This window comes from Priestia sp. 53B2, assembly GCF_056099005.1.
On sequence record NZ_JBLZXA010000008.1, the window covers coordinates 1 to 111,786 of the forward strand.

General features: G+C 37.8%; 134 protein-coding genes, 4 pseudogenes and 1 riboswitch. Of the genes and pseudogenes, 50 read left to right on the plus strand and 88 right to left on the minus strand.

Going from position 1 to position 111,786, the window contains the following annotated elements:
* Positions 1-96 (plus strand): IS3 family transposase (locus ACN6NE_RS03250; protein WP_157842263.1); only part of this gene is annotated, 96 nt, incomplete at its 5' end.
* A 111-nt stretch (positions 97-207) separates the two neighbouring features.
* On the opposite strand, the gene ACN6NE_RS03255 is transcribed toward ACN6NE_RS03250, so the two are convergent.
* The 7 genes from ACN6NE_RS03255 to ACN6NE_RS03285 form a co-directional block, all read right to left on the minus strand.
* Positions 208-375, minus strand: coding sequence for a hypothetical protein (locus ACN6NE_RS03255; protein ID WP_153252171.1), 168 nt, complete (start codon positions 373-375; stop codon positions 208-210).
* Between the two features lie 198 nt (positions 376-573).
* Positions 574-957 carry a hypothetical protein gene (locus ACN6NE_RS03260; protein ID WP_474324531.1) on the minus strand — a complete coding sequence of 128 codons (384 nt, stop codon included), beginning with the start codon at positions 955-957 and terminating at the stop codon, positions 574-576.
* Positions 958-1,279: 322 nt separating this feature from the next.
* The gene (locus ACN6NE_RS03265) at positions 1,280-1,459 is read right to left on the minus strand and encodes a hypothetical protein (RefSeq protein ID WP_129703500.1); all 180 of its coding nucleotides are present in this window, start codon (positions 1,457-1,459) and stop codon (positions 1,280-1,282) included.
* Positions 1,460-1,585: 126 nt separating this feature from the next.
* A complete protein-coding gene (locus ACN6NE_RS03270) occupies positions 1,586-1,732 on the minus strand; it encodes a hypothetical protein (RefSeq protein ID WP_165351634.1) in 147 nt (48 codons plus the stop codon).
* 43 nt (positions 1,733-1,775) lie between these two features.
* Positions 1,776-2,252: a CPBP family intramembrane glutamic endopeptidase gene (locus ACN6NE_RS03275; RefSeq protein ID WP_276319757.1), complete on the minus strand. Its 477-nt coding sequence runs from the start codon at positions 2,250-2,252 to the stop codon at positions 1,776-1,778.
* Positions 2,253-2,524: 272 nt separating this feature from the next.
* A complete protein-coding gene (locus tag ACN6NE_RS03280) occupies positions 2,525-3,220 on the minus strand; it encodes a hypothetical protein (protein ID WP_129703502.1) in 696 nt (231 codons plus the stop codon).
* 130 nt (positions 3,221-3,350) lie between these two features.
* Positions 3,351-3,695, minus strand: coding sequence for a hypothetical protein (locus tag ACN6NE_RS03285; protein WP_240702311.1), 345 nt, complete (start codon positions 3,693-3,695; stop codon positions 3,351-3,353).
* 873 nt (positions 3,696-4,568) lie between these two features.
* Between ACN6NE_RS03285 and ACN6NE_RS03290 the strand changes: the two genes are divergently transcribed.
* Together ACN6NE_RS03290 and ACN6NE_RS03295 are read left to right on the plus strand one after the other, a co-directional pair.
* On the plus strand, positions 4,569-5,282 hold the full coding sequence (locus tag ACN6NE_RS03290; protein WP_129703506.1) for a hypothetical protein: 714 nt from the start codon (positions 4,569-4,571) through the stop codon (positions 5,280-5,282).
* Between the two features lie 525 nt (positions 5,283-5,807).
* A complete protein-coding gene (locus ACN6NE_RS03295; RefSeq protein ID WP_080781595.1) occupies positions 5,808-6,392 on the plus strand; it encodes a YitT family protein in 585 nt (194 codons plus the stop codon).
* 202 nt (positions 6,393-6,594) lie between these two features.
* On the opposite strand, the gene ACN6NE_RS03300 is transcribed toward ACN6NE_RS03295, so the two are convergent.
* The 4 genes from ACN6NE_RS03300 to ACN6NE_RS03315 all read right to left on the minus strand — a co-directional run bounded on the left by ACN6NE_RS03300 (position 6,595) and on the right by ACN6NE_RS03315 (position 11,034).
* The gene (locus tag ACN6NE_RS03300; RefSeq protein ID WP_474324533.1) at positions 6,595-7,140 is read right to left on the minus strand and encodes a CBO0543 family protein; all 546 of its coding nucleotides are present in this window, start codon (positions 7,138-7,140) and stop codon (positions 6,595-6,597) included.
* 434 nt (positions 7,141-7,574) lie between these two features.
* Positions 7,575-8,060 carry a hypothetical protein gene (locus tag ACN6NE_RS03305; RefSeq protein WP_129703510.1) on the minus strand — a complete coding sequence of 162 codons (486 nt, stop codon included), beginning with the start codon at positions 8,058-8,060 and terminating at the stop codon, positions 7,575-7,577.
* Positions 8,061-8,467: 407 nt separating this feature from the next.
* Positions 8,468-8,875, minus strand: coding sequence for a hypothetical protein (locus tag ACN6NE_RS03310; protein WP_129703512.1), 408 nt, complete (start codon positions 8,873-8,875; stop codon positions 8,468-8,470).
* A 683-nt stretch (positions 8,876-9,558) separates the two neighbouring features.
* Positions 9,559-11,034 (minus strand): FAD-dependent oxidoreductase, encoded by a 1,476-nt coding sequence (locus tag ACN6NE_RS03315; RefSeq protein WP_474325198.1) that lies wholly within the window; start codon positions 11,032-11,034, stop codon positions 9,559-9,561.
* Between the two features lie 349 nt (positions 11,035-11,383).
* On the opposite strand from ACN6NE_RS03315, the gene ACN6NE_RS03320 reads away from it, so the two are divergent.
* Both ACN6NE_RS03320 and ACN6NE_RS03325 read left to right on the plus strand, forming a co-directional pair.
* Complete coding sequence (locus ACN6NE_RS03320) at positions 11,384-12,142, plus strand: STAS domain-containing protein (protein WP_474324535.1); 759 nt, start codon at positions 11,384-11,386, stop codon at positions 12,140-12,142.
* Between the two features lie 1,232 nt (positions 12,143-13,374).
* A complete protein-coding gene (locus ACN6NE_RS03325) occupies positions 13,375-14,487 on the plus strand; it encodes a type II asparaginase (RefSeq protein WP_129703520.1) in 1,113 nt (370 codons plus the stop codon).
* A 152-nt stretch (positions 14,488-14,639) separates the two neighbouring features.
* Here the strand turns inward: ACN6NE_RS03325 and ACN6NE_RS03330 are convergent, their stop codons facing one another.
* From ACN6NE_RS03330 to ACN6NE_RS03365, 8 genes are all read right to left on the minus strand, one after another.
* Positions 14,640-15,026 (minus strand): hypothetical protein, encoded by a 387-nt coding sequence (locus tag ACN6NE_RS03330; protein ID WP_474324537.1) that lies wholly within the window; start codon positions 15,024-15,026, stop codon positions 14,640-14,642.
* A gap of 362 nt (positions 15,027-15,388) precedes the next feature.
* On the minus strand, positions 15,389-16,807 hold the full coding sequence (locus ACN6NE_RS03335) for a sodium/glutamate symporter (RefSeq protein WP_474324539.1): 1,419 nt from the start codon (positions 16,805-16,807) through the stop codon (positions 15,389-15,391).
* A gap of 21 nt (positions 16,808-16,828) precedes the next feature.
* Positions 16,829-17,995, minus strand: a complete 1,167-nt coding sequence (locus tag ACN6NE_RS03340) for an alanine dehydrogenase (protein WP_129703526.1) — start codon at positions 17,993-17,995, stop codon at positions 16,829-16,831.
* Between the two features lie 375 nt (positions 17,996-18,370).
* The gene (locus ACN6NE_RS03345; RefSeq protein ID WP_129703528.1) at positions 18,371-19,234 is read right to left on the minus strand and encodes a DUF4097 family beta strand repeat-containing protein; all 864 of its coding nucleotides are present in this window, start codon (positions 19,232-19,234) and stop codon (positions 18,371-18,373) included.
* Entirely contained in the window at positions 19,224-19,787 is a 564-nt protein-coding gene (locus ACN6NE_RS03350) for an HAAS signaling domain-containing protein (protein WP_129703530.1), read from the minus strand. Before ACN6NE_RS03350 ends, ACN6NE_RS03345 begins: the two co-directional genes overlap by 11 nt.
* Positions 19,774-20,103 (minus strand): PadR family transcriptional regulator, encoded by a 330-nt coding sequence (locus ACN6NE_RS03355; protein WP_129703532.1) that lies wholly within the window; start codon positions 20,101-20,103, stop codon positions 19,774-19,776. The genes ACN6NE_RS03350 and ACN6NE_RS03355 overlap by 14 nt, the downstream gene beginning before the upstream one ends.
* A gap of 281 nt (positions 20,104-20,384) precedes the next feature.
* Positions 20,385-20,540 carry a hypothetical protein gene (locus tag ACN6NE_RS03360; protein ID WP_165351635.1) on the minus strand — a complete coding sequence of 52 codons (156 nt, stop codon included), beginning with the start codon at positions 20,538-20,540 and terminating at the stop codon, positions 20,385-20,387.
* A gap of 319 nt (positions 20,541-20,859) precedes the next feature.
* On the minus strand, positions 20,860-21,711 hold the full coding sequence (locus ACN6NE_RS03365) for an aldo/keto reductase (RefSeq protein ID WP_129703534.1): 852 nt from the start codon (positions 21,709-21,711) through the stop codon (positions 20,860-20,862).
* 312 nt (positions 21,712-22,023) lie between these two features.
* Here ACN6NE_RS03365 and ACN6NE_RS03370 point away from each other — a divergent pair, with 312 nt between their 5' ends.
* Entirely contained in the window at positions 22,024-22,452 is a 429-nt protein-coding gene (locus ACN6NE_RS03370; RefSeq protein WP_129703536.1) for a MerR family transcriptional regulator, read from the plus strand.
* 154 nt (positions 22,453-22,606) lie between these two features.
* Here ACN6NE_RS03370 and ACN6NE_RS03375 read toward each other — a convergent pair whose 3' ends face one another.
* Positions 22,607-23,509, minus strand: a complete 903-nt coding sequence (locus tag ACN6NE_RS03375; protein WP_129703538.1) for a LysR family transcriptional regulator — start codon at positions 23,507-23,509, stop codon at positions 22,607-22,609.
* 178 nt (positions 23,510-23,687) lie between these two features.
* Between ACN6NE_RS03375 and ACN6NE_RS03380 the strand changes: the two genes are divergently transcribed.
* From ACN6NE_RS03380 to ACN6NE_RS03390, 3 genes are all read left to right on the plus strand, one after another.
* A complete protein-coding gene (locus tag ACN6NE_RS03380) occupies positions 23,688-24,203 on the plus strand; it encodes a cyclophilin-like fold protein (RefSeq protein ID WP_474324542.1) in 516 nt (171 codons plus the stop codon).
* Positions 24,204-24,285: 82 nt separating this feature from the next.
* Positions 24,286-25,455 carry an MFS transporter gene (locus ACN6NE_RS03385; RefSeq protein ID WP_129703542.1) on the plus strand — a complete coding sequence of 390 codons (1,170 nt, stop codon included), beginning with the start codon at positions 24,286-24,288 and terminating at the stop codon, positions 25,453-25,455.
* A 259-nt stretch (positions 25,456-25,714) separates the two neighbouring features.
* The gene (locus tag ACN6NE_RS03390) at positions 25,715-25,996 is read left to right on the plus strand and encodes a YrhK family protein (protein ID WP_129703544.1); all 282 of its coding nucleotides are present in this window, start codon (positions 25,715-25,717) and stop codon (positions 25,994-25,996) included.
* 88 nt (positions 25,997-26,084) lie between these two features.
* Here ACN6NE_RS03390 and ACN6NE_RS03395 read toward each other — a convergent pair whose 3' ends face one another.
* Both ACN6NE_RS03395 and ACN6NE_RS03400 read right to left on the minus strand, forming a co-directional pair.
* Complete coding sequence (locus ACN6NE_RS03395) at positions 26,085-26,498, minus strand: general stress protein (protein ID WP_129703546.1); 414 nt, start codon at positions 26,496-26,498, stop codon at positions 26,085-26,087.
* 237 nt (positions 26,499-26,735) lie between these two features.
* Positions 26,736-28,366: pseudogene (locus tag ACN6NE_RS03400) on the minus strand (NAD-dependent malic enzyme).
* Positions 28,367-28,692: 326 nt separating this feature from the next.
* On the opposite strand from ACN6NE_RS03400, the gene ACN6NE_RS03405 reads away from it, so the two are divergent.
* Complete coding sequence (locus ACN6NE_RS03405) at positions 28,693-29,883, plus strand: DHH family phosphoesterase (RefSeq protein WP_129703548.1); 1,191 nt, start codon at positions 28,693-28,695, stop codon at positions 29,881-29,883.
* 375 nt (positions 29,884-30,258) lie between these two features.
* Here the strand turns inward: ACN6NE_RS03405 and ACN6NE_RS03410 are convergent, their stop codons facing one another.
* From ACN6NE_RS03410 to ACN6NE_RS03445, 8 genes are all read right to left on the minus strand, one after another.
* Positions 30,259-30,729, minus strand: a complete 471-nt coding sequence (locus ACN6NE_RS03410) for a DinB family protein (protein ID WP_474325200.1) — start codon at positions 30,727-30,729, stop codon at positions 30,259-30,261.
* Positions 30,730-31,031: 302 nt separating this feature from the next.
* The gene (locus ACN6NE_RS03415) at positions 31,032-31,184 is read right to left on the minus strand and encodes a YjcZ family sporulation protein (protein ID WP_013058439.1); all 153 of its coding nucleotides are present in this window, start codon (positions 31,182-31,184) and stop codon (positions 31,032-31,034) included.
* A 287-nt stretch (positions 31,185-31,471) separates the two neighbouring features.
* Entirely contained in the window at positions 31,472-31,579 is a 108-nt protein-coding gene (locus tag ACN6NE_RS03420) for a YjcZ family sporulation protein (protein ID WP_016766356.1), read from the minus strand.
* A 200-nt stretch (positions 31,580-31,779) separates the two neighbouring features.
* Complete coding sequence (locus ACN6NE_RS03425; RefSeq protein ID WP_129703550.1) at positions 31,780-32,118, minus strand: CotD family spore coat protein; 339 nt, start codon at positions 32,116-32,118, stop codon at positions 31,780-31,782.
* Between the two features lie 186 nt (positions 32,119-32,304).
* Positions 32,305-32,493, minus strand: coding sequence for a hypothetical protein (locus tag ACN6NE_RS03430; RefSeq protein WP_013058440.1), 189 nt, complete (start codon positions 32,491-32,493; stop codon positions 32,305-32,307).
* 137 nt (positions 32,494-32,630) lie between these two features.
* Entirely contained in the window at positions 32,631-33,374 is a 744-nt protein-coding gene (locus ACN6NE_RS03435; RefSeq protein ID WP_129703552.1) for an HAD family hydrolase, read from the minus strand.
* 222 nt (positions 33,375-33,596) lie between these two features.
* On the minus strand, positions 33,597-33,779 hold the full coding sequence (locus tag ACN6NE_RS03440; RefSeq protein WP_129703554.1) for a hypothetical protein: 183 nt from the start codon (positions 33,777-33,779) through the stop codon (positions 33,597-33,599).
* A gap of 133 nt (positions 33,780-33,912) precedes the next feature.
* A complete protein-coding gene (locus tag ACN6NE_RS03445) occupies positions 33,913-34,119 on the minus strand; it encodes a hypothetical protein (protein WP_129703556.1) in 207 nt (68 codons plus the stop codon).
* 186 nt (positions 34,120-34,305) lie between these two features.
* On the opposite strand from ACN6NE_RS03445, the gene ACN6NE_RS03450 reads away from it, so the two are divergent.
* The 4 genes from ACN6NE_RS03450 (at position 34,306) to ACN6NE_RS03465 (ending at position 35,485) form a co-directional block, all read left to right on the plus strand.
* Positions 34,306-34,470 (plus strand): hypothetical protein, encoded by a 165-nt coding sequence (locus ACN6NE_RS03450; RefSeq protein ID WP_165351636.1) that lies wholly within the window; start codon positions 34,306-34,308, stop codon positions 34,468-34,470.
* A 42-nt stretch (positions 34,471-34,512) separates the two neighbouring features.
* Positions 34,513-34,719: a hypothetical protein gene (locus ACN6NE_RS03455; protein ID WP_129703558.1), complete on the plus strand. Its 207-nt coding sequence runs from the start codon at positions 34,513-34,515 to the stop codon at positions 34,717-34,719.
* A gap of 314 nt (positions 34,720-35,033) precedes the next feature.
* The gene (locus ACN6NE_RS03460) at positions 35,034-35,243 is read left to right on the plus strand and encodes an alpha/beta-type small acid-soluble spore protein (RefSeq protein ID WP_013084404.1); all 210 of its coding nucleotides are present in this window, start codon (positions 35,034-35,036) and stop codon (positions 35,241-35,243) included.
* A gap of 83 nt (positions 35,244-35,326) precedes the next feature.
* Positions 35,327-35,485 carry a hypothetical protein gene (locus ACN6NE_RS03465; RefSeq protein ID WP_165351659.1) on the plus strand — a complete coding sequence of 53 codons (159 nt, stop codon included), beginning with the start codon at positions 35,327-35,329 and terminating at the stop codon, positions 35,483-35,485.
* 220 nt (positions 35,486-35,705) lie between these two features.
* Here ACN6NE_RS03465 and ACN6NE_RS03470 read toward each other — a convergent pair whose 3' ends face one another.
* From ACN6NE_RS03470 to ACN6NE_RS03490, 5 genes and pseudogenes are all read right to left on the minus strand, one after another.
* The gene (locus ACN6NE_RS03470) at positions 35,706-36,344 is read right to left on the minus strand and encodes an esterase/lipase family protein (protein WP_474324547.1); all 639 of its coding nucleotides are present in this window, start codon (positions 36,342-36,344) and stop codon (positions 35,706-35,708) included.
* A gap of 420 nt (positions 36,345-36,764) precedes the next feature.
* A complete protein-coding gene (locus tag ACN6NE_RS03475) occupies positions 36,765-37,280 on the minus strand; it encodes a DUF3231 family protein (protein ID WP_240702527.1) in 516 nt (171 codons plus the stop codon).
* A 15-nt stretch (positions 37,281-37,295) separates the two neighbouring features.
* A pseudogene (locus ACN6NE_RS03480) lies at positions 37,296-37,780 on the minus strand (DUF3231 family protein); the annotation flags it as partial.
* 140 nt (positions 37,781-37,920) lie between these two features.
* The gene (locus ACN6NE_RS03485) at positions 37,921-38,307 is read right to left on the minus strand and encodes a hypothetical protein (protein WP_129703990.1); all 387 of its coding nucleotides are present in this window, start codon (positions 38,305-38,307) and stop codon (positions 37,921-37,923) included.
* Between the two features lie 18 nt (positions 38,308-38,325).
* Positions 38,326-38,589, minus strand: a complete 264-nt coding sequence (locus ACN6NE_RS03490) for a DUF1292 domain-containing protein (protein WP_129703992.1) — start codon at positions 38,587-38,589, stop codon at positions 38,326-38,328.
* A gap of 596 nt (positions 38,590-39,185) precedes the next feature.
* Here ACN6NE_RS03490 and ACN6NE_RS03495 point away from each other — a divergent pair.
* The 4 genes from ACN6NE_RS03495 (at position 39,186) to ACN6NE_RS03510 (ending at position 42,098) form a co-directional block, all read left to right on the plus strand.
* A complete protein-coding gene (locus tag ACN6NE_RS03495; RefSeq protein WP_474324549.1) occupies positions 39,186-39,395 on the plus strand; it encodes a small, acid-soluble spore protein, alpha/beta type in 210 nt (69 codons plus the stop codon).
* A gap of 331 nt (positions 39,396-39,726) precedes the next feature.
* A complete protein-coding gene (locus tag ACN6NE_RS03500) occupies positions 39,727-40,239 on the plus strand; it encodes a DUF3231 family protein (RefSeq protein ID WP_474324551.1) in 513 nt (170 codons plus the stop codon).
* A 595-nt stretch (positions 40,240-40,834) separates the two neighbouring features.
* Positions 40,835-41,623: a hypothetical protein gene (locus ACN6NE_RS03505; RefSeq protein WP_129703994.1), complete on the plus strand. Its 789-nt coding sequence runs from the start codon at positions 40,835-40,837 to the stop codon at positions 41,621-41,623.
* A gap of 4 nt (positions 41,624-41,627) precedes the next feature.
* Complete coding sequence (locus tag ACN6NE_RS03510) at positions 41,628-42,098, plus strand: hypothetical protein (protein ID WP_129703996.1); 471 nt, start codon at positions 41,628-41,630, stop codon at positions 42,096-42,098.
* A gap of 204 nt (positions 42,099-42,302) precedes the next feature.
* Here the strand turns inward: ACN6NE_RS03510 and ACN6NE_RS03515 are convergent, their stop codons facing one another.
* The 7 genes from ACN6NE_RS03515 to ACN6NE_RS03545 form a co-directional block, all read right to left on the minus strand.
* Positions 42,303-42,821 carry a YfiT family bacillithiol transferase gene (locus tag ACN6NE_RS03515; protein ID WP_129703998.1) on the minus strand — a complete coding sequence of 173 codons (519 nt, stop codon included), beginning with the start codon at positions 42,819-42,821 and terminating at the stop codon, positions 42,303-42,305.
* A gap of 568 nt (positions 42,822-43,389) precedes the next feature.
* Entirely contained in the window at positions 43,390-43,887 is a 498-nt protein-coding gene (locus ACN6NE_RS03520) for an ankyrin repeat domain-containing protein (protein WP_129704000.1), read from the minus strand.
* A 332-nt stretch (positions 43,888-44,219) separates the two neighbouring features.
* A complete protein-coding gene (locus ACN6NE_RS03525; protein ID WP_129704002.1) occupies positions 44,220-44,789 on the minus strand; it encodes an MEDS domain-containing protein in 570 nt (189 codons plus the stop codon).
* Between the two features lie 445 nt (positions 44,790-45,234).
* On the minus strand, positions 45,235-45,693 hold the full coding sequence (locus tag ACN6NE_RS03530) for an AraC family transcriptional regulator (protein WP_474324553.1): 459 nt from the start codon (positions 45,691-45,693) through the stop codon (positions 45,235-45,237).
* A gap of 150 nt (positions 45,694-45,843) precedes the next feature.
* Positions 45,844-46,710 carry a pentapeptide repeat-containing protein gene (locus tag ACN6NE_RS03535; protein ID WP_240702402.1) on the minus strand — a complete coding sequence of 289 codons (867 nt, stop codon included), beginning with the start codon at positions 46,708-46,710 and terminating at the stop codon, positions 45,844-45,846.
* Between the two features lie 119 nt (positions 46,711-46,829).
* Positions 46,830-47,021, minus strand: a complete 192-nt coding sequence (locus ACN6NE_RS03540) for a hypothetical protein (RefSeq protein ID WP_129704006.1) — start codon at positions 47,019-47,021, stop codon at positions 46,830-46,832.
* A gap of 160 nt (positions 47,022-47,181) precedes the next feature.
* Positions 47,182-47,775 carry an NAD(P)H-dependent oxidoreductase gene (locus tag ACN6NE_RS03545; protein WP_129704008.1) on the minus strand — a complete coding sequence of 198 codons (594 nt, stop codon included), beginning with the start codon at positions 47,773-47,775 and terminating at the stop codon, positions 47,182-47,184.
* Between the two features lie 119 nt (positions 47,776-47,894).
* On the opposite strand from ACN6NE_RS03545, the gene ACN6NE_RS03550 reads away from it, so the two are divergent.
* Complete coding sequence (locus ACN6NE_RS03550) at positions 47,895-48,272, plus strand: winged helix-turn-helix transcriptional regulator (protein WP_474324555.1); 378 nt, start codon at positions 47,895-47,897, stop codon at positions 48,270-48,272.
* Positions 48,273-48,746: 474 nt separating this feature from the next.
* Positions 48,747-48,866: a YvrJ family protein gene (locus ACN6NE_RS03555; protein WP_306461240.1), complete on the plus strand. Its 120-nt coding sequence runs from the start codon at positions 48,747-48,749 to the stop codon at positions 48,864-48,866.
* A 12-nt stretch (positions 48,867-48,878) separates the two neighbouring features.
* Here the strand turns inward: ACN6NE_RS03555 and ACN6NE_RS03560 are convergent, their stop codons facing one another.
* The gene (locus tag ACN6NE_RS03560; RefSeq protein ID WP_474324557.1) at positions 48,879-50,144 is read right to left on the minus strand and encodes a molybdopterin molybdotransferase MoeA; all 1,266 of its coding nucleotides are present in this window, start codon (positions 50,142-50,144) and stop codon (positions 48,879-48,881) included.
* Positions 50,145-50,258: 114 nt separating this feature from the next.
* Between ACN6NE_RS03560 and moaC the strand changes: the two genes are divergently transcribed.
* The gene (gene moaC / locus ACN6NE_RS03565) at positions 50,259-50,747 is read left to right on the plus strand and encodes a cyclic pyranopterin monophosphate synthase MoaC (RefSeq protein ID WP_129704013.1); all 489 of its coding nucleotides are present in this window, start codon (positions 50,259-50,261) and stop codon (positions 50,745-50,747) included.
* Positions 50,748-50,759: 12 nt separating this feature from the next.
* Complete coding sequence (locus tag ACN6NE_RS03570) at positions 50,760-51,272, plus strand: MogA/MoaB family molybdenum cofactor biosynthesis protein (protein ID WP_474324558.1); 513 nt, start codon at positions 50,760-50,762, stop codon at positions 51,270-51,272.
* Positions 51,273-51,305: 33 nt separating this feature from the next.
* Here the strand turns inward: ACN6NE_RS03570 and ACN6NE_RS03575 are convergent, their stop codons facing one another.
* The 5 genes from ACN6NE_RS03575 to ACN6NE_RS03595 all read right to left on the minus strand — a co-directional run bounded on the left by ACN6NE_RS03575 (position 51,306) and on the right by ACN6NE_RS03595 (position 56,564).
* On the minus strand, positions 51,306-51,968 hold the full coding sequence (locus ACN6NE_RS03575; protein ID WP_474324560.1) for a sulfite oxidase-like oxidoreductase: 663 nt from the start codon (positions 51,966-51,968) through the stop codon (positions 51,306-51,308).
* Positions 51,969-51,992: 24 nt separating this feature from the next.
* Positions 51,993-52,910 carry an ABC transporter permease gene (locus ACN6NE_RS03580; protein ID WP_129704019.1) on the minus strand — a complete coding sequence of 306 codons (918 nt, stop codon included), beginning with the start codon at positions 52,908-52,910 and terminating at the stop codon, positions 51,993-51,995.
* On the minus strand, positions 52,897-53,964 hold the full coding sequence (locus ACN6NE_RS03585) for an ABC transporter permease (RefSeq protein WP_474324562.1): 1,068 nt from the start codon (positions 53,962-53,964) through the stop codon (positions 52,897-52,899). The genes ACN6NE_RS03580 and ACN6NE_RS03585 overlap by 14 nt, the downstream gene beginning before the upstream one ends.
* Positions 53,939-55,471 (minus strand): ABC transporter ATP-binding protein, encoded by a 1,533-nt coding sequence (locus ACN6NE_RS03590; protein ID WP_474325202.1) that lies wholly within the window; start codon positions 55,469-55,471, stop codon positions 53,939-53,941. The genes ACN6NE_RS03585 and ACN6NE_RS03590 overlap by 26 nt, the downstream gene beginning before the upstream one ends.
* Positions 55,472-55,553: 82 nt before the next feature.
* Positions 55,554-56,564, minus strand: coding sequence for a BMP family lipoprotein (locus tag ACN6NE_RS03595; RefSeq protein ID WP_474324564.1), 1,011 nt, complete (start codon positions 56,562-56,564; stop codon positions 55,554-55,556).
* A gap of 75 nt (positions 56,565-56,639) precedes the next feature.
* Positions 56,640-56,746, minus strand: a riboswitch (SAM riboswitch).
* Between the two features lie 332 nt (positions 56,747-57,078).
* Here ACN6NE_RS03595 and ACN6NE_RS03600 point away from each other — a divergent pair.
* Together ACN6NE_RS03600 and ACN6NE_RS03605 are read left to right on the plus strand one after the other, a co-directional pair.
* Complete coding sequence (locus ACN6NE_RS03600) at positions 57,079-57,237, plus strand: hypothetical protein (RefSeq protein WP_474324565.1); 159 nt, start codon at positions 57,079-57,081, stop codon at positions 57,235-57,237.
* A 422-nt stretch (positions 57,238-57,659) separates the two neighbouring features.
* On the plus strand, positions 57,660-58,232 hold the full coding sequence (locus ACN6NE_RS03605; RefSeq protein ID WP_474324567.1) for a YjgB family protein: 573 nt from the start codon (positions 57,660-57,662) through the stop codon (positions 58,230-58,232).
* A gap of 27 nt (positions 58,233-58,259) precedes the next feature.
* Here ACN6NE_RS03605 and ACN6NE_RS03610 read toward each other — a convergent pair whose 3' ends face one another.
* The 3 genes from ACN6NE_RS03610 to ACN6NE_RS03620 form a co-directional block, all read right to left on the minus strand.
* Positions 58,260-59,102, minus strand: coding sequence for a GNAT family N-acetyltransferase (locus tag ACN6NE_RS03610; RefSeq protein WP_474324569.1), 843 nt, complete (start codon positions 59,100-59,102; stop codon positions 58,260-58,262).
* Complete coding sequence (locus ACN6NE_RS03615) at positions 59,099-59,764, minus strand: cyclase family protein (protein ID WP_474324571.1); 666 nt, start codon at positions 59,762-59,764, stop codon at positions 59,099-59,101. Before ACN6NE_RS03615 ends, ACN6NE_RS03610 begins: the two co-directional genes overlap by 4 nt.
* A 93-nt stretch (positions 59,765-59,857) precedes the next feature.
* The gene (locus tag ACN6NE_RS03620; protein WP_129705166.1) at positions 59,858-60,985 is read right to left on the minus strand and encodes a 2-methylaconitate cis-trans isomerase PrpF family protein; all 1,128 of its coding nucleotides are present in this window, start codon (positions 60,983-60,985) and stop codon (positions 59,858-59,860) included.
* A 185-nt stretch (positions 60,986-61,170) separates the two neighbouring features.
* Between ACN6NE_RS03620 and ACN6NE_RS03625 the strand changes: the two genes are divergently transcribed.
* The 3 genes from ACN6NE_RS03625 to ACN6NE_RS03635 all read left to right on the plus strand — a co-directional run bounded on the left by ACN6NE_RS03625 (position 61,171) and on the right by ACN6NE_RS03635 (position 63,873).
* Complete coding sequence (locus ACN6NE_RS03625; RefSeq protein ID WP_014458763.1) at positions 61,171-62,031, plus strand: LysR family transcriptional regulator; 861 nt, start codon at positions 61,171-61,173, stop codon at positions 62,029-62,031.
* Between the two features lie 296 nt (positions 62,032-62,327).
* Positions 62,328-63,644, plus strand: coding sequence for a CitMHS family transporter (locus tag ACN6NE_RS03630; RefSeq protein WP_129704030.1), 1,317 nt, complete (start codon positions 62,328-62,330; stop codon positions 63,642-63,644).
* A gap of 67 nt (positions 63,645-63,711) precedes the next feature.
* A complete protein-coding gene (locus ACN6NE_RS03635; protein ID WP_165351661.1) occupies positions 63,712-63,873 on the plus strand; it encodes a hypothetical protein in 162 nt (53 codons plus the stop codon).
* A gap of 104 nt (positions 63,874-63,977) precedes the next feature.
* On the opposite strand, the gene ACN6NE_RS03640 is transcribed toward ACN6NE_RS03635, so the two are convergent.
* Positions 63,978-64,661: a hypothetical protein gene (locus ACN6NE_RS03640; protein ID WP_240702404.1), complete on the minus strand. Its 684-nt coding sequence runs from the start codon at positions 64,659-64,661 to the stop codon at positions 63,978-63,980.
* 153 nt (positions 64,662-64,814) lie between these two features.
* On the opposite strand from ACN6NE_RS03640, the gene ACN6NE_RS03645 reads away from it, so the two are divergent.
* Positions 64,815-65,060 carry a hypothetical protein gene (locus ACN6NE_RS03645; protein WP_240702406.1) on the plus strand — a complete coding sequence of 82 codons (246 nt, stop codon included), beginning with the start codon at positions 64,815-64,817 and terminating at the stop codon, positions 65,058-65,060.
* A gap of 40 nt (positions 65,061-65,100) precedes the next feature.
* Here ACN6NE_RS03645 and ACN6NE_RS03650 read toward each other — a convergent pair whose 3' ends face one another.
* The 3 genes from ACN6NE_RS03650 to ACN6NE_RS03660 all read right to left on the minus strand — a co-directional run bounded on the left by ACN6NE_RS03650 (position 65,101) and on the right by ACN6NE_RS03660 (position 67,167).
* Entirely contained in the window at positions 65,101-65,745 is a 645-nt protein-coding gene (locus ACN6NE_RS03650) for a Bax inhibitor-1/YccA family protein (protein ID WP_129704034.1), read from the minus strand.
* A gap of 145 nt (positions 65,746-65,890) precedes the next feature.
* Complete coding sequence (gene clpP / locus ACN6NE_RS03655; RefSeq protein WP_028409805.1) at positions 65,891-66,472, minus strand: ATP-dependent Clp endopeptidase proteolytic subunit ClpP; 582 nt, start codon at positions 66,470-66,472, stop codon at positions 65,891-65,893.
* A gap of 29 nt (positions 66,473-66,501) precedes the next feature.
* Positions 66,502-67,167: a sigma-70 family RNA polymerase sigma factor gene (locus ACN6NE_RS03660; protein WP_474324576.1), complete on the minus strand. Its 666-nt coding sequence runs from the start codon at positions 67,165-67,167 to the stop codon at positions 66,502-66,504.
* Between the two features lie 157 nt (positions 67,168-67,324).
* Between ACN6NE_RS03660 and ACN6NE_RS03665 the strand changes: the two genes are divergently transcribed.
* Positions 67,325-67,864 (plus strand): DUF2199 domain-containing protein, encoded by a 540-nt coding sequence (locus tag ACN6NE_RS03665; protein WP_129704039.1) that lies wholly within the window; start codon positions 67,325-67,327, stop codon positions 67,862-67,864.
* Positions 67,865-67,903: 39 nt separating this feature from the next.
* Here the strand turns inward: ACN6NE_RS03665 and ACN6NE_RS03670 are convergent, their stop codons facing one another.
* The 3 genes from ACN6NE_RS03670 to ACN6NE_RS03680 all read right to left on the minus strand — a co-directional run bounded on the left by ACN6NE_RS03670 (position 67,904) and on the right by ACN6NE_RS03680 (position 70,953).
* Complete coding sequence (locus ACN6NE_RS03670) at positions 67,904-69,154, minus strand: C40 family peptidase (RefSeq protein ID WP_474324578.1); 1,251 nt, start codon at positions 69,152-69,154, stop codon at positions 67,904-67,906.
* Positions 69,155-69,332: 178 nt separating this feature from the next.
* A complete protein-coding gene (locus ACN6NE_RS03675) occupies positions 69,333-70,532 on the minus strand; it encodes an MFS transporter (RefSeq protein WP_129704043.1) in 1,200 nt (399 codons plus the stop codon).
* The gene (locus ACN6NE_RS03680; RefSeq protein WP_129704045.1) at positions 70,501-70,953 is read right to left on the minus strand and encodes a MarR family winged helix-turn-helix transcriptional regulator; all 453 of its coding nucleotides are present in this window, start codon (positions 70,951-70,953) and stop codon (positions 70,501-70,503) included. The genes ACN6NE_RS03675 and ACN6NE_RS03680 overlap by 32 nt, the downstream gene beginning before the upstream one ends.
* A gap of 253 nt (positions 70,954-71,206) precedes the next feature.
* Between ACN6NE_RS03680 and ACN6NE_RS03685 the strand changes: the two genes are divergently transcribed.
* The gene (locus ACN6NE_RS03685; RefSeq protein ID WP_240702408.1) at positions 71,207-71,635 is read left to right on the plus strand and encodes a hypothetical protein; all 429 of its coding nucleotides are present in this window, start codon (positions 71,207-71,209) and stop codon (positions 71,633-71,635) included.
* Between the two features lie 21 nt (positions 71,636-71,656).
* Here the strand turns inward: ACN6NE_RS03685 and sigH are convergent, their stop codons facing one another.
* The 3 genes from sigH to ACN6NE_RS03700 all read right to left on the minus strand — a co-directional run bounded on the left by sigH (position 71,657) and on the right by ACN6NE_RS03700 (position 73,126).
* Entirely contained in the window at positions 71,657-72,307 is a 651-nt protein-coding gene (gene sigH / locus ACN6NE_RS03690) for an RNA polymerase sporulation sigma factor SigH (RefSeq protein ID WP_013058500.1), read from the minus strand.
* 385 nt (positions 72,308-72,692) lie between these two features.
* Entirely contained in the window at positions 72,693-72,848 is a 156-nt protein-coding gene (locus ACN6NE_RS03695) for a DUF3934 family protein (RefSeq protein WP_162837669.1), read from the minus strand.
* A gap of 77 nt (positions 72,849-72,925) precedes the next feature.
* Positions 72,926-73,126 (minus strand): cold-shock protein, encoded by a 201-nt coding sequence (locus ACN6NE_RS03700; protein ID WP_013058502.1) that lies wholly within the window; start codon positions 73,124-73,126, stop codon positions 72,926-72,928.
* Between the two features lie 481 nt (positions 73,127-73,607).
* Between ACN6NE_RS03700 and ACN6NE_RS03705 the strand changes: the two genes are divergently transcribed.
* Positions 73,608-74,282, plus strand: a complete 675-nt coding sequence (locus tag ACN6NE_RS03705; RefSeq protein WP_474324581.1) for a hypothetical protein — start codon at positions 73,608-73,610, stop codon at positions 74,280-74,282.
* Positions 74,283-74,322: 40 nt separating this feature from the next.
* Here the strand turns inward: ACN6NE_RS03705 and ACN6NE_RS03710 are convergent, their stop codons facing one another.
* From ACN6NE_RS03710 to ACN6NE_RS03720, 3 genes are all read right to left on the minus strand, one after another.
* The gene (locus ACN6NE_RS03710; protein ID WP_013058504.1) at positions 74,323-74,436 is read right to left on the minus strand and encodes a YjcZ family sporulation protein; all 114 of its coding nucleotides are present in this window, start codon (positions 74,434-74,436) and stop codon (positions 74,323-74,325) included.
* Positions 74,437-74,809: 373 nt separating this feature from the next.
* Positions 74,810-76,198, minus strand: a complete 1,389-nt coding sequence (locus tag ACN6NE_RS03715; RefSeq protein WP_129704051.1) for an amino acid permease — start codon at positions 76,196-76,198, stop codon at positions 74,810-74,812.
* Positions 76,199-76,238: 40 nt separating this feature from the next.
* Positions 76,239-77,633, minus strand: coding sequence for an amino acid permease (locus tag ACN6NE_RS03720; protein ID WP_129704053.1), 1,395 nt, complete (start codon positions 77,631-77,633; stop codon positions 76,239-76,241).
* Between the two features lie 532 nt (positions 77,634-78,165).
* Here ACN6NE_RS03720 and pruA point away from each other — a divergent pair.
* From pruA to ACN6NE_RS03735, 3 genes are all read left to right on the plus strand, one after another.
* Positions 78,166-79,734 (plus strand): L-glutamate gamma-semialdehyde dehydrogenase, encoded by a 1,569-nt coding sequence (pruA, locus tag ACN6NE_RS03725; protein WP_057234205.1) that lies wholly within the window; start codon positions 78,166-78,168, stop codon positions 79,732-79,734.
* Positions 79,735-79,807: 73 nt separating this feature from the next.
* Positions 79,808-80,722, plus strand: a complete 915-nt coding sequence (locus ACN6NE_RS03730; RefSeq protein WP_025750035.1) for a proline dehydrogenase family protein — start codon at positions 79,808-79,810, stop codon at positions 80,720-80,722.
* Between the two features lie 173 nt (positions 80,723-80,895).
* Positions 80,896-81,699, plus strand: a complete 804-nt coding sequence (locus tag ACN6NE_RS03735) for a YwqG family protein (protein ID WP_474324584.1) — start codon at positions 80,896-80,898, stop codon at positions 81,697-81,699.
* 62 nt (positions 81,700-81,761) lie between these two features.
* On the opposite strand, the gene ACN6NE_RS03740 is transcribed toward ACN6NE_RS03735, so the two are convergent.
* Positions 81,762-82,289: a YcxB family protein gene (locus ACN6NE_RS03740; RefSeq protein ID WP_474324586.1), complete on the minus strand. Its 528-nt coding sequence runs from the start codon at positions 82,287-82,289 to the stop codon at positions 81,762-81,764.
* Positions 82,290-82,461: 172 nt separating this feature from the next.
* On the opposite strand from ACN6NE_RS03740, the gene ACN6NE_RS03745 reads away from it, so the two are divergent.
* On the plus strand, positions 82,462-82,848 hold the full coding sequence (locus ACN6NE_RS03745) for a VOC family protein (protein ID WP_474324588.1): 387 nt from the start codon (positions 82,462-82,464) through the stop codon (positions 82,846-82,848).
* 26 nt (positions 82,849-82,874) lie between these two features.
* Here ACN6NE_RS03745 and ACN6NE_RS03750 read toward each other — a convergent pair whose 3' ends face one another.
* On the minus strand, positions 82,875-83,027 hold the full coding sequence (locus ACN6NE_RS03750; protein ID WP_474324590.1) for a hypothetical protein: 153 nt from the start codon (positions 83,025-83,027) through the stop codon (positions 82,875-82,877).
* A 190-nt stretch (positions 83,028-83,217) separates the two neighbouring features.
* On the opposite strand from ACN6NE_RS03750, the gene spoIIP reads away from it, so the two are divergent.
* Positions 83,218-84,402 (plus strand): stage II sporulation protein P, encoded by a 1,185-nt coding sequence (gene spoIIP / locus ACN6NE_RS03755; protein ID WP_474324592.1) that lies wholly within the window; start codon positions 83,218-83,220, stop codon positions 84,400-84,402.
* 24 nt (positions 84,403-84,426) lie between these two features.
* Here the strand turns inward: spoIIP and ACN6NE_RS03760 are convergent, their stop codons facing one another.
* The 5 genes from ACN6NE_RS03760 to pgaC all read right to left on the minus strand — a co-directional run bounded on the left by ACN6NE_RS03760 (position 84,427) and on the right by pgaC (position 89,555).
* Positions 84,427-84,576, minus strand: coding sequence for a hypothetical protein (locus ACN6NE_RS03760; RefSeq protein ID WP_165351663.1), 150 nt, complete (start codon positions 84,574-84,576; stop codon positions 84,427-84,429).
* 83 nt (positions 84,577-84,659) lie between these two features.
* Positions 84,660-86,375 (minus strand): putative bifunctional diguanylate cyclase/phosphodiesterase, encoded by a 1,716-nt coding sequence (locus ACN6NE_RS03765; protein WP_129704063.1) that lies wholly within the window; start codon positions 86,373-86,375, stop codon positions 84,660-84,662.
* Positions 86,376-86,935: 560 nt separating this feature from the next.
* Positions 86,936-87,883: a polysaccharide deacetylase family protein gene (locus ACN6NE_RS03770; protein WP_474324594.1), complete on the minus strand. Its 948-nt coding sequence runs from the start codon at positions 87,881-87,883 to the stop codon at positions 86,936-86,938.
* Positions 87,880-88,341 carry a poly-beta-1,6-N-acetyl-D-glucosamine biosynthesis protein PgaD gene (gene pgaD / locus ACN6NE_RS03775; RefSeq protein ID WP_474324597.1) on the minus strand — a complete coding sequence of 154 codons (462 nt, stop codon included), beginning with the start codon at positions 88,339-88,341 and terminating at the stop codon, positions 87,880-87,882. The genes ACN6NE_RS03770 and pgaD overlap by 4 nt, the downstream gene beginning before the upstream one ends.
* The gene (gene pgaC / locus ACN6NE_RS03780; RefSeq protein ID WP_474324599.1) at positions 88,299-89,555 is read right to left on the minus strand and encodes a poly-beta-1,6-N-acetyl-D-glucosamine synthase; all 1,257 of its coding nucleotides are present in this window, start codon (positions 89,553-89,555) and stop codon (positions 88,299-88,301) included. The genes pgaD and pgaC overlap by 43 nt, the downstream gene beginning before the upstream one ends.
* Positions 89,556-89,835: 280 nt before the next feature.
* Here pgaC and ACN6NE_RS03785 point away from each other — a divergent pair, with 280 nt between their 5' ends.
* The 4 genes from ACN6NE_RS03785 to ACN6NE_RS03800 all read left to right on the plus strand — a co-directional run bounded on the left by ACN6NE_RS03785 (position 89,836) and on the right by ACN6NE_RS03800 (position 92,071).
* The gene (locus tag ACN6NE_RS03785; RefSeq protein ID WP_129704069.1) at positions 89,836-90,354 is read left to right on the plus strand and encodes a ferritin; all 519 of its coding nucleotides are present in this window, start codon (positions 89,836-89,838) and stop codon (positions 90,352-90,354) included.
* A 22-nt stretch (positions 90,355-90,376) separates the two neighbouring features.
* Positions 90,377-90,577, plus strand: coding sequence for a hypothetical protein (locus ACN6NE_RS03790; RefSeq protein WP_129704071.1), 201 nt, complete (start codon positions 90,377-90,379; stop codon positions 90,575-90,577).
* Positions 90,578-90,721: 144 nt separating this feature from the next.
* Positions 90,722-90,877: a hypothetical protein gene (locus ACN6NE_RS03795; RefSeq protein ID WP_165351664.1), complete on the plus strand. Its 156-nt coding sequence runs from the start codon at positions 90,722-90,724 to the stop codon at positions 90,875-90,877.
* Positions 90,878-91,345: 468 nt separating this feature from the next.
* Positions 91,346-92,071: a transition state regulator Abh gene (locus tag ACN6NE_RS03800; RefSeq protein WP_129704073.1), complete on the plus strand. Its 726-nt coding sequence runs from the start codon at positions 91,346-91,348 to the stop codon at positions 92,069-92,071.
* A gap of 99 nt (positions 92,072-92,170) precedes the next feature.
* Here the strand turns inward: ACN6NE_RS03800 and ACN6NE_RS03805 are convergent, their stop codons facing one another.
* Positions 92,171-93,520 carry a TcaA NTF2-like domain-containing protein gene (locus tag ACN6NE_RS03805; RefSeq protein ID WP_474324601.1) on the minus strand — a complete coding sequence of 450 codons (1,350 nt, stop codon included), beginning with the start codon at positions 93,518-93,520 and terminating at the stop codon, positions 92,171-92,173.
* Positions 93,521-93,676: 156 nt separating this feature from the next.
* Here ACN6NE_RS03805 and ACN6NE_RS03810 point away from each other — a divergent pair, with 156 nt between their 5' ends.
* Positions 93,677-94,411 (plus strand): class I SAM-dependent DNA methyltransferase, encoded by a 735-nt coding sequence (locus tag ACN6NE_RS03810; protein WP_129704075.1) that lies wholly within the window; start codon positions 93,677-93,679, stop codon positions 94,409-94,411.
* A 167-nt stretch (positions 94,412-94,578) separates the two neighbouring features.
* Here ACN6NE_RS03810 and ACN6NE_RS03815 read toward each other — a convergent pair whose 3' ends face one another.
* The gene (locus ACN6NE_RS03815) at positions 94,579-96,129 is read right to left on the minus strand and encodes an ABC transporter substrate-binding protein (protein ID WP_474324604.1); all 1,551 of its coding nucleotides are present in this window, start codon (positions 96,127-96,129) and stop codon (positions 94,579-94,581) included.
* Positions 96,130-96,335: 206 nt separating this feature from the next.
* Here ACN6NE_RS03815 and ACN6NE_RS03820 point away from each other — a divergent pair, with 206 nt between their 5' ends.
* The gene (locus tag ACN6NE_RS03820) at positions 96,336-97,832 is read left to right on the plus strand and encodes a gluzincin family metallopeptidase (RefSeq protein WP_129704077.1); all 1,497 of its coding nucleotides are present in this window, start codon (positions 96,336-96,338) and stop codon (positions 97,830-97,832) included.
* Between the two features lie 158 nt (positions 97,833-97,990).
* On the opposite strand, the gene ACN6NE_RS03825 is transcribed toward ACN6NE_RS03820, so the two are convergent.
* Positions 97,991-99,001, minus strand: coding sequence for an aldo/keto reductase (locus tag ACN6NE_RS03825; RefSeq protein WP_474324606.1), 1,011 nt, complete (start codon positions 98,999-99,001; stop codon positions 97,991-97,993).
* A gap of 297 nt (positions 99,002-99,298) precedes the next feature.
* Here ACN6NE_RS03825 and ACN6NE_RS03830 point away from each other — a divergent pair, with 297 nt between their 5' ends.
* Together ACN6NE_RS03830 and ACN6NE_RS03835 are read left to right on the plus strand one after the other, a co-directional pair.
* Positions 99,299-99,553, plus strand: a complete 255-nt coding sequence (locus ACN6NE_RS03830) for a hypothetical protein (RefSeq protein ID WP_474324608.1) — start codon at positions 99,299-99,301, stop codon at positions 99,551-99,553.
* 123 nt (positions 99,554-99,676) lie between these two features.
* Entirely contained in the window at positions 99,677-100,237 is a 561-nt protein-coding gene (locus tag ACN6NE_RS03835) for a PNPOx family protein (RefSeq protein WP_474324610.1), read from the plus strand.
* A gap of 11 nt (positions 100,238-100,248) precedes the next feature.
* Here ACN6NE_RS03835 and ACN6NE_RS03840 read toward each other — a convergent pair whose 3' ends face one another.
* The 4 genes from ACN6NE_RS03840 to ACN6NE_RS03855 form a co-directional block, all read right to left on the minus strand.
* On the minus strand, positions 100,249-100,416 hold the full coding sequence (locus tag ACN6NE_RS03840) for a hypothetical protein (protein ID WP_474324612.1): 168 nt from the start codon (positions 100,414-100,416) through the stop codon (positions 100,249-100,251).
* Positions 100,400-100,882: a DinB family protein gene (locus ACN6NE_RS03845; RefSeq protein ID WP_474324614.1), complete on the minus strand. Its 483-nt coding sequence runs from the start codon at positions 100,880-100,882 to the stop codon at positions 100,400-100,402. Before ACN6NE_RS03845 ends, ACN6NE_RS03840 begins: the two co-directional genes overlap by 17 nt.
* A gap of 2 nt (positions 100,883-100,884) precedes the next feature.
* Positions 100,885-101,403: an N-acetyltransferase family protein gene (locus tag ACN6NE_RS03850; protein WP_474324616.1), complete on the minus strand. Its 519-nt coding sequence runs from the start codon at positions 101,401-101,403 to the stop codon at positions 100,885-100,887.
* A 64-nt stretch (positions 101,404-101,467) separates the two neighbouring features.
* The gene (locus tag ACN6NE_RS03855; RefSeq protein ID WP_240702533.1) at positions 101,468-101,965 is read right to left on the minus strand and encodes a hypothetical protein; all 498 of its coding nucleotides are present in this window, start codon (positions 101,963-101,965) and stop codon (positions 101,468-101,470) included.
* A gap of 247 nt (positions 101,966-102,212) precedes the next feature.
* On the opposite strand from ACN6NE_RS03855, the pseudogene ACN6NE_RS03860 reads away from it, so the two are divergent.
* Positions 102,213-102,407, plus strand: a pseudogene (locus ACN6NE_RS03860) (hypothetical protein).
* An 18-nt stretch (positions 102,408-102,425) separates the two neighbouring features.
* Here ACN6NE_RS03860 and ACN6NE_RS03865 read toward each other — a convergent pair.
* The 5 genes and pseudogenes from ACN6NE_RS03865 to ACN6NE_RS03885 all read right to left on the minus strand — a co-directional run bounded on the left by ACN6NE_RS03865 (position 102,426) and on the right by ACN6NE_RS03885 (position 104,782).
* Positions 102,426-102,584 (minus strand): hypothetical protein, encoded by a 159-nt coding sequence (locus ACN6NE_RS03865; RefSeq protein WP_162213596.1) that lies wholly within the window; start codon positions 102,582-102,584, stop codon positions 102,426-102,428.
* Between the two features lie 62 nt (positions 102,585-102,646).
* A complete protein-coding gene (locus ACN6NE_RS03870; protein ID WP_165351665.1) occupies positions 102,647-102,817 on the minus strand; it encodes a hypothetical protein in 171 nt (56 codons plus the stop codon).
* 95 nt (positions 102,818-102,912) lie between these two features.
* A pseudogene (locus ACN6NE_RS03875) lies at positions 102,913-103,874 on the minus strand (aldo/keto reductase).
* A 227-nt stretch (positions 103,875-104,101) separates the two neighbouring features.
* Positions 104,102-104,485, minus strand: a complete 384-nt coding sequence (locus ACN6NE_RS03880) for a lysostaphin resistance A-like protein (RefSeq protein ID WP_474324618.1) — start codon at positions 104,483-104,485, stop codon at positions 104,102-104,104.
* Positions 104,486-104,575: 90 nt separating this feature from the next.
* Positions 104,576-104,782 (minus strand): hypothetical protein, encoded by a 207-nt coding sequence (locus ACN6NE_RS03885; RefSeq protein WP_474324620.1) that lies wholly within the window; start codon positions 104,780-104,782, stop codon positions 104,576-104,578.
* An 83-nt stretch (positions 104,783-104,865) separates the two neighbouring features.
* Here ACN6NE_RS03885 and ACN6NE_RS03890 point away from each other — a divergent pair, with 83 nt between their 5' ends.
* Positions 104,866-105,609: a MerR family transcriptional regulator gene (locus ACN6NE_RS03890; RefSeq protein WP_474324622.1), complete on the plus strand. Its 744-nt coding sequence runs from the start codon at positions 104,866-104,868 to the stop codon at positions 105,607-105,609.
* Positions 105,606-106,850: an MFS transporter gene (locus ACN6NE_RS03895; RefSeq protein WP_474324625.1), complete on the plus strand. Its 1,245-nt coding sequence runs from the start codon at positions 105,606-105,608 to the stop codon at positions 106,848-106,850. The genes ACN6NE_RS03890 and ACN6NE_RS03895 overlap by 4 nt, the downstream gene beginning before the upstream one ends.
* Positions 106,851-106,977: 127 nt before the next feature.
* Here ACN6NE_RS03895 and ACN6NE_RS03900 read toward each other — a convergent pair whose 3' ends face one another.
* Positions 106,978-107,190 (minus strand): hypothetical protein, encoded by a 213-nt coding sequence (locus ACN6NE_RS03900; RefSeq protein ID WP_240702416.1) that lies wholly within the window; start codon positions 107,188-107,190, stop codon positions 106,978-106,980.
* A gap of 123 nt (positions 107,191-107,313) precedes the next feature.
* Here ACN6NE_RS03900 and ACN6NE_RS03905 point away from each other — a divergent pair, with 123 nt between their 5' ends.
* The gene (locus ACN6NE_RS03905) at positions 107,314-107,502 is read left to right on the plus strand and encodes a hypothetical protein (RefSeq protein WP_013058545.1); all 189 of its coding nucleotides are present in this window, start codon (positions 107,314-107,316) and stop codon (positions 107,500-107,502) included.
* 86 nt (positions 107,503-107,588) lie between these two features.
* Complete coding sequence (locus ACN6NE_RS03910) at positions 107,589-107,870, plus strand: hypothetical protein (protein ID WP_013058546.1); 282 nt, start codon at positions 107,589-107,591, stop codon at positions 107,868-107,870.
* A gap of 49 nt (positions 107,871-107,919) precedes the next feature.
* Here the strand turns inward: ACN6NE_RS03910 and ACN6NE_RS03915 are convergent, their stop codons facing one another.
* Entirely contained in the window at positions 107,920-109,395 is a 1,476-nt protein-coding gene (locus ACN6NE_RS03915; RefSeq protein ID WP_129704094.1) for a glycoside hydrolase family 32 protein, read from the minus strand.
* Positions 109,396-109,722: 327 nt separating this feature from the next.
* Here ACN6NE_RS03915 and ACN6NE_RS03920 point away from each other — a divergent pair, with 327 nt between their 5' ends.
* Positions 109,723-110,196 carry a YtxH domain-containing protein gene (locus ACN6NE_RS03920; RefSeq protein WP_013058548.1) on the plus strand — a complete coding sequence of 158 codons (474 nt, stop codon included), beginning with the start codon at positions 109,723-109,725 and terminating at the stop codon, positions 110,194-110,196.
* Positions 110,197-110,239: 43 nt separating this feature from the next.
* Here ACN6NE_RS03920 and ACN6NE_RS03925 read toward each other — a convergent pair whose 3' ends face one another.
* The 3 genes from ACN6NE_RS03925 to ACN6NE_RS03935 all read right to left on the minus strand — a co-directional run bounded on the left by ACN6NE_RS03925 (position 110,240) and on the right by ACN6NE_RS03935 (position 111,778).
* Positions 110,240-110,578 carry a hypothetical protein gene (locus tag ACN6NE_RS03925; protein WP_129704096.1) on the minus strand — a complete coding sequence of 113 codons (339 nt, stop codon included), beginning with the start codon at positions 110,576-110,578 and terminating at the stop codon, positions 110,240-110,242.
* Between the two features lie 192 nt (positions 110,579-110,770).
* The gene (locus ACN6NE_RS03930) at positions 110,771-111,034 is read right to left on the minus strand and encodes a hypothetical protein (protein ID WP_129704098.1); all 264 of its coding nucleotides are present in this window, start codon (positions 111,032-111,034) and stop codon (positions 110,771-110,773) included.
* Positions 111,035-111,169: 135 nt separating this feature from the next.
* Positions 111,170-111,778 (minus strand): hypothetical protein, encoded by a 609-nt coding sequence (locus ACN6NE_RS03935; protein WP_474324628.1) that lies wholly within the window; start codon positions 111,776-111,778, stop codon positions 111,170-111,172.
* Positions 111,779-111,786 lie beyond the last annotated feature (8 nt).

The following is a 111,786-nucleotide window of genomic DNA, read 5'->3' on the forward strand; positions in this document are numbered from 1 at the left end:
AGGTATATTGTTTATTACAACCACAAACGAATAAAAGTAAAATTAAAAGGATTGACCCCTGTAGAATACAGAATTCAATCCTCATTCGCTGCTTAGATAAAGGGTCTAACTTTTCGGGTTCAGTTCAAAAGAGGTAGCTTTTTTTAAAATTGAATTAACAGTAGTCGTTAGATAATGCTTTATTGCATCTTGAGTAAGTTGCTTAATTTAATAAACTGTATTCGTAGACAACATATTCACCGCTTTTTCTAACAGTAAAATATCTTCTTCAACCATTCTTTTCACATCGTCGAGATCAAGTTGAATATATTCTTCTTTTAAACGTTCTAATTCCCTGACGAACAGGGATCCCGTATAGTACCTATAGTTTGTCACTAATATTTATCCCCTTGGTGTGCTCTTAATATATGTAATTCCCCTTTATTTAGATTAACAACCAATTAAAGCAGGATTTATAAAAAAATAATCCTTACCTGATGTAGGCAAAGGGTTTTTAACTTTATTAGAGTAGGGAGAATACGTTATTAGTGTGGCCGGATTTGTAGTTTCATATACATACAACGTTTTATCGTTCTACTTTGATGTTAAATCAAATTTATCTTCTTTACCATTCCATTTTATTGTCACATGAAAAGGAGCGCTGCTGCTTTGAGTCGAACACCCGCTGCAGCTCTCATTTAAATTAATTTTCCCTTCTGTCTCGTCATCCGTACCTGATAATTTACTTGTTTCCCCTTCCACAACATAAGAAACTTTTCCTACTTTCTCCTTGTCTTTTCCTTTATAGATGATACTGCCTTGCCCGTTTTGAGTATTCTCTCCTTTATTTAAAAGATATAAAGCTTTCCAATGATCTCCTTCACCTTCGAAACGCATACTTTCTTCCTTGCTACCACAGCTACCCAATACTAATAAAAAAATAGATATAAGTCCTAAAAACAAAAACTTCCTTTTCAATTTAAATCCTCCTACACGGTACAAAAGTATCCAAATATCCTATTAGATGATTTTCTGTTATGATCTGTTCTTTTTTTCAAGTAATTTAATTAATCTATTATTTTGATTCACTATCGTTCTTAGCTTAGCTTCTAACGAACATAACGTGACAAAGACGGCTATAAATCCTATAATGACAAAAAACATATTAGCTGATATCCCCTATACATCATCTTATTTTTAAACTAATATCTATATAATAACATTTTTTCTATATTTTATATTTTGATTTTGTATATATTCTTAGCTAAGATACTGCAGGATGAGACATAACGAAATGACTTCAATCTAAAGACATAGAAATGAGATACATAAGCTGAACCGCTTCTGACATCGCAGTTGATTTCCGTGCAAGACTTCGCTTTCCGCGGGCAGCCGATGAGCCTCCTCGTCGCTTGCGCTCCTGCGGGGTCTTATCTGTTCCGCTTTTCCCGCAGGAGTCTTCGCCTTGCCCTCCAATCAACAGCTAGAAGGAACGAAATAGATGAAACCTATGTTCACCATAACAAAAAAAAAGAACCACTAATCAAAAATTTTGATCAATGGTTCTTTTTTCACTTCAGCTAAGATACTTTTGTCCCAGCCTCTTCTAAAGTATTGTTTTTATAGCTAGATACACTGCAGCAATCGATGCAAGAACGATAAGTACATTTAAAATACGATGTTGAGTAGCTAAGTGGCCTCGCTTCATTTCTGCACGAGTCAATGGTTTCTTTTCATCATGATTTCCACTCACTATGTTACATCTCCCATCTTATTTAGTTATTGGTTCCATTAATTTAAGCAATAAGCTGATCTTTGTTAGCTGCTTCTTCCTTTTTTACTTTCCCTCTACATAAGATATAAAAAACACTACAGGTAATAATCGACCAAATAAGGTTAGCTCCTGGTTCAGTGTTAGCTACCTTAAACAAACTTGGTATAGATTCGAAGACAGAATCGTCCGTTGTAAGGAACAGAGCCAGAAACATATTATTTGCTGCATGTGCTCCAATCGTAATTTCTAAACTTTTTGTTTGAATGGCGATATATGTAAGAGCAAAACCAGCTATAATGTAGTCCAGTCCGACTAATATAATAGATTTATTCATTTCAGGATTAGCAAAATGGCCTATTGAAAACATTAATCCAACAATAATAGCAAGTAAAATGGGGCGTTTCACTTTCTTGCTCACCCATTGGAGAAGAAGCCCCCTAAAGAACATTTCCTCCGTTGTTGTTTGAATAGGTACTATTGAACTACCCCCACTTAGCAAGCTTGAAGTGGGGGATTCCTAAAATCTCCAAAGACTTAGGAGCCCTTCCCGTTCAACGGGGTCGGTTAGCCATACAAATTATAGAAGTGTCCCTTCGGGACAACCACACATACAGCTCTTTCTATGTAAGCAAGCGCTTGTAGCGGGTACATCAACCTTCATTTGTATAGAATCGTTTGAACACCCTTGTAATGCGCCCAAACCCTAGAAAATCGCTATCTGCTCCGGTAGCGTTAGTAAGTATTTGGTACAAGAAGTTCAAGATATATTACTTATGCAAAAGCTTTCTTTAAATGTTTACTTTCTTTTTCTGTTAATTCTTTATGTGTAAGATTGATGTTACCAGATGGTTTATTTACATCAAACAGTTGATAGAACACTTCCGTTCGTACATTTAACTTTTTGTTTAGTGTCCACCACTGCTTCCAGTAGGGTAATTGATAACGTACAATATGATGACGAAGCACCTGTGGTGCTTTTTCTTTGTAGCCAAGACCTTTTCGCCCAATCTTTGCTTTTAGTTGTTTAATTGTGAGATCCAGATATTGATGCTCAAATAAGTAGGTATTCATCCAAATGAGAGAACAACTCTTACATTCTAGTGAAATAAGTCCACTAGAATGTAAGGCGTAGTTTCTATTTTTAGGAAACCGTAGGTTTCCTTCGACACAGCTATCTTTTATCTTACGAAGAGTGGTCAAAAAGGAACGTTCTTTTTTTAGTTTGTTCTTTTTCTTTTTAATCTTTTCGTCTGTTTGCTTGATATACAGCTTATTTAGTTCGGTTTGAGCTTTTAGGAGAGCTTGAGATTCGCGTACAATGCTGTTTGCCATGTAATCATTGACGCCAAACTTTCTCTTCATGACTAAGTGAATACTTTCCTTATGTAGTTCACGTTCCCACCGTTTTTGACGAATGAGTGTTTGAAACGCAAAACGCTTAGCGCAATTAAATACCTTGCTTAACATTGCCATTTCAGCTACTGTAAGGACGTTTACATCCTCTTTCCAAATACGCTTTCTTCATTTGTCTCCCCCTTACGAACTTATGTTCTACTATTTAGTTAATAGTTTATAACAAGAGAGGGAAATATTTCAACTAAAAGTCAAAAAATATTAAAAAAGGCCGATTCATCCCCCACCTACTCGCTGGGCTACGCCCGTTCCGCTCCTTGAGGTGGGGGTCTTCTCGGCTAAAATGAAAAATCCAACATATGTACACAATATGAGATAACAGAAAATCAAGATTAGCATTGATTCCTACAGCAACTCCACTATCGAAATCAAAGTATGACTTTCCACTTTCATCAGCTGCAACCATAACCATGTCAGCGATAATATAAATAATCGATCCTAATAGCATGAACGCAGAAGCCAGTATCGTTGTGCTCAAATAACGCTTCCAGCCATTTTTTCCTTCTTCCACATCTAGATAGTTCTTCATTTTATTCTTACTCCCTCAGCATTCTCTTCTCAATCAAATATTTCTTCTCTACTTCGTTTTCGTCTAGGCAATATATAAATTTATTAGGACGAGTAGCCCTGTACATATTTTAAATAGCCCTTGTTTTTACCGCTGACGTAGCTCTTTTCAAATGACACTGCCTTTAGAGATAAATCCAAAGAGACTGCCAAAGCCAGTAAAGCATCACTTTATTTATCCCTTGATTCTTCACACAGAATTCCTTCTTCTTTTCTTACTTAGCGTCATGAAAGCCGTTAAAAAATAGCTTTTTCTGAAAGAAGACTAGACAGCAAATCATCTTGAACAGTTATATGTTGCTCATATGTGCCCGCATACACATAATTTTGAAGAAAGTACTTGCTACTAAAGAATATATATCCTAAAACAACTAAAATAAATATTTTTTTCAACATTTTCCTCACCTTTTTATTCAAACTTTTCCCCTCATGGCCGTTACCACAGCACCTAAGAGTTTATCCATAAACAACTTTTTTAGTTTTTAAATTAGCAATCAACTTATATAACACTATAAAATGTATATAAGTTACAATAATATTACATTATTATTACAAATGTAACAACAATATTATAACTAAGAAAAATAGGATAATCAATATGAAGTGTCTAGTAAAACAGATAAAATTGCTAGATTCGTATCATGCATGTAAATAAATCGAAAACTTTTGGAAAAAGAGTGTTAGTTATCCCGCAGGAATATTTAAAGAAAATAATTAAGGTACAATATCCCCTTAATGAATGCGCCTCTTTAAGAAGTATCCACCCAAAGTATGGTTTCTCTTTTTCTTTTAAAGGGAACTAAATCCTAAAATTCAACCTTAAAAGGAGACAATCATGGTTACAATTGAATCAATTATAATAGGCATTGTATTTATCCTTATTCAACTATACGCATTAACGATTGTCGAACGTTCTCCGATAGGGGAGCAAAAGCTGCTCTCATTATCAGGTGGTGTCGCTATTGCTTATGTGTTTATTTATATCTTACCGACGCTTCATAAGAAACAAGAAGAATTTGGAGGATCGCTGGCCCTTGATACTGAACTATATTTTCTTGGTCTTCTCGGCTTACTCGTCTATTTTTCCGTTTATTCATTCGCTCAAACGAAGGCAGCCACACACCTAACGGAACTGACCGTTTATATGGTACAGGCGAGTTTCTTTATGGTTTATTCTTTTATCATTTCTTATGTTGTGTTCTCAACCGATGTCAAGCGAGTTGAATCACTATTCTATGGATTGGCTATCAGCCTTCACTTTATCGGGTGGTCCTACCATCTAGGAAAAAAACATCCGCGCTTACACAAAACTAGAGGTCGCTATATGCTGGCCGGAGCAACTTTTCTTGGATCAATCATGGGCGTCTTCGGGCCCTCATCCGGCCTGCTTATTGAGTCGATGATCGCATTTAGTTCAGGTGCAATGTTATTTAACGTTATCAGTAAAGAACTCCCTTTTGAAAAACACGCGCACCTGCCAACCTTTTTAATCTCATCTCTTGTCTACGCCGCTACAATGATTTCGTTGAAAGTTTTTTTTGATTGGTAATTAAGTGGCGATAGAGCAATAGATTTTTGGTCTAATACATTAGGTTTTCCAACAGTTGTGATATAAAAATTGCCAATTTACTGAAATCAAGAAAGAAGGCCTTTGAACATCTTGGTTGTATCTATGGGGACATACTACACTGGGTCTCTGGCTCCCTAGAAATTTTTCTTCGTTAGAAGAAATAAAACAAGTTGATAACACAGACTCATGAAACTTACTTTTCTTTCTCCGAGCTCCTCACTTAAACTTTACAGCCAAAAAGTTGTATGAACTCTATCAATTCGTAAAATATCTACGTTTAAAACAATAAGTAAAGGTCTAAACAGTTTAAAAATAAAAAATCCACTAATTAGGGATTTCTCCTCTAATTAGTGGATTTTTCTTTCCTCGTAAGGAGTGGAGAGCTATTTTATGATGCCCTCACGGCGTCTTGGCTAGTTTGCTCAAGAGATAAGCCTTTATTCATTTACAAAAAAAAAAATTCATAACAGGTAGTAAAAACATATAAATATAGTAAGAGATAAATTGACTAAAAAGGTGATTATTATTTTTCGAAAAATACCGGTTGTTTTTGTGGGAAGCTTATTGCTAAGCATCGGAATTAATGGATTTTTAGTTCCTCATTATTTGTTGGATGGAGGAACAATTGGAATCGCTCTCATCCTTCACTATTATTTTGAATTCCCCACAGGTGTAACGATGATTATTTTAGGTCTCCCATTATGTTGGTTTGCTTGGATTTATGAGCGGCATTATTTTTATAATAGTTTTTATGGGCTAATTATTTCTTCTTTATTGATTGACTGGCTAGAACCTATTAAAAACCAGTTTCAATTTTCTATTTTTTCTAGTGTAATCCTTGGAGGGATCTTTATTGGGACAGGGGTTGGTCTTATGCTTCGATATGAGACAAGCACTGGAGGAACAGATTTACTAGCTCAACTAATATCAAAAGCTTTTTCTTTGAACATAGGGATGGTTATTTTAATTATAGACGGTTTGATTATAACAGCAGGTCTTCCTTTACTAGGACCTAAAACGTTTCTTTTTTCATGTTCAACAATTTTTATAGGGGGATTGACGACTTGGTTAATTACTAAAAAAGAGTAATTTGAATTATAAAATTAGTACCTTCTATCTCCTGTTTTTTTAAAGGTTTCTTTATTTTTACAAATAAAAAAAGACCATCTCTTCCCACTCCAAAGAGATAGTCTTTCTCTATAAGTTGAATTAACAATAGTCGTTAGCGGATTCTCTATTGCATCTTGAGTAGCTTGCTCTAATTATTAAACATTAGCCTTAACATTTCCACCTATAATTTTTCAAACTTTCCTCTAGAAGCTATGTAGGATGCAGCTAAGTAAATAACAACTAGAATAGGAAAGGAATAAATGTACCTCCAGTGCAGCGGTTTATAAATACCAATCCAATTAAGCAGTGGAAGGCCAATAAAAGCACCTATTGCTGAATAAATCAGTGCTTTGATTACAGGGTTAATTTTAGGCTTTACTTGTATAAAAAATACCATGGAGATGGGTAATAAAAATAAGTCCCAGGGCAAATAGTTAGAAGTTAACGGAAATACTTCATATCGGTAATCCCACAGGCCTAAAAAGTCTCCAATCATATCAAGAAATGAAGTAAAGATAGCTACAAAAAGACCGGTGTATAATAAACGATCCGTACTTTCTTTTTTTCTGAACTTTATAAAAATTATAATCATGACCAGTATAAGTAATACTCCTAACCACCATCTCCAACTAAATACTGTATAGTCTAACCAAATATGAAGTTTTTCATCATTCAGCTCTTTTTGCTTTTCGAAATAGGTATCATAAATGGATTCTTTATTTTTCATTCATTTTTCCTTTCAACGTTAATACCTTAGATATTTGCAATATGCTCAGATAATATGTATTTTAACGTGTTAATTCTGATAAAATTCATTATAGAAAATAGCTTTCTATATGATGGTATACATTAAAAAGACAAGAACAGCTACTCAACAGAGTGATCAGCTGTTCTTGATGAATGCTTCAATTCGAAACAATAAGGACTTCCAAATGAACGCTTTATGGCATCTTGTATAGTTTAAAAAGAGTAAGAAATATTTATCTGCATAAAAAATAAAGTGTATTAACGTCTTTTTGAGGAAATACTAGGATCTCAAGAATCCGAGAAATTATGAAAACCCCCATGGCTTTTGACTTCAGGGAGGCTGACTAAATGAAAAAGCAAAAATGTATATGAAATTCCTTTAATTAAAAATTGCTAAATACTCGCTTTCTAAGATCACAATTGAATTTGATTTTGTTGGTCATTTGAATGTTGGTTTTGTTGATTTTGACTTCCGGATGCTTGAAACCCTTGTGATCCAAATGGCTGTTGAGCTTGTTGGACAGCTTGATTCATCTTCTGCATAGTTTGATTAGCTTGGATACCTTGAAGAGCCTGATTCATAGATTGAATCGCTTGTTGAATATTTTGTTGAATTTGTTGGTCTGTTTGCTGCATCTGCTGCTGAGCCTGAGAACTAAATGATTGCATTTGCTGCATTAAAGAGTTAGAGCCTTGGCTGCTTTGAGAATTCTGTTGTGATCCTTGTTGAGACATTTGCTGAATGTTTTGCAATTGAGATAAGTTTTGGCTTAATTGCGAAATTTCTTGGCGAATGCTCCCTAATTCTTGCCCTAGCTCAACGTCCGTAATTTTAGTTCCAAGTAACTGAGCCTCTTTTTGTTTTTGCTGCTGATCTTGTTGTTGATTATTTTGAGTCATATAAAATCCTCCTTAAAATAGATAAAACGTACTTCTTTATACTTTTCCAATTCTTCTATAAACATACATACTAATTCATAAAGAAATTTAGCTCATTTTTTCTACTATTAGCTATTAAACCAACAGCGTATAAAAACAGTATCTATGCACAACTTAAAATTATAGAATTGTTTCAATTCTAACTCTTTAATAGATAATAATGTTTATTCTTCAAGAAAAGAAAGACTTCAATTATCATGAGGTCTTTTTTCTTTATTACTTTCCAACATACCCACATGATTACAATGAAAGCCTACAGGTCAAATACTCAATTCCTGTAAAGATAGGGGTTCTAACCAAAAGGTAAATTAAAACCCCTATTTCACAAAAAATGCTATATCTCTACCTGCAACTTTGCAGGTAATTCATTAGTGAATTTGTTGATTTTGGTTCGACGACTGTTGTTGACTTTGTTGCTGTTGACCTTGCTGAATAGCTTGGTACATTTGCTGCATAACTTGATTAGCTTGAATGCCTTGAAGAGCTTGGTTCATAGATTGAATCGCTTGTTGAATATTTTGTTGAACTTGTTGATCCGTTTGCTGCATTTGCTGTTGAGCCTGAGAGCTAAACATTTGCATCTGCTGCATTAATGGATTTGATGCTTGGCTTGTCTGAGCACCTTGTTGAGAATTTTGTAGCTGAGAAAAATTTTGACTTAACTGCGAAATTGCTTGATGAATGCTTCCCAGTTCTTGTCCTAATTCAGTATCAGTAATATTCCCTCCAAGCAGCTGAGCATCTTTTTGCTTATAACGTTGATTGTTTTTAGTCATTCTTAAAAACCTCCTTAAAGTAGATAGAACGTACTTGTTTATAATTGTCTGTTCCTTGAAGAAAAATGTTTGGGAAAAATGAACAATTTTTTGTTCACAAGCTATTTATTATAACTGGTAGAAAAATGTTTATTTTGTATGGTTTTCTGCTGATTGTGAGGAATAAAAACATATATTCTATGTAAATTAAAAAGTGGAAAACACACTGTTGTCTCTTATTGTTTATTCGGGTCACTAGGAGTTAGCTGCAGAATAGCGATTCCTGTATGGTGAGTGATTTGTTCTAGCTACAAATTTTTATTTATTACGTTTTATGAAGAATTACATAATTATTTCAAAATCTTCTATCATGTGAATTCAAACAGTATCCTTTACAAGTAAGAAAGCCTTTATTTTTCTTTTCTACAAATCTTACATTTTTGATCGAACCTTTAATGTACGATTTTTAAAAAAAGATATTATATTAACTAAATTTTATAGAGGATACAAATAGAGCATGTGATGTTTATTATAGAAGAAGTTAAATTATAGGAGATTTACATAAAAGAAATTGTAGTTCATCATTATCATGCATTTAGTAAAACAGTAAAAAAAGAACCCTGCAGAGAGAGATTTCAACTCCAACTAAGGGTTCGCGGTATTAGCTTATCGATTTAAACAATTTTCATTAAGGAAGAAAGTCTTTAATAGCCAGAATCCTCTGATGTAAGGTTATCGAGCATTGTGTAATCATATTTCTGCAGGGGCTTTTCTGCTGGACCTTCTATAACTTCTCCTGTATAAGAAAATCTAGATCCGTGGCAAGGGCAATCCCAGGAACGTTCTCCGCTGTTCCATTCGACTTCGCAGCCAATGTGAGTACAGGTTGTATCTACAATGTGGAGTTTTCCTTCTTGATCTTTATAGGCTCCCTTTCGATGGCCTCGAACCGTAATTACAGCCCCTTCATCATTAGATAAATCTTCAGCTCTTATATCAGAGATTTCAAGCTTCCCTTTGATAAGATGGCTTACAACATCAGCATTTTCTACTAAGAAATTTTTCAAGCTGGGGTTTGCGTAAAAACGCGATGGCGAATATAAATCTTGATAAGCATTCTCTTTGCCTAGAATTATATCTCTGAATAAAAGTGCTGCTGCTGTTCCATTTGTCATTCCCCATTTTCTATAACCAGTAGCGACTAGTATATTAGGTTGACTAGAGGTGATTTCTCCAATATAAGGAAGTTTATCAAGCGTGACTAAATCTTGTGCTGACCAGCGATATACAATATTTTCTATATCGAAAACTTGTTCACCAAAATCCTTTAACGCTTTATAATGTTCCATTGTATCTTTTCCTTGACCGGTTTGATGGCTTTCCCCCGCCACAAGAATCATTTCCTCACCGTTAATGACTGCAGAACGCAGGGAACGTGTCGGTTGATCAGCGCTAATATACATTCCACCTGGATAAGCTTTTTTAGCTTTAACAGCAAGGATATAGGAGCGGTCAGCGTGCATTCTGGCAGAATAAAGTCCAAGCCCTTCATAAAAGGGAAAATGCGAGCAAGAAAGAACGTAGCTTCCTGTAACACGTATACCTTGTCGGGTAAGAACTGTTTGCTTATCCCCAGATTCAACATTCACTGCCGTTGTATGTTCAAAAATAAGCCCGCCTTTTTGTTTAATAGCTTGAACGAGGTGAACCAGATATTTAATGGGATGAAACTGTGCCTGATCTTTCATCACAAGGGCTTTTTTAACTTCCACGTTAAAAGGAATATAATCCGCCAATTCACCATCAATATTAAGTTCCTTATAAGCTTCTGCCTCTTTTTCAAGCTTTAGAGCATACTCGTCAGTAGTAGCATATATGTAAGCATCTTGCATGATGAAATCACAATTAATTTGATGATCCTCAACTGTTTGCTTAATAAAGTTTAAGGCATCTGTATTAGCCTCATAGTATAATCTTGCTTTACTTCTTCCAAAATTCCGAATAAACTCATCGTAGATCAAATCGTGCTGGGCAGTAACTTTTGCTGTCGTATGTCCTGTAGTGCCATTCAATAGTCTTCCTGCCTCTAAAACGGCAACCTTTAGACCTTGATTGACCAAAAGATAAGCAGAAGTAAGACCTGTAATCCCTCCGCCTACAATCACAACATCTACGTCCATGTCATTATCTAAACCAGGAAACTCCGGCAAATCAATAAAATCTCTCCAGTATGGTTCAGGCGCCTGAGGAAGCTGTTCTCCCTTGCGTTCATTATGAGTCACATTAAGACCTCCACTCAATATTTTGATAGTAGCGTTATTAGGTTTTCCATTTATTGAGAGTTCATACTTATTACATGAGGGATACAGCCTTCGCTATGTGAACTTATATTATTTTATAACCTCCATTCAAAAAGTCTTTAGATTCAAATCTTATATAGATAAAAAAGAGAGAGTCTATTTGAATTAGACTCTCTCTTTTTTTTAGAAAATATATATCATTGATGAAATGTCTCAAGAATGGCTAGACTTGCGGGAAGTAGAAAAGGATTCGATCTACACAGCTGATGCCTCTTCCGAAACAACCGAATATCTTCGAGTACAAAATCAATATTTCACTCATAAAATTGTAAAAGTTCTTACTGGAGAGTCATTAGATACTCTTAGTGATTGGGCACAGGACGTTGCCACAAAGAGGGCTCAGAGAGGCGATTCTCTTTACCATAGTATCCATCATTTTAAAAAATTCCGTTTAATTTTTCTTAAACGAATTGAATCATTTTTTTATCTTTATTCATCTAATATTACATACGAAGATCTTTTTTTATGGAATAAAGTAGTGAATGAAGCGTTTGATCGAATGATAGAACTCTTTACACTTTATTATGGACAAGTTTCAGAAGCGCAGTCTCAAGCTCAAAAAATGCTGATTTCTGAGCTTAGCACACCTGTTATTAGTATTTCCGATACAGTGGGTGTGCTGCCTCTCATTGGTCAGGTTGATGATTATAAGAATAGTGATTTTGCGAAGAAGGTTATGCTGCAAGCAAAAGAGCTCAATCTATCTTGCTTAATTATTGACTTATCGGGTGCACCTTCGATTGATACTATGATGACCAATGAATTATTTCAAGTTATAAAGATGTTGGACCTACTTGGAATTGATACAACCATCACAGGTATCCGTCCGGAAATAGCCTTAACTGCTGTTCAATTAGGAATAGATATGAGTAAATTGAGAACTTATGGAAAGTTAAAAGATGCGGTAAATAAGCTTTTGCATGAGTGATATTGAATTGAATTACTAAGCATTTTTTATGTCGGTTATATCACAAATAGACGTACCCTTTCTATTATGAGGAAACTTCAAGTACAAAGAGAACAAATAATTTATTTGTTCTTCCACTGCTAACATACTAATATGAAGAAAAAGAACTTTATATTAAAACCATTATTTTCACTCCTGTATAGAGACTACATTATGTTAAATGGGTACAAAAGCAAAAGGACTCCCACTTTTTAAAATAGAATAGTTCCTTAAAAGGTTATAAAGGAGCTGAACTCATGTCTAAACAAATAGAAGATATAAAAGAAATAAAGCTTTTAGATTCTCAAGTTCACTTATGTGAGGAGATTAGAAAATTGTTAAGAAAAAAAGAAAAAGAAATCTACCTTTTACACAGGAATATACAGAATATGATATCGTGCACATTGCTTTAAACAGACTAATGAGTGAATTAATCTCTAGACACTAAATATATATAGGAGCGCATTCAACAAGCAGATGAATAACTAATGTTAAAGAAGTCTGGATATTACTAGACTGCTTTTCCCCTTTCTGAAATCCGTTTTATGTTTATATCATATATCTTAAAAAACAGAAAAAACTACAGGTTCATAAGGAATCAGTAGTTTTTTCTGTGACATAATTAAAAGTTAGTTTTGATGCTTTTACATATCTTGAGTAGTTCACCCAAGTTACCAATAACTTATGTATTAAAAAGAAAATTTATTTCTCTTTCAAAAGACGCTTATTTTCTATAAACATAGAATATCCTGAAGGTCGAAATTAGGAATGGCATCTATTTCTTTAGTGATGGCTTTAAAAAATATATTTGAGTTCTCTTCTACTGTGAGTTAGCTTTTAGGACTCCTAATATTGACAGGTAGAAATAAAAAAAGCAGTATTGGGTGCATTCCTTTTAAGTTAGTCATATTCATCATAATTCTCGTCAAAAAGAAGCCTTTGCTAACCATAGCAAAGGCTTCTTTTTGACGAGCTTCTTCTATAAGTGATGTAAATGATGGAATCAATCTTAACATATTTAAATGGTTTGCACATTTTTTATTAAGGGCTTCCCGTTCTTATAATCCGTTTGATAGTAAACAAATAGTAAAGTATCTCATAAAAATAATTCATTTATCTATTTATTCTTTGTGTGGCCAAATGATTGGATATTTTAAATTTAAATTATCAATAATACCATTATATGTATTTTCAACAAAAGGAGCTAAACAAAGATGAAACTGAAAAAAATAATAGGCATCACCTTTTTATCAAGCGTTATCTTATTTTCGGGACCTTTATCATTGGTCAATGCATCAGTAAATGATTCTAAAATGACTGTAAAAAATTCAGTGAAAGAAGAGCTGCCCAATATAAAGATTTTGGCCACTGGAGGTACGATTGCAGGCTCTTCTGAAAGCAGCACAGACACAACTGGATATGAATCAGGAGCTCTTGATATTAAAGCAATTATTAAAGCTGTTCCTCAGTTGAAAAAACTAGCGAATGTAAGCGGAGAACAGGTCGTAAATATCGGAAGTCAAAATATAAATAACAGCATTTTGTTAAAGTTAGCGAAACGAATTAATACATTATTAGCTTCTAAGGACGTTGATGGAATTGTCGTGACACACGGATCTGATACGATGGAGGAAACGGCTTATTTTCTAAACTTAGTAGTAAAAAGTGAAAAGCCTGTAGTTGTAGTTGGTTCAATGAGACCAGCTACCGCTATAAGTGCAGATGGACCGTTAAACTTGTATAATGCAGTGAAAATTGCTTCTACAAAAGAAGCGCGAAATACCGGCGTTTTAGTAGCACTTAACGATCGAATTGGTGCAGCTCGCTATATAACAAAAACACATACAACGGCAGTAGATACGTTTAAATCCCCTGAACAGGGATATGTAGGAGAAATAGCTGGAGATAGGGTAATATTTTATAACAAACCAACTCGCAAGCATACAACACAATCAATATTCGATGTATCAAAACTAGGTAAGCTTCCTCAGGTAGACATCATATATGGGTATCAAAACGACTCTAGGGACTTTTATGACACAGCTGTAAAAGCTGGGGCAAAAGGAATAGTCGTTGCAGGAGCAGGAAATGGGCTGCTATCCGATGCTGCCCTAACAGGTGCTAGAGATGCGGTAAAAAGAGGCGTAGTTATTGTTAGATCTAGCCGGGTAGGAAGCGGAGTTGTGACACATGAAGAATCAGATGATAAAGATAAGTTTGTTACATCCGATTCGCTAAATCCTCAAAAAGCCCGTATTCTTTTAATGCTTGCTTTAACGAAAACAAAGGATCCTCAAAAGATTCAAGAATATTTTAATGAGTATTAATCAAAAATATCTTTCATCCTCTGTTTTGACTAAATTTTTTAAGAACAATCGTTAACGACAGCTTATAAGAAGGACATAAAGAGGTTGAGACATCACTAACATACTTTTATCTCAGCCTCTTTTAATTAAGAAAGAAACCATCAGCAGGTTCCTTATTCATTTCCCCAGTTCTTACTTTCTATAATTACATGATTTGATGTGTCGTCTAGTACACGCCATACCAAAGTCTTACCTTCTATATCTTTTAACTCGATAATGCCCTCTAGCTTATTGGTATTTACATGGACACGTCTCTCATCTATTCTTTGCGCACTTTTTAATCTTGTCCCGAATGTTGCAGGACTTTCTTCCGTTAGCTTTACAATTACATCTATCATACGTTTTTCAGAAACATAGTTTTCGCTGTTCTCATAGTTCTTGTCAGCAGGCTTAATAGCGTGTTCTAATCCATTTTCGTATTGACGCCAATCAATAATTAAAAAAATCGCAAATACTAAAGACACTGTGAGTAACAAACCGTAGGCAACATTTCGTTTCATTTATTTTTGCTCCTTTCGCAGGAATAGGTTGTATCAGAAAATAGTATCGTATCACTTTAAAAAATATTCCTTTTTTAGCATAAAAGAAGGTGTATTTTTAAAGTTTTTTGCTTACGGAGAGTAAAATACCTAGGTTAATTTATGTAACTTATAATCAGCTTAATGTAAGTCCAGTGCTAAAAATTCGTTCATTAGGAAAGACAAAAATAAACTATGTTAGAAAACTGAAAAAATTGCCCTTCTCTATCACAAACTTCTCATCGCATTATAAGAGCCCGTAAACCTATGTTTACGGGCTCTTGTTTCGCGTTCATAAGATATAAATATAATTAGTCCAGTATACATGTTTTATTTAACCTAAGTTATTTTTCAATATGTTCTCCAGTTATTCGAATAAAGCCTTCATTTCTATCTAATGGAACAGGAGGACGCTCGCCTAAAGGAACCTTCCAGTGCCACCATTTGAAGATTCTAGCTATGACGAAACATAGAATTGATATTCCTGCAAAAATTCCAACAAACGTCCAGTGCTGTCCGCTTAGCAGCATAACAGGCCCCGCTGACCATGCAAATAATTCTAACGGTGTATTAAGCGGTCCAACTACCGCTGTATCTGTAAGTGTTTTTGATTTATTATTAGGGTCAATAATTCTTAATAATGTAAGTCCGATAGCAAATACACCTGTTGAATAGCCATACACAAATATGGAACGCTCAAACCAGCTTTCATAGTTCATAGCCGGGCCAATTACGACTAGCATCACCACCACTACTGCTATGCCTGAAAGCATTAACAAGCCAAGTGGAAGTGCATATTCCACAACAATAGGTAATTTAATTGAAGCTACACCGAAGAATACAAGAAAATCGGTTGCTGCACTGCCCAAACGGTCGACTATCTTACTATCGACGTATTTATAAACCCCTTTTTCTCCTTTGCCTAGCAATATGTACATAAGCAGCGCTATCGAAAATGCTATTGTAAACGTTGGGAATTCCAGTCCCCAAGCAGTCGCAATATAATTATTTAATAGGTAGCCCAAACCTGATGGCACAACTAATAATGCTAAATGAAAGGCTAATGGATCCATCGCAATTGGTGAAATAGTATCATTTCCCATTGCCGTTCTATTTTGAGGCTGAACTAATCCTGTTTTTAAATCCTCCGAAATTTCCGAGAAGTCTTTTACATAATGAGTGTATCCCTTTCGAGTTGCCCATTTTATAAAAATAAGTCCCCCGAAAATACCTGCTAAAATACCGCCAGTAGCAGCGGTCATTCCTAAGTCCGTTGCATTTTCCCAGCCTAGTTTTTCGAAGGTTGTACCTACCGCTGCCGCCGTTCCATGTCCTCCATAAAATCCAGCTGCCAGCAGTAAACCGAATCCGTTGTTAATTTCTGGAGCAAACTTCGAAATTACTAAAATAGAAAAAACAATGGGAATAGACATTTGAAGACCTATACAAAGAATTTTATAAGTCGCATATGCGCCCATTCGATTAATATCTTTTTTCATATTGCCGGGTGAAAAAGAAAATCCGTTTATCCCAACTGCCGCAAATACAAAGATGGTGATGATTCCTGCATAGGAGCTAATATCTTCAGAAAAAGGTAGAACATTTAGAAAGCTAGGTCCTAATGCTAAACCTAAAAAACCTGCCAATAAGCTTGCTGGAATGAAGCTTCTTTGAATAAATTTAAATTTTGCGCGAAGCAGCATGCCTATTAAAATCAGAATACTGGCACAAGCAAAATCTACTAGTATCGTATATACAGTCATTCATATCCTCCTTCCGTAACGTTAAATACTTAACAAATTATTGGATTTTGTTGATGTAGCTGGTGGTGCTGGGTCTAGTCTTTCCTCTTGTATATGTAATACGTCTTCTGGTTTGATCCAGGGTCTATTTTGTATAGCACTTGTTTCTTCATGTGTAAGGTATCCTTTGTAAGCTGTTAAGCTTCTTCTTAAAAATCCGTCTTTAATACAGGCTGACTTCACACCTGAATTCAGGATGGACTGAATATGCGGCAGCACGGACGCTGCATAAGCTACGGAAGTAGAATTAGCAATAGCTCCAGGAATATTGCTGACACAATAATGAACGACACCATTTTCGATATATGTAGGATGTTCATGAGTTGTTTCACGGAAGGACTCAATTGCACCGTCAGTGTCATTGCTAATATCTACAATAACTGATCCTTTTTCCATTAAATTGAGCATATCGCGCTCTATTAAATAATCCTTGCGTTCCTTTGGCCATTTCACACAGTTAATTACCATATCAGTTTCAGGAAGCAGTTTTTTAATATTTTGCTTAGTTGATAGCTGAGTATTCACTTTTTCATTATACGTTTTGCCAATATCTCTTAATGTTCCGTAATTTACATCCATAACCGTACACCACGCGCCTAATGAATGTAACACCTGCAGCGCCGACCTTCCTACTAATCCTCCTCCAAGGACCAGTACTTTCATACCAGGGGCTCCAGCTAAACCGCTAACAAATTTTCCTTTCCCACCGTTAATCGTCAGCATGGCTTGCAGACCCATTAATGCACCTTGTTTTCCCGCTGCTTCACAGTTTACTGAACCAAATCGATGTGAATCTTCCGCAGTGAATGCAATACATTTGCTATCGAGTATAGCCTGTATCTGCTCTTTATGTGCAGCTGGATGTATACACGTATAGATAATTTGATTTTCCTTGAGCAACTTATACTCATTTTCTTCAATCTCTTTAACTTTTGCTATAAAGTCACATCTTTCATACATCTCTTCTGTTGTTTCTACTATTTCCGCCCCTTCTTTTTCATACTGTTCATTCGTAAATCCCGCTAAGGCGCCCGCATCTTTTTGAACAAGAACCGTATGGCCATCGTCTTTAATAGCAGCAACCTCTAAAGGCGTCATAATGACTCGATATTCTCCCACTTTCTTATCTTTTAATACGCCAAATACCATGTTGATCCCCCTAAGTTAGTTTTGTAAATGCCTCTCTTTCATGCGTAGTGTTAAGGTTAAATAAACTATTAAAAATATTCAGATTAAAATAGATACACCTTACCTTGCTACACACAAACTATAGAGCGATTGTTCTAGTAGAACCTTATTCTGCATTTACTTACCAAATTATAAATTAAAATGAATAAAAATTCAAAATAATTTGAAATCAATACCTATTTACACGTGTCATGACAAGCTGTTACCGTATTAACCTTGCATAGAAAAAAGGGTTCCCTCATCAACGTTCAATGAGTGAAACCCTTTTTTGATTATCTGCGGCTAGCTGTGCCTCTGCTTTTTGGCAGATGAGCTTTGTGCCGTATAGCTAACAGGTTACTTTATTACTGAAATACTGCCGTTATGAGTGGCTAGTTTAATGATATTCTTTCCTTTTCCAATAACAGCATTACTATCATATTTATTTAGAATATCGACTTTTCCATTGTCCACTGAAACATTAAATTGAACGTTACTTGGTTCTTTTTCCGTTGTAATCTTAATTTTTCCATTGTGCGTTTTAAAGTCAATATCTCGATCAAGTTCTTTTGTTTCAAGAGCGATGCTTCCGTTATGCGTTTCGCCTTCTAAACTACCTTCCACGTTACTCAGCGTTATTTTCCCGTTATTTCCTTTTGCTTGAACCGTTTTTGCTGCAGCATTTTTTATGCTTGTAAGTCCATTGTGTACGCTGGTGTTCAGGTTTTGTGAATCAATGTTCTCTAATTCTACACGTCCATTGTTTGCGCGAATAGAGACATCTGCTGCGCGTAATTTTTTAACGGACACATATCCGTTGTTGCTGGAAATCCCCAATGAATTATACTGTTTTTCAGGTAAATAAACGTTGATGGATAGCGGTTTTAATACACTAACAATGTCAAAATTGACCCAGCTGCGCTGTTGTTCATTATAGGAGATGAAAAGCGTTGAATTTTCAACGTCAGTAGTGAAGTCTCTTTTTATATTAGGAGATGTTTCGCCTTTTAATGTTACTTTGATGTTATCGCCTTTGATAGGGTACACATGAACACGAGTATTATCTGTATCGATGTTTACCTTGGATACTGAATTGCTGTTGATCGTTTTTTCTTTTGAAATAGGTTCAGGATCAATAGCACGATAAGTAAGGAGACTTCCTATAATCCCAACAAGGACGAGAATACCTGCAAGAATGGAGAGTTTCTTTTTATTCAGCACGTTTTAAACCGCCTTTCACCAGTGATACATTGTATTTTAGATAACGTACAAAGCCTTTTATAACTAGCTTTGTCACAACTAACATACCTAACATAATAAAATAGCCAAGTCCGCAAAATGCTAAAGACATAAAAAGATTAAAGAGAAAAAAGCCGCTCGAATGTACAATAGCCTCACCCAGAACTAGAATAGGAGATAGCAAGAAGCATAGACCTATGGCCCAAGCTGACAGAATGAAGCCAGCTAGTGCAACGGCAGGACCAAGAACAATCACTACATTAAAAAAAGCTAAACCAATTACGGCCCAAGTGGCTCTCAAAATATTTTGAGTTGTTGCCTTTGCTGTTGCTTGCTCAACGTGATAATCTGCCAGCAATTCTTTGGCTATTTGATTCGGAGAACCTAGCGACGTTACAATTTCTTCTTCTGTTTTTCCTTCTTCTAAGCCAATGGAAAAGTGCTCTTCATAATCTTGTAAAATATCTGCCCGTTCTTTTGAAGACAATGGTTTTAAGGATTCATTTAATTGCTGTAAAAATTTACTCTTCGACATTGTTCACACCTTCTTTAATTAATTGATTAACACCTCTTGAAAACTCGTTCCATTCATCGATAAGTTTGTATAAATACTCCCTTCCTTTATCTGTAAGCTGATAATATTTCCTTGAAGGACCTTCTGTAGACTCTTTTAAATACGTTGTAAAGTATTCTTCTTTTGTTAATCGGCGCAGAAGAGGATATACGGACCCTTCTGATATTTCAATTTGATCGGAGATTTTTTGAACTAGTTCATATCCATAGCGGTCTTTTTTATCAAGCAACACAAGGACACAAAGCTCTAACACTCCTTTTTTAAATTGTACGTTCACTGTTCTTCACCCTTTTCTTTTCACAGTTCACTACTGTTTATTGTATAGTACTGATTCATAATGATTTCCTAATAATTACAATATATCACCAGCTATTGTTTATTGCAAGGTACTGTTTAATATTTTTTAAATTTTAGCCATTTTTATAGTCTTAAGGTATTTTTTATAAAGCAAGGTTCAACCTTCTTTTTCTAATTAGCTTATATATGGAATTATTTTTAACGCGGCCAAAAGAAAAAGCAGCCTATAACTATAGACTACACAGCAGCGATCAAGCCAGGCTATTTTTCTTTTGCTTGTTTGATAAATAAAAAGAAAACCGTTATTAAGATAAAATAGTTTAGCGGATTTTTGAAAACGTCCCCGCCTAAAGCCAATTGTAATAAGATCCATAAAGCGAATATCACTAGTATGGCTGGCATTATAAGTTTGTTCATACATCACTCATCCTTCGTCTAAGAGTAATAAAGCAATCTTGTCTCTCCATATTTTTTTACTGTAAAATCAAATCCATAAATAGCTTTGACAGCATACTGATTGAATATTTATAAGAATATCACCTTTAAGATAAAATTTAACAATTGTTACTATAATTGATAGAAATACTTTAAGTACATTTGATTTTTTTGTAATAAATTAAAGAAAAAAGTAATCGTTATTTTACATTTTTTAATAATAAAAAAACAGCCAATTTCATGACTGTTTTAAGTAGCTTGCTATCAAAAATTTCATTTTCTAGATGGTGCAAGTATTTCATTATTCATGAATCTTCCATCCATTTAAGGCTTTGGCCGTATCAGCGGTAAAATGATCAATGATGTCACTTTTCCCACTGTCCATAGCAGTAATGGCTGCCATATCTTCATCACTTAAATTAAAATCCCAGATGTTAAAGTTTTCAGCAATACGTTCTTTATGAACAGATTTTGGAATGGTAACTACACCACGCTGAATATGCCAGCGCAAAATAACTTGTGCTACTGTTTTTCCATATTTCGCTCCGATATCAGAAAGTAATTCATTTTGGAAGATATTATTTTGACCTTCTGCAAATGGTCCCCATGCTTGTATTTGCACACCGTATTCTTTCATCACTTTCTTTGCGGCTTTCTGTTGAAAGAACGGATGGTTTTCCACTTGGTTTACAGCAGGCACAACTTCATTATTTAAAATTAAATCAACTAGACGATCCGGATAGAAGTTGGATACACCGATAGCACGAATTTCCCCTTCTTTATAAAGCTCCTCCATTGCCCGCCAAGAACCATAGTAGTCATTAAACGGCTGATGAATTAAATACAAATCAAGATAATCAAGCCCTAGCTTTTCCAAAGAAACATGAAAGGCTTTTTTAGCACTTTCATAACCTTGATCCTGAACCCAAAGCTTTGTTGTGATAAAAAGCTCTTCTCGTGGAATGCTACTTTTTTTGATGGCTGCACCAACTGCCTCCTCATTCATATAAGCCGCCGCTGTATCAATTAGACGATACCCTGCTTCAAGCGCGTTGGATACTGCTTGTTCACATTGAGCTGCATCAGGAACTTGAAACACACCGAAGCCTAAGATAGGCATTTCGACACCATTGTTTAAAGTAATTTTTTGCATATAAAATTCCTCCTGTTTTAAAGTTTCGTTAACCTTGCACAAATATTATCCTAATACCTTCGTGTAACACGAGGTCAAGGCTTTTAAATGAATTACGTTAAATCTCTGAATGAGGATTAAAGCGTATAAGGTGAAGGAAGTGGATAAACTATACTTCAGCTTTATGTTCAGCTGGGTATTTGTTTAGATTACTTTGATGATACTAACAAATTTATTAACTTGAACGATCATCATCCTATTGCCTTCGTGTTACACGAATGTGATAGGATTTTAAACAGTAATGAAGAAAAAATGTTTATGGGAGTGGCCAAAATGTATACGGTGAAAGATGTGGCTAAGCTGCTTGACATAACGGAACATACCGTTCGTTTCTACACGGATAAAGGATTAGTTCCAAGCGTACAGCGTGATAAAAACAATATTCGTCTTTTTGATCAAGAGTCCATTAATTGGCTGACAGGTGTTAAATATTTAAAACAATGTGGGATGACAGTGGAAGACATTAAAACCTACGTAGATTTGTGTTTAGAAGGTGGCAGTACCATTCATGAGCGCTATCAAATCATTTTAAAGCAAAAAGAGATCGCTAAAGCTCAATTAGAGGAAGCTAAAAGAACTGTAAAATATATGGACGAAAAAGCAAATCATTATCTTGATATTATTAACGGTTTATCGCCAGATGACACTAACCCTGGCGAATGGGAGTTAATACATGCTAATAAAACATCCAAAGGATCTTAACATCACCTCTATATCGGCAGTAAAAAGACTTATCTATCATACAGTACAGATAAGTCTTTTTACTGCCTTCGGTTTTCAACTTTAACTCTCTTTAAAATATCCTGGGCGATTACAGCCGTTTCACTCCATTTGTTTGAGCTAGACCGATGCCCTGTCAGTTTAGAGTGTGTGCAAATTCTTCCTGCAGTTCTTTTAAAAACGCATTTGCCGCAGCTGAAAGAACATGATGCTTTTTCCACACAATATTTAAACCTGATTCAAGTCTTGGCTGTAAGGGTCTGAAACAAAGATTACTAGCAGTAGACGTATTGACTATTTTATCAAGTGTTATTGCATATCCAACGCCTTCTTCAACCATAATGGCCGCATTATATGCAAGATTGTATGTAGTGACGATGTTTAATTTATGAAAGTCTTCGCCAAACCAATCCGCAAATTCATTTTTTGAAAACGTCTGTTTCATGGCCTGTCGTGAACAAATCAGTGGAACGTTCAATAAATCCGCAGCTTGAATGCTTTTTTTGACGGCAAGAGGGCTGTCTTTTCTCATCACAACGCCCCACACATCTTTGGCAGGCATATTAAGATAATTGTATTTTGAAATATCGGCTGGCTGAATTAAAATACCGAAATCAAGCAATCCCTTGTCAAGCCGTTCCGCTATATCTTCTTCGTTTCCGCTGTAGAGGTGATATCGTATAGTGGGATAACGTAACTGTACATCTTTTGCTACTCGTGCAATGTGTTTCATTGCTTCTGTTTCTCCTCCTCCTATATAGACATCGCCACCTATTGTTTCTTCCATCGAACTAAATTCCGCCTCTAATTTATCCACCATATTAACAATTTCTTCTGCCCTGTTTCGCAGAAGCATTCCTTCATCTGTCAGAATGACACTATGACTGCTGCGAATAAATAGTTTTTTACCTAACTCTTGTTCAAGGTCTTTTAATTGTCTAGACAGAGTTGGCTGTGTCACATGCAAAACATCAGCGGCCTTCGTGATGTTTCCTTCTCTTGCAACCGCAAGAAAATACCGCAAAACTCGAAATTCCATATACCCCTCCTCCTTTCACAATCTTTAGTGTATACGTCTTAGAAATACTTATCAAGCATACCACGATATAAGATATAAGTATTTTTTATATTTGAAAGAAGCCGTTAGAATTAACAACAAAGAAGTTCATATCACACAAGCAAAACCTTAAATGATTCAAAATAGAAAGGAGCTTAACATGAAAAAACTCTTATGTCTGTCTTCTATTTTAGTAATAAGCGCTGCCCTCGCTTCTTGCGGCAACAATAATTCATCTGCAATCGACAGAGATCATAATGCAAGTGATCACTTAAACCGGGAACCAAAACAGCCAAAAGAAGATAGTATTTCAGGTACAAGGATCAAATTAACGTTTAACAATAAAGAAGCAGTCGTTAGGATGTACGATAATCCAACAAGTAAGAATTTTCTAGCTCAATTGCCTTTAACCATAACTTTTGAAGATTATATAGGCAAAGAGAAAATTAGTATTTTACAAAAAAGATTATCAGCAGATGATGTACAAGCCGGAGATCTATCAAAAAAAGGAGACTTTGCTTATTACGCTCCTTGGGGAAATGTAGCTATTTTTTATAAAGGTTCTGAAGATGCCACAAATGACCTTATCATACTAGGTCAAATTGAATCAGGAAAAGAAAACGTTAAAAATATTCATGGTGATTTTACAGTTACCATTGAAAAAGTGACTGAGTAAAAAACATGACAATAGCTCTTTAAACAGCCCGCTTTGAAGCAGCTAGAACATAACACTTTTTAGAAAGAGGGAAATTCATTTTATGTCTAAACAAAATAAGCTACTTATAATTGTCTTAACCTTAGGAGCTTTTGGTATTATAAATACCGAAATGGGGGTTATAGGGATACTGCCCTACATTGCGGATCACTTTCATATCAGTGTATCGAAAGCCGGGTGGCTGGTGAGTCTCTTTGCACTTACTGTATCAATATCCGGTCCAACTATGCCGTTATTATTTTCAGGAGTCAATCGTAAGAAGGCGATGTTGCTTGTACTTGGTATTTTCGTTTTAGGTAACATTATCTCTATCTTTACGTCTAACTTTACTGTTGCCATAATTGCGCGTGTGATTCCAGCTATCTTTCATCCAATTTATTTTTCAGCAGCTTTTACAATGGCTGCGAACTCAGTCAGCAAGGAAGACGCTCCAAAAGCTGTCTCAAAAGTCTTTATTGGCGTATCTGCAGGTATGGTACTTGGTGTACCAATCGCAAGCTTTCTTGCAAGCACAGTTTCATTTCAAATAGCAATGACATTTTTCACTGTCATTAACGCTATAGTATTTATTGCTACATGGACATTCTTCCCTTCTATGCCTGTCACAAAAAGACTTTCCTACGGAGCACAGCTCAGCGTATTAAAAAACCCCGTTACTTGGCTTTCCATTATAGCTGTTCTTTTACTGAATTCAGCAGTATTTGGGGTATACAGCTATCTTGCTGAGTATCTTAAAACCGTTACGAACATCTCTGGAAAATTAATTAGCTTCATGTTAATTTTATTCGGTGTGGCCAATATTATTGGAAACATTATCGCAGGGAGGTTGCTTACGAAAAATGCCATCAAAACGGTAGTAGCTTTCCCGTTCGCATTGGGAGTCGTTTACATCATTTTATTCTTCACCGGACAGTTTACTTGGCCTATGGCTATCATGACTTTAGTTTGGGGAATATTCGCTGGTATAGGAACGAATATTAATCAATATTGGATTTCATCAGCAGCTCCAGAAGCTCCTGATTTCGCAAACGGACTATTTTTATCATCCGTTAACTTAGGAACAACGATTGGTACAGCTGTAGGTGGACTATTTATATCAGGAATGGGTACAGAATACGTCGTACTAGTGGGGATCTTGTCGTTAGTATTGAGCGTAATATTTATTTTACCAAGAAGTTACATGCATCGTCCTATAAAACAGCTTTCTAAATAAGGCATCAATTCAACTCTCTTTCGGGATCCCTATGTAGGATCCCCTTTGTTTTGTTTTCTTTTATTGCATCTATGAAGAACAGAAATCTATTCTAGTCAATGCTTACACCATTAATAGATGAAAAATGGAGGATTTGAGATAGAAAAATACACTAAAGTTACACTTTTCCCCTCACCATCATATACCTGTTGCAAAAGACGTTTTTTTATGACTTGCTAAGGGAATTAAAAAAGAAATTCAAGAAAAAGAGGGCGTTACAATGTCAGAAATGGGAAGAAAAGAAGACTACGGGGAGATTGAAATAGGTAAATACGAATTGTTCTTTAAAAAGAGCTATAAAGTTATAAATACGATTAATGACTTCTTGATAGGTATCTGGTTCCTAATTGGCAGTATTTTATTCTTCTATGATTCCTTGAAAAATATAGGGATTTGGTTGTTTATTCTCGGGAGCGTGCAATTGCTCATTCGTCCGACGATTAAATTAGTGCACGATCTTCACTTACGCAAATATTTAAAGGAAGGTTATCATAATAAATAATCTTCTTTATAAAAATTTTTTCTTGTGAATTCTATATATCAAAAGGGGGTGTACGCGTTAGCGTACACCCCCTTTTAAATCAAATATATCACTCTAGGTCTAACCCTTTTTCATTTAATTTATGAGAAATCACAGCAATTACAAACTTTCCATCGTCTAAATCTTTTTTATGAGAGGTTAGCTCCTCTGTGGGAATACCTAAATTTGTTGCACGGTCTTCTTCATTTGAGTAATTTTGGACCACAAAAAATTTCTTTAATTTATCGAAGAAAGAATCCGGCTGAGCCCCTCCAGTCATATCTTCCTGAGTAACTTTATCTTGGTCAGCAGCAGATAGCCTATCCACGTTTACATTCGTTCTATAAGCTAAATTGCCCGCTGCGGTCTCTTGATTAGTTAGAACTGTAATCTCATTATCCTCATACCCTATCATTCTTAATTTCTCAATTCTAGTTAATGTTTCTTCCGGCGACTCATATACACCTATAATACTTTTACTCATAAAGCTTTCCTCCTTCATTAAGATCTTTTCCACTTACTTTTTATGTACCCGCTATTCTACCCTTATTAACAATAGACCCGTAGTGCAAAGAGTGAATAAAATAATTTTCCCTTTTTAAGGAATTCGATTAAATAAATGCTAGTTTGCTTAAGGCAAAAACGGTTATCGAAAAAAGATTACCTCCCCTTGGACTGGGTATATTACATCAGGTCAAAAAAGAGATAATCTTTAAAATCTTTACCCTTCTGCCTTACTTATTGGTCGGATAGTCTTATATTCTGGTTTCCACATAGCTTTTTCTATTAATTTTTCTACGTCCTGTTCGTGAACTCTAGATACCCCATCTTTAATAGCAGCTTTTGCAACAGCTATAGCCACTGCTGTGGATACGTTTTGAAGATCTTTAATATGAGGAAGTAACGTATCACCTTTGGTTTGTTTCGGCCATATGGGCGACTGCATTTGCAGCTTCAGCGAACATCGTCTCTGTAAATTTTTCAGCTTTTACAGCAATTGCGCCTAGACCAATACCGGGAAATACAAATGCATTATTAGCTTGGCCAATTTATAATATCTTTTGGGATAGCTTCAGCTAACCTAGTAGGATTAGATAAAGGCATAATCACAGGTCTTTCTACATGGCGAGCCATTTCTCTAATAATTTCTTCTTTAAACACCCCTGTTACCCCCGATGTTCCAATCAGGATAGTAGGTTTGACTTGTTTGATTACTTCTAACAAAGGCACTTTATTTTCCTTATTTTTTCCAATTTTTTATTTCTTCTACTTTACGGGCATAAGGCTGCTGGAACGAAGCTAAATCATTTATCTCCTCCGTTAACAGCCCTCTATAATCATAGGCCCAAAACCTATCATATGCTTCCTCTTCCGAAAGACCTTCAAGAACCATCGCACTGTGGATTCGATCAGCGTTTCCAATACCTGCAGAACCTGGTCCAAAGACAACAATACGATGATCTTTTAGGGAGGTCTTTGTAATTTTTAAAGCAGTCAATATAGCACCTAATGTAATCACACCCGTACCTTGGATATCATCGTTAAATGTTAAAAGATGATCCCCATACTCTTCTATAATGCGTCTGGCATTTTTATTCCCTAAGTCCTCCCAATGTAACAATGCTTTTGGGAACTTATTTATTATTTTATTTACAAATTGATCGATAAATTGATTGTAAGCTTCACCTGTTACACGCTCATGGCGATTACCTAAATAAAGCGGATCTTTAAGTAATTCTCTATTATTGGTTCCTACGTCTAACACAATGGGAAGAACACGGCTCGGATCAATACCAGCAGCTGCTGTATATACTGCTAATTTACCCACTGCAATGTTAATTCCACCTACTCCCCAGTCTCCTATTCCAAGAATGCTTTCAGAGTCTGTAACTACAATTAAATCAATATCTTCTGATCCTAACTCTACATTTTCTATCGCTTTGTCCATTTTATTCGCTTCGTCAATAGAAAAATACAGACCATCAGGACGGTGATATTGATGGTTATATTCTTGAATAGCTTCTCCGACGGTTGGTGTATAAATAATCGGCAACATTTCGCTTAAATGATCTTTTAATAATCGATAAAACAATACCACATTTCGATTATGCAGATCGTTTAATAAATTATTTTTTTGCAGATCATTTGATGCATTCTTAAACAGTTGATAAGCACGCTGTACCTGTTCTTCTAATGTCAGTACGGTGGGCGGTAATAATCCATCTAAATTGAGTTCTTCTCTTTCTCTTTTTGTAAATGCATATCCTTTGTTTAGATAAGGTCTCGATAAAATATTTTCCCTTTTAGTGGTGTTTGAACGAAACTCTTTTGTGCTTCAGCAGAAGATCTCATATATTATCCCCTTTCCGTTCTTAAAAGAATGTAAAAAACCAATATTTTTCTTATACCATAGATATCATTATGCTTAACCAAGATGTGTTCTTGTTACATACAATACTTTTAAACGAAGAAGCTCTTCCTTAAACATATAATTAAGGCGGCACTTTAGTTTGTGTTCAGATAAATCAAGTGGAAAGAAGCTTTATATGTTATGCCCTCGGGAGGCTAACATAGTTAACTAAAGAAAAACTAGTTTTACGATAGTGCTCTTCAGCAAACGAAAGCTTCAGTGGTTAAAAACCTTTCTCTCGTATCATAATAATTTCGAGGTGAAAGATATGTACAAACTGTTATCGCATACGGATTTAGATGGAGTTGGATGCGGAGTTTTAGCAAAATTAGCTTTTGGAGACAGAATAAAAATTCGTTATAACTCTATTGCATCGCTTAACCGTGAAGTAGAATGGTTTTTAGAAAATGAAGAAAAAGATACACATTTATTTATTACGGATTTATCAGTAAACGAAGAGAATGAAAAAAGACTTGAAGAGTTTTATCAAACAGGAGGAAAAGTCCAGCTGCTTGATCATCATAAAACAGCTCTTCATTTCAACGAATATGAATGGGGACACGTTGTCGTGGAAGATAACGAAGGGAACTTAGCCTCAGGAACTTCCTTGTTTTATGAATACCTTATAGAAAATGAACTTATCCAGACTTCCAATGCGGTTGATGAATTCGTAGAACTAGTAAGGCAGTATGATACTTGGGAATGGGAAAAGAACAACAACCAAGAGGCACACAGGCTAAATGCTCTCTTCTTTTTACTATCTATTGACGAGTTTGAAGAAAAAATGGTTAACAGGCTTCAAAACAGTGACCACTTCTTTTTTGACAAGTTTGAACAGAAGATATTAGATATGGAAGAAGATAAAGTAGAACGTTATATTCGTCGAAAAAGACGAGAATTGGTGCAAACCTCTATAGGTGACTATTTAGCAGGAATCGTGTACGCTGAATCGTATCATTCAGAACTTGGAAACGAATTAGGAAAAGAATATCCTCACCTTGATTACATTGCCATGTTGAATATGGGAGGAAAAAGAATTAGTCTTCGGACCATTCATGATCATGTGGATGTATCAGAAGTTGCTGGTCACTATGGAGGCGGAGGTCACGCAAAAGCTGCTGGATGTTCGTTAACTAATGAGGCTTATAACCAGTTTGTAACAGATACATTTCATCTGGATCCTGTGCGAGAGGATGCAAGAAGAAACCGATATAATTTGAAAGAATCTTCATCTGGTTCTCTCTACGAAACTCAAAATGATGATATGTTCCTTGTTTCTCTTCAGAATGAAGATGAATGGATAATTGAAAATAGCAAAGGGCTATCAATTCATACATTTAAAAGCTTTAAGGAAGCAGAAATCTTTTTAAAAAGGAATTATGCCGCTTGGTTAGTAAGAGATGATATCTTTGTAAAGTACTTAATAAGGTATATCAAAAAACTGAAACACGGAGAATAAGCACCGAAACATATTTTGATTCATCAAATGAATGAAAGACGCAGAAAAGCTATTAAACGAAAATGAAGTAGCTTTCCCCCAGCTCCGCCTGAACGTTCAGAAGCAGGTTTGGATGATATTCCATGCGGAGCACGTTTTCAAGATCCAGAAGTCGCAGCGGCTATCTATATGGAGATAGCCGCTGGTATAGTTTTATAGCTAATTAATTGGCTCGTCTATTCGAAAAGATATTGCAGCGATGTTTGGTCAAATTCACATGCAACAAGCACAGATTATAAACAATGAGCTTTCTATAAATACAAAAAAATGTTTCTTAGCAAATAGGGACATTACGGTAACTAACTTTATCTATGATATACATATTATTTAATTGATTTAATCCCATATCCTAGGTCGATCAACCTCCATGATTCTCAAATACTGTAAGAGTTGTCCAGCGTGTACGGATTCATGATAGCCTATCCGCATCAACATATCCCCTAAAGAACGAATATAACCAACATCTGAACGGTCTATTTGAATATTAGTTAAATCTTCTTCAGAAAAAGTAGTAATCATATCTAAAAATTGTTGGTGGTATGATGCTGCAAACTCCAATTCATCCTTTATAGATTGTAATGGTCTTTTTTCAAAAGGAGAATCAAATTCCTTTAAGCTGCCCAAATTTTTGATAGCTAGATGATAATAGTATTCTGACTCCAAGACATGACGAACCATTTCTACGCATGTCATAGCTTCTTTATCTGGCTTCCAATCGAGTTTATCATCAGGAATTGCTTGCCAAACCTTTATACTTCTTCTTCTATTCTCTTTTATATTTAATACTATTGTGTGTGTTCCATTCATTTCCATCGTTCCTCTTATCATTATTTTACATGATTTCCCCAAAACAAAGAGGTGAATTTTCAACTAAACTTATTTCAAATATTCATGGTTCTTATGCCGAGTATAATAACTTTCATACTTTAGAAATCGTATATTCAATTCTTTTATGTAAAAAATTCCATAAACGCTTAGTAACAAGCTGTAAACCATTGGTTAACGCAGCAGGTATTCGTGCTAATCATTATACATGTCCCTATTTAACAAATAAAAAAAGCTAGCATAAAGCTAACTTTTTTAAGTTAGAGATAAAGGCAGGCTAATAATTAGCAACCGCCAAATCCTCCCCAACAAGCACAGCCAATAATGATTAATAAGATAAACAGCACAATAATTAAAGCAAAACCACTGCCACCGCCGTAACCGCAGCCGCCGCCATAACCATAGCCACAACCTCCGCCATAACCGCCAAAGAACATAAACTTCACCTCCTTCTCGTTCATACATTTAGCATATGATGAAAAACGAAATTTGCTCCACGAAGTGGATAGACTACGTTTTATATCACTATAAATAAAAAAATAATAACCTTTTAGTTTCTTTTACATACAATGAAGCATCCTCAGATCCCATATATGAGTTTTACTCCCTCTGCAATAGATTGTTTGAATTCCGCCCAATCAGTTCTATTGCGTATAAAAGCACCCCCGCACAACCTAGAATAAAAAAGTCTTTCTCAAGTTAGAGAAAGACTTTTTTATTGTTATTAATAGCCAAATCCGCGGCCGTAACAGCTGCATCCAATAATGACAAGAAGAATAAACAGAACAACTAATAAAGCAAAACCTGAACCTGCTCCACCATAACTAGACATACAAACACCTCTTTTCGTGGTATTTAACTAAAGGAAAAAACTTTAAATATACATGGGTTAAGGTATTATATGTAGACACAGCTCATATCGATTGGATTTTAGTCTAAAATAGGCTACTTTGTTTAACGATAGCTAAATAACATCCTAATTTCACATAGTAAAAACCCTTCATTGTTAAAATGAAGGGGCTTTTTTGGCTATTAGCACCAAGGACGAGGTCTAGGAGGACAGCTTGGAGCACAAAAATGTTGATGTGTTTCCTGACATACAACGGATTCTGTATGCGGGAATGAGTGCATATATTTATAATTTTTTTGATAAACATTTGTGGTATGACTAGGATGCACCACTGGCACAAACACATCTTGACCAGTAAAAGATGTATTTTGTTTAACTGGGTCATTCTGAGCAGGCATGGTTTGAGGAGGCAATTGACCACATGGTTTAGCTGGAGGATAACCGCAGTTACCTTGCTGAGGATACATAGCCCCTTGATAACCACCGTAATTAGAGTGCTGATAAGGATAGTTGTTTCTCATATTAAAAATCTTCTCCTTTCTGTTAGTAGACTCCTCTTACTGTATATGAAACAACCATAGAATGTTTGGACAAATACCTAAAAAAGACCCTAATTATTTAGGGTCTTTTCTACTAAGAGAAAAAGAAATGTGTATTCTTAGTAACATAGCTATGACAATAAGAAATAGAAGGTTTTGTAATGTCCACTATTCCTCAAGATTAACATCCATCGCTGCGTTATCAATATTATTTAAAATGGTTTTGTTTTTATCGTCTAATTCATTACGTAGAAGTGAATTACGCGTTGCCTCGTATAAATCGTAGCTTCTTTCATCAACTGGAGAATTATGATCTTCACATATCATCTTTTCTGATTCTTTGGATTGATCTGCCATATCAGTCACCTCCTCTGTATATTATGTGAGTTGATTAGAAAAAACATAAGAACTTTATCTACTTATTGTTGAGTAAGGTTTAGATTTATATCAACGGTTAGCTGCTTCTGTACATTGTGTTTCCATATGACCTAATATTAGGTGGACACAACCGTTTCTTGAGCATGCTTTTGGATAATTTCTGGAACTTCCAGCAATGAATTAACGGTTATCAATTTACCTTTTGGCGCAATATCAATTTTAACTTGGTTATAGCTCCATTCCAGTTCAGAAGGTACGTGAATCGCATGTATTCCAACTTCTACTGCCGGTCTTATATCGGTTTTTAATGAATTGCCAATCATCCAAGTCTTTTTTGGGTCGTACTTAATTTGGTTTAGTATTTCTTTTAATGCAGGTGTATCTTTTTGTTCAGAAATAAACACTCTTTTTTCAAAGTATTTAGCTAGCTCTAGCTGAACAATTTTTCTACCTTGATTTTCCTCGTCTCCACCTGTGTGTAAGTAGAGATTATGTCCTTGTTCTTTAAGCTTATCTAATACTTCATACATATTTGGCAAAGGCTCTATCGGTACTTCAAATACACTTTGACCAATTTTCTTGACTCTTTCGACTCTATCTTCATGGATATCTTGATGATTTTGTTCACTAAAAAATAAATAAGTAGCTACTAATGATTCTGGAAAACGAGAAGAGTGAAGGCCATACTTTTCAATACTTTTTAAATCTATCTCTAACTGCTTTTGTTTTATTTCTTCCTTAGTCAGATTCTCAAACCACTCCTGCAATTGAGCCACAAAAGCATTTATGGTGTCTCTAAAATATTTATTACAGTGAACAAGCGTATCGTCTAAATTAAAAAGTAAGGTTTGCTTCTGCATTTCGTTAAATCCTTTCTACAATGGATGTACAGACAGTATATATGAAAAAACACTAACCACTTTTATTACCTATCCACACCTAAAACCAAGGTGAATTTTCCAATACGTTAGACACAATCAATTGATTACTATATTGAAATGAGAATATTTAGTGGAAAGATCCTTCTAGCGTATAAAACAGAAGGATCTTTTTATAAGATAAAACGCTGCAGGATATTCCTGCTAATAAATATAACGTTCAAAATGTTCTCTATTCATATTTGTTTTGAACGTAGAGGTACTCAGTCCTGAACGATTTATTAGCGGTTGCCTGCCTTCGTCTTCTTTAGGTATATTCATTTCAAGACCTTGTATAGTAAAAGGATCATACATATACGTTGTTCGTTCAGTTTCTGTATGCGACATTAACTTCACCTCTATTAATAGTCCTCATTTTTTTAAACCATGTTAACTCGTTTACAGCAGATTCTCTAATGAAAATATTTACGTTTCGTAGGTCTTTTCGCTAAAAAAGATCCGCCATTTTCTACTTTTTTTATTAAGTTGTAATTTCTTGTGGCTCTTCACCTTCAAGGTCAGTAAAGAAATTTTCTAAGGTTTCCCTCGGGTCAAGAGCACGCCCATCTTCTTCGACAATACGGTTAAGCGTAGGATCATTATTGCTATCTTTATTTTTATAGTTGTTATAATCAACTCTTTCTGCAATTCCTGAATTATCAACGCCTTTAAAGTCTTTCTTTGACATAAAAACACCTCCTAGCCCTATTGTTTGAAAATTTGAAGATAAAATAAGTGGAAGGTTAAGTTATATTTTTATTTCCCGAGAATTAATTAGATACTTTTTGCTAAGAGACATGTACAACATGCTTAATTGTTTTACGAAATGGGGAAACTAAAACGTCAAAATTTAATTTACTGAGGAGGAACATAAGTGGAAAGAAATCCAAGCACAAGACAGTTTCAGGATGATTTAAAGCAGTATCAAATGCCAGAGTCAGTAAAGCAACAAAAATCTGGAACTTATCGAGTCGGATTTGAATCAAACACTGGAATTGAAAAAGTACAGAACCAGCAAGAAGGAAGAGAAAATAAATAAGCTTGATCACTTTATACTTTTACATGACGAGGAGGGCATCCCATGGATCAACAAAAAATGTTAGCAAATGAATTAAGTAACATGCTTACAGAGAATAAGTTACCGATTACAATTGAAGAAGATATCCATGAAATTTGCAGAGGTTTACAATCAGGTGAAATCAGCGTGAATGATTTGAAAGAAAAAGACCCTTTTGTTGTAAATGCAGTTCAAGAAGCAATGGGGAGAATAACTAAACACAATTCTTAAAATAGCTATAACAAGCAATCATTTTTATTAAGCCAAAGACTAACTCTTTAAAGAGTTAGTCTTTTGTCCTTCAAATAATATACCCATGAACATGAAAAAAGAATGACAAACGAAATGTCATTCTCTCTCCTACACATGGCAAGCGTTTAATTTTTAATCACAAGGAAATGAAACATCTAATCCCACTTTTTACAGTGTCGGTTGTTTCTAAAAATTAGTATGTCATTCTAATAAGGAAATATACATCCATCATTTACCACGAATACATTTCTTCCGCAATAGGAAACTTAAGAAAAACAAGGAGGTGACACAACATGGCAAACAACAAAAGCAGCAACAACAATGAATTATTAGTATACGGTGCTGAACAAGCAATCGATCAAATGAAATATGAAATCGCTAGCGAATTTGGTGTAAACCTTGGTGCTGATACAACTGCACGTGCAAACGGATCAGTAGGTGGCGAAATTACAAAACGTCTTGTACAAATGGCTGAGCAACAACTTGGCGGCGGACGTTTCTAAGACAACTTTATAATTGATGGCTGAAGGAAGAATGGGTCTCCATTCTTCCTTTTTGTACGAATAAAAAAGGACGGAGAGATTATATGCAGCAACATCAACCAGCTAAAGAAAATGCGAGTTTTACTGAGAAACCAGCAGCTTCTGCAACAAATGCACAAAAAGTAAAACAAGAAATCCAAAGAGACGTAAGTGAAGGACAAGGTGCAATGACTTCTCGAGAAGCAGGCGCAATGCGCGATTAAAAATCAACTTGAGCGGTTTTTAATCCTCGATTCTTTGTACAAAAACTTAAAAAAGTACCTCGATTAACTGAGGTACTTTTTTAAGTTCACTCTATTTCGACGGGGGAGCCGCTTTGACTCCGGGTTTGTTTCATCGGGTCCATGCTGTTGAAAAACAAAGGCAAACAGTGTAATCCCCAATATATAAAAGTCGAGCCTGCCTTATCCACCTGAAAAATAATTAGTTTGTATTTTGTCCCCCGCCATTCAGCCCTTCTTTTATGTACGCGTTAACCTGACTATTTGAAAGCAATCCAATATGTCCAATGCCATAAAGTTGAATATTTCTGGCTCCTTGCAGCCTAGAGAGACTATTAACAACAATTTGATCATTTATGCTGTAGATCGACGTATAAAGAATTTTTTGATTGAGATCTGTACCTGGGAGGGCTGTCGAAGAAACTAAACCATTCGCTCCTCCTAACGTCACGACATTTTCAATTTTATTCCCTACCCCTAGATATTTAATATAGTACAGCGTGTTCGCTCCCCCCATACTATGAGCAACAATATCTACCTTCTTAGCTCCCGTCTCTTTCAACACTTGATCAATGTATCGAGCAAGCTGAGGTCCATTATTCAAATTGTTGCCTGTCTTATCTATAAAATCAATAGCATAAAGATCATTGCGATCCCACCCTTGAGTGATTAAATAGTTTTTGATAGCAATAAAGTTATAGGACGCACCGCTGATTCCATGAACAAGAACAACCGGATTGTGGTTTGCTTCGGCCTTAGCATTCGAAGGCTGAATTCCTAATCCTAATGCAGATACAACCAGGGATAAAGCAAAAATTAATGCGACAAACGTTTTCTTCATTTTTTTCTCCTCCTCAAAATGTGTAAGTAACAACCTCTATAGATTATATATAAAAATCCTAATATGGTAAACTTATACTTATAAGGTATTTAAAGTTATATCCACTTGTTATCTGTGGTATTTTTTTATAGTAGCTTATATGATAATGAGCATCACCTACTTCTATTACGTTAGATCCTTTTTATAATTTAAAAAATCCCCCCGGAAATAATTTTGAGAGACCGTACGAAAAATAGGCTTATAGTTTGTTTTCTTTTCTTGATTACTGTCCGTTTTATGTTAACTAAAATACTACATACAACCTAAACACAAAAGAACTACTGCTCCTGAACAGTAGCTCTTTCTCTTTATACGTAATATTTTAAAACACCTTCAGTAGCATGCTCGGAGGATGAAACATTATTTATTAAGAACGTTTTTCTAATCATCTAACCTTTTACGGTCATCTGCTTGAGAAGGCTGTTCCATCCAGTGATTATCAATCATATCTTTCCCAATACGGCTATAAATCCACAAGCTATCCAAGGCCGCCTTTTCACAGTGTGCTGAAATATCAGCTCTCATACTTGCAATGAGAGCTGCGTTATAATAAGTAACTGCTACACCAAAAAGGAAACCTGTTTGAAGAAGCATAAGCCGATCTGAAAAAGGAGAAATATTGGAATTTGTAACCTCTGTTTCGCATGATTGAGGTAGATGAAGGTTGTCTTTGGTTAATAAGGATGAAAACACATCAATGTGTTTGTTTTTTACTTGCAGGCTTTTTTCTAATAATGCTCGTACGTTTTGATTTTTTGAAACTTGTGAAAAGCCAAGGATCATCGCTTTCGCAATAAATGTTTTGTTTAAATTAAAATAAGCATGTCCACTTTCTATTGTATTTATCGGTCTCTGTTTACCGAACACATCTGTTACATAGTGGTAGTGTTCAATCATTTCCACCTTGTTCGGTGTTATGTAAGTAGGTAGTTGCTGATAAAGTTGTTTTGAAACAAGAAGGTTCTTAGTTTTTTTATAAATCTCCATCACATCAAGGTTGCACTGATAATAAAAATCTACAATATCTGGGCGTAAGGAAGTCGTAAAAGATAGGCTCATTTCATTATGTCCGTGTGTGCTCATCATATAAAGGGATTTAAGACACAAAACGTCCGTAAATAGAGGAGGAGCTTCTAAGTTTACGTCTTCTTCGGTAAATCCTTTAGAAATAGGAAACTTCTCTTTCTTAAATAATGCTTTTAAAGCATCTATGTGTTTAAGTGAAGAGCCGTTTGAAAAAGGCTATGTATCTCAGGATCTTGGATCGTGTGAAGCATATATTTATTTACACATACAGATAATGTTTCACGGATATAGTGTGTCCATAAATTTGCCATTTCAGGAGATGTTAATCGATTCTTCTTTTGCAATTTTCTGTTCCTCCGTATCAAAGCCATTTTTTCTTAGCTTCCCTTCCTTTTAAGCTTTCATACAAGTTAGCTTTTCTTCTAATATTTCCGATAAAAAGAAAAAGCTACTCAAATGAGTAGCTTTTACAAAAACACATATTTAAGGAATGATATTGAATAAATCAAGATTAATTATTGTTTTGTTTATATTCTGCATCAAAAGAATTTTCACCGGCATGAACAGACAGCAAGGTATCAGCATAGCCAACCAGCCTGTTGACCAGCTCGTCTGCAATTGCATAAACAAGAGGATGGATTTCTGCTCTAAATAGTGCTGGATCATCTAAGATGACTGTAGTGTTAATAAACACATCTCTATTTCCATAAAGGTTATAATGAATCATTGCTTTTCCTGCAGCTCCACCTGTTCTTGGATCTTCATAACCTGGAAGAAATACGTACCATTCTTCTGCTGTAGCAGACCGGAAATTTTTCGTAAAGGTCATTCCGTTGATCACTTTTTCAATCTGCGTTTTTTGCTCCAAATGAGCTGCATCTACAATTTTCTTCTTCATAACGCACTCCTCATCATATTAGCGAAATTCTTCGTCAGCAGGCGTAGCCTCTACAGCAATTTGATAAGCATCTAAAATGGAGTCACGTTCCTCAGGATCGGTCAATCCAACAAGATATTGTTCACCCTTTTCATCTTCAACGCGCATCAACAGCGATTCCCCGTTCGATTGCAGCAAAGCATAAGTCTGATTTCTCATATCAAATAAAGCCTCAACTGCATATTGTTTTTCAATACCTTTTTCATCTTCAATGGTTATAAAATCTCTTTCCCTACTCTTCACTTTTCTTTCACCTCCACTAAAAATCTTCCCGGTTACTTTACCCGTTCTTCTCTGCTTCTATAATCGTACAAAATGGAATTCAATAGCGAAGGCGAATATGGAGTTTAATTATGGATATATCTAAAAAAGTAGTTATTTATTCGTCTATTGGAGAATGAAACTTTAAGAAATGATTAAAAAAATGTTTTTACGATATCGTGTTGTGAATGACATTCATGGCAGTAACAATTAATTTCTAAAGCATCTTCTGTGAGGGTATGTATAGTTTCTTTTCTGCACTTTTTACAGTATTCTTTTTTCTGACGTGTCTTTGACAATATAACCTCTTCCTCTCTTGCATTTTTAATTTTATGCTTAGTATAAAAATAACCATTGATACGGTACCTAAAGAGGATTGCAATAGCAATTGCAATCCTCTTCTCACATGGCAACTTTTAGATAACAAGGAAATGAAACATCTAATCCCACTTTTTACAGTGTCGGTTGTTTCTAAAAATTAGTATGTCCCCATGATAAGGGAATAAACATCCATAATTTACCACGTATATACTTCTTGGCCCCTAGGAAACTTAAGACAAACAAGGAGGTGACACAACATGGCAAACAACAAAAGCAGCAACAACAATGAATTATTAGTATACGGTGCTGAACAAGTAATCGATCAAATGAAATATGAAATCGCTAGCGAATTTGGTGTAAACCTTGGTGCTGATACAACTGCACGTGCAAACGGATCAGTAGGTGGCGAAATCACAAAACGTCTTGTGCAATTAGCTGAGCAACAACTTGGCGGCGGACGCTTCTAAGACAACTTTATAATTGATGGCTGAAGGAAGAGTGGGTTTCCACTCTTCCTTTTATTATGGACAATTTCTATTTATCGTCATAAGCAGAAAGCCACATAAAGCATGACAAAACAAAAAACTGCCAAAGAAGGCAGCTCTCTGTATAACAAGGGTATTGTGACTGATGCCCTTATAGGCATCTTAAATAGTATGCGTAAAATAGTAGATTATATTCACTGATAAAATTCCTTTTTTATATCTAGAAGAATAATAAATCATGATATGGAGACGTTAAGTGTGTGCATAGTAAGAAAGGTGGCACATTACTATGAATATGTTAAGGAGGATAACAATGGGTATTTTAAGTGGAAATCCTACAGATGAACCGATGCATTACGGTGAAGTGTTTGGAACATGGTCGTTTCTTTCTGCTTCAAAAGGATTAGTAGCTGGTTATCAAACGTTTCTAAATCATGTAGGAGACAAGGATCTACATAAGTTGGTACAAGAAACGATTGAACAATGTCAGCAGGAAATGAAAGGAGTAGAAAAGCTATTAAAAGAAAATGGAGTGGCTTTACCTCCAACTCCGCCTGAACGTCCAGAAGCTTGTTTAGATGATATTCCAGTAGGTGCACGTGTTCAAGATCCTGAAGTTGCTGAGGCTATTTCACTGGATATAGCTGCTGGTCTAGTTGCTTGTAGTCAACTGATTGGCCAATCTATTCGTGAAGATATTGCAGCAATGTTTGGTCAAATTCACATGCAAAAAGTAGCCCTTGGTGGAAAGTTTTTGCGACTTAACAAAGAAAAAGGCTGGTTAGTTCCACCACCTCTCCACAAGTCAAAAAACACGGATTGTTAATCATAAAATTCGTATAAAACGTCAAGATTTCACATTAAGTAAGTTCTGCAACATGCTATAAGAAGGAACTGCTGATCCATTCCATATTAGCAGCTTCTTCTCATTATGAATAAAGAGCAATAATGAGAGCAAACTACTGTTTATTTTAACTCTATTAGATTTACCTTTCCTATTTAGAAAGCCCCCGAAAGACTCAATATTGATTTCTCTACTTAAGGGGTACACCAACGGAATAATTGACAGATTTGTTATTACTCATAAGATCATTAAATATCCAGCATGCTATTTTCGAAAAGAGTTCTTGATTCATGAAATAAAAACTAAATTGAATACCTTTCTATATCTTGAACAAACGAGTCAAGACGCCGTGAAGCATTTAACCACCTCTTTATTAACATAATACCAATTTTCAGAACCAACATGTAAAAAAGCTCTTTATGGAAAAATAAAGAGCTTTTTTTGTCACAGAACTCTTCATTTCGATAAAGATTAGGTGTATATCAATGAACTGCATAAATTAAATAAACAAGACCATATTAAATATGGATGATAGGTATAAAAAGTATATTTTTTTCAAATCTATAGGAGATCGTAAATGAATAATTATAAAAATGACAATACTGCAAGACGCTATATTGCTCATGTCAGTATATTTGGAACGACGCAAATCCATTTAAGAAACCCCTATATTATCGCTTGGTGGTCAGCAGCTTTTCCAGGTTTTGGGCACCTACTACTGTCTAAATACCTTCGCGGCTTTGTGTTATTTGTATGGGAAGTCGTCATAAACCTTAAATCTCATGTGAATTTAGCTATGATTTATTCTTTTCAAGGAAACATTGATATGGCCAAAGACGTGCTTAATACAAGGTGGCTTCTTATTTATATTCCCGTTTATATTTTTGCCATATGGGATAGTTACCGAACAACCGTTGATTTAAATAAAATATACGTGTTAGCTGAACGAGAAAACCATCGGTTCAACACCTTCAGTATAGGAGCCATGGAAATAAACTATTTAGATAAACGGAATCCCATCCTATCCGTTTTCTGGTCCTTGGTGATGCCAGGTCTAGGACAACTCTATATTCATCGCATCATTGGTGCTTTCTTTGTTATCATTTGGGCAGTCGTTTTCTTTTATTATTCTCACCTGCTTGAAGGAATTTCTCTTCTATTTTTAGGAGAAATAAAACAGGCTACTTCCGTTTTAAATAAAGAATGGCTGTTATTTTTCCCTTCCCTATATGGTTTTGCTACCTTCGACTCCTATATAAATACGGTTGAGAATAATAAACTTGCTGAAAGAGTGCAGAAAAACTTCTTTGAAAAAACGTATCAACATCCAAGCTTTTGTATTGCGAAAGGAAAAAAGGTGGAGTGAAAACATGCAGGTCTTTTCTACATTTGAATACTCCAGTTACATAGAATTAGCTGTTTCAGAGCTAGAAAAAAAAGGGATAAAGAAAGAAGATATATTTATTGTCCCCCTTAATAATCGAACGGAAGATCGCCGGATTTTTGATAGCCTTCATCGAGCAGATGGAGTTTCTCTTATTGATTTAGGAATGGCTCTAGCCACAGCCTTTTCAGTCATTGGTGCAAGCATTGGGTTTAAACTAAGCTGGGGCCCCATCTACTGGGGAATAATTAGTGCTTTTATCGGATTTATCTTAGGACTAGGAATTAAACTATTTATGTTTAAAGTAATCAGGAAAAATCAACGGCTTTTACGCGGCAAACATTCGGAAGTCATACTCATTGTTGATTGTCATACAGTGGACGCCGGAGTGGTTGAACAAACTTTGTGGAAAAACCTTGCCTTAGGTGTTTCAAAAGTCAGATCTGATGGCTTATAAAAATAAGTGATTATCGTACAATATAATGGCAAGATACAGGATGAACGAATTACTATTCAGGGTTAGAGATAACTTCCTTAACGCATTGAGGGAGTTTTTCTGTTTTTAAGCTGTATACTCTTTAATTATCATAATGTCATTTATTAGAACCAAAAAAGCTTTTAAAAAGAGCTTTTTTGGTTCTAATAAATGTTAAATGCCTTTCTACCATCCTTTTTGATTTTTTAATGTGGTAATATGAGCAATATGATGCTTTCCATGCCAAGCGTAAGTGGCTATTAATTGCTCAATCGTCACTTCCCCGTTTTCAGGATGGTGGATCATTTTCTTCAAATCTTTTTCATTAAGTGAGTTTAACACTTTATGAAGACGCTTATGTAAAGCTGAAAAAAGTTGGAGAGAAACTTCTATCGGTAAATCATTATCAGGCAGAGTAGACCAAGCTACTTCATCATAGGCCTTAATAGTAGGCGCTTGCTCTGTTAAGCCTAATTTAAAACGAGTATAAGCATTCATATGTGAGTCAGCTAAATGATGGACAACTTGGCTTAATTTCCAGCCGCCTTCTCGGTAAGGCGTGGCTAATTGTTCTTTTGTCAGACCTTCTACAGCATCAGCTAATTGCTTTGGTGCATCTCCAATGTCATGAATCCACCCTTGAATATCTTCTTTCTGAATATTTTCTTTCACGGTAAATTTCCCAATAGGATATTGATTAAACATATTTTTTCCTCTCTTTCTATTTTTATTAATATCTATTATAGCAATTTTAAGTGTATATAAATTAAAAAATTCAGAATTATCTCTAAGTAAGCAACTACAATTTTAAATATAGTGTGTACTTTCAGTTACCATGATGGACCTTCTCTGCAGTACAAAGATCTGCCTTTGCTATAATTCATGATAATTATCTCCCTAAATTAGGTCGCTTTTAATTAAAACAATAAACATATGGATAAACTTGCCGTAAAATTAAGTTAAGGTGAGTAAATTGAGCAGTGATTATACAAGCTATTTCTACAAAAAGTTCTTTTTAATATATTTTATTACCGTTTCCTTATTTATTATCGTTGATATTATAGAATCAAGAAGAATTACACTTTTTTCTTTTGGAGACAGCTGGAATTTCATTTTGTATCAAATTGGTTTTGTTTAATTTCTATAGGCTTTTTTAGCGCATTCATTGCAAACTTATTATGGAAAATGAAAAAATAAGCAATTAATTAAAGATTGAAAATAGAAAATACATACTATATATGTTTTTAGTTAACATAAAATCTCCTACTCTATATTAAGCTTTATTATTTAAATACTGAGTAAGTAAATGAACTGCGCTCTCTTGTTTTTTCTCTACTGCAACCTCTACAGGTGTTTTACCATCATCTTTTTGTATCTCGATATCTGCACCTTTTTCGATGAGAAGTTTAATCATATTTTCATCTCCTAGCAACGAGGCCTCATGAAGGCTAGTCCATCCACCGCTTTGTTTTGCATTTGCATCTGCGCCTTTTGTAAGTAACAAGTCTGCAGCTTGAATTTGCTTATTTGCTACTGCTGCATGAAGAGGCATGTTTTCATTCGGATTTTTAGCCTTAATATGAATATCCGCCCCTAACGACAACAATAACTTGGCGCTATCCACTTGCCCAAAATAACAAGCTAAGTGTAAAGGCGTCCATCCATCTGAATTAAAAGCGTTAAGTAAAGATGGCTCTTTATTTAATAAAGCTTTTATCTCTTCACTTTCTCCATTCACCGCAGCATTTGTTATTTGATCAATATATTCCATTTCACATCCCCCTAATATATAGAAATAACTTGATTATTTTTCCATTTTATCATAGGTTAGTGCATGAACACGATATACAAACTTAGTTATATAAGTAAGGAGGACGATAAGGAATACGATGATAAAATTAAGTATTATGGTTCCTTTAGTTAAGAATGGAGAGTTTATATGAAAACAAATAATAGCGAAGAGTTAGACGTCCAATGGTATGGCGTAAAGGTTCTTTATAAGTACTTGGTAGAAACAACAAATAAGGAGCCTTAAATAAGGCTCCTTATTTGTTCTCTATTTACCTTTTGCTTTTTAAAAATAACGCCCAAGCACATTATTAGTCAAACTGCATCTGTCATTACATATAAATTGGATGGGATAATTTTGTTTTCTAAAATTAAGTATGGATGGCACTTCATTAAAGCAAGTTTAAGAACTTCTGGTACTCTCTCTTCATCATAAGCGCATACTAAATGTAATCCGCCTTTATTTACTAATTTGTCTGCTTCATTTTCAAACTCTTCTAAAATAGGTATAATTCCTTCTTGCTGTCCCCATTCTACATGAGCCCATATTTGAAAAGATCTATTGTTTTTATAGAAGGGATCTAAGTGTCGAGAGAGATGTTCAAAGATTATAGCAGGCTGAAAACTTCCACTTGAACAGTAATAATCAAAATTATTAATAGTATGTATATATGTTAATTGGTCTTCAGTTAGAATTCCCTCTAACTTTTCAAAAATTAATGGAATTAATCTTTCACTTTCTATAACTAACGTATGCCTCTCCTGTTCAATTCCCGACACAATATAAGACACAAGATTATCTAAGTAACTTCTCATGTCGTCAATATTATAGTAAATATGAACGCTTTCATTATTCTGTATTAATTGAGCAAACTGATTTTTCAAGTGTGTACGCTCCCTTATATAAAATCAACCTAAATTTCAAGAATCTTAAACTAGTAAATTGTCTATTCGTTAGAACAATTCTACGCTTTGCATTCTTGTCTGTCAAAGCTGGATGTTCTCCCATTTGTTTTGGGGTGTACAGCTGTTTTTAGAGCAGTGTAGCTATATTGATTACAAACGCTATAACGTTTGCGGCAATTATCCTGGCGCCTTGACTAAAGAATACTATACCCCTTTTCAAATACGATTAAAGCCTAACAAGAAATAATGACAGAATTAAGTTTACTTATTCTTTCAAATGAATCTTCGCGTAGCATGGATAGAAGCATCACCCATCTATTTTTTAGTTTGTATAGCCTTAAAAATAGCTATCATAACACGCGTTACAAGTAGAAAAAAGATCTTAAACTTCTAGGGAAGTTCAGGATCTTCAAATAAAAAGATCTTATTTTTTTAATGTTATAGGTACACAAATATCACAATAATCAATCTCATTATTGTCACCATAATATCGTTCAAAGATTAGCCTTGGATCAACTTCATAACCCGTTTCTGACAAGCCAGAAAAAATGGTAGCCCACGCTTTTTGAATTTCTTCTGCAGTATGCTTAACTTTGTATATTGCATACTGTCCCCCTACTAATTGATCTTCACTAAACTCATCGTCAACGTAATATTCACTAGAAATGACGATACCAGCATCATAACGACAATTCTCAGGAGCTGTTTCTTCAGGATTGTCCCGTGCGATGCTCAGAATTATTGAATCTTTAGTAAACAATCCCTTCTTTTTAGCCAAACGTTTTAACTTCTCCATCACTTTAACATTATGAGGACCATATGGCCCAACTTGTCTCACATATGCAATTCGGTAATTTGGTAAAGTATCAATCTTCATATTCATATCACTCTGCCCCTTTTTCATCAATATTTACTACAATGAAAAAGTTATCACTATTTAAAAAGATAATCACTTAAATTTTTAAAAATTTACCCTTTATACAAATACAGTTTATATAAGCGCGGTTCTAAGCATAAAAAAGGAGCTCAAGAACTATTGAACTAGTCCTTGAGCTCCTCCTTTTACCCAATGTTCTGGGATTGCTAAAGCAGACGGCAACTTTGTATGTACATTTCCCTTTGCCGCATTCACCTGTGCCTGAGTAAGAAAAATACTTCCTGTCAGGTCGGCACCGCTCAAATCAGCATCCCTAAAGTCTGCACCAATAAGATCAGTTAACCGGAGATCAGCATCTCTAAGATCAGCAGCTATAAATAACGCTCCCTTTAAATTAGCTCCTCTAAGATTAGCTCTTCTTAGGTTAGCACCGATATAGTCACTACTACGCTTGAATTTCTTTCCCAACTTTTTATTAGATGTTTTAGGACGTACCAATTCACTTGTACGTACAAGCAAGTCCTTCACTTTCATTCGATGTTCATGTACATCAATTTTTAAAATATCCTCTGGGCTTTGTTTGATCAGGCTTTCAGTTTCTTCAAAAGAAATTTTTAAATCATTGTGAATTGGTTTTGTAGCTTGAAATTGGAGTGCCTCACTTAAATACCACAGCATTTCATGCAGCTGCTGAACAATAGGAAATACCTCAAACATTTCTTTAGCCCTTGTTTTGTTAGCTCTCCAATCATTTCCTATATATATAACTTGAGAAACTCTTTGACCTGCACCAAAACACTCATACCCCACACAGCCTTTGAATCCCGTAGTGATAAGGTTTTTATGAATGAAACATGAATAGTTTGGCTGTAAATGACGACAAGGAGTCCCGCCATCTTTATTAAATGCGAAATCAGCAGATTGTGCATAAGGTAAAGCTACGCAGCACAAACCAAAACAACTTGAACAGTCGGAACGTAAATTATCTCGAATATCATTATTTATTTCTAATTTATTAGACAAAACAACCATTCCTCTCATGTTAATAGCGACCAAAAGGAAAATAAAGTTAATTCCACCTTATATTTAGTGTGTAAAATACAAATTTTTTTAGTAAATTCTTTCGTAAACCTTAAAGAAAGTTACCTATTTATAGTACCTTCTATTGCTACTAAATACATTATGCTATCAATCCCAAGCCCTGTATCTATAAGCACAGCTTTATTTTCTCCGATAAGCAAAAAAGAATGGACTTTTTCCCAATGCCCACATTCGCTAATGGCATAAGTTTTATCATCAATCGTTTGCACTGTAAACCAAGAATCTTTAATCATATAACAGGCAGTGACTTACTACTAAGTTCGATATTTATACGATTATGTCCTCTCAAAACCTTCAATTATTCAGAAAATAGAATGTATGCCATATGCTGCTTCTAAGTATTAAAAAGAGCATCTAATCACCACATTAGGTGCTCTTTCTTTTTCCCTTTGTTTATTCATTAACAGACAAGGTACTTTCGTCTAGCTGTTTTAAATAATTACGAAAACGAATTTTCGGATTTAATTCTGTATTTGTAATATGCTTTACATAGCCAATTGAACTTTGAGTGATATCATAGTCACTGATTTTATTTGAACGATATTCAACAAAAGGAGGAAGATAAATCATGCCAACTAAACTAGCAGATGCCTGGAATGGCTTTGTTATTTCGCTTACTGAAAATAAATTATACCCACCCGCTTGATAAGAATGTTCAGGCGAACCGATGGAAATAGCCAACACCCACTCCTTTCCCGTAAGCTTCGTTCCGCCAGGACCATGAGCCCAGCCAAAGGTAAACACTTCATCAAACCACTGTTTTAAAAGTGGCGGACTGCTATACCAGTACAGTGGAAACTGAAAAACAATACGATCATGGGCAAGGAGCAGCTGTTGTTCAAATTCCACATTAATGGGCCGATCACAATATGTTTCATAAAGGTCATGAACCGTTAGATCCGTTTCACTCAAAACTGATTCCTTCCACTTTTTATTTACTCGGGAAGATTCAATATTTGGATGTGCAATGAGCACTAATGTTTTCATATCTAGACCTCTTTGTTATCTTTGGTATGATTATATTGTATATTTTGTAATAAATTAGAGGAAGTACGCACATTAATTAAACATAGTATAAAACTGTATACTACAGGGAGTGAAAATGGATGAGAAACCAAAAAGTAGGATTTAATTATCCCCCCACTAAAGTCGGGTGCCCGGTCGAAACCACATTAGACGTAATAGGAGGAAAATGGAAAGGGATTATACTTTATCATCTTATTGATGGAAAGAAACGTTTTAATGAGTTTCGAAAACTGTATCCTGTCATTACACAGCGGATGCTGACCTTACAATTAAGAGAATTAGAAAAAGACGGGATTGTCCATCGTGAAATCTATAAAGAAATCCCTCCAAAAGTAGAGTACTCCCTAACCGAATTTGGCAGATCTCTCGAACCAATCATTTTACTTATGAAAGACTGGGGTGAAACGCATAAGAACAGAATTATTAGTGCGAGAACAATAGAAAAAGAAGAAATTTAAATATGAAATATATTAATTAATAGATTAGTGTGTTTGAGGTATAGCCTATACCCGAGTAGAGTAGTTACCGCAATATAAGTTCTCAGTAGAAATAAAAAGCAGACCTTTAGTTAAAGATCTGCTTCTTTTCTTTAACAAAAACTAAATATGTTCCCGCTATGAATATGATGCGCAAACCTATAAAAACTAACCAGTACGTTAAAGGGAACTAGATGAAACTGTCATAACGCAAGTAATATTTAAATTTAAAAACATGTTAAAATCTAGTAGTCATTTATACTGAGATACGTATAAATGAACCCTTACAAAAAAGCAGCCTCGCTTGCCAATGCCGAGGCTGCTTTTTCTTATTTTTTAAGGACTTTTGTCTTAAAAATGGACGTATGCCCTGCGAACAAATACTTAGAAATCACATATTATAATATATCTTCTAAGTGAAGGAGGTATGCTATTATAGAAAACTTAGTTAGCTATATTAAAGATTTAGGCTTTCCAATTGCCCTATCTTTTCACTTACTTGTTCGCATTGAAAGCAAATTAGATCGAATTACAGAGCTGCTTCAAATTCTTATTGAAAAAAAGGACAAGCAATAAGCAGACTGCTATTTATACCCAAAGCGAACTCGTGCCTTCGTTTTCAAGATGCAGTACGTTCACTTCTGTTCCTTTATCATACCCATGCTCTCCACCTGGAAGAACAATCAGCGCGTTTGCTGCAGCTAATGAAGAAATAGCGCCTGACTTGTCCATGCCAACGGGCGTCACAACAAGCTTTCCGCCTTCGTCTGAAATCTCTCCTCGCACCATTCTTGTAAATGCATTAGGCTCTTTGAAGCAACCGTTTAATACCGCTTTTGTTTTATGTAAATGAGGGCGTGGTGAATGCAAAAAGCTGCGAACAATTGGACGAACAAACAGTTCAAACCCAACATAGCAAGCAGATGGGTTTCCTGATAATCCAAACAACAGCTGCCCGTTTCGTTCTGCGACTGTTGTGACGCTTCCTGGGCGCATCGCAATTTTGTTAAACAGCACATTCGCACCAAGCTTTTCATAAATAGCCGGTAAATAATCATAGTCGCCAACAGATACGCCGCCGGTCGTCAGTAAAATATCTACGTCTTCAAGCGCTTTTTCTACCGCTTCATAGCAGCGGTCAAAATCATCTTCAAGCTTTCCTAAATATTTCGGAATTCCCCCGCTTCTTACGATTTGCGCGAGTGCCATATAGGAGTTGCTGTTGCGGATTTTTCCTGGTTCTAACGGCTCGTTCACATCAAGCAGTTCGCTTCCTGTTGTTAACACGCCCACCACTGGCTGCTTCACCACGGCTACATCCGCATAGCCAAACGTAGCTAAAAAAGCGATGACGCCTGGATTAATGCGCGTTCCTTTGGAAACAAGCACGTCTCCTTTTTTCGTTTCTTCTCCTTTTAACGCAATGTGTTCCCACTTTGAAGCCAGCCGGCTTAACGCCATATACGTTTTGCCTTCTTTTTCATACGACTTCGTTACTTCAAGCATTACAACAGCATCACATGAATGAGGCACTTGCGCTCCTGTCATAATACGCACCGCTTGAAACGGCTTTACTTCTCCTTCAAAAACAAAACCTGCACCGATTTCACCTACAACTTCGAACTCGACAGGGTGTTCACTCGATACTTCTACGCAGTCTTGCGCTCGAACCGCAAAGCCATCATAAAGCGATTTATTAAAATGAGGAACGTTTTGGTCGGCGATAATATCTTCTCCTAAATATCGTCCATAGCTTTCGGTGATCGATACGCGTTCGATGCTGCCTTTTCTTTTATATGTCATAACTTTTTCAATTGCTTCAGGAATTGAAATAGGTGTTCTGCTTTCTAACATACATTCTTCACTTCCTTTATGTCTGTTCACTTTTTGCGCTATGGTGTAAAATCATAGCATATCTCACTATTTCTATCATACAACAAAATTTACTGAAAAAGGATGAAAACACCGATGTCTTCTTTTACACATTTTAATGACCAAGGTCGTGCCAATATGGTCGATATTAGCGAAAAATCTATCACTCGCCGCGTTGCAACAGCTCGTTCAAGCATACTTGTTAATAAAGAAATTCACGAAGCCATTGTAGAACATAAAATCGGAAAGGGCGATGTGCTTGCTGTCGCACAAGTAGCGGGAATCATGGCAGCAAAACGCACGTCTGACATTATTCCGATGTGTCACCCTCTTTTATTAAAAGGCGTAAACCTTTCATTTGACTGGGATACAACCAATGATCAGTACCGTTTAGTAATAGAAGCAACTGTTAAAACGGAAGGCTCAACGGGCGTTGAAATGGAAGCTTTAACCGCTGCTTCTGCCTGTGCATTAACTGTCTATGATATGTGCAAAGCCATTGATAAAGGGATGATTATCGGCGAAACGTACCTGCTTGAAAAATCAGGCGGCAAAAACGGTGACTACAAACGCACAGAAGCGTAAAGGAGGTACATAATGAGCGTACACGAACATAAATCTAAAGCAACGCAGCTCGTTCGCTGCAAAATCATTACGGTATCCGATACACGTACAAAAGAAACCGATAAAAGCGGCGCGCTGATGATCCAACTTCTGAAAGAACACGACATGCAGATCGCTTCCTATGAAATTGTAAAAGACGACCAAACGTCGATTCAACAAGCGATACTTGCCGGATGCAGTGATGAGGACATTGACGTTGTTCTCACAAACGGCGGGACTGGCATCACAAAACGAGACGTCACGATTGAAGCCGTTCAAGCGCTGATTCATAAAGAAATCGTTGGGTTTGGCGAGCTGTTTCGCATGCTGAGCTACACCGAAGACATTGGCAGCGCAGCGATTATGAGCCGAGCAATTGCCGGGACGATTAACGAAAAAGCCGTTTTTTCTACACCAGGATCAAGCGGTGCTGTTCGTCTAGCCATGACCAAACTGATTTTACCTGAACTTCGCCACGTTGTGTGGGAATTAAACCGCCAGCGCTGACAAAATGCCTATGCGCGCGCATAGGCATTTTTATTAATCATAGTCTTTATGTACCCACTCATCTTCTGGAATGCCTAAATCTTCTCCAGAAAAACGCTCTTCTTTAAACGGATCTCCTCTAAGATGAAAGCCGTTTTGCTCCCAAAAGCCAGGATGGTTTTCATCAATGGCTTCAAAGCCTCGAAGCCATTTGACACTTTTCCAAAAGTACAAATGAGGCACAATTAATCGCAGCGGATATCCATGCTTAGGTGTAAGCGGCTCTCCGTTAAAGGAATGAGCGAGAAGAATATCGTCTCTCAGTAAATCTTTTACTTCAATGTTTGACGTATAGTCATTATCTCCGTGCAGCATGATGTATTTACTTTTTAACTCCACGCCAATTGCTTTTAAAAAGTCTGTAAACAGCACCCCCGTAAATTCATTATCAAGTCTTGTCCATCTCGTTACGCAGTGAATATCGCATTTCACCGTCGTTTGCGGCATGTCCAATATATCTTGATACGAAAGCGTCACTTCTTTATCTACCAATCCAAACACACGAAGCGTCCACTCCTCTAAGTTATAATCCGGCACGTCGCCTTCATGTAAAATGGGAAAGCGCTCCGTTACTACCTGGCCTGGAGGCACTCGTCCTTCATACTTTAGGTCAATTTCCGGTGTTTTCATTCGTTTAATACGGTCTGCTTTGTTCATAGGTACCACCTCTTTATTTTTTTATCAGCGTACACTTTGCTGACTTGTTTGATTCGTTTCGACTCCTTTATCTCGCAAGAAAAACATCGCTGCTAATGTCAGCACGTAAGGGACCATCATCGTAAACTCGGTCGGTATTGAAAAACCTTGCAGCCGTGTACTCACAGCATCCATTAAGCCGAAAAGTATACTTGACGCTAAAATACCAAGCGGATGAGACTGACCGAGCATCATCGCAACAAGTGCAATAAATCCACGTCCTGAAGTCATGCCTTCTGAGAACATCGTGACTTGTCCTAATGACAGCTGTGCTCCGGCAATCCCACACAGGATTCCGCATGCTGCAATCGCAAACAGCTGATATCTGATCGCTTTTAAACCAAGCGTACTTGCTGCTACTTTATTGTAGCCTACCGCTAGAAGACGGAAACCAAAAATCGTTCGATAAAAGAAGATATAAAAAGCAATTGCTGCTAAAAAAGCAAAATAGACAAGCGGCGACTGTCCTGAAATAATGTCGCCGATTACAGGTATGTCTTTGATCAAAGGAATATCCCATGTGCCTATTCCCTGCATATTTTTATCGTAATAGGCACCTTTTGTATGAAAAATAGTCCGGAGTAAAAATGTCGTTAAGCCCAGTGCTAAAAAATTAATAGACACCCCAACAACAATTTCATTCGCTTTAAACACCACGACCATCATTCCAAACAGCAACGCAAAAAGTAAGCTTGCTCCAGCAGCAATCACGATAGCAAAAAAGACATTATGAGTATAGTAGTTGCCGGCAATCCCGCTAAAAGCCCCAATCAAAATCAGACCTTCTAGTCCTACATTAAATATGCCCACACGCGCGCAAAGCATCCCGCCCAGCGCCGCTAATAAAATAGGCGCAACCATTCGTAACGTTGCATTTAACAGTGACCAATCAAGCAGCTCCACGAATATCAGCTCCTTTCTTTTTTGCTCTCCACCACTGCTTTGTGAATTTTGCTGAGATGAATAGAATGAGCACAGCTTGCATAATACTCGCAATTTCTAACGGAATTTCTGTATTACGCTCTAGCCCCATCGCTCCTGTTTGCAAAGCGGCAAGTAAAAGAGACGTAAAAACAATGCCGATCGGATTCGAGTTTGCTAACAGGGCAGCCATCACTCCGGTCCACGCATATCCAGGAACGGTGAGCGCACCGTCTACAAAACGGTACTGTGAACCAAGAACTTCAAACCCTCCGGCTAATCCAGCCAAGCTCCCGCTAATAAACATACTGAACAGCATGACTTTTACTTGATGAATACCTCCATACGCCCCGAACAATGGATTTTTTCCGGATGCGTTCACTTCGTACCCAAACACAGAGTAGCGAAGCACAGTCCACAGCAGAAGTGCACCTGCTAGAGCAGTGATAAACCCAATATGAAGAGGCATTCCTTGAAACACTTTTCCAAGCCACGCCCCTTGCTCAATCATAGGCGTTTGAGCCAGAGCAGCTGAGCCTGTTTTATCTTGAAACGGATGGCCTGCTAAATAGCTTGCAAATAAAACAGCGATATAATTTAATAAAAGCGTCGAAATGACGAGTTGAATTTTAAACGCGCCTTCCATCCAGCCTGCTAAAACAGAAAGCAAACCTCCTGCCACAACAGCAGCTGCAATAGCCGCTATAAGCTTGACTATCCCTGGAGCTGGCAGGTAATAAGCGACAATTGCTGCGCTAATCGCTCCAACCACCATCTGTCCTTCTCCCCCTAAATTAAACACACCTGCTCTAAAAGCAAACCCGACACCTAACGCAATTAAAAGAATAGGCGTAGCGCGAGCCAACGTAGTAGTGAAGAAATAAAAATTACCAAACGCTCCATTCCAGAGCTCTGTATATGTTTGAAGAACTGAACCACCTGTTAAGGAAATAATAATGCCTCCTATTGCTAAGCCAAAAATGACTGCAATAACCGGCTGGATTAATGATTTAAGAAGTTTCTGCAACTGTATCACCTTCTACCGTTCCTCCTGCCATTAATATGCTTAGTTTCTCTTCCGTTGCTTCTTTCCTTGTAAGCTCTCCAACAATGCTGCCTTCGTACATAACTAAAATTCGATCTGATAGTGAGATAATCTCCGACAGTTCCGAAGACACAAGTAAAATAGCAGATCCATTATTCCGTTTTTGAATCAAAGCATCATGAATACGTTCCATTGCCCCGATATCCACTCCTCGCGTTGGTTCAGCAGCAAGTAGAAAAGAAGTGTTTTGCCCAAGCTCTCTGGCAACAATCAATTTTTGCAGATTTCCCCCTGACAGTTCTCCAGCTTTTTGCTTAGATGAAGTGGCTTTAATCGAAAATTCATTTATCCATTCCTCCACGCTCGACTTGAATATCTTTCTTTTCAACCAGCCCATCTTCGAGTAGGAAGCTTTATACTGATAGCCCATTAGTGCATTTTCTTCGATCGTATCGTCCTTAGAGGCTCCCCACATATAGCGGTCTTCTGGAATATGAGCGATTCCTGCCTCTCTTCTTTCACGCACAGATCGCCCTGTAAGATCTTCATCTCCAAGTTTAATACTTCCGCTATCTGTTTCTACTAATCCAGCAATTGTTTGAAGCAGCTCCGATTGTCCATTTCCCGAAACGCCTGCAATACCGACAATTTCGCCTGCAGAAACGTGAAGAGACACATTTTGCAGTACATTTTTTTGTCCTTTTCCTTTTAAAAAGAGATTTTGTACGTTTAAATGAGAGGTACCTTGTGATGGTATTCTTGCAGGACGCTCTTTTAATTCTCGCCCTACCATCAGCCTGGCTAGGTGGTGAGCATTGGTATCTTCTTTATTTGTGACGCCGGCTACTTTACCATTTCGAAGAACCGTAATGCGGTCCGCTACTTCCATCACTTCTTGCAGCTTATGTGTAATAATAATGATACTTTTACCTTGAGAAGCTAAAAAACGGATTGTTTTTAATAGTTCCTTCACTTCATGAGGAGTAAGAACGGCGGTAGGCTCGTCTAAAATAATGATTTCTGCTCCTTGATACAGCACTTTTAAAATTTCAATTTTTTGCTGTTCTCCAATTGAGCAATGTTTTACTTTCTTATGAACATCTACTGAAATTTGATAGGTTTGGGTTAATTGCTGTACATCTGCTTTCGCCTGCCTTCTATTAAAAAAGAGGCCTTTCTTTGGCTCATGCCCCAAGACAATGTTTTCAGCCACTGTAAAATGAGGAAAAACCATAAAATGCTGATGCACCATGCCTATTCCATTTTTGATCGCATCTGCAGGAGATGAAAACGAGACGGTTTTCCCATGTAGCTGAATACTTCCTGAACTCGGCTTTTCCATTCCGTAAAGCATTCTCATCAACGTCGTTTTTCCAGCGCCATTTTCTCCAACCAGCGCGTGGACCTCGCCTTTTTTCAGTTTAAAGGACACGTTATCATTTGCTAAAAATGAACCGTATTTCTTCGTCAAATTCGTTAACTGCAGCAGCTCACTCATTCTATTCATTGCTCCTTTCCCCATTAGGATTTTTTCAAAAATAAGAAAGAGAAGCCAGCCTTACTCGACTTCTCTTTTCAACTCACTTTGCTAACGGATCTTTTACCACTGTTTTTCCATCAATAATCGAATCTTTAATTTCTTTTAATTGTTCAATTACATCTTGCCCTACAAAGTCATTAAGAGGCGTCTTGCTGTCTTGAGTCACATACGTTAACCCAACACCTTTTTCTTTTAAGCCGTATGTCACTACGCCCGATTTAAATTTGTCATTTGCCAGTGCTTCTACCGTTTCATAAGCTGCCGCATCAGATCCTTTTAACTGCGATAAAACGATATGCTCAGGATCTACTTCCGTGCGGTCAATATCTTGGCCTGCCGTATAAAAACCCTTTTCTTTTGCTGCTTCAAATACACCCAAGTCGCCTACCGCTGAAGCTCCGGCGATAAAGTCAGCTCCTTTTGAAGCCTGTAAAATAGCAAGTTCTTTTGCTTTAGCTGGATCGGAGAAGCTTCCAACATAGTTTACTAGAAACTCTGCTTTTGGATTTGTTGATTGTAATCCTTCTTTAAAACTTACCGTCCATTTTTTTAATAATGGAATATCATCAGCTGCAACCATTCCTACTTTATTCGTTTTTGTAACCAATCCTGCCGCTGCTCCTAATAGATATGAAGCTTCTTGTTCACGGAATACAACGCTTCTTACATTTGGTAAATCGACCACTGTATCAATAATCGCAAATTGACGCTGCGGGTTTTCTTGAGCTACTTTTTTCAACGCATCTTCGGATTCAAAAGAAGATGTAATAATCAAGTCATAGTTTTCTGCTACGGCAGCACGCAAGTTACTTTCAATGGCTGCTTGATCCGTAGACTCAATTGTCTTTACATCAATGTTATACTTCTTCCCAGCGCGTTTTGCTCCATCATCCATTTGTTGAAAAAACGGGTTAACCCCAATCTTTTCAGGTAAAACAAGAGCAATTCGCTTCTTTCCTTCCTCTTCGCTTCCACTACTTTTTGTGCTTTTGGACTGACAGCCAGTTACGAGTAGTACAAGCGCAACTGCTAAAATAAGAAATCTCTTCATTTAACTTACTCCCCCTATAATATAAAAAAAGCTCTTCCTTTATAAAAAGGAAGAGCTCGTTAACCAAACGTCTCTTCCTCATCTTCAAGAACATACTGTTCTTAAGGATTTGGCACCATTCTGTCATAGACAGCGGTTGCCGGGTTTCACAGGGCCAGTCCCTCCACCTCTCTTGATAAGGAAAACAATAGCTATTTGTTTTATGTAATATAGTCAATATTAATAGTTTTTTAACAATTGTCAATATTATTTTTCTTTTTCACGCAAAAAAACTTTAAAAACAGATAGGATTATACGGTTTTAGTCTACTAAAATACAGATCAATCTTCTAAATTAATCATCGTATTCCTTCCTCCTAGCAAAGCGCTTACGGTAAGTCTGCTAGTCTTCTAGAAGGGTCATGTGTAGCAGAGCACTTTTATTATATCTCTTTTGTTAATCCACTATCGATTGAAATCACTTCACCAAGAATGTTAGACTTTTCCTCAGCGATATTTTTTAAGAGGTGTTAACGTTGAAATTGATAAAAGAATTATCTGGAGTAGCCCTTGGATTCATTATCGCTTTGGCGGTATCAAAAATATTTTTTGATACCCCAACCAATGTTGAAATCGTAGTTATTTTTATTACTAGTATTGCAGTAACAGGGATAGCAAGAGCAAAACTAAGGTAAGATAATCTAACTAAAAAACACCACCTTGTATTCATAGGGTGGTGTTTTCTTTTAGTTGCTTTAGTATATAGTAATCTCGGTTAATACCTAATATTTTATAATGAATTAGAATCCTCTCTATATTACGTTTTTTACCTAATAAAGGAATAGAAACCAATCTTTTCACCTATGATAAATGAATTGTTTTTTACTTTTTACTTTAACTGACGTTTACATTCTAAAAGACGTGTTAAATTATATATATCAGTTACCAACTCAACTAAGACTCCTTGACTACTCCCACAAGGGTTCACCTATGCGGATGCTGCCTGCCCCGCAAGGGAGGGCGGCAAACGCTTAGGTCTAGCAGCTCCGACCCACCTGCCCTTTAGGTGGGCCAGAGTTGCTAAATCCATATATACTAAGGAGGAAAAATTGTAAAAATGAAACAGCGATTATCAAAAGCAGCTGCTGCTGCAACGATTACAGGAATTGCTGCTTTTGGATTTGCTCCTGTCGCTCAGTTTGATACACCAACACATGCAGCTACCTCTCAAGAAACAAGCAGTCAAACAGCTGTAAAAAACATTAATGAAATTTATAATGCGGCGGTGCAAGGTGAAGTGCCACGCTTAACAGCAGACTTAAAAATTGGTAAAAGCCTTCGTCAAGATGTCCGTGATCAGTTCGGTCCGCCGCCTGAAGGTTCATCAAACAACTTTGACTACTATCATGCGGAAATGGGTCACCCTGGATATGCATTTGGCTATGACCAAAATAACGTCATTAACGAAATCCGCTATTTTGGTACAAATGTAGAGCGTCAAACAAATCTAGGCTCCATCACGCAAGCTAACTTAAAGAAAGAATTAGGTCAGCCGAACTTTACAAGTAAAGTAAAAGGTGATGGTGCGACTCAAACAAAGTACACGTATCATGCCGGCGCCTATGATCTTGAATTTATTTTTGACGATACCAAAACGTTAAATCACGTAAACTTAGTTGAAAAGCCTTAAGTAATAGAAAAAGTAGCAGACAGCCTGCTACTTTTTTTCATGAAATAAAACCAATGCTGAATCGGCTACGTGTTCATACCCAATCTCCATATAAATCTTGTTAGACGTAGGATTTGTCATATCTGTGTATAGACTTGTTGTTTGAAACCCTTCGTCTAGCATAAGCTGAGAAAGTGCGGACACACAGCTTGAGGCATAGCCTTTTTTACGTGCTTCAAGAGGCGTGTACACATAGTTAATCGTAATATTATGAGCTGTTGGACGCGCGGCATTTGCCATGGATACGTACTTGCCATTCACTTCCCATAAAAATAACCGTCCTGCTTTAATAAAAGCTTCTCCTGTTTTGACAGCTTGTTCTTTCGATATAGGCTCCCCAATGATATACATAAACTCTCGAACCCACTCCGTTACGAGCGAAAGGTGCTCCAACCTTGCTTTTACCAGCATTCCTTCAGCATCCGCAGCTTTTTTTATTTTGTCTAACCGGTAAATACGCTGATCCATTTTCAAAGAAGCTTCTTGATTTTTTAGCGTTGCTAGTTTTTGAGAAAGATATAAAACTGTTTGTCTTTCTCCAACTAAGCCCGGTATGTCGATTTCTTGTAACAGCTCCGCCGCTTCGCTTAGTTCACGCTCCGTTAGCTTCTGTATTTGAGACAGGATGATTTGCTTAGGATGGGTTTGCAGTAATACTAGCGCAACACAGCTGTCTTTTAAAATAACACCCATAAAATTTGGTTTGCTGCTTTCATTTAAGCTGTGTAAAATGCCAAGCGCTAAGTTATGAAGAATTTCATTTTTCGCTAAAAGCGGTTCTACATGGTTTTTAAACTCCTGCACTTCTATATATCTATGTAACTGGATCATTTTCTTTCTACCTCGGCAAATGCTCTTACCGGAAACGTTCCAACTCCTTTTATTTTAGGAGGCACGGCGTAAAATAAAAAGGACTCCGTTAGTTGATCTAAGTGACATAAGTGTTCAGCAATTACAATGTCCGCTCCTAACAGCAGCGTATGAGCTGGTCTTGCTTTTCCTTTTGTGTCGTCAATATTCATCGAATCAATTCCGACAAGAGCGGGCTGTTGAGACACTAAATAAGCTGCCGCGCCTTCTGTTAAGTATGGATGGTTTTCTAAATAATCGTCTGTATTCCAGTAGCGATCCCATCCCGTGTGAATTAATACCGCTTTGCCTTTTACGTCTATATGTTGAAAATGAGATTCATCAATAACCGTTAAAGTCGGGTCGACTGAAACCACTATTCCTTCCAGTCCGGCTGTTTTACCAATAGCCGTTTGAGCTAAATCCGCTCCGTCTTTGTATCTGTGAAACGGCACATCAATATACGTACCGGTATTCGTGACCATTTCAATTTTACCGATTTGAAATTCAGTCCCTGGTTCATACAGCTTTTTAGACTCTTCTCGGCTTAAATAGTCACAAATGATCGGTGCCGGCAAACCTTTATGTGTGATAACTCCGTCTTCAATTACGTGACTTAGGTCAATATATGTTCTTTTTTTCATACCTTCACCAACTTTTTCAATATTCAGTAAAAATATTCTAACATAAAAAAGCTCTTCCTAGTTCCTAGAAAGAGCTTTTTTTAGAGAACGTTATTAACTTGATAAACATACATCGTACGTATGCTTTGTATAAACAAATCCTTCAAAAATAAGACGGGCTGTACGCACTACTTTGATTCCGTTAACCTGTCCATCTTTTAGATCCACACTGGTTTCCATAATTCCCATTGGATGAGCAAGTCGAACGGTATCGCCTTTTAGTTGAACCATTTCTGACAGAAGCGTGCCTTTTGTATAAATAGCCGCCGTTGTACAAATTGCTCCTGTAATTGCAAGCGTTTGATGCGGTTTTTGCATCGACATCATCCGGATTAATACGTCCATTTGAGAAGCATTTTTCTCTCTTCCGGTCCCGTCGCGATGGTTCATAGGAGGCGCAATAATCGTCATTTTCGGAACGGCTGGTGATAGTTTTGTTGCTTTGTCTTGAGGTGCGAGCCCCGCTTTTTCCGCTGCGATGGAGCGAATTTCTTCAAATAGCTTCAGCTGTTTGTTCGTGTATTCATGCGGAAGTTCTGTTCCCTTTAGGCCAATATCCGCTGCTTTAACAAATACAAGCGGATTTCCTACATCAACAATTGATGCTTTTATTGTCCCAATGGATGTTGGCAGAAGATCGATAGCGTTTCCGGTCGGCAGCAGTTTTCCGGTAACGGCTCCTTCTCCGTTTTCAAACGAAAGATAAATGGGTGAACCCGTACCCGGCACTCCAGGAATCATACACGATCCTTTTGTTTTCACTTTTCCGTTTTCTACTTCTACTTCCGCTACAATTACTTTTTTAGTATTCGTATTATAAACCCGCACTTTAGTCACCGGTTCCACAGCTTGTACCAGTCCTTGTTCGATTGCATAAGGTCCGACTGCTGAAGAGATATTGCCGCAGTTTCCTTTAAAATCAACGAGAGATTCGCTGATGCTGACCTGCGCAAACGTATAGTCTACGTCGGCTTTCTCTAAATCTGATTTTTTTATAATCGCAATTTTACTCGTCAGCGAATTGGCTCCGCCTAACCCGTCAATTTGACGTTGATCCGGACTTCCCATTATATCTAGCAAAAACGGTTCCCAATCCGACTTGTTCACAGGCATTTCTTCATGATTGATAAAGACTCCTTTACTCGTTCCACCTCTCATAACCGTTACAGGAATACGCGTCATCTTAATCACCTTTCTCCCCTACTAACAAACGCCGAGGCGTTCATCAAACCATTTTATTTTTTTTACTATTTAGAACCGGTTCATTTGCCATTTATCGTATAATAGAGGTGGTCATAAGTAAAATACATAAAATTTATTGTCTTTTTAAAAATTTTTTTATAATCTAAATACAAGGGGGAATTGGGATGGATCAAAAAGATTGGATATTAATTAAAACGCTTCACGAAGAAAAGAACATTACGCGAACGGCTGAAAGGCTCTACGTATCGCAGCCTTCTTTAAGCTACCGCCTTAAAAATCTTGAAGAAGAATTTGGCGTAACGCTTTTTTTCAAAACGAAAAAAGGAATTGAGTTTACATCTGAAGGTGAGCATCTTGTTCGCTATGCGGAAAATATGTGGAAGCAGCTGCAGGAAACAAAAGACAGCATGCGTAATATGAGCGAAACCGTTACGGGAACACTTCGCTTAGGGGTATCGAGTAACTTTGCACAGCATAAGCTTCCTAAAATTTTAAAGCAGTTCTCTCTTCACTACCCAAATGTACAGTTCAGCGTCAATACGGGCTGGAGTACGCAAGTTATGAATCTATTAGACTCTTCGCGTGTGCACGTTGGTATTTTACGAGGCAATTACCCGTGGAACGGAGAAAAATCACTGCTGACGAAAGAGCGGCTTTGCTTAATTTCGAAAAAAGAAATTGCGATCGATGACTTGCCGAACCTGCCTTATATTAATTATAAAACCGATACGTCGCTAAAAGATCTCATTCAAGACTGGTGGCATGACAAGTTTTCAGAGCCTCCGTTTGTGGCAATGGAAGTTGACCGGCAAGAAACGGCCAAAGAAATGGTCAAAAATGATTTAGGCTTTGCAATTTTACCTGAAATTTGCCTTCACTCCAGCGACAACTTATATACATACGGACTTTCGTACCGAGATGAATCACCTTTGCTTCGAAACACGTGGCTCATGTATGATCCTTCTTACTTGAATTTATCGGTCGTGAAAGCATTTATTGACTTTTTAAAGCTAAGTGAAAAATAAAGCAAAAGCTAAAAAGTTTGCGTCTTGGAAGAATCTCTCTTTTAGACCAAGCTTTTTTCTAGACTACCATTATAAAAATTTTTTATGAACTTTCTAAAAAAACCTATATTTCCTTTATTTTTAAAAATGTACTAACATGAAAACAAGAAACATCAGCGGGAGTAAAGAGCGGCTTTAAAAATTCTTAATAATCAAACTACGACTCATACATGGGGATGAGAGATGTTAGTCACGTTTTTTTACTCTAAAAGAAAACGCTTTCAGAGAAAAGAGGGAAAATAAAGGAGGTTGTTTGAATGCTAGCACTACTAGGTTTTACAATGATTATTGTCTTTACGTATCTCATTATGTCAAAAAGGATGTCTCCTATCGTAGCTTTAATGGTCATTCCACTTCTTTTTGCGGTGATTGGAGGGTTTGGTAAAGGCGTCGGAGACATGATGCTAGAAGGGTTAAAACAAGTAGCTCCGTCAGCTGCGATGCTGCTGTTCGCCATCTTATATTTCGGGGTTATGATTGATGCCGGACTGTTTGATCCATTAATTAAGCAGCTGTTAAAAATCGTAAAAGGCGATCCGCTTAAAATAGTCATCGGAACGGCTCTTCTATCGCTTTTAGTTGCACTAGACGGAGACGGTACAACCACTTATATGATTACGGTTTCTGCTCTTCTTCCACTTTATAAACGCCTGAATATGAGTCCGTTAGTGTTAACGACAGTTGCGATGCTTTCTCTTAGTATTATGAGCAGCATGACGCCTTGGGGAGGCCCGGCTACTCGTGCGATTGTCGCCCTTCACCTCGATGCATCAGAGTTCTTTATTCCACTTCTTCCAACGTTAATTGGCGGAGCTTTGTGGGTGATTTTTACGGGCTATATTCTTGGAAAAAAAGAGCGCAGACGACTTGGTGCTATTGACATCGAGCAGTTTGAGCTAAAAAGCTCGTTTGCTTTTGCTGAAGACGCGTCCTTAACTTCTCAGGAAGATATTACACAGCCTAAAAAGATCTGGATTAACTTAGCTTTAACCATTGCACTCATGGTCGTATTGGTTTCTGGTATTTGGTCAGTTTCTGTTTTATTTATGATTGGTTTTGCGCTTGCTCTTATGATTAACTACCCAAAACTTGAGGACCAAAAAGAACGTTTAATGGCTCATGCAGGCAACGCACTAACCGTTGCAGCCCTTGTTTTTGCAGCCGGTATTTTTACAGGAATACTATCCGGCACTAAAATGGTGGATGAAATGGCCAGCCTGTTAATTCATTTAGTCCCTGATTCACTCGGTTCGTTTTTACCGACAATCGTCGCTTTAACAAGCATGCCGTTTACATTTGTGATGAGTAACGACGCCTATTACTTCGGTGTTTTACCAATATTTGCTGAAACTGCTACTTCTTACGGAATTGATCCGATGGAAATTGCGCGAGCGTCAGTACTCGGACAACCTGTTCATCTGTTAAGTCCACTCGTTGCGTCTACTTTCTTACTTGTAGGTATGGTAGGTGTTGACCTTGGTGAACATCAGCGCTTTGCATTTAAATGGGCCGTTTTAACGTCTCTTGTTCTGATTGTCCTTGCTATTGTCACAGGCGCACTTACGCTATTTTAATAGGAATAAAAGCCGTTATGGCTTTTTATTAATAAATTGATAAATGATAGGTGGAGGTACTTCTAAAATGTATGTAATTACGTGTTATGTAGGAAAAGGTGAAATGAGAATGTACGAGTTTGCTAGTAAAGAAGAAGCCCTTTCTCAGCTCAAAAACCTGAAAGGCTGCAGTATTCTTTCAGAAGTTGTTTACTTTAATGATTCATCGGTTATTCCAATAGCTATTTAATTATGCACCACTCAACCCTATAGGTACAAACTTGATAAGCTTCCTTTCGCTCAAAAGGAAGCTTCTTTTTTATGTTCTTCTCAAGCTCCGGCCCTTTTCTCTCGTCAACGTTTTGTTAAGTCTGGTTCGTTTTGTTTCCTAGCTTCAATCATATCAATAATTTGATTTGTATGTGGAGTTAGCACTGAGCATTTTTGATAGAAAGCTCCGTCTACAACAAGCAGCTCTTCATCCATCCCGCAAAACTTACAGCGTAACTCTTGTGGTCCTGCGTAGGAAGTGTGATAAACACTATCGTTAAAGATGGTATAAAAAGTATTTCGTTGCTGCGCGTCGTAAAAGCCATATTCTTTACTACTGTCATCACGGTAATTCACTCCATAGTTCCGGTCGAATTCTTCTTGAGTAAATCTATCCTGTAAAAGTTCATTTTGTACTAGTTCTCTTAAACAATCCTCTATTTCCTCACTGTTAAATGAACAATCATGTACATAAACTTCTGGTTCTTCGCTGCTGTTCTCTTTTACCATCATTTCGCTGCCGCAAATCGCACATGGTTGTTTAGGACGCTGTTTATTAAAATAAGAGAGCGTTTGTACCTTTTCCGCTTCTATTTCATCGTTCGTCTTTTTGAATTTGATTTTTACATTTTCCGTTTGACTAATGTTTTCGTTATACAGCATCACTTCATATTCATCTATATTCTTTCCGTTTTCTTTTCGACTCAAATGCTCCATTACTTCATACGAAGAAATAGTAAAAAACTCTTTAAAATTCACCACTAACATGCATCCTTCCAAAAATGTTTACGTTCTCTATGTACCTGCTCTATACTATCATTTTTTTAAAGGCTCGCACCACTAAACGAACTTCGTTTAGATTCACATATCCTTTCTTTATCTGGCATACATAAATACTAACCCTTTTATAAGGAGGCTTTCATGAATACGTATATAATCATCAGCATTGGCGTTGTTGTCAGCGCATTTTTATTTCGGAAATATCGAAAGCAAGCCGTTGAAATATATACAATCATTGAATTTATTCACGCTAAAACGGCGCGGTCGCTACAAGCTCCACGTGGCTTGAAAAGTTTTTTAAAGAACCTTACGCTACCGGACCAAACTATGAAAAAACAGAGGATGACGTTAGCGAGGATAGAGATGGAGACAGCGGAGAATAAATAAAAGAAAAACCTGTTGTGACAACAGGTTTTTCTTATTAATATTAATCATCGCTTCCTAAAATACCGAAAAAGCGAAGCAAGTTGATGAATAGATTAATAAAATCTAAATACAAAGACAGTGCCAAAATTGGAACAAGCTCTTCTGTGATTTCACCGTGCTTCATTTTATTAAAATCATACAGCACATAAAGTGAGAAAACGATGGTACCAATCACTGAAAATGCCATGAGTCCAGGCGTTGTTAATGGACTAAACAGCGAGAAAATACTGATGCACACTAATGCTAACAGCGCCACTAATAAAAAGCTGCCTAAAAACCCTAGATCTTTTTTTGTTTTTGCGCCAATTACACCCATCACCGTAAAAATAACGAACGTGCTTCCAAACGCATAAAGAACGACTTGCGCTCCCGCTACTGACGCATAGTGGCTAACAATTGGAAAGAGCGTGATGCCTGATATAAATGAAAACGCATATGTAAAACCATATCCTACGCTTTTTTTCTTTCGTAACATAAATGCCGTAACCAGCATCACAAGTTCAGCAATCGCTAACGGAATAAAATAAGCGGGCGGCACATATTGACCTACGTATAAGCCAACTGTGGAAATAAATAACGAAAAAATAAATGTTACTAATACTTTTTGAAACAGAGACCGCTGCTCTACTCCAATCACTTCTTGCATGTGTAAAACCTTCTTTCTAAAATCTGTTATATTTTATATAATACCTACCTTTTTAAGAAAAATAAAGATAATACTAAGGTCTTTTTTCTTATTTTTATAGACAAGTAAGCATAGACCCTGCCGTCTATGCTTACTTGTTACCTCTTTATTTCGGCAAAAGAATACCGTCAATAATTCCGTAAGCCTTTGCTTCTTCAGCACTCATGAAATAATCTCGTTCCGTATCGTTTGCCACTTTTTCAACCGGCTGTCCCGTTCGTGTTGATATGATTTCATTAATGTGCTGCTTGAGCTTTAAAATTCGGCGAGCGCTAATTTCAATTTCAGTCGCTTGCCCTCTAGCCCCTCCTAGCGGCTGGTGAATCATGACTTCACTATTCGGAAGTGCATAGCGCTTTCCTTTTGCTCCTGCTAGGAGAAGCAGTGCGCCAAAAGAAGCAGCCATGCCCGTGCAAATCGTTTGAACGTCCGGCTCGATATACTGCATCGTATCATAAATCGCAAACCCTGCTGAAGTCGAACCTCCGGGGCTGTTAATATAAAGTGAAATATCTTTTTTAGGATCATCCGCCGCGAGAAATAGCAGCTGCGCAACCACGCTGTTGGCAATATGATCATTGATTTCATCACCAATTAAAATAATTCGGTCTTTTAACAGCCTCGAATAAATATCATACGAACGTTCACCGCGGTTACTTTGTTCAATTACATATGGAATCGTACTCATATATATCCTCCTTATCACACGTAATATGGCTATGCAGCCATGCAGAGAGTGCACGTCGGAGTATACGTTGGTTTTTGAATGACACTTTTTAAGGAAGGCAAAGCATGAATCAAAAGAGCTGGATCCTGCGCTTCTAGCGTCTTATAAAAAAGCTCTGACAGCTCTTTTCGTTCCATTTCATCCCAAAAAGAATCCGTAGAAAACGGCTCCCCGTCTTTTTCTAAACGTTGCTTAGCACGATGCAAATTGCTTTTTACCGCTGTTTCTGATGTTTGTAAAATCGAAGCGATTTCTTTCACCTGATAGCGGAATCCTTCTTTTAAGAAAAAGATAACCGCTTGCTTTGGCGTAAACTGACTAAGCAGCAGTTCAACAGAGTGTCCTTTCATATCAAACGCATGCTTGTCGGCCTGCTGCTCCAAACCTTCTTCTTCGGCTATTACTTCACGCTTTCGTTTTCTCAGCAGATCAATCCAGTGGTGATACGCAATTTTATTTAACAGCGCGGAAGACAGCTTGTGCTCTTCACCTTTATATCGCTGAGCTTTTAAAAACGTTTCTTGGGCAATATCGTCTCCATCCCACATATTTTGTGCTAAAAAGCGGCAGTACTGCTGCAATTTTGGGTAATGCTCGTTCCAGCATGCATCGTTAAAGCTTTCTGTTTGTGTTTCGATTTTTTTTGAATGTGACATGATTTTCACTCCTTTTGCACTCTCTATTTACTAAACGATTAAAGGAAGTTCAAAAGATACGGGGGATCAAACTTTTTTACATATTATACGCTTAAGCAGCCATTTTTTTGTATTATATTATAATGAAGATACTTTTGTCTGAGGAGTCTAAAATAATATGCGAAGAAGACGATTATATGGCAAAAAGAAAACGAACAAACTTCACTTTAAAGACTTAACCTGTGAACACCCTCAGCCTGCTTTGCCTATGAGCTATACAAGTGAGGCCCCTTTTTACTATTATGACGCGTCAGACGATGAAAGACAAAACGACTTTGAACTATATTCAGAGATTTGTATCATGAATCAAGAACATTTTTTCGTAAGAGGCTGTGTTGAAATTCCTGTTCTTAATGAAGAAGAATTTTTCAGTTGGAACATATGGGTTTCTTTAAGTGAAGAAAATTTCCGCCGAATGATAGATTTATGGGAAAGTGATAAAAGAGAAAAGGAACCGCCTTATTTCGACTGGTTTTCAGTTTCAATTCCAGGCTATCCCGAAACGTTAAATCTAAAAACAAATGTGCATACAAGATCTGTTGGAACACGGCCTCTCATTGAATTAGAGCCGACGGATCACCCTTTAGCCGTCGAGCAGCGGGAAGGGATAACGCTAGAGCGAATCAAAGACATACAAAAACAATTGACTACCTATTAAAAAAACAAGACAGCTCCAGACTGTCTTGTTTTTTTACCTTTATGGCATGCGCTTTGCTCCGTAGTATTTAGGCGCCCAGTAGCTGTCTACTTTATAGTTTGTAATTTTCACGCCTTGGGATGTAGATACGTGAACGACGTAATCATTTCCAATGTAGATAGATGGAATAAGTGAACTTCCTTCAAAAAAGACGAGATCTCCTGGCTTCAAGTCAGATTTTGAAATGCTTTCTCCTTTTTCCCACTGCTGACTCGCATAGCGCGGAATGTCTTTTCCAGCTGCTTCTTTGTAAATGTATTGAACAAAACCAGCCGTATCAAAACCTGTAGAAGGACTTGTCCCACCTTGTGCGTAAGGTACTTCCCCTACATATTTAAGAGATTCCGTCACAAATGGATTGTCTTTTGACAGCGATAAGTCATCGTAGCGCCTTGCTCCTGCGTACTTAGACGTCCAGTAGCTGCTTGTCAGGTAATCCACCGTCACATTTTCGCTGCGCTTGGCATGAATAAACTGATTGCCGCCTGCGTAGATACCGACGTGTGAAATTCCTTCACGATACGTATCTTTAAAAAAGATAACGTCTCCTGGCTTTAAATCTTCGCGAGCAACTTCTTCTCCAACTTGCCACTGCTGATCGGTTGATCTCGGAAGGTAGACGTCTGATGCATGTTGAAATACATACGCAACAAATGCGGAACAGTCAAAACCGTCCGTTGGCGACTCGCCTCCAAATACATATGGTGTGCCGAGATGTTTTAATGCTTCTGCAATGACTTCATTATCTTTTGCAACTTCCGGTGCTCCTGTAATGCGCTTTGCTTTGGCAAAATGTGATGACCAATAGGCGCTGCTTGAAATGTTTTTCACCACAACTTTTCCGTCTGAAGAAGATGCATAAATCATCTCATCGTCTCCGATATAAATAGCGGCTACATTCACTTCACCGTTTTCATCCGTGTCAAAAAACAATACATCGCCTGCCTGCAGCTCGTTTTTATCGACATCTGTTCCAAGCTCTGACTGTTCTTTCACGGAACGAGGAAGCATTGTATCAAGCGCTTGCTTAAACACATATTGAACGAAGCCAGAGCTGTCAAACCCTTCGCTTAGCGTCTCTCCTCCAGACGTATAATCCGCTCCTTCATACGTTTTTGCTTTGTCAGCAATCACGTTTTCATCTGTAGCAGCCTGCACTTGCACAGCTTTTTCTGCAGGAAAAGCACCTTCATAAAAAGTGGCAAGACTAAGCCCTAACGCTGTGACCATAAGAGGTTTCATTACTTTCATCTTTGTTCTCCTTTGTTTTTTATTTCATCCAAGAAGTTTTATATGTAAATGGTTCCTCTGTTAAAGTATGGTGCAGATGGATAGGAATTGGCTAGTACCTTTTGACTTAAATATGCTTCCCTTCCAAAGTCCTGTAAAAAATCCAGAAAAAAACTCGGCGCGTATTACGCCGAGCTTTTTATTTCATGCCCACCTGGATATTTGCTGCTTTTTGTTTTTGACGTAAATTTGAAATCCACTTGTAATAAAGTGTAATCAAAAGAACAAAAATACCAAGCGCAAAGTAGAGTTTTGAATACCCTAAAGCACCTGCCGCAATTCCTAATACAAATGAACCAACCGCAATACCGCTATCATAAAACGTAAAGAATGTGGCAGTTGCATAGGCGCTTCGGTGAGCAGGAGCCGCTTGAATCGCAAGCGTTTGAAAGCTAGGAAGCAGTGTTCCATAGCCTAGTCCTACTAATGCACCTGAACACAGCAGCATCCAAGAAGAATGTGTAAGGCTTAAGCTAAATAGACCAATCGCAAAGACAATACATGATGGAATAATCACAATGTTTGGTCCAGATTTATCAAATAATCTTCCTGTAAACGGTCGTGAAATCAGCATCGCAGCTGCGAATACGACAAAGAAAAAGCTTGCTGTTTTAATCAATCCAAGCGACTGTGCGTACACAGAAATAAAAGAAATAATACTTGCATATGAAAAAGAAACAAGAATACCTACAGATGAAATTGGCATGGATTTCTTTTCAAACAAATCGCTCAGTGAAAATGATTTCTTTACTGACGGAACAGCGTTTTCTTGAAGATTTTTGACCATCATTCCGCACAGCCAGCCAACGAGCATAATCACGCCAAATATAAGGAAAATAATGTTGTATGCCATGTATTGATGAAGCGTTAATGCTAAAAAAGGGCCTGCAACAACGGCTAAGTTCATTGACATTCCGAAGTAGCCAAGCCCTTCTCCTCGTCGTTTAGCGGGAACTAAATCCGCTGCAATCGCTCCGGTGACGGTTGTCGCTAAGCTGAATGAAATTCCTTGGAAGAAGCGCAGTAATAAAAGCACGTTAAAATGGTGGATAAGCATATACAAGAAGGAAGAAAGCGCAAAAATGAGGGTACTAAATACAAGCGTTTTTTTCTTTCCAATGTTTTCAATGACTTTCCCTGAAAATGGTCTAACAATAATCGCAGATAATAAAAATACGGTAACAACAAGCCCTGCCTGCGTACTCGTGCCGTCTAAGGCGTCTAATACATAAATCGGCAGCAGCGTCAGCAATGCATAAAACACGACAAAAATAAAAAAGTTGGTAATCGCAATACTGATAAAGCTTTTAGTCCAGATTGGCTCCTGCTGGTTCGTCATTCATTTCACCCTTTTCTGTAGATTTACAAATTTTCTTTAATAACGAGATAAGCTGATCTTGTTCGCTGTCGGATAAAGCAATCAGCAAATTTTCTTCTAAAAGTTCAATTTCTTGCTGAATCTCCGGAAGCTTTTTCTTCGCTTGAGGAGATAAATAAACAATGCGCTCTCGTTTATCACTGCCTGCTTTTCGAACGATCCATCCGCTTTTTTCAAGCCTTGTTAACGTGCGGGTAACCGTCGGCGCTTCGACATTTAAATACTGCCAAATCTCCGTTTGCGTCATCGAGCCGAATCGCTTTAAACAAAATAAAATTGAATACTGTGAGCTGTATAGCCCGTACGCTTTTAACACTTCATTTACTTCTTTAATAGACAATCTCGACTTTTGATGAAGCTCATGAAACACCAAGTTATTCACTTTTTCCACCTCACCTTTTTATTTTATTTACCTAGGTAACTAATTGTTCTTTTATTAGTATATGTGCTGCTACTTGATGTGTAAAGGCGGCTAAAAAGAACAAAAACCAGCTGTTTTCTCTCTTTTTCTACTAATGATTTACGCTTTCACTTCTGTTTTCTTATTCTTTCGTATCACGAAACTTTTTGTATATATTTACATGCACCTGCAAACTCTGTTAAAGAAGACGAAACAATATGCGGGAGGCTGGTATATGTTTTCACTGCGCGGCGATGCTCATAAAGTCTACCTTAAACTGAAAAAAGCGGCTCATCAAAACCAAAACGCAGAAGAAATTGATGAATTAGCGGAAATGGAAGAAATTCGGCAGCTTTACCTTACGCTCGACAGCGCTACTTTGCGAAAAGTGTATTACCGAATGACCAAAGAAAAAAACGGCTCCGGCGTCATTCCCATTCTTGTTTCTGCCTTGCCTTGGCTCTTTTTTTTATTTTCGCAGCGCCTGCAGCAATTTTTATTTAAAGACGGCAGCTGGCTTTGGATTATTTTTGTCGTGCTGTATGTTTTTATTCTCATTCCAAGCGTGTTTCTTCATTTTCATGAACAATCGTGGGCTTCTGTTCATATTGAAATTATTCAAGACATTTTAAAAGACCGTGAAAAAGAGCCGAAACCCCTTTGAGATCCGGCTGTTTTTTACCTACTATGAAATAGCTTGTCTGCTTTCTACGTCTCGACCTAACTTTCTTTTGATACGCTGCAGCGCGTTGTCAATTGACTTGACGTGCGTATTTAATTCTTTCGAAATTTCAGCGTATGAATGGCCGTCCATATACAGCGTCAGCGCTTTTCTTTCCAATTCACTAAGTGTTTCCGCAATTTTTAACTCGCGGTCTTCCACTTTTTCTTGATGAATCAGCACCGCTTCCGGATTAGCAATTTGATCGCCAGGAATCATATCCATCAGCGTATAGTTTGATTCTTCATCATACAGAGGCTTGTCCAATGAAATGTACGAATTTAACGGACCGTGCTTTTGGCGAGTAGCCGTTTTAATTGCCGTAATGATTTGTCTTGTGATACATAGCTCCGCAAACCCTTTAAAAGATGTTAGCTTGTCTTCGTTAAAGTCGCGAATTGCTTTGTACAGTCCAATCATTCCTTCTTGGACGATATCTTCTTTTTCAGCACCAATCAAAAAGTATTTTCTTGCTTTTCCCCTTACAAGATTTTGATACTTGTTGATTAAATACTCTAATGATTTTTCGTCTCCACTATGAACCATTTCTACCAAAACATGATCTTCTAACATAGCATAATTTTGAACTTTTTCAATTACGATGCCTACGCTCACTCATATCCCCCCGTTACACTTAGTTGAGTTTTGATGTGTTCTAAACTGATGCATGATCTACTTGTTACGACGCTACTGCAATACGGTCCAGAAACGTAAAAAGCGTACAGAGTAAACTGTCGCTTTCCTCTCTCACTTTATGCTCCCCTGCATCTTTCTATAATCTATTATAAAGAAGTATAACCGATAAAAATCAAAAAGGTTGTCGAAATATGAAAGTGTTTGCAAAAAAAATCAATTTTTATAGAAAATTCACACAAATTACTTTATTATTTCATATAGTGACAGCAATCTGTCAAAAAAGCAATAAAAAAATACTTCCATATGAAATAAACTTACTCAAGCAGAGTAAGTCGAAGTTGCAGATGATACTGCGCATATAGGATTAGTTGCCTTCCGGCTTATCAGCATTTTTTGTTCCCTTGCTTTTATAAGGCTTTGCATTTTTCTTCTTTTTTGCACTCGCCTGCCAGCGGTTCCACCCTTTTTTGCCGGTGCCTCGCCCCGTGCCGCCTTTACCTTTTGCTTTACTCATACGTATTCCTCCGTTACCTGCGTTTTTGCTACAATAAAAAAAGACCCCGTCCAAAGTCGGAGTCTTTTTTGGATTGCATAAAATTATGCTTTTACAACGTTAGCAGCTTGTGCACCGCGTTGACCTTGCTCGATGTCGAAAGTCACTTTTTGACCTTCATCTAAAGATTTGAACCCGTCGCCTTGAATTGCGCTGAAATGTACGAATACATCTTCTCCGCCTTCAATTTCGATGAAACCGAAACCTTTTTCTGCATTAAACCATTTTACTGTACCTTCAGTCATACTATTTCCTCCAGTGGTGGAATTACTCCACGCATATATTACTACCCTTGCTCAATCGTACTATTTCCAGATAAAAATTTCTATTGAAGAATATTTCTCTTCTTTCAATTTCATACCGAACAAAAATAATTAACCTTAGTGTAACATATCAATTTAGAAATAGCAAGTTTCTGTTCTAAGACAGACTTTATACTAATTATGTATCTGCTAAAAGCCTACGGGGCATCTTTGAGGCTACCCACATTTCTAGATTGTGATGCGGCATAAGGTTTTTTCATTCAGCAATACGTATCATCTCCACAAAAATAAATATTTCATATCCTGCTTTCTAAGAACTATGCCACTTATAAATGGACATGCACATTTTTTATCAATTTATTTTCTACTCTCTTTCCACCCACGCAATAAAATAACCATTAATTACAAAATAAGATAATAATAGTATATAATGATACGTGATTTATAGCTAAGGAGGAACAACATGATTCGTGAACGATCACTTTCGATAAAAGGACTCACCTTTTTACTAGCTGCTTTTATTTTAAACATCCCTTTTCCTAATTCAACGCCGCTCAGTCATTCTGTCTTTTCTTTTTTAGGTCTTCCCCTCTATGGAGATGAAGAAACAATGACGGGAATTCAATATGCTAGCAATGCGTGGGGAATTATACTTTTACTTGGTCTTTTTGCCCTTTACAAAAGTTTAAATCGTCATCGTTTAAAACTAACGATTTTAGCTGCATTTATTGTCATATCAGGTCCTGGTCATATGGTTGAAGCGATGCAAAAGACCGTATTACGAGGTATATATGCCGTTTCTTACGATGCGGAAAACAGCATTTGTACATTTGAGAGAAATAAAAAAGAAACCGTATTAACGGGCACCTGTGACCTTTCATTTGAAAATCACAGCTCAAAACCTATTACGTTTGAAGCAGCACTGGATGAGCACTCCTATTTTAAAGAAGATACCCCTTTTTTACTTATGATGAATAAGCCTAGGCTTCATACTGTTACGTTGGAACCAAAAACGTATCAAACTGTCGAAATCCCTTCATCTGTCAAAGCAGCAGACTTTCCTTCTAAAATCTTTATGAGTGAAGTAAACGGTTTTCATGTCAACATTTATCAAAATGAGAAAAAACGTTATTTATAAGCATAGAAAAAGCCCTTATAGGGCTTTTTAAATGAGTGAATTACCAGCCAAAGCCTCCGCCGTAGCAGCTGCAGCCGATGATCACTAATAAAATAAACAATACAACTAATAAAGCAAAACCAGATCCATGACCATATCCAGCGTTTCCAGACATACGAACACTTCCTTTTCTTTAATTACTCTTTCCTCAAGAAAAACGCCGCTTGCATTTCACTTGAGTTGGATTATCTTATGCCTGAACACGCCCTTTTGACTCTGTTTTTTTCTTTTTTCTTTTTCCTTCTTGCCATGCACCTCATTAATAAAAGAAGAAAACAGCCTAAGAAAAGCGCTGACTTCGCTTCTTCTCCTCTGTCCAAAAGAAATTAAGACATAACAAAATCAATCCAATCTAAAGACGAACAAATGAGATACATGAGCTGAAACTTACGTTCACCATACCAATAAAAAAATCCGAACGCGTTACATTCATCGTTCGGATCTTCTCCTTAAACTAAAGTGCTTTTCAGCCTCTCTTACAAAATCATTTATTTCACTAGCTTACGTCTTTCAGAAGAGCGTACTTCCGTGCGCTTACCGATACCTAGTACATAGTAGCTCAGCACGACAATAGCTAAAAAGATAATACCCACAATCAGCGATATGCGCGTTTCATCATTAAACCACATGCCTACAAGCACCATAAATAAAAACGCTATGGTTACGTAGTTCGTCACAGGAGCAAAAGGCATTTTAAATGGATGTTGGTCCATCGCCGCTCCTTTTGCTTTTCGAAAACGAATTTGACTGATGAGAATTACAAACCACGGAATCATACCTGGAAGCACACTTGCGCTGTACACGTACACAAAAACGTTTGGCGGTGCAATATAATTTAAGACAACGCCTGCCGCTAAGCCAATCATCACCGCAACGGTACTATAAATAGGCACACCGTTTCGAGAAACCTTTGTAAAAAAAGCCGGAGCCTGACCGTTTACACCTAGCGTGTAAAGCATACGTCCCGCACTGAAAATTCCGCTGTTGCACCCAGACATTGCCGCTGTGATGACAACAAAGTTAATAATGCCCGCCGCTGCTGTAATTCCTACTTTAGCAAACGTAGAAACAAACGGACTGCCGAGTGAATCCAGCTCGTTCCACGGATATACCGTTACAATCACAAAGATGGCGCCGATATAAAAAATTAAAATACGCCAAATTAAGCTTTGAATCGCACTTGTTAACGTTTTTTTAGGATCTTTTGCTTCTCCTGCTGTAATTCCAATAAGCTCTACTCCTTGATAGGCAGCAATAACAAGCGACAGGGCAAAGAAAAAGCCTGACCATCCGCCTGTAAAGAAACCGCCGTTTGCCCACAAATTCGACAGACCAAGCGCTTCGCCGCCGTTTCCAAGACCGAAGAAAATAAGGCCAAGACCGGCAATAATCATGAGAACAATCGTAACAATTTTAATCATTGCAAACCAAAATTCAAACTCTCCAAACGATTTCACCGAGATTAAATTGGCCCCACCGAGAATAACCATGGCCACAATTCCCGGAACCCACGCCGGTAAATGCGGGAACCAGTACTGCATATAAGCTCCGACTGCAATAATCTCTGCCATGCCGACAATCACCCATTGAAACCAGTTGCTCCAAGCCGTGATATAACCAGCTAACGGATGAATATATTTATGACCAAATGTCGCAAACGAACCCGTACTTGGCTCTAAATAGAGCATCTCACCCATTGCACGCATAATAAAGAAAATAAAAACGCCGCAAATAGCATACGCAAGCAGGACCGATGGCCCCGTCCATTTAATGGTGCTTGCTGAACCCATAAATAACCCTACCCCAATCGTTCCTCCAAGAGCAATCATTTGGATATGACGAGATTCAAGCCCTCTTTTTAACTGTTTGTTTGCCAATTTACTTCCTCCTAGCCACTCGTGGTGATTTTCTCTTCTATTAAGAAATTCTTTTATTCCCCTGTCCTGATAGGGAACTATCATCTTTTTTCTTTTTCATAAAGAAGTACGAACATACCACAAATACAGCAATCAGCAGCGTGAGATAAAACTGAGTGCGAAGGGAATCAATAAATGCCATCGCAATAAAGATACTTGTGATTGCCGCAATCGTTCCATACGTTAAATAAGGAAACAGCCACATTCTGATTTTTAATGCTTCCGGCTTTTCTTTTTCGTATTTCTTTCTCATGCGAAGCTGTGAAAAAGCAATAACAAGGTACACAAGAAGCGCTACGCCTCCCGATGCGTTTACTAAAAATAAAAAGATTTTATCAGGTGAAAGATAGTTAAAACCAACGCTGATGTAAGAAATCACGGTACATCCTACAATGGCATTAAACGGAATGCCTTTTTTATTCACTTTCAAAAACATGCGCGGCGCGTCTCCTTTTTGCGCCATTGAGTACAGCATACGAGAACTCGTGTATAGACCTGAATTTAAGCAAGACAAAACAGCAGTCAGTACGATAAAGTTCATAATTTGAGCCGCTGCCGGAACGTTTACCAGCTCTAATATCGAAACAAACGGACTTTTCATCAAGCTTGAAGAATCCCACGGAAGGATAGTTACTAAGAGTAAAATGGACCCAAGATAAAAAATTAAAATACGATAAATAACGGTATTTGTTGCGATGGTGATCGCTCGCTCAGGCTGAGCCGATTCTCCAGCAGCTGTTGCGACAATTTCTGTCCCCATAAAAGAAAACATGACAATCGCCACTCCTAAAAAGACGGAGCTGATTCCATTTGGAAGAAATCCTCCTCTATGAAGAAGGTTCGATGCTCCCGGAGACTCTACTCCCGGTATTAAACCGAGGATGATCGCTCCTCCTAAAAGTAAAAACAGCACTAAACTAACTACTTTAATAAGCGAAAACCAGTATTCAAATTCACCAAATGATTTAACAGAGTATAAGTTCGTTAACGTTAGTAAAAACGTCAGGATCAGACTCACGCCCCAAGACGGTAAAGACGGAAACCAATATTGAATAATCGTTGAACCCGCAATCGCTTCAACTGCAATAACAATGACCCAGAAAAACCAGTACAGCCAGCCGATTGTGTAGCCGGCCCACGGCCCAAGCGCTTCTCTGGCATAGGTCGCAAACGAGCCGCTTGAAGGATTAGCTGTAGACATTTCCCCCAGCATTCGCATAACTAAAATCACCAGCAAACCGGCAAACGCGTACGAAAAAATGGAACCAGGACCCGCTGCGTTGATGAGTGATCCGCTTCCAATGAACAAACCGGCACCAATGATTCCCCCTAAAGAAATCATGGTTATGTGTCGAATTTTTAATTCTTTTTTTAACTCAGGCGGTTGATGACTCATGTTAAAATCCTCCTTATAGGAACCGTCATTTAAAGAATTACACGTTCTTCGCATCTCGCGTTAAATATGTAAGCCCTTACAACAATATGGACAAATAACTGCTGTTTTTCTACCCTCCCTCTATCTGTACATTCAAATGAAGCCTTCACTTGACGAAAAAGATAGCTTCATTCGACAAAAATTACTTTTCGAATTATATGATAATTTATATTGAACAACTTTGTCTATTGTTTTTTTGAAAGGAAGATCATTTTAATTTACTACCGATAAACTCTTTCCCCTATCGTAATTCTTTACTTCAAAACATCTTTCCTTATACTTTACCGACACTCCTTTCTTTTCGTTTTGTTCAAAATCACTATAAAAACCATAGATTTATTGGTTCTTTAAACAAAAGTGTATATATTTAATTTTTTTTAAACATTTTTGTTAAAAAACTATGTACAAAACGAGAATAAGGTGATTATAATACAGGTATAGGGTGTTGGAATATTAATTATGTTGCAAATTTTCTAAAAAAGGGGTAATGAAAATGAACACGATGAATATCAACGAAATCAAACAATACAAACACGAGCCTTTCACAGACTTTACGATTGCAGAAAACAAAGATGCATTTGAATCTGCATTAGAACTTGTACAATCAGAGCTTGGCAAGGACTATCCTCTTGTAATTGGCGGAGAATTAATTACAACAGAAGATCAAATTCAGTCCATTAACCCAGCAAATAAAACAGAAGTTATCGGCCGCGTGTCAAAAGCAGATCAAGACTTGGCTGAAAAAGCAATGCAAGCAGCACTTTCTACCTTTAATACGTGGAAAAAAGAAGCGCCGGAAGCACGAGCAGATATTCTTTTCCGCGCAGCGGACATTATTCGCCGCCGCAAGCATGAATTTTCAGCTTACCTTGTGAAAGAAGCAGGAAAACCGTGGAAAGAAGCAGATGCTGATACAGCAGAAGCAATTGACTTCCTTGAATACTACGCTCGCCAAATGGTGCAGCTAAAAGACGGGGCGCCTGTTGAGAGCCGCGACGGTGAAGAAAATAAATTTAACTACATTCCGCTTGGTGTCGGCGTTATTATTTCACCGTTTAACTTCCCGTTAGCGATCATGGCTGGAACAGCTGCAGCAGCAATCGTAGCAGGAAATACGGTTCTATTAAAACCGGCTAACAACACACCGGTTATCGCAGCAAAATTTGTAGAAGTAATGAAAGAAGCTGGACTTCCAGACGGCGTATTGAACTACGTACCGGGAAGCGGAAGCGAAATTGGCGACTATTTAGTAGATCATCCAAAAACACGCTTTGTTTCATTTACAGGTTCTCGTGAAGTAGGCTGCCGCATCTATGAACGCGCGGCAAAAGTACAGCCTGGGCAAATCTGGCTAAAGCGCGTTATTGCTGAAATGGGCGGTAAAGACACGGTCGTTGTAGATAAGGATGCTGATTTAGATTTAGCTGCTTCTTCTATTGTGTATTCAGCATTTGGCTTCTCTGGACAAAAGTGTTCAGCAGGATCTCGTGCGGTTGTTCACCAAGACGTGTACGATATCGTTCTTGAAAAAGCAGTTGCGCTGACAAAAACATTAACAATGGGCAGCCCTGAAGATGTGAACACTTATATGGGGCCTGTTATTGATCAGGCTTCTTTCAACAAAATTACAAAGTACATTGAAATCGGTAAAGAAGAAGGCCGTTTAATGACGGGCGGAGAAGCAGATGATTCAAAAGGCTACTTCATTCAGCCTACGATCATTGCAGATGTAGATGAAAAAGCACGTTTAATGCAAGAAGAAATCTTCGGCCCAGTCGTAGCATTCTGCAAAGCGCGCGACTTCGATCATATGATGGAAATTGCTAATAATACAGACTACGGCTTAACAGGTGCCCTTCTTTCAAATACGCCTGAACACATCGAGCGTGCAAAAGAAGAGTTCCACGTAGGAAACCTTTACTTCAACCGCGGTTGTACAGGTGCCATCGTTGGGTACCAGCCGTTTGGCGGGTTCAATATGTCAGGAACAGATTCAAAAGCTGGCGGTCCTGATTACTTGATTCTGCACCTGCAAGCAAAAACAACAAGCACAACGCTTTAATACTCAGTAGAGCAGCCTTAGGCTGCTCTATCTTAAAACAACAAGGGATTTTTTTCTATAGGGGGAGATATTTATGTTAGCAGAGGTATCTAAAAATGTGTTTCTTCACGCTTCCCAAAATAAAGCGCTAAACAAAGCGGCGAAAAAATGGGGCCTTCGCTTTGGTGCAGCTCAAGTGGTAGCTGGCGATACGATTGAACATGCGATCAAAAAAGTTCGAGAATTGAATGAAAAAGGACTTGTTTGTACGCTTGATCATCTAGGGGAATTTGTTTCAAGCAGAGAAGAAGCTATCGAAGCAACTCAATATAATGTCAGAACGCTGGAAGCTATGGGGCAAGCCGGTGTAACATGCAACTTATCTGTCAAAATGACGCAGCTTGGTTTAGATATTGACCGCAGTTTTTGCGTTGAGAACATGCGCCGCATTCTTGAAACGGCGAAAAAATACGATAACTTCGTCCGAATCGACATGGAAGACTATGCTCACTGTCAAATGACGCTAGATATTTTACGAGAGCTTCGCGAGACTTTTGATAATGTTGGAACGGTTATTCAAGCTTACCTGTTCCGCGCTGAACAAGACGTAAAAGAGCTAAAAGGCATTCCTCTTCGATTGGTAAAAGGCGCGTATCAAGAATCACCAACCGTGGCGTTTCAAGATAAAGCCCAAATTGACGAGAACTATATGCGAATTATTGAAGAGCACTTGCTGAGCGGAACATACACGGCTATTGCATCTCACGACCACAATATTATTGCAAAAGTAAAAGAGTTCGCTCACAAAAACAACATCCCGCGCACGCAGTTTGAATTTCAAATGCTCTACGGATTCCGCACAGACATGCAGCTCAGCCTTGCAAAAGAAGGCTATACAATGCGCGTATACGTTCCGTTTGGCAACGACTGGTTTGGCTACTTTATGCGCCGCTTAGCGGAAAGACCGCAAAACGTCGCATTTGCTTTAAAAGGATTCTTTTCTAAATAAGCAGTCATTTAGTAAGTCCCTTAATGAAAACGTTATCATTTCTTTGTGCCCTTTGTAGATGCTTCTGCAAAGGGATTTTTTTATACGATTTCTCTTCCCTTTCAGTATGTATTACGGTAAAATAAAAATACGAACAAACGTTCTTTTTATTCCAAACAAAAAGGAGAATACATATGAATCCTCTATCAAAATTAGCACTGCCTCCTAAGCTAGAACCTTACCGAAAAGAAATCGAAAAAACATGTAAGCCTTACATCCACATCAATACAGTTATGAACGGTCCAAAATTATATGAAAGCAAGTTTGGCGGCAACCCTTACCTTCCTCTAGAAGCAAATCATCCTCTTGATTCTCAGGGCAAGCCGATGCTCCTGATGGCACAAATCAATTTTTCTGAAGTACCTTTCTATGAAAATATGCCCATTCAAGGTATGCTTCAATTTTTCATTTGCGGAGCTGATAACGAAAGCACCGGCGATATGTACGGTCTTGATTTTGACCATCCTACGGCTCAAAAAGACTTTCGCGTCGTTTTTTATGAAGACGTAACCACAGATAAAAAAAAGCTAACAACCGATTTTACGTATCTTGAAGACATTGGCCGAGATATGTTCCCTATTCCTCAAGAAGTAGGCTTACAGTTTGAAATAAGAATCGAACCCGTTTCCCCTACTGACTATCGATATAATGATATAGAATCAGATTTATTTGACGATGAAGAAACTGAAGAAATCTACTGGGATGAGCTTACGGGCGAGTATCATAAAATGGGCGGATACGCTTTTTTCACTCAAAGCGATCCTCGAGACTACGATGAAGCGCTGAGAGCATACGATGTTCTGCTTCTTCAATTCGCTATGGACGACGAAGCGGATATTATGTTTGGTGATGCGGGCGTGGCCAATTTCTTTATTAAAGAAAAAGACCTTCGCAACCTTAACTTTAGAGATGTTTTATACAACTGGGACTGCTGTTAAAAAAACGCCCTCTTAGAAAAGTATCTAGGAGGGCGTTTTTCCACATTATTATTATTTACTACTCAGCCTGTTTTTTCGGCTCTTGCAGCATTCAGCGTTTCTTTAAACTGCTGTAGCGCTTTTACATCTGCAAATGTGCTTGTAGGAATAACGTATCCGCTCATTGCACTAACAAGGATAAAGATATGTTCATCGGTTTCTCTAATTTGAGTGATGCTTGACCAAGGAGTCTTCACTTCTCCTTTTGAGCTTTTCTCTACCAAGCCATCTTCCGTAGCCATCATAGTATGCTTACCCTTCAGACTGCTGTTATCTTCTTCATTTATTACCTTTACAATGTTCTTTTTAATACTTCCGTAAAAATACTTCGGATAAAATAAAAACCACAGCACCGCAAGCAAGGCAAACGCTACGAACATCCCAAGTAAAAATTCTCCCTCAACCCACGAAACAAGCAAAGGAATAAGAAGAAAAATGAGCGACATCCATCGCTGAACTCTCAGCACTTTTTGTACTCTTTCCGAATGTTGAGCGTGATGCATGTTAAAAGCTACGTAATCATCTTTTGTTAACGTATAGTGATATTCCATATTAATCTCCAATTCTCCTAAATAACAACAAAATAAAATATACCTCATTTGGTGTTATATGTATATAAAACAATAAGTTTTTCTTATGAAAAGCATCATCTTTTTGTCATTTATTTACACGTATACATCACGTAAACTTAACTAGTACTCTACTATTTAAGGAGGAATGTTTATGACTTTTACACTGACGCATATTGATCATATTCAGCTAGCTGCACCCCCGAATTCAGAAAGCGAAGCACAACACTTTTTCGGAACCGTTCTTGGCTTAACAGAAGTCGAAAAGCCGGAAAGTCTAAAAAAGCGCGGCGGTGTGTGGTTTGAATTTGGTTCTTATCAGCTGCATATTGGTGTTGAAACTACCTTTTCACCCGCAAAAAAAGCGCATCCAGGCTTTCACGTCAAAAATCTCCCTGCGTTCAAAGATCATCTGACTAGCTTCGGTATTTCTTTTATAGAAGACAAAAACATTCCCGGTGTCGAAAGAATTTACGTGGATGATCCTTTTGGCAACCGAATGGAGTTCTTAGAGAAAGTGAATCTCCCTTTTTCTAACTGAATGTTTGACAAAACAAGAGCTCTTATTTAAGAGCTCTTGTTTTCTTTTGGTCCTTCTTTTTGCTTTTCTTTCCACAGCATGTACAGCAACAGTCCCAGCAAACAAAATGCCATGCCAAACATTGTTAAAGGAAATAAAAATGTATTAATAAAATGATGATAAACCCATGAGTCGTTCATCTAACCAGCTCCAATACGCACCGTTTTTTTACAGTATGCCCTCATATAACCTTTTTTATGTTGTGTTAAATATCATGGTTTCTATCATATTTCTTTTTCTTTTTAATAGAGTAAATAGTAGATACATAATATTCTCCTCTCAGAGTTCTCATCCGCTGATTTCAAAATTTTATTAGAGGAGGTTTACTCTATGAAAAACAAGTTCACTGAAAAGCCTAAAAAGCTTTTTTGGACCCTTTCTTATAAATCATTAATTATCGCTATACTATTGGTTCTCTTAACATCAGCCGCTATTTTTACCGTCACGTATTCAACTCTTCAGCATACGCTGCGCTCAAACATTGTCTATCAAGCACTATCAAATTATAAAGCCCAAAGCCTGTTCTACTTCATACATACGGAAAACCATCATTTCTCTCATGCCTTTGAAGAAGACTTCTCCCCGCCTCCTCTCTCTTCTGTCGCCCTGCAGCTTGCGACGAATATTCGCGTGGCAGATACAAGAAGTCTATTTGGATCAGAACTGCCCGGCTTTTCTATTTTTGATTCTCATATTCTATTAGCCGGTGAAGGAACGGATTATACCACGATTCCTCATGAATCGGCTCCTCCTCTCGAAAGCATTTCAGGCGAGCGTGATTTGGATCCTGCTGAAAGCAAAACGTACGAAGAAAGCAAAAAACAGTCTCAAACACAGGCCAAGCAAAGTACGGGAGACAGAAAAATTGTGTACATCTACCACACGCACAGCTGGGAATCTTATTTCCCTTTACTTGGTATGCAAGGTGAAGCAAACGAAAATAAAGCCGTTGATAACAAAACCAACATCACGCTCGTTGGTCAAATGCTAGGAATGGAATTAAAAGCAGACGGAATCGGTTCGGAAGTAGACACAACCAATATGACGCAAAAGCTGAATGAAAAAGGCTGGGGTACAGGACGAGCCTATATGATGTCTCGCAGCTTAGTGGAAACAGCTCTTCAGCAAAACAAAGACGTCGATTATTTAATTGATATTCATCGGGATTCACTGCGCCAAGAAAAAACAACGGCTGCTATTAACGGCAAATCGTACGCTAAAATGATGATTGTATTAGGTGAAGCAAACCCGAAATTTGATGAAAATGTTAAAATGGCTAAAGCGATTCATGAAAAACTAGAGGAAAAATATCCAGGCCTTAGTCGCGGAGTGTTAAGCAAAAAGAAAACAAGCGGTAATAACGGGCTATATAATCAAGACTTATCCGACCGCTCCATTTTAATCGAAATAGGCGGCGTCGATAACAATATGGAGGAACTCACAAATACCGTCAAAGCTTTTTCAGATGTGTTCAGCGAGTATTACTGGCAAGCTGAAAAAGTGAATGCGCAGTAAATAAAAACTAGCTACCCCAGGTAGCTAGTTTTTGTTTTTATGAGAGTCACGCTTCTCCTCTTCTTCACACGCAAAGCACACAAGCTTCCCTTCAACAACCACACCGTCTAAAAATCCCTCTAAACAGTACACGTTCTTTTGACATACCGTGCAGATTCCAACGTATTCTTTCACGACTTTCTCACTCCTTCTATACTATTAAAAACCATAAAAAAAAGCTCTATTAAAGAGCTTCTTTCCGTACATATGATTTTCCTTTAATTCAACAAACGGCTCATTTCTTCAGGAGAAAGCGGCTTATCGAATAGATAGCCTTGACCGATATGACAGCCTTGTTCCGTCACAAACTGCAGCTGTTCTTCGTTTTCGATTCCTTCTGCGGTGAGATCAAAATTAAGCTTTTTTCCCATTTGAATAATCGTTTCCACCAGCACTTTTCCAACTTCGTCTAAGTCGTCAATAAATGATTTATCAATTTTTAACGTATTAATCGGCAAGTGTTTTAGATAGCTAAGGGATGAATAGCACGTTCCGAAATCATCCATCGCCACTTTTATCCCTAGACTCCGCAGGCGGTTTAACACTTTTTTTGATTCTTGACTGTTTTGAATAACGCTTTCAGTGATTTCAAGTTCCAGAAAGTGCGGCTCAAGGCCTGTTTTTCGCAAGATTTGTTCCATCTCCGCTACGAATCGTGAGGATTTCAGCTGAATAGGTGATACGTTCACCCCTATTTTACTCGCTTTTGAATTCAGCTCCGTCCATGCTTTCATTTGCTTACACGCTTCTTCTAACACCCACTTGCCAACCGGCACAATTAGACCCACTTCTTCTAAAATAGGCAAAAATTCATTTGGATAGACGGTACCAAATTTTGCGCTATTCCAGCGGATAAGCGCTTCTGCCCCTATGACATCAAACGTTTTCAAATCGATTAACGGCTGATAAACGAGCTGAAACTCATGCCTTTCGAGCGCATACTTTAACTCATTCTCCATGCTGATTGTTTTAATTATTCGTTCATTAGATGAAGACGAACTCATTTCATATGTGTTTCGTCCATTCCGTTTTGCTACATACATCGCAATATCTGCTTGCTTGATCAGCCGGTCGATTAGTTCATCTGCGTCTTTTGGAATAATATGCTGCTGACATTCCTTTGAAAATAGGCTGATGCCAACGCTTGTAGAGGTTAGCACTTTATCTCCGTCTATATAAAAAGGAAGCGACATTTCCTTTACAATCTGCTCGGTCATTTCCTCAATTTCCTCAACAGTTTTTAGTGTATGCAGCACTAAAATAAACTCATCGCCCCCGTGCCGCGAGATAAAATTAGAGGAAGGAATACATTTTTTTAATCTTTCTGCTACACGCCTCAGCAGCACATCGCCGTGATGATGGCCAAGCGTATCATTTATTGACTTAAAGCGGTCTAAATCTAAAAATAAAATGGCCAGCAGTTCGGGAGATTCTCTACTTAAAAGCAATTTTTTCAACTGCTTGTTTAACCAGTAGCGGTTAGGCAAATTGGTTAAAGGATCATAATAAGCCATTTGCTTAATTTTTTCTTCATATGCTTTTCGCTTTGTAATATCATTGCGAATCGATACGTACTGATACGGCTTGCCCTGCTCATCTAAAAAAGGAACAATGGTTGTATCTACCCAGTAGTACGAACCGTCTTTGGCCTTGTTTTTTATTTCTCCGTGCCATACCTTACCGGATCTGATCGTGCTCCATAACTCTTTAAAAAACAAGCTTGAATGATGTTTCGAATTAATAATACGATGATCCTGACCGAGAAGCTCATGTCTTTCGTACTTAGAAATTTCACAGAATTTATCGTTCACGTGATTGATGAATCCGCGACTATCCGTAATCGCTACAATCGATGATTCATTTAACGCAAGTTCAATATCATTTAGTTTTTTCAGCGCTTCTTTAAATTTATATTCAAAATGCCTGTTTTCCATAGCCTATACACCTTTATCAAAATTTTAACGATAAAACAAAACCCATGACGAAATGATAGAGAGGAATCGTGAATAATGAATACAAATTAACCAGCAACGGACAACGAATTAATCTGTCCGATTACCTTACATTATTAAAATAGTAAGCGTAGGATCGCTGTTTTCCTCTTTTCACCTTCACAAACTTCTTACAAGAAGTTCGTAAAAAAATTGATAGATTGTTTCGTTTATCCATGTCTTTTATTACAACTTTTCTATGGTACCATTAAAATGATTTTTATAGAAATGAAAGTGTACTTTCTTCACGTAATTGCCATACCTTTTGATCGTGAATAGAAAAAGTGGCTGAAACATAACTAAATGAATCCAATCTAAAGACGAACAAATGGGATACATGAGCTGAACCGCTTGTGACCCCGCAGTTGATTTCCCATACAAGACTTCGCTTTCCGCGGGCGGCCGCTGAGCCTCCTCGTCGCTTGCGCTCCTGCGGGGTCTCATCTGCTAGAAGGCACGAAACAGATGAAACCTACGTTCACCATAACAAAAAAAACGAACCACTAATCAAAAATTTTGATCCTTGGTTCGTTTTTCACTTCAGCTAAAATACTTTTCTCCCAGAGGCTTTTTCCACTTTCTTCTTGTGAGCCCGTATGCGTCAGCCACGGAAGAATAAGGTTTTGAAAGGTTTTGTTGTATACAACAATTCGGTTAAGATAATAAGGATTGTTGTCTTTTGTAATAAGATGCGGCGCTAAGATAGCTGCTTGGTGAAAACCAGCATCTTTCACAATCTTAGCTACGTCATCATTTGTATTGCCATATGGATACGCAAAGTAAACCGGGTCTATTCCTAAATGGTTCTTAATCGTTTCTTTGCTTTTTCGTAAATCTTCAGCAAACGCGCTGTATTTAGCAGGCGTCAGAAATAAAGGCTTGTCTTCTTCCAAGCGGTGCATGTCATATGTATGAGAACCGATTGTCGCAAGGCTGCTGTCTTTCATTTCTTTTAGCTGACTCCACGAACCCATGTTTAAATTTTGAAAATCCGTTGCCCCCACTTGTCCTGCGATTACATATAGCGTAAACGGAATGTTTTCTTTTTTTAAAATGGGAAACGCGTTTTGATAAACAGTACGGTCAATGTCATCAAATGAAATCCAAACGCAGCGTTTTGGAAACGTGCCTTTTTGCTGATACGTTTCAATATCTTTTGGCGTAACAAACGTAGCGTCAAGTTCCTTCAGCTTTTTCAACTGACGTTCAAAATCATTGCTGTAGACGCTGTACTCTGTCAGTTCATCAGATTTTGTAACTGAGCTGACAATTCGGTTAAACCAATTATGCTTGCGCACGCGATGATAATTTAAGCCTAAGCATCCGTTCGTCTCAAGCGCTGGCTCCACGGTCGTTGTTGCTTTCGCCTTGTCTTCCCAGTTCACTACTTTAAAGAAAACAAAACCAACTACCGCTGCCGCTATCAAAAGAACGAATACATATTTCTTCATGCGTGCTTCCTCTCCTCAGTATGTTTTAACGGATTAATATCAAACTCAATGTAATGCGCACACTGAAGCTCTTGAATTTGCTCCTTGGATAAAAGCTCAAGACGCTCTAAATCTTTTATACTCGTATACGCCGGCTCTTTCCGTCGATTTAAGCTTCCAAATCTCTTTTTGTTGTAGAATCTCCATAAAAACAGAGCCAGGAAAAAGAAGCAAAAAATAGCGAGTCCAATCACTAAAAACGTTCGAATTTCGCCGTTCGTCGTTTTGAACGCGATTTTTAATACCCCGCTGTAACGGTCATTTACGCCGATAACAGCTGAAAGGAAAAACCAAAGAACAATGGCACAATACAGCCAAAAAACAGATGAAACAATGATGCTTATCACTAATCGAGCAAGAGGCTGTTTGGCTTGAATCATAATTTGCTCTTCGTTAAGCCGCGGTCTGGACTGCTCCATGTAGCATAGCCTCCTTTCACTCTAGATCTGATAGCACGAGGAAATGCGCCCACTACCACAATCGTATTCAAAATCCAGTAAAGCGCTGGGTACCATGCAGCCCATACGTAATACCGCTTCACGTTGTCGTATTTCGAATCAATTTTCAGCGCAATAAACAGCTGAATTAAGCTCATAAACACAAGAGAAAATGACGTAAACGTAAACCAAAACAGCATGTCTTGAGGACTGCTCGCGGTAACAAGCAGCATGATAGTCACAAACAGCCATGCGAATGACCAAAGGGTACTAATCCACTGCTCTAGGTACACAATCCAAATTCTGCGCTGCTTCCATTTCAATAACACTTTCCAGTGGCGAAGCATTACCTCTTGCCCGCCTTGAGCCCAGCGTACTCGCTGCTTCCAAATCCCTTTTAAGGTTTCGGGCACAAGCATCCAGCACAATGCCCGCGGTTCATAGCGGATATCCCAAAAGCGCTGCTGCAGCTTCCAGCTCACGGCGATATCTTCCGTAATCATGTCACGATCCCACAGTCCGACGTCCACAAGTGCTTTCTTTCGAAAAGCCACTACTACGCCTGAGACCGTCATTACTTTTCCTAAAATTCGCTGTGTTCGTTTAATAGAACCGATAATAGAAGAATACTCAACTAGCTGAATGCGACTCAGCAGCGTATTACGGTTTCGAATGCGCGGATTTCCGGTAACGGCCCCCAGCCGTTCCCCTTTATGAAGAAAATGATGGATTAGATAATATGGAGCGTCTTGATCTAAAATAGCGTCGGAATCTAAGCAGATTAAAAACTCAGCTTTAGATGCGTGCGCACCTAAATGTAACGCGTTGGCTTTTCCTTTATTTTCATAAAGCTGAATCACACGAACTTCAGGGTGATTCCTGCTGATTTCCTTTAAAGTATCAGCTGTTCCATCCGTACTGCCATCGTTAATAAGGATGATTTCTTTAGAAGGATAATCTAACGCCAAAAGGTGCTTAAGCGTTTCTTCAATCGTCTCTTCTTCGTTATAGCAAGGCACTAAAAAGCTCACTAACGGCCATTCAATTGTTGAAAAATCAACTTTAGGATCTCGGTCGCGATAGCGTATGTAAATAAGCGTGCCTGCAATCCAAAATAAAGACATAATAAATGGATACCAGAAAACAAAGCTCGCAAGCTTTTCAAATCCAGGTATTAATACGTGTTGCATATTCATTTTTCTGACTCCTTCACACCAATTAAAATTGCACAGAGTGACAATTTTATCACTAAATTGGTTAAATAGAACATAGTAATTTTAACCATCTAAAAAAGATACTTTCGAACTACTTTTATTCCTATATTATACAATCCTTATATGTAAGTAAGAAGCACCAATAAAGGATGGGCAAGTTACCTACTTAAAGAAGTAACATATAGGATCTTTGTAGATTAAAAGCGTGATGGTTGCAGGTAGTATACGAAAGAAACCCTTTCCCTAAGGAGGAATAACAAATATGAACGAACAAATTCAAAAGCTGCTCAATAACTTAATTCAACTTGAACACGTCTCTTCGACTTTATACCTATCTATGTCTAACTATATGAATCGATTAAACTATAAAGGAATGGGCAGCTGGCTGCGTTTGCAGTCTGAAGAAGAGCGCACTCATATGCTAAAACTCATTGACTACTTAGTTGACCGCGGCGGAACGGTAGAATTAAGCTCTTTGCCTGCTCAGCCAAGTGAGTTTGGGACACCATTAGAAACGTTTCAAAAAGTATTGGAGCATGAGAAGTTCGTCACGAATTCTTATCGTCAAGCGTTTCAATTTATCAGCCAAGCGAATGACCCTCAAACCTTAGTCATCGTGCAGGACTTTTTACGAGAACAAGTCGACGAAGAAGCTCAAGCTCAAACGATTGTAGACCGCCTAAAAATCGCCCAAAATAACCCTGCAGCTATTTTTATACTCGATCAAGAGCTAGGACAGCGAAAAGCTGCACCAGCGGGTGGAGCAGCTGCGCAAGGTTAAAAGCGCAGAAGAGTGTAGAACAATGTGCAGAACCAATAACACGCCCCCTGTTTCCTTGTTTCGAGTTGGTATTCACCACGGCTATTATGGCTATCCGCCTAATGTGTATAACGCCATTCAAAGGCTTATGAATCAATATATGCATCAGCTTCACTATTATCGGCCTCAATACGTTCACGTCTACTACGTGCATCCTTCTCTTATTCATTACTACCTTCACTAAGTTAAGGAGAATAGGAATTTTGCTCCTTGAAGAAATTCACCGTTTCTCCACCCTAATTCAGGAATTCCAATCAAAAATATGGATATTTATGCTAATATAGATTTTGTTAATCAAATAAAGAAACAATTATTAGCGGGGTGTCATATGGATAATCAATACATTGTAGGATGGGGAACGCTGGCTTTAATTAATGCCGGATTAGCGCAAGGTAAAAATCGAACGGGTCTGAACTGGTTCTTATTATCTCTTGCTTTAGGACTGCTTGCTACCTTCAGCTTACTGCTGGTTGAAAAACGATAAAAATTGGTTCAAAGCTCATTACTTTGAGCTTTTTTCTTTATTCTTCAACTATAACTGCTCTCTAAAACAAGTAAAAAAAGTACTGCTTGAAATTTTTTTCTAGACTTAATATGCATAAATCTATTCATCATTCAGCGTAAATCCGGCTGAATTTTGTTAATAAAAAACCTACTCTTTAGAAAAGGGAGGAAGCTCCTTTTTAAACCTTTGTTTCCGACAATAAAATCAAAAGAAAGAAAAACGCTTTTATTCTATGCTTTTCTAATTAACAGATTAACTGTTTTCTTCAGATGATGACCATTTACACGGGACAGCTGTACATCTACTGAATGAGGTCAAACTTCCTGTATTTCTCAATCTGTAGGATGAATAAATACTCATTTGCTTCATTTGACAAAGAAATAAATGCTGTGTAATTTAAGTAACATACCCCATCTAAAATGTTTTTAGAAAGGATTAAGTAGCAAGATGCGTACAAAAAAAGAAGAGTGTATAATTGACGAAATGGGAAGAGTATCCCTTCCTTCTTTGTTTATGCAACTAACAAAACTCGAGACGAACGACAAAGTTTTTTTACGGAGCTGTGATGATTGGATTATTATCGATCATCATGATGAAAATGTCCCGGTTCCTTCTCATATCTTCATTCGAACAATTGACCATATGGGTAGAATAGTCATTCCGAGATCCCTGCGAGATGACTATGAACTTAAGCCCTTTGATTATGTAGAACTATACGTGGTAGAACAGCAAATTGTTATGAAAAAAAGAGACGAAAAATCGATAGCGCTTTCACAAAAACCTGCGGCGTCTCCTCCTTATTATGCAACATTAACCGGCCGGCAGATTCAGCTCACTCCTGAACTTTTAACGTCCGTCGAATTGGATGCAAACATGGAGGTTCAATTTTTTATTAACAAAGAAAATAACATTGTGATTCAGAAATATGAAATGAATTTTGGTAAGAAAACGACTTTAACATTTACAGCTCAATCTCGAAAAATTGATGACCGTTTTCGACTTACTATTCCTAAAAAGCTGCGAGATGATTTCTCCATCCACTCAAGTACGATGTTAAAAATCAAGACAAGTAATAAGCAGCTCATTTTAGAAAAAGTGGAGAATGAAAAAGAGATTAGCAGCGTATTATCTCAGCAAATAGACGCAGCAATTGTTGAAAAATTACCGAAATAAGAACGACGCCAAAACAAATGGTTACCTACGACTTCAAAGCAAAAGCTAAGAGTTACACATAGATTAACCCTTTCTATACTCAACTCTTAGCTTTTAGACTTATCTTTTTATTTCTCTATATATTGTCTCTACTGGATAATCGCTAAAGCGGCTCATCCACTCTTTTACTGTGAGTGTGATACGATCTCGATATGCGGGATTATTCGTGTAGAATTTTACTGTGTCACTGTCAACAATTAACGCTACGTAATAATAGCCTTGCTTATCATACTCAATGATCCCTTCCATAAGCGTGTACAAACCGGTTACTCCACCTGATAGCGCTGTCGCTCCTAAGCCGTCTAAATCTTTTTCTTCATGGACGATTTGAAAGTTATCCACAAGCGTTTCGTAGTCATTTCCTACAAGTTTTTTCACATTTTCATCCTGTTCGCTTGGAAGGATATCGAGCTCTGATAATGTCTTCGTATGTTCTGTAATCTTTCCTTCTTTATACGTGCCGTCAAAAGAAACATTTAACCCGCCGTAATAGGAACAGCCTGCAGTAGCATCAACTTTGATTTCTTTTTGACTTAACGTGAAGTTTAGTATGCATTCCGTAGCTTCTTCCGTGTCTTTATAAATAGCTTTATTTCCTTCCACCTCTGCTTTTCCTTCTATTCCTCCTGCATTCGCACCGTATACTGCACCTATTGTAAAATCAAAAGAGCTGCTTGTTGAATTAGTGATAGTTAATCCTGCTTCTTGATGATGAATATCTCTTGACCATTCTCCGTCATAGTTTCCGCTGTTTTGCGTCGATGGTTCTGATGCTTTGATTGAAGCAGTGTTCCCTGCATTAGAAATATCCTTTAAGCGTAATTGATCATCCGACCATACCGCTGAATATACCCAATCATACTCTTTTATCGTTTCTGAACCATTAGGCTGAACAATCATAATCACTTCATGGGTTTGGATATCATAAGCAGAGCCTGCTTTTTTAAAGTCAACCACTTCATAATCTATTAATCTTTCTTGAATTCCTTTTCCATGTAAATGACTAATTAAAGACTGCTGATCTCTATAAAGAGCACTTCCTTTCACCAGATAGCTGTTTACTTCTTTGAAAGCACCGTTGTTGATTCCTTTTATTAAACCTTGCAAATACGACTTGATTAATACATTAGCCGTTTGTTTTGTAGGGGTGGATACGTTGATTTCATCTTTAGCAGAAGCTGTAGTATTTGTTGAAGGAGTGCTTGACTTTTGATGGTTCCCCTTTTCCTTATCATCATTTTGATCTGATGTGTGAATAGCACTTTCTTTTTGCTCAGGATGTTGAGCACTTGAAGTGATACTTTCTTTTTCGTCGCGGGAAGATACCTCATTTTGCTGACAGCCGCTTATAAATAAACTAACCGACAGCAGAATACTAACCACACTGACGCTTATAGTGGAATGTTTCATGACTTCTCCTCTTTTCTTCTGTAGTTACACAGAACGATTCATTAACACTACAATTATACTAAAATAAAACACCATTTCCATATCTATCAAAATTATTGTAAATAATTTGAATATATGATTATAATAAGGTACTTTGCATAGAGGAGGCTGATTTAGTTGAAGATCTCAACAGGAGCTGAATTTTACGATAATGACGAGACGTTTTTGGCCTATACAAAACGCCGGCAGCAAAAAGAAAATGCCAACGATACGATTGAAAAACCGGCCATTTTACAGCTTCTAGGTGATGTTACAGATGCAAACGTTTTAGATTTAGGGTGCGGAAACGCTGGATTTGGCGCGGAGCTTCTTGAACAAGGATGTTTCTCTTATACCGGGGTAGACGGCTCGATCAATATGATAAACGCGGCTCAGCAACAGCTTTTAAACTATCCAAATGCAAGAGTGCTCCATGAATCGATGGAGCATTATACTCCACCACGCATCGAATACAATTTGGTTACTGCAAGACTGTCTCTCCACTACATGGAAGACTTAGCTTCCATTTTCACTAAAGTGAATCAAGCACTCAAACCTGAAGGAAGATTTATTTTTTCCGTTGAACACCCAGTCATTACTTCCACTTTGCAGCCTTCTGCTCTGCGCACAAACTGGACCGTGGATAACTACTTCTCAATGGGATTCCGTCAGCAGCACTGGATGGGCGGATACGTTCAAAAGTATCATCGCACGCTTGAAGAGTACTTTTCTTTGATGCAGCAAAGCGGATTCACCGTTACAAATTTAAAAGAAGCATGTCCTCAAAAAGAACATTTCGACAGCGCTGAAACTTACGAGCGGCGAATGCGCATTCCTTTATTTTTACTGATGAGCGGCGTGAAGAATAGATAAATGAAACCTACGTTCACCGTAACCATAAAAAAATCCGAACGAGTTGGATTCCTCATTAAGAATCTCAATTCATCGTTCGGATCTTCCTTCAACTAAACTACTTTTGTCCCAGCCTCTTTCCTTACTTTCTTCGTATAAAACCGCTTTTTGTTTAAATTTAGCGTATGTTATTTAGTCACGCTCACGTTATAAAACACAGGGCCTAAGTTGAAATCATAGCCTTTTACATGTGTAGATACGGCGTTAATATTGACTTTATGGCCAATTAACGTAAATGGAAGCTCATCCCATACGTATTTTTGCGTAGCATCAATGGCTGGTCGTGCATCTTTTACAGAAGCAGCGGCTTTGATTTTATCTAAGTATTTTGTTGATTTTTCAACCGGAGCTCCTCCTGACGTCCAAAATCCTTGGAAAATGGTTGAACGCGCCGCCCAGTCTACGGGGTAAATATCCCATGCTTTAGGGTCATTTACTTTATCTGTAAACGTTGCCCAGTCATACACTTCTAGCTTTACTTTCACACCGATTTTTTCAAGCTCTTGCTGCACGATAACAGCCGTATTGTACTGATCTTGATAATCGCGTGAAGTTAAAAGACGCAGTTCCTGCCCGCTGTATCCAGCCTTTTTTAAATAGCTTTTTGCTTTCTTTTCATCATGCTGATTGTACTCTTCTTTTCCTGCTTCACTGTAATAGTTCGGGAACTTTTTATTCACAATCGATGAAGTCAGTTCATAATAATCGGAATCGCCGTATGAACTTGATAAAATATCTTTTGCATTAATTGCGGCATTTACGGCTTTTCGAGCATTTAAATCGCTAAAGAACCCTTCTTGCGTATTATAAAATAAACCAATGAATCCGCCTGGAGCCAGCTTGTTCTTAACGCTTTGCGTACTTTCAATTTGAGCCGCATTGTCGCTTGAAACACCTAAAGCAATGTCAAACTGTCCAGCTGTAATGCCTGAAATTCTAGTAGATTCATCGCTTAAAAAGTTAATTTTAATTTCATCTACGTGAGGAGTCTTTTTAATTTTTCGTCCTTTTGAAGAATAATCTTTAAATCTCTCTAGCGTGATATATTGATTCTTTTTCCATTCCTTCACTTTAAATGGTCCTGTACCAACGAACTCAGTAGCTCCTTCAGCAGGTGCTTTTTCGATGATTTCTTTTGGAAAAATAGCGGCTGCTGGAATTGGATCTGCTAGCAGTGCCAGCGTATTCACATTCGGTGCTTTCAAATGAAGCTCAACCGTGTAGTCTCCTGTTTTTTTGACTTGTGCACCAACAAAGTTTGTTTTGCCAAGCGAAGACAGCTTAATCCAGCGGTTAATCGAAGCTTCTACATCGTCTGCTGTCATTTCCTTTCCATTATGAAACTTTACGCCTTTTCGCAGCTGAAACGTGTAGACTTTTTTATCATCGCTTATATCAATTTTTTCTGCTAAATCAGGTTCTACATTACCTTTACTATCAAAAATAACGAGCCCTTCGTAAATACTTCGCGCCGCATCTTTAACCGAAGAATTCCCAGTAATCTGAGGATCTAAAGTTGTTGGCTCGCTTTGAAACGCAATGTTTAGCGTACCTCCGTCTTTTCGTGCGGCACTGGTGCTTTTGTCGCCTGAGCTTGCTTGGTTATTACTGCACCCGGCAACAAATAAAGCAATCACAATAAATAATAACCATTTCACCTTAACCTGTTTCAACGTCATTCCCCCAATAGTTAAAATCGCTTTTTTAAAACCTACTATTTTTGTAAGGTTAGTATGAATATAAACCATCCTACCACTTTTCCATTTGTTTGTGAAATTAGCAAAATTAAACTGTTTTTTTACGATTACTGATTTAATTTTGCTTGTTTCAATTCTTAATTCTTAGTATGTTTATAAGTAAAGTATTTTATCTAAAGGAGGATATTATGAACTCTGCCATCCGTCTTCATACTAAAGAACATATTGCAACAATTGAACACTACAAGCAAGCTTTATCTCTTCTATCGTGGGACGCAAAAACATCCGCTCCTCTTAATAGCCAAAAGCAGTATGCAACCATTCAAGGCACGCTTTCAAAAGAGCTTTACCTGCTGCAAACAGATCCAGCCTTTGCAAAAGAATTGCAGCATCTTCAAGAACAAAATCTAAATCAACTACAGCAAAAACAAGTACAGCACTATTGGAACATCTATCAAAAACTTTCCGCTGTACCACTGGAAGACTATCATCAATTTTCCGTTTTAAAAGCTTCTACTCATGCTCTTTGGTCACAGGCTAGAGAGCAAAATGAATTTAAGCTCGTCGAAGACAACCTGCAGCAGCTGATTCATATGCATAAAAGATTTGCGGAGTACCGTAACCCTTACCTCGCTCCTTACGAACAGCTTTTAGAAGAATATGATCCCGACGTTTCTAGTGAAACCATCGATTCGCTTTTTCAACAAATTAAAGATGCTATTCTTCCTTTGCTGACAAAAATTAAACGTTCTTCGGTTACACATGATACATCATTTCTCAACAAGCCGTTTTCAATAGAAAATCAGCAGAAGCTCGGAAAACACCTTCTCACTGCTATTGGCTATAACTTTAAGTCTGGCCAAATCGGTACCACGACCCACCCGTTCAGTGCAGGCATTCACCCTCAAGACGCACGGCTTGCAGTAAGATACGACGAACACAATGTAAAACTGGCAGCTTTTATGTTTTTACATGAAGGCGGACATTCTATCTATAACCAGCAAATTAGCTCCGACTTGCTTGACACAGGGTTAGGCGCATACACTTCTATGGGACTGCATGAATCTCAGTCTCTTTTTTGGGAACGTATCATTGGAAAACACGAAGGCTTCTGGAGAAATCACGCTCACTTATTCCAAGAGTTAGAGCCTGCAATCTACGATGATATTTCATTTGAAACTCTTTATTTTGCTTTAAATGAAGTCACACCTTCTTTCATTCGTTTGCAAGCAGATGACCTTACGTATCTGCTGCATATTATCATTCGATACGAGCTAGAAAGAGATTTATTTGCTGACAGGCTTCGCGTCTCGGATCTTCCTTCCGCATGGAATACAAAATATGAAGCGTACTTAGGAATCAAACCGAAAACAGACCGTGACGGGGTATTGCAGGACGGCCACTGGTACGGAGGAGCGTTTGGCTACTTCCCTTCCTACAATTTAGGCTTCATTTATGCAGCTCAGCTAAGAGAAGCCGTAATCAAAGACAATCCTGACTTTGATGAAATCATTTCGAGTCAAAACCTATCACTTATAGCAGACTGGCAAAAACAGCATATCCACCAGTATGGAAAACTAAAAACACCAAGAGAGATCTTAACTAGCCTTTCTATAGGTAGAATTGATGCTCAGCCGTTAATTAATTATTTGAGGAAAAAATATGAAGGGTTATACAAACTTTGAATCTTTTTAACTACTAACTTAAAGAACGAGCATGTCAAATTGAATGAAAAAAAGTGTCTTAAACCCGAAGCTTTAAGACACTTTTTTATGTTTAATAAACTTTAACTGCTCAATCTAAGCATTAAATGCCACGAAAGAAATCTACAGTTTCTTCATCTTCACTTCACGTTAACTGGCAGCGGTGCATGAGGAGCTACAAGCTTCTGTTCACGCATTTCTTCCCAGAAGGCTGCCGGAATGACTGTGTTTAATGCCGCTTTGTCTTCTGCAATACGCTCTGGACGACTAGCACCCGGAATAACAGCAGCAACCGCTGGATTAGCGAGTGAAAATTGGACAGCAGCAGCCTTAATGCTGATCTGATGACGATCTGCAATAGCTTTGATTTTTTCTACTTTTGCCATAATGTCTGAAGATGCTTTTTGATATTCAAAGTGCGTACCTCCAGCAAGAACGCCTGAGCTGTATGGTCCGCCGACAACAATGTCCATATTATGCTTTACGGCTTCGGGCATTACTCGCTGCAGCGCACGTTCATGATCTAATAACGTGTAACGCCCAGCTAGCAACGAGACATCCGGCTTTGCTTCTTCCAGCTCCAGCATGATTTCAATTGGTTCTACTCGGTTTACTCCAAGTCCCCATCCTTTAATAACCCCTTCTTCACGCAAGCGTGTAAGCACACGAAATGCGCCCGTTCGAGCAGACTCAAATTGTCCTACCCACTCATCTCCATAAAAATCTTGCGCGACATCATGAATATACACAAAGTCCAAGCGATCTGTTTTCAAACGGTTTAAACTTTGCTCGATCGAACGAAGAGTTGCATCCGCGCTGTAGTCATTGATAATTTTATTTTTACGGCCAAATTCAAAAAGTCCGCCTTTTTCTCCCATATCACGTGAAGATGTGTCTTCTAGTTCATCTGAAATAACGCGACCTACTTTTGTACTTAGCACATACTCATCGCGATTTCTTTTTGACAGGGCTTCACCAAGGCGCATCTCGGCTAAGCCAGCTCCGTAAAGAGGAGCTGCATCAAAGTAACGGATGCCGCTTTCCCAAGCAGCATCGACCGTCGCGATGGCCTCTTCTTCTGGAATATTACGATACATATTGCCCAGGGGTGCCGTTCCAAAACCTAGTTTTCCTTGCAGTATCTCTCTCATATTCATAAAACCTCCTGAAATTTTTATAACTCTATTTTAGAAATTGATCAGTATGAAGGTAAACTTAACGACTGATCTATTCATTAAATGTCATATTATCTCCTGACAAAATTTATTATGAAGCATATACACAATAAAAAAAAGTACGCACTTCAAAGTAATATGGGAACTAAAAAGTAACCTACTAAGAAGCAAATGAGCTTTTCAAACTCTCCTTTTATTTATGTACTTTCTACTTCTTACTCATGCAAACAAACATTTTGCATACAATAAGCAGAAAGCTACTTTATAAATGAGGTGAGATTCTTGAGAGATGAATACTTCAAAAAAATTGAAGATAAGCTCGATAAGCTTGATGAAATGGACGATTCCACAATGAAAGAAGAACAAAAAGATGAGTATTTTCAAAGTTTGCTAGATGATATGGATGATTTGTTGAAAGACATGCGCCAGCGAGAAAAAAACTCGAATCATCTTGTCAGCGAACATATGAAAACGGTTAATGACATATTTGATAACGCAATCAAAAATTTTAAAAAAGACCGAAGCTAGCGTTATAACACTTCTACTCCATTTAAATATACTGATTTTTCTGTTTTTTAAATATAAAAATATAGTATTTCATATATAAAAATGGTATTTTCAGTATACGCATACAGCAGGAGTGAAAAAGGAATGAAAAACAGTCACTTTAAAGAACAAGTAAAAACGAAAGAAGAGCTTCGCCGTATAGTCGGCGCGCCTAACAAATTGGCGCATCAAAAAATAATTTCTTATCTAGATCGACACTGCCGGGAATTTATTAAACATTCCCCTTTTGTCATCATCGCTACAGCTGATTATAAAGGAATTTGCGACAGCTCTCCGCGAGGTGATCACCCTGGTTTTGTACAAGTCGTCGATGAGAAAAGGCTATTGATTCCAGGCATAGAAGAAACGCTGCGGATTAACGGCAAAGCTTGCATTGTAAAAGAAAAAGCACTGCTTGAAACAATGGCGGTTCACAATAAAACTCCGCTGCTCGCTATCGGCGTCGAAGTACAAGAATGCTTTCTCCACTGCAGCAAAGCATTCAAGCGATCAAAGCTGTGGAATCCAGAATCTTGGGAAAGAGTCGAAACGCTTCCTTCCGCAGCTAAAATAGTCGCAGAACACGCAGGCTTTTCCACCCTAGAAAGCCGCAACAATCCCGAAGAAAGCAAAACTCAGCACCTCTATGAAAAAAAGCCGCTATAATGCGGCTTTTGTCATTTTACCATCAGAAACAGTATACCTCCGGAAATGATCAGAACTGGTAACAAAGCAAGAAGCACGCCTTTTTTCGAACTTCCTATGTATTCATGATCACCATAGGCCCGGCCTGCTCTAAAATCTACTTTCACCTGAGATTCTTCTTTTTTATGTTCTTTTTTCATCCTCTTTGCCTCCTAGCGGCAGTTGAGCGTCAATTTGCTTGATATGATGCTCTAAATGATTAATATAATCTTTAGCCAACCACTCAAGCGAAACGGAGTTTCCATCGTCTAATTCGAATTGATACATATGCTTTTCTGTTGGTATATGCGAAAGAACGGAAGCAATTTGCTTATTTAAACTGCGCCATAGAGCAACTACTTCTTCCATCGGCGTATCTTGATAGTGCTGCAGTTCTACCCATTCATCTTGTTTATAAGGCGTCAGTACACAAGGTTTTTTTTCATGCTGCACGTTGATAAAGCGCTGTAAATTGTGAATGGCTGAGTCACATAAGTGCCCCACAATTTCTTTCGGTGACCACTTCTTAGGAGCAGGGCGGCTTGACGCCGCTGCTTGAGAGAATACTTCAAGCTTTTTAGGAAGTTTTATTACCCATTCATTTAACTGAACAATCGTCGTTTCCATGTTCATTTCTCCTTTAAGCACGTTTTTTCAAAAACCTTCCCCATATAATATTCATCGACTGATTTTCCATCTACAACGAGTGAACATACTTTTTTCCCTTCTATTTCAAAACCCATCTTTTTATACAGCGAAATGGCCGGTTCATTGTGGGTCATAACCGTTAGCTCCACTCGTTTAATGCCGCTCTGCGCTGCCCATCTCTCCATTTCTTTAAACAACGAAGTGCCGATGCCCCGGTTTCCGTAAGATTGAAGTACGCCAACAGCTAAGTATGCGCTGTGTTTTTTTCGGTTAACGCTTCCGCCAATCACAGATAGATGTCCGACGAGCTGTCCGTCTTGTTCCGCCACTAAAATGGTCGAATTCGGCATCTTTAAAAAAGTTGTAATCATTTTTTTCTGCTGTTCAAGCGTAGTCGCACGCTCATTTCCCTCGTACAGCATATATGCTGTTTCTCGATCAAGCTCTTTATTTAACGCTAAAAAAGCGGCTGCATCGGAAACTGAAATTTCTCGAATCACGTTTACCCCTGCTTTCGTGAATAGTAGTTAACTAGAAAAAAACGTTAATAAACGGATGATATCATTACACACGTGCTGAACGGTTTCCAAGAAACACCGTGAAGATGAAACATATACTAAAAGCGACGGCGGAAACAAAAAAGCCAAGCATCCACCCTAAAGCTTGCATAAACGTATCTTCATGGGGATACAGAGGCTTAACGCTTAGCCACTCTATCACCATAATTAATGCCACTATCAAGTAAAAGCTGCTTCCCGTTAAAGCCATTTTAAGACGGTTTTTAAATGATCCTGTCCACGCTGCACTAACGGCGCTCCACGTGAGAATACTTACAATCGTCGCTAAAAACATAAGAATCAGATGTAAATAAGGGATATCTGTAAACATAAGAAGATAGAGTAAAAACATCGTAGCCCCAAAATATAAAGCATTAATGCCAAACAAATAGCCTCCGCTCAGCCAATGATTTTGAAACCACTTTTTCTTGCTAAGACGCTCTACCATTCCGCTGGGCACCCACAGCGTACGCGAAAAAACAATCATCACCAGCACAAGTACCATGCCGGCCAAAAAGAATATTAACACCTTTTCATCAGCCTTTCTATCCAAAATAAATATGGTTAATTATACCACTTATAACAAAATTAAACTATTGTTTTCTTTACTAATAAAGAGGCTGAGACAAAAGTATTTTAATGATAGGAAAATCTGAACGATGCATTGAGATTCTTGGTAGAGAATTAAATTCGTTCGCATTTTTTATGGATAGGCTGAACGTAAGTTTCATGTATGTAGCTGCTTCTAGCTGGTGATTGGAGGGCAAGGCGAAGACTCCTGCGGGAAAAGCGGAACAGGTGAGACTCCGCAGAAGCGTAAGCGATAAGGAGGCTCACCGGCTGCCTGCGGAAAGCGAAGTCTTGCACGGAAATCAACAGCGGTGTCACAAGTAATTCATACGAGCTCATTAATCCTATTCGTTCGTCTTTCAATGGGATTAATTTAGATATATCTTACTCTCTATTTACATTCTTCCTCCGGTAAATGGATTGATTTCCCCTGTTAAATCACGTCCTGCTTTCTTTTCTTCGTGTGCGATGCGCTTGCCAATCGCAATTTTATTCCAAATTAGTGGCACCCATATACACGCTCCGAATAAAATCATCCAAAAAAGTTCTCCCATTTCTTCCACCCTTTCATTTTCTTCTCTTATTTTGAAGACAATAAGAAACGCATATACGCTTTTTACTCTTGATTTGAATCCTTGATACCGTATGAAAAGAAATAAACTAGGATTGATAAAGCCATTCCGTAAGCGGTCCAAGCCGCTAGTAAAATGGCGTACTGATGATTGATAAAAAATACTCCGCTTGAAATCAGCAGGAGGATAAAACTATTCCATTTTATTTTTTTCATTACTCTATCCCCTTTACTTAACCTTTTACAGTAAGTTTCTTATTGTCTTTAAAATTTAAACACAAAAGTCCGCAGGTGCACCTGCGGACTTTTTATCAATACAGTGAATTTACGGTATTCAACAGCTCTTCTGACCATGTCCAATCGCTGATTTCAACCGCATCTGTTACGTGATGCAATTTACTAGCTCCGATAATGCTTGATGTTACAGCGGGCTGATTTAATACCCATGAAAGAGCGAACTGAGACAAGCTTACTTCATTTTGTTCTGCTAACTTGCGATACTGCTCCACCAGCTGAAAGTTTCGGTCTGTAAAGTAGTTTCGCAGCAGCTTTTCACCATGTGCAGCGCGGCTTTCTGGCGGCACGTCATTTGGTGTTTTATATTTTCCTGAAAGCATGCCGCGCGCTAACGGACTATATACCATAACGCCTACACCTTCAGATTGACTAAACGGCAGCAGCTCTTGTTCAATTTCACGAGAGAGAAGATTATACTGGGGCTGAAAGAAATAAATTTTTCAAGATTCATTTTGTCACTAATATGATGAGACTTTGCGATTTGCCACGCGGCGTAATTGGAACAGCCAATATAACGAACTTTGCCTTGGCGAACTAAATCATCTAGCGCGCGAAGCGTTTCTTCCATAGGTGTATGGTGATCAAAAAGATGAACTTGATAAAGATCAATGTAGTCCGTCTGCAGTCTTCGCAGCTGATTATCCACTTCTCTCATAATATGTGTGCGTGAAAGGCCTTTATCATTTTTGCCTTTTCCTACGGCAATGCCGACTTTTGTTGCAAGCACAACATCATCTCGTTTTCCTTTTAACGCACGTCCAATAATTTCTTCAGATTCCCCTGTGCCATATCTAAACTCTTCATCCTGCCCTTTTCCGTAATAGTTGGCTGTGTCAATGAAGTTAATGCCGTTTTCAATGGCGCTATGTAAAATAGCTGCCGACGCTTTTTCGTCAATCCATCGTCCAAACGCCATGGTACCTAGACATAAATTTGATACTTCCAGACCTGTTGTTCCAAGCTTTCGATATTGCATCGATACCCTCTCCTTTTTATTGCTGTCTTTACTCTCTCTTATCATACACCTTAACGTCCACTTTAAGACAAGCCTTAAGCTTGCGTGCATATATAAAAAACTGCTAGAAACAGGCAATGCTTCTAGCAGTTTTTTGGTTCATTTTTCGCTTATTTTTTTGCAATTCGCTTCTTCAGTAGACATAATATGGTAAGATAAATCATAGCTTACTCGTTATCGTAACTACATCAAGCTGCCGCTGTTAAGATAACGGCGATTCCATTAAAACAAGCGTGAATGATCATACTTGGAAGCAACGACTTTGTTTTTTCGTACACCCACGCAAACACAAGACCTGAAAAAAAGTTAACAGGCAAGGTATTGTACGTTGGAATATGCACCAGCATAAAGATAAACGAACTTCCCACTAATCCAAACGCAATTCCTCCTTTACGTTTCAGCCATGTATAAAAAAATCCTCGGTAAATAATCTCTTCATAAAAAGGTGAGATTACAGCGGCTGAAACAAAAGCAAGTATAAATGAAAACAGCGACAGGTCATGCTGTAAACTGGCTGTTTTTTTATTTTCATACGTCATACCAAACCACTCCATTAGCACAACAATTGCCACACTTCCTAAGATCAGCACAAAAAGCCAAAAAAGAATGAGCGGCCAGTGACGCTTTGAAAACGATTGAAAACCAATTTTTCTATCACCAGCCTAAACCATCAGCCAATACAGAGCTGATAAAAACACAGCTGCTATGACAAATCCAGTAGCTGTTCCAGCATAGAGCTCACTTTTAAATAGCGACTGCAAAGCTTGATGTAATGCTCCTTCAATGAAAACAGGCACAGCAATAAACGTGACCACCAGCATAATTACGAATGATTTTATTGTCCATAATCCTTGATTTTTTTGTTTCAATTTACTTCGCCTCCCTTTTACATATATTCAGTGTAAAAGGTGACGTAACGTTACCTGCAAGCATTTTTTGGGAGGGGTTAAAAATGATTTATTTTTCTACTGGGCAAGCCGCTAAAAAATTAGGCCTCACGGTGCGTACGCTTCGTTACTACGATCAAATCGGCTTGCTTCATCCATCTTCAAAAGCCGAAAACGGAAAGCGATCTTACTCAGAAACAGACCTAGTCACACTAGAGAAAATTACTCTTTTAAAAAACTTAGCCGTTCCTTTGCGAGATATTGAACTTATTCTTCATCAAGTGAGTATTGATGAACTTCTAGCGATTCACCAGCAAAAACTTCAGCAAAAAGCTTCAGAAATTCAACGAGCTTTAGAACATACTCACACTCTTCGCAACAGTATAAAAATAGAAGGTGAATTAAACTGGAAGCAGCTCCTTCCCTTAGTTCAAAATCAGTCTACTACTAAAAGCAGCTGGACTGATCTGCTTTCGCTTTTAATAGAAGAAAGTGAGCTTCTGCAGCATGATTTGCCTAAAATGGAGAATGCGAGTGCCGATAAATGGATTAACATCATAAAACGAGTTCAGCTTTGCTTAAAGCACCAGCGTGCACCTCAATCTGAAGATGGACAGCTAATTGCAGCTGATATACTGCTTTTATCCAGTGAACTGTTTGGTCATCATACGGCTTTAGAAAAAGCCTTTTGGGATTTCCGCAAATCTCCTGAGGGATCAAGTTCACTTAATCTCTACCCTATTGACAGCGAAGTCCTTCAATTTATTGAAGATGCGATTATTTTTTACGAACAACACATAAAGGAATGAAGGTATTGAACAAAGAAAAGCTGTTTGCTAATTCTTCTTATAAAAAATTATTTATTTCAAGCACTGCGGCAAGCTTCGGAGATTTATTTGATATGTTTGCGGTGATGACGCTTTTTACATACGTGTGGCACGCAAATTCCCTCTGGATTACGCTTATTCCTGTCGTGTACGCTTTGCCTAGCATCCTGCTAAGTCAAGCAGCAGGAAATTTAGCGGACCGCTGCGATAAAGTACAGCTGATGTTTCTGTCTGAACTAGTCCGTCTTCTGTTCACATGTCTGTTATTTTTCACAAATGAACCGCTTTTAGCACTAGGGGTGCTGACCCTGCGCTCTATGAGTTCTGTTATGAAAGTGCCCGCACAGCTGGCTTACGTTCGAGAAGTGGTCAAAGAAGATCAGCTGCTGCAGGCCTCTACTTTACAAAACATTATGTTTCAAATTGCCAAAGTTGTGGGGCCGTTCCTCGGAGCCGCCGCGCTGACGTTCACAACGCCAAAAGCATGCATTTTAGTTAATGCCGCAGCTTGTATGATTTCTATTTCGGTGCTGTTTTCACTTAAAAAAGCAGGTAAAAACATTCAAGGGCAAGCTGCTCGTTCTTCCCATCAACCGACAGAAACGGACTCAAACGGCTGGAAAATCGTTTTTCAGCACTCAATCCTTTTACGCGTCGTTATTTTGTTTCACCTTTCTTATTTTGTAGTCATGCTTGTTGACGCTCAAATTAGCATCTTCCTGCGAGATGTGCTGCCTCACCATCCGGAAATGCTCGGCTGGCTGCTTCCTGGAATCGGGCTGGGAGCGCTAGCAACAGGAGTGTATCTTAATAGAAAAAAACAGGTTCACCATCCATTTAGACTTTTATCACTTGGACTGCTTCTATTTGGAGGGGCTTTATTTTTCATTAGCTGCTTTAATCCAGCCGTTATGTCACGCTATTTCATTTTGATTGCTGCACCTATTGGAGGGGCCGGGGTTGGGCTTAATTTACTGCTGTTTAACTATATCGTTCAAACATACAGCGACAAGGAACACCTCGGAAAAGTGTACGGATTCATTAACACCTTAACGAGTGCCGTTTTACTTACTGCTCCTCTTCTTGGAGGCATGGTCGTAAAGCTTGCAGGTGCTCAGACGACTTTTTTAACGGCGGCAATCATCATCGTAAGCGTTGGATTTGTGAGTATGCTGATGCCGCTGCGTGATAAAGGGGAAAGAAACGTTCAGATTGACGCATAAAAAACAGCTTGAGGTTATACCTCAAGCTGTTTTTATAGACTCCTGTTCATCAACCAGCGGCTACATAAATCAAAGCAGCTAATACGTTCGGTACTGCAATAGCTCCAAATCGTTTTGCCTCTTCAACTCAGCTCACCTTGCGCGTCTTTTTGGCTGAAAAGAATGTGCGTGTACTTCCTAGCACGATACTGTCAATAAGGTATGCCAAAGCTAAAACCAGTGATACTGCTCCCATCGTGCCTGACACAGAATAAAGATAACTCCACTTCCCTGTAAAAGCAGCAAGAGCAAGAATAATACCGACCGTCACGATACCTGCTATAAATCCTTTTTTAATCATTGCATCCCTCTTCCCTTCCTACTCCTTAAATTTTACCATATACTTCTTTTTTTGTATGATATCTTACATTTTATTCTACTATACTCACACTTTATGGTAAAATTAGTAATAGAGGTGGTACATATGAAAAAACGTCAAGGAATCACGCTGCTTTTATTTATACTCGGAGCAGCCTCTATTTCTTTTGGGATGGCTTTAAAAAATATCTTTCCTTATTCCCCTGCAGCTGGCTGGATTCTAGGGACACTGCTTTTGCTAGGAAACTCGTTTTATACGAGAAGATACTTACATAGAAGGTCAATTAAGAAGTAAATATCCGCCCCGAGCCGTATATACAAACCTTCATTCGGTTATGGTAAAATAGATAAGCAAAAACTGGATGTAAGGAGATTTTGAGTTTGAAAACAGGATTAATATCTGGCATTATATCTTTAATTATTGTGATTATCATTTCTATTACAGCAGGCAACTGGCAGTATATTTACTATATTTCAGGCCCTCTTGGTATATTACTTACGGCAATTGCACTCGTAACCTTACTGGACGCATTTCGATTTGAAACGAGAGGACCTTACTTTACCCCGGTCCGGCAGCGAGAGGATACAGAATGGATGAAACGTTTTATTATTGCAGCTGTCCCTCATTTAGTTGCTTCATGTATTTGTATCTTATTTTTATAGAACCAAAAAGCCAATGAATGATCTTCATTGGCTTTTCTTATTTATTATATTAAATACCGCGCGACATACCGTAATAATCAATACGGTAATCCACAGCTCCTTCTGCAAATACATTTACAGCTGATTTGGAATCTTTTTTCGGGAATACCCGGGAAGTGAAGACAATTTTGCCCCCGTTTATATAAATTTCGATGATGCTTTTGTCGACAAATATGCGAACATCGACTTCATTTGACGCTGTCCATTTTTCAGAGCGAACCACACCGTATTCCGTTGCATATTGATGGTGGAATGAAGAGCGGTCGAGTCGCACTTCTTGCTTTTCTGTATCAAACACGAGGCGAAGCTCTTCTTCTTTACTATTAAACAGCTCTAAACCAAACTGTTTGGCCCCTATCTCGCGGAACGTCATATTGATTTCATATGCATTGTTTGTTGCTTCGTCAATGATCACTTCTTCATTTTTTAGCGTTCCTCTAAAATGAACCGCTTGATCTCGAAGCTTATTTAACTCTTCTACAGGCTTTTGAACCAGTTCATTCCCTTCAAGCGAAAGCTCACGAGGAAGCGTTAAGGCATGGGCCCATCCGTATTCGTCTGACGGATAGTCAACGTCCGGGTTTCCAATCCATGCAAATAGCAAGCGACGTCCGCTTTCATCTTGGAACGTTTGCGGTGCATAAAAGTCAAAACCTTTATCAATTTCACGGTAATACTCCATTTCAAACGTTAAACTTTCCACATCAAATGTTCCCACCGCGTAGATCACATTATAAATATTATGAAAATCGTGGCCATCCGCTTTGATTCCTTGCGGCGAAAAGACAAACACATCTTTTCCGTCCAGTTTAAAGTAATCCGGGCACTCCCACATATAGCCAAAGTCAGGAAGCGATGTTTTAACTTCGCCTTTAAATGACCACTGAAGCGCATCGCTTGATTCATACACAATTAATGCGCCCGTTTCGTTTTCACGCTGAGCGCCTAGCAGCATATAATATGTATCATTTTCTTTCCATACTTTCGGATCGCGCACATGTCCTGTATACCCATCAGGAACGCCTCGTACCGCTGGATTATGCGTGTATTTTTCTACACTTCCATCCCTGTTTAGCATCGCGATACATTGATTAGCTGAACGTGAGCCGTCTTCGTATTTTACATTCCCCGTATAAAACAGCAGCCCTTGACCATCTTTTTCAATCGCGCCGCCTGAGTATGCGCCGTGCGATTCATATTCTTCCGTTGGCGTTAACGCAACCGGAAGGCGTTCCCACGTTACTAAATCCGTAGATTTCACATGAGCCCAGTGCTTCATTCCATGCATCGCACCGTACGGATACCACTGATAAAACACGTGATATTCACCATTTAATTGAATCAATCCGTTTGGATCATTCATCAGCCCGTACTGTGGATGAATATGATAAATCGGCTGCCAGCTGTCTTTGATTGCTTTGTCTTTTAATTCTTCTAACTCATTAGATTTTGCTTCTAAAATCGTTCTGTACTTCGATTCAGCCATTTCTTCAATCCCTCCAGCATCTAAAAAAAGAGAACGTATTCTCCTTGCCCTCTATGATATAAAATTTCAAGTGAAAATGCTACCAAAGAACGAATGTTGTCGTTTTCTTGTGTCGGATTTTATAGATAAGTTTTTTTCTGTTTTTATAGCAGAAAAGAAGGTTTTTCTGTCAGGTGGTTGAATACTATATACAATCAAATTTCACCAGCCTGTACGAGCGTCCGACGGCACTTGCAGATTTTTTTAGCGAATCATTTGCGTTTTGCAGGAAGTATTCAACAAAATGGTAAACCCTTCATATTACATATTATAAAAGGAGGAAATGTCATGACAAAAGAAAACGTAAAAGAAACAGTGGGTAAAGAAACAAAAGGTGGAAGCAAAGAATTATTAGTCGGCACGTTAGTAGGCAGCGTAGTGGGTGTAACAACAGCTTTACTAGTAGCGCCAAAGTCAGGAAAAGAGCTGCGTGCTTCTATTCAAGACGGAGCGAATCAAGCACTTGCTAAAACAGGTCAAGTGAAAGAAACGGTATATGCAAAAGGCCAAGATCTCAAACAGCGCACGGCTCGTCTTTCACAAAAAGTCTCCGAACAATCTTCGCAAGTTGTCAACAAAGTGAAATCTCTGCGCACTGCTAAAGAACAGCCGCTTGCAGAAACGGCTGCAGCAGAAGAGCTTGAAACGACAGAAATCGTTCAAGATCCTGTTCTTGAAGCTGAAGCGGTGCAAGAAGAATTAAATACAATTACGCAAGAAGTAAGTGACTTAGAACAATCTGTCGATGAAACAAGACGTTAATAAAAAGCTGTAGAGATATCTCTACAGCTTTTATGTATATTCGCTACCCTTCCTTCCACCCTTCAAAAAAATAGCCTCCGTACGGACACGGCTCTGATTCCGGCAGTTCTTCATAACGCTGTCCGCTGTAATACTTCGCCAGCACAATCTTAGGCTTAAAAGCCGCTACCCCTTCACTGTCTTCTTTCTCCGCTCCGCTTTCTCTCATCAAACAAAAAAGATCCATTCCCGCAAACTCTCCGTACCCTTGATAGCACGACTCATAATAAACTTTACCAGGTGTCACCAAATAACATTCCCGCTGCCACGACGGCTGCTTACTGTAGACACTCGCAATACTTATTCCACTCACTGCACACTTCCAGCTGCAAATTCCAACCATACAACGCCTCCAACGACTTGATAGTCTATTCATCTACAACTTTTGATGAAATCAAACATCCGTTGACATGTACAGAATTTTATCCTCGACCAAAAACCTATACTCCCAGATTCCCAGTCCCTTTGACTTCACCCCAAAAGTGCTACGTCGATAGAAATAAAAAAGGTCTGATAAATCGACCATTTCTGGTGATTATCTGACCTCAAGTTTTTCTGCATTTGAGCGGCTTATTTGCTGTTCAAGCGATTTAGCCAGCTGTACGATTTCGTGATCTACATATTTTGTTTTGATTTCTTCGATTTCCATTAATGTTTTAGAAAAGCTTTCTGCATTATTTCCCTGTCTGTGCTGCACATCTCTAAAGAAATCAAGCAGTGCCTCGTTAGACTGCGTTGGACGGCTAAAATCAATCGTGTACATTTTGTACCCCAGTGTTAAATTTGTTGTAGTTGTCATAATTATTTCCCCCATTCTTCCTATAGTGATATATCTTCTACTCTTTACCCTTTAATTCCTTCTTTTTAACCTAAATTAATTATTTTTTTAAAAAAACTTCCCATTATAAGAAAAAACACCCTTATAACAAGGATGTTAGAGTATTCTTCCCTTCGGTACAATTCCAGATGCGAAGTCATCTTTGAACTTAAAGCTAGCAGAATTGTTTTCCGTTAGAAAATGTATTTCCCATTTAAAGACCGGATATTCGTGCTTGTACATTTCGACTTTCTGATCGGGATTTTCTTCTAATCTTGCAATTACTCGTTTGAATCCTTCATATGCAATCCACCAATCGCTTCCGGTTTCATCGGTAATAAAACAAATAGAACCGTCAATTAAATGAAGGTTTTGCTTGATATCATCAGCATTTGTAAAATAAGCATTACCAAACGTTTGCAGACAATGATCGCAATAACCTGCTTTGCCTTCGTCTTTATAAATCCAATGCGCGATTGGCTCACTGCAGTCTTTACACGTATTCGTCACTTCTTGAAGAAATGTTTTTCCGCTCCACTGTTCTTTTTCATCTTCAAAAACGGTCCATACTAAATAACTTTCCGTTTGTTCTGAAATAAAAAGGCGAAACGGCTCGTCTCGATGCCAAAAATGAATATTTTGTTCGTCTGATTCTTCAAAGTCAATGACAAAATTATCTCGTTCTAATATATGTCGAATAACATTGGTTAAAAAGGTAACATCCATATAAGGAC

Coding starts and splice junctions, on each gene's coding strand:
- ACN6NE_RS03560 (WP_474324557.1), bottom strand. CDS start 50,144: ATGTTAGAAAGCAGAACACCTATTTCAATTCCTGAAGCAATTGAAAAA.
- ACN6NE_RS03915 (WP_129704094.1), bottom strand. CDS start 109,395: ATGGCTGAATCGAAGTACAGAACGATTTTAGAAGCAAAATCTAATGAG.
- ACN6NE_RS03470 (WP_474324547.1), bottom strand. CDS start 36,344: ATGAAGAAAACGTTTGTCGCATTAATTTTTGCTTTATCCCTGGTTGTA.
- ACN6NE_RS03395 (WP_129703546.1), bottom strand. CDS start 26,498: ATGAGTAAAAGTATTATAGGTGTATATGAGTCGCCGGAAGAAACATTA.
- ACN6NE_RS03310 (WP_129703512.1), bottom strand. CDS start 8,875: ATGACTAAAAACAATCAACGTTATAAGCAAAAAGATGCTCAGCTGCTT.
- ACN6NE_RS03605 (WP_474324567.1), top strand. CDS start 57,660: ATGAAACAGCGATTATCAAAAGCAGCTGCTGCTGCAACGATTACAGGA.
- ACN6NE_RS03685 (WP_240702408.1), top strand. CDS start 71,207: ATGTTTTCACTGCGCGGCGATGCTCATAAAGTCTACCTTAAACTGAAA.
- ACN6NE_RS03825 (WP_474324606.1), bottom strand. CDS start 99,001: ATGAGAGAGATACTGCAAGGAAAACTAGGTTTTGGAACGGCACCCCTG.
- ACN6NE_RS03645 (WP_240702406.1), top strand. CDS start 64,815: ATGAATACGTATATAATCATCAGCATTGGCGTTGTTGTCAGCGCATTT.
- ACN6NE_RS03920 (WP_013058548.1), top strand. CDS start 109,723: ATGACAAAAGAAAACGTAAAAGAAACAGTGGGTAAAGAAACAAAAGGT.
- ACN6NE_RS03550 (WP_474324555.1), top strand. CDS start 47,895: ATGAGAAACCAAAAAGTAGGATTTAATTATCCCCCCACTAAAGTCGGG.
- ACN6NE_RS03675 (WP_129704043.1), bottom strand. CDS start 70,532: ATGACGAACCAGCAGGAGCCAATCTGGACTAAAAGCTTTATCAGTATT.
- ACN6NE_RS03325 (WP_129703520.1), top strand. CDS start 13,375: ATGAAACTGAAAAAAATAATAGGCATCACCTTTTTATCAAGCGTTATC.
- ACN6NE_RS03710 (WP_013058504.1), bottom strand. CDS start 74,436: ATGTCTGGAAACGCTGGATATGGTCATGGATCTGGTTTTGCTTTATTA.
- ACN6NE_RS03930 (WP_129704098.1), bottom strand. CDS start 111,034: ATGACAACTACAACAAATTTAACACTGGGGTACAAAATGTACACGATT.
- ACN6NE_RS03510 (WP_129703996.1), top strand. CDS start 41,628: ATGCAGGTCTTTTCTACATTTGAATACTCCAGTTACATAGAATTAGCT.
- ACN6NE_RS03595 (WP_474324564.1), bottom strand. CDS start 56,564: ATGAAGAGATTTCTTATTTTAGCAGTTGCGCTTGTACTACTCGTAACT.
- ACN6NE_RS03890 (WP_474324622.1), top strand. CDS start 104,866: ATGATTTATTTTTCTACTGGGCAAGCCGCTAAAAAATTAGGCCTCACG.
- ACN6NE_RS03835 (WP_474324610.1), top strand. CDS start 99,677: ATGAAAAACAGTCACTTTAAAGAACAAGTAAAAACGAAAGAAGAGCTT.
- ACN6NE_RS03495 (WP_474324549.1), top strand. CDS start 39,186: ATGGCAAACAACAAAAGCAGCAACAACAATGAATTATTAGTATACGGT.
- ACN6NE_RS03795 (WP_165351664.1), top strand. CDS start 90,722: ATGGATAATCAATACATTGTAGGATGGGGAACGCTGGCTTTAATTAAT.
- ACN6NE_RS03820 (WP_129704077.1), top strand. CDS start 96,336: ATGAACTCTGCCATCCGTCTTCATACTAAAGAACATATTGCAACAATT.
- ACN6NE_RS03420 (WP_016766356.1), bottom strand. CDS start 31,579: ATGTCTAGTTATGGTGGAGCAGGTTCAGGTTTTGCTTTATTAGTTGTT.
- ACN6NE_RS03660 (WP_474324576.1), bottom strand. CDS start 67,167: ATGTCACATTCAAAAAAAATCGAAACACAAACAGAAAGCTTTAACGAT.
- ACN6NE_RS03500 (WP_474324551.1), top strand. CDS start 39,727: ATGGGTATTTTAAGTGGAAATCCTACAGATGAACCGATGCATTACGGT.
- ACN6NE_RS03330 (WP_474324537.1), bottom strand. CDS start 15,026: ATGAAACGAAATGTTGCCTACGGTTTGTTACTCACAGTGTCTTTAGTA.
- clpP (WP_028409805.1), bottom strand. CDS start 66,472: ATGAGTACGATTCCATATGTAATTGAACAAAGTAACCGCGGTGAACGT.
- ACN6NE_RS03465 (WP_165351659.1), top strand. CDS start 35,327: ATGCAGCAACATCAACCAGCTAAAGAAAATGCGAGTTTTACTGAGAAA.
- ACN6NE_RS03430 (WP_013058440.1), bottom strand. CDS start 32,493: ATGGCAGATCAATCCAAAGAATCAGAAAAGATGATATGTGAAGATCAT.
- ACN6NE_RS03390 (WP_129703544.1), top strand. CDS start 25,715: ATGTCAGAAATGGGAAGAAAAGAAGACTACGGGGAGATTGAAATAGGT.
- ACN6NE_RS03870 (WP_165351665.1), bottom strand. CDS start 102,817: ATGAAAAAAATAAAATGGAATAGTTTTATCCTCCTGCTGATTTCAAGC.
- ACN6NE_RS03705 (WP_474324581.1), top strand. CDS start 73,608: ATGATTCGTGAACGATCACTTTCGATAAAAGGACTCACCTTTTTACTA.
- ACN6NE_RS03340 (WP_129703526.1), bottom strand. CDS start 17,995: ATGGTATTTGGCGTATTAAAAGATAAGAAAGTGGGAGAATATCGAGTC.
- ACN6NE_RS03515 (WP_129703998.1), bottom strand. CDS start 42,821: ATGTTTAATCAATATCCTATTGGGAAATTTACCGTGAAAGAAAATATT.
- ACN6NE_RS03925 (WP_129704096.1), bottom strand. CDS start 110,578: ATGGTTGGAATTTGCAGCTGGAAGTGTGCAGTGAGTGGAATAAGTATT.
- ACN6NE_RS03360 (WP_165351635.1), bottom strand. CDS start 20,540: ATGAACAAACTTATAATGCCAGCCATACTAGTGATATTCGCTTTATGG.
- ACN6NE_RS03590 (WP_474325202.1), bottom strand. CDS start 55,471: ATGAGTGAGCTGCTGCAGTTAACGAATTTGACGAAGAAATACGGTTCA.
- pgaC (WP_474324599.1), bottom strand. CDS start 89,555: ATGAATATGCAACACGTATTAATACCTGGATTTGAAAAGCTTGCGAGC.
- ACN6NE_RS03435 (WP_129703552.1), bottom strand. CDS start 33,374: ATGCAGAAGCAAACCTTACTTTTTAATTTAGACGATACGCTTGTTCAC.
- ACN6NE_RS03700 (WP_013058502.1), bottom strand. CDS start 73,126: ATGACTGAAGGTACAGTAAAATGGTTTAATGCAGAAAAAGGTTTCGGT.
- ACN6NE_RS03300 (WP_474324533.1), bottom strand. CDS start 7,140: ATGAAAAATAAAGAATCCATTTATGATACCTATTTCGAAAAGCAAAAA.
- ACN6NE_RS03315 (WP_474325198.1), bottom strand. CDS start 11,034: ATGGACGTAGATGTTGTGATTGTAGGCGGAGGGATTACAGGTCTTACT.
- ACN6NE_RS03375 (WP_129703538.1), bottom strand. CDS start 23,509: ATGGAATTTCGAGTTTTGCGGTATTTTCTTGCGGTTGCAAGAGAAGGA.
- ACN6NE_RS03410 (WP_474325200.1), bottom strand. CDS start 30,729: ATGAATGGAACACACACAATAGTATTAAATATAAAAGAGAATAGAAGA.
- ACN6NE_RS03650 (WP_129704034.1), bottom strand. CDS start 65,745: ATGCAAGAAGTGATTGGAGTAGAGCAGCGGTCTCTGTTTCAAAAAGTA.
- ACN6NE_RS03730 (WP_025750035.1), top strand. CDS start 79,808: ATGTTAGCAGAGGTATCTAAAAATGTGTTTCTTCACGCTTCCCAAAAT.
- ACN6NE_RS03635 (WP_165351661.1), top strand. CDS start 63,712: ATGTATGTAATTACGTGTTATGTAGGAAAAGGTGAAATGAGAATGTAC.
- ACN6NE_RS03750 (WP_474324590.1), bottom strand. CDS start 83,027: ATGAACGACTCATGGGTTTATCATCATTTTATTAATACATTTTTATTT.
- ACN6NE_RS03385 (WP_129703542.1), top strand. CDS start 24,286: ATGTCTAAACAAAATAAGCTACTTATAATTGTCTTAACCTTAGGAGCT.
- ACN6NE_RS03290 (WP_129703506.1), top strand. CDS start 4,569: ATGGTTACAATTGAATCAATTATAATAGGCATTGTATTTATCCTTATT.
- ACN6NE_RS03505 (WP_129703994.1), top strand. CDS start 40,835: ATGAATAATTATAAAAATGACAATACTGCAAGACGCTATATTGCTCAT.
- ACN6NE_RS03740 (WP_474324586.1), bottom strand. CDS start 82,289: ATGGAATATCACTATACGTTAACAAAAGATGATTACGTAGCTTTTAAC.
- ACN6NE_RS03765 (WP_129704063.1), bottom strand. CDS start 86,375: ATGGAAAACAGGCATTTTGAATATAAATTTAAAGAAGCGCTGAAAAAA.
- ACN6NE_RS03720 (WP_129704053.1), bottom strand. CDS start 77,633: ATGAGTCATCAACCGCCTGAGTTAAAAAAAGAATTAAAAATTCGACAC.
- ACN6NE_RS03365 (WP_129703534.1), bottom strand. CDS start 21,711: ATGCAAAAAATTACTTTAAACAATGGTGTCGAAATGCCTATCTTAGGC.
- ACN6NE_RS03570 (WP_474324558.1), top strand. CDS start 50,760: ATGAGCGTACACGAACATAAATCTAAAGCAACGCAGCTCGTTCGCTGC.
- ACN6NE_RS03405 (WP_129703548.1), top strand. CDS start 28,693: ATGTACAAACTGTTATCGCATACGGATTTAGATGGAGTTGGATGCGGA.
- ACN6NE_RS03900 (WP_240702416.1), bottom strand. CDS start 107,190: ATGATTAAAAAAGGATTTATAGCAGGTATCGTGACGGTCGGTATTATT.
- ACN6NE_RS03670 (WP_474324578.1), bottom strand. CDS start 69,154: ATGAAAGTAATGAAACCTCTTATGGTCACAGCGTTAGGGCTTAGTCTT.
- ACN6NE_RS03630 (WP_129704030.1), top strand. CDS start 62,328: ATGCTAGCACTACTAGGTTTTACAATGATTATTGTCTTTACGTATCTC.
- ACN6NE_RS03475 (WP_240702527.1), bottom strand. CDS start 37,280: ATGATTGAACACTACCACTATGTAACAGATGTGTTCGGTAAACAGAGA.
- ACN6NE_RS03370 (WP_129703536.1), top strand. CDS start 22,024: ATGTATACGGTGAAAGATGTGGCTAAGCTGCTTGACATAACGGAACAT.
- ACN6NE_RS03935 (WP_474324628.1), bottom strand. CDS start 111,778: ATGGATGTTACCTTTTTAACCAATGTTATTCGACATATATTAGAACGA.
- ACN6NE_RS03380 (WP_474324542.1), top strand. CDS start 23,688: ATGAAAAAACTCTTATGTCTGTCTTCTATTTTAGTAATAAGCGCTGCC.
- ACN6NE_RS03610 (WP_474324569.1), bottom strand. CDS start 59,102: ATGATCCAGTTACATAGATATATAGAAGTGCAGGAGTTTAAAAACCAT.
- ACN6NE_RS03845 (WP_474324614.1), bottom strand. CDS start 100,882: ATGGAAACGACGATTGTTCAGTTAAATGAATGGGTAATAAAACTTCCT.
- ACN6NE_RS03485 (WP_129703990.1), bottom strand. CDS start 38,307: ATGAAGAAGAAAATTGTAGATGCAGCTCATTTGGAGCAAAAAACGCAG.
- ACN6NE_RS03305 (WP_129703510.1), bottom strand. CDS start 8,060: ATGACTCAAAATAATCAACAACAAGATCAGCAGCAAAAACAAAAAGAG.
- ACN6NE_RS03815 (WP_474324604.1), bottom strand. CDS start 96,129: ATGACGTTGAAACAGGTTAAGGTGAAATGGTTATTATTTATTGTGATT.
- ACN6NE_RS03540 (WP_129704006.1), bottom strand. CDS start 47,021: ATGATTAAAGATTCTTGGTTTACAGTGCAAACGATTGATGATAAAACT.
- ACN6NE_RS03735 (WP_474324584.1), top strand. CDS start 80,896: ATGAATCCTCTATCAAAATTAGCACTGCCTCCTAAGCTAGAACCTTAC.
- ACN6NE_RS03530 (WP_474324553.1), bottom strand. CDS start 45,693: ATGAATATGAAGATTGATACTTTACCAAATTACCGAATTGCATATGTG.
- ACN6NE_RS03545 (WP_129704008.1), bottom strand. CDS start 47,775: ATGAAAACATTAGTGCTCATTGCACATCCAAATATTGAATCTTCCCGA.
- ACN6NE_RS03745 (WP_474324588.1), top strand. CDS start 82,462: ATGACTTTTACACTGACGCATATTGATCATATTCAGCTAGCTGCACCC.
- ACN6NE_RS03415 (WP_013058439.1), bottom strand. CDS start 31,184: ATGTTCTTTGGCGGTTATGGCGGAGGTTGTGGCTATGGTTATGGCGGC.
- ACN6NE_RS03770 (WP_474324594.1), bottom strand. CDS start 87,883: ATGAAGAAATATGTATTCGTTCTTTTGATAGCGGCAGCGGTAGTTGGT.
- ACN6NE_RS03905 (WP_013058545.1), top strand. CDS start 107,314: ATGAAAAAACGTCAAGGAATCACGCTGCTTTTATTTATACTCGGAGCA.
- ACN6NE_RS03350 (WP_129703530.1), bottom strand. CDS start 19,787: ATGTCGAAGAGTAAATTTTTACAGCAATTAAATGAATCCTTAAAACCA.
- moaC (WP_129704013.1), top strand. CDS start 50,259: ATGTCTTCTTTTACACATTTTAATGACCAAGGTCGTGCCAATATGGTC.
- ACN6NE_RS03285 (WP_240702311.1), bottom strand. CDS start 3,695: ATGAAGAACTATCTAGATGTGGAAGAAGGAAAAAATGGCTGGAAGCGT.
- ACN6NE_RS03455 (WP_129703558.1), top strand. CDS start 34,513: ATGGATCAACAAAAAATGTTAGCAAATGAATTAAGTAACATGCTTACA.
- ACN6NE_RS03840 (WP_474324612.1), bottom strand. CDS start 100,416: ATGAAAAAAGAACATAAAAAAGAAGAATCTCAGGTGAAAGTAGATTTT.
- ACN6NE_RS03895 (WP_474324625.1), top strand. CDS start 105,606: ATGAAGGTATTGAACAAAGAAAAGCTGTTTGCTAATTCTTCTTATAAA.
- ACN6NE_RS03460 (WP_013084404.1), top strand. CDS start 35,034: ATGGCAAACAACAAAAGCAGCAACAACAATGAATTATTAGTATACGGT.
- ACN6NE_RS03335 (WP_474324539.1), bottom strand. CDS start 16,807: ATGACTGTATATACGATACTAGTAGATTTTGCTTGTGCCAGTATTCTG.
- pruA (WP_057234205.1), top strand. CDS start 78,166: ATGAACACGATGAATATCAACGAAATCAAACAATACAAACACGAGCCT.
- ACN6NE_RS03440 (WP_129703554.1), bottom strand. CDS start 33,779: ATGTCGCATACAGAAACTGAACGAACAACGTATATGTATGATCCTTTT.
- ACN6NE_RS03640 (WP_240702404.1), bottom strand. CDS start 64,661: ATGTTAGTGGTGAATTTTAAAGAGTTTTTTACTATTTCTTCGTATGAA.
- ACN6NE_RS03520 (WP_129704000.1), bottom strand. CDS start 43,887: ATGGAATATATTGATCAAATAACAAATGCTGCGGTGAATGGAGAAAGT.
- ACN6NE_RS03620 (WP_129705166.1), bottom strand. CDS start 60,985: ATGACGCGTATTCCTGTAACGGTTATGAGAGGTGGAACGAGTAAAGGA.
- ACN6NE_RS03855 (WP_240702533.1), bottom strand. CDS start 101,965: ATGGTACTTGTGCTGGTGATGATTGTTTTTTCGCGTACGCTGTGGGTG.
- ACN6NE_RS03790 (WP_129704071.1), top strand. CDS start 90,377: ATGTGCAGAACCAATAACACGCCCCCTGTTTCCTTGTTTCGAGTTGGT.
- ACN6NE_RS03615 (WP_474324571.1), bottom strand. CDS start 59,764: ATGAAAAAAAGAACATATATTGACCTAAGTCACGTAATTGAAGACGGA.
- ACN6NE_RS03445 (WP_129703556.1), bottom strand. CDS start 34,119: ATGTCAAAGAAAGACTTTAAAGGCGTTGATAATTCAGGAATTGCAGAA.
- pgaD (WP_474324597.1), bottom strand. CDS start 88,341: ATGGAGCAGTCCAGACCGCGGCTTAACGAAGAGCAAATTATGATTCAA.
- ACN6NE_RS03665 (WP_129704039.1), top strand. CDS start 67,325: ATGCGAAGAAGACGATTATATGGCAAAAAGAAAACGAACAAACTTCAC.
- ACN6NE_RS03865 (WP_162213596.1), bottom strand. CDS start 102,584: ATGGGAGAACTTTTTTGGATGATTTTATTCGGAGCGTGTATATGGGTG.
- ACN6NE_RS03800 (WP_129704073.1), top strand. CDS start 91,346: ATGCGTACAAAAAAAGAAGAGTGTATAATTGACGAAATGGGAAGAGTA.
- ACN6NE_RS03280 (WP_129703502.1), bottom strand. CDS start 3,220: ATGTTAAGCAAGGTATTTAATTGCGCTAAGCGTTTTGCGTTTCAAACA.
- ACN6NE_RS03625 (WP_014458763.1), top strand. CDS start 61,171: ATGGATCAAAAAGATTGGATATTAATTAAAACGCTTCACGAAGAAAAG.
- spoIIP (WP_474324592.1), top strand. CDS start 83,218: ATGAAAAACAAGTTCACTGAAAAGCCTAAAAAGCTTTTTTGGACCCTT.
- ACN6NE_RS03785 (WP_129704069.1), top strand. CDS start 89,836: ATGAACGAACAAATTCAAAAGCTGCTCAATAACTTAATTCAACTTGAA.
- ACN6NE_RS03805 (WP_474324601.1), bottom strand. CDS start 93,520: ATGAAACATTCCACTATAAGCGTCAGTGTGGTTAGTATTCTGCTGTCG.
- ACN6NE_RS03425 (WP_129703550.1), bottom strand. CDS start 32,118: ATGAGAAACAACTATCCTTATCAGCACTCTAATTACGGTGGTTATCAA.
- ACN6NE_RS03575 (WP_474324560.1), bottom strand. CDS start 51,968: ATGAACAAAGCAGACCGTATTAAACGAATGAAAACACCGGAAATTGAC.